Genomic DNA, 111,609 nt, shown 5'->3' with positions numbered 1-111,609 from the left:
CCGGCTCCGCGAACAGGCCGCCGCCGGTCGGCTGGGTGCGAACTAACGCCCCGAAGATGAACACGAGGATCACGGGGAAGAAGAACGTGAAGAACACCGCCGTCCGCCGGCGGAGGAACGACCGCGCCGCCGCGGTCGCCTCGGTCCCGATCCGCCCGATCCGACTCATCGACCGCCCTCCGCTTCCGGGCTCTCGCTCGCGCCCGGCAGCACCGCCGTCTCCTCTCGCGGCGAGTATTCCTCGCCAGTGAGCCGTAGGTACACGTCTTCGAGCGACGGCTCGGCCCACGCGAGCGACTCGAAGGACACCCCCGCGGCGTCGAGAGCGTCCACCGCGTCGCCGATCGCCTCCGGCCGAACCCCGAGGACCCGCAGCCCATCGGCGGTCGGTTCTACCTCGGTCGATCCCGAAAGCGCCGTCGCGACCGCCTCGGCGACGTCCTCGCCCGCGGTCTCGTCGACGGTCACGTCCAGCCGCGGCTCGCCGCCGTGCTCGGCGATCAGTTTCGACGGCGGTCCGACGGCGACGACGCTCCCGTCGCGGAGGAGCGCGACGCGGTCCGCGAGCCGCTCGACCTCGTCCATCGCGTGGCTCGTGAGGAAGACGGTCGTCCCGTCGCCGGCGAGCCGCTCTATCAGCCGGTGGATCGCGCGCCGGCCGGCCGGGTCGATCCCGGTGGTCGGCTCGTCAAGAAAGAGGAGGTCCGGGTCGTTGACGATGGCGGTCGCGACGCAGGTCCGGCGCTTCTGCCCGCCCGAGAGCGCCTCGTACCACGCGTCCGCGTCGTCTGCCATGCCCACGTCCCGGAGCACAGTGTCGGCCTCGCGAGCGGTGTCGTAGAGCCCGCCGTAGTAGTCGACGAGCTCGCTCGCCGTCAGCCGCTCCGGGGGATCGAACGACTGCGGGAGCAACCCGATCCGCTGGGTGTCGACCTCGCGCGGCGGAACGCCGAACGTCTCCAGTTCGCCCTCCGCCGCCGTCGTCCCCGTCAGCGCGCGGACGAGCGTCGTCTTTCCCGCGCCATTGGGGCCGATGAGCCCGAACACCTCGCCGGGTTCGACGCGGAGGTCGACGCCGTCGAGCGCGACGACGTCGCCGTACGACTTCCGAACGTCCTCGGCGACGACGACCGGGTCGGCGCCCGTCGGCGCTCGCTCGCCGTCCGCGGACTCCGAGGTCCCCGTCGCGGCCTCCGTCGCGGCCGCTGTCTCGTTCATGCGATCGGATCGGTCGGCCGCGCGCGTAAGGGTTGCTCTTCGGGTGCGACGCCGATCGGCGAGACGGCGTCGCCCCGGCCGGGGGCGCTGCAGTCGGAAGGTGACGGAATCCGAACCGGTCCCGGTCCGTTACGCCTAAGCGACGCCGAGCCGACCCACGGCGTATGCACTACCACGAGGCGGCGGCGTTCCTCTTCGACCTCCGCCGCTTCTCGGTCAAGCCCGGCACCGAGCGCGTCGCGTCGCTCCTCGACCGGCTCGGTAACCCCGAAGACGCGGTGTCGTTCGTGCAGGTCGCGGGCTCGAACGGGAAGGGAAGCACGGCCCGGATGACCGAGTCGGTCCTGCGCGAGGCCGGCCTCTCGGTCGGGCTCTACACCTCGCCGCACCTCTCAGCGCTCACGGAGCGGGTCCGCGTCGACGGGCTGGCGATGACCGAAGACGCGGTCGCGGCGTTCGTCTCCGAGGTGAAACCGTGGCTTGTCGAGCGCGCGGCCGCCGGCGAGCCGCTCACCTTCTTCGAGGTCGTCACCGCGATGGCGGTTCGGGAGTTCGCCCGCCGCGACGTCGACGTTGCGGTGCTCGAAGTCGGACTCGGCGGCGAGTACGACGCGACCAGCGCGGTCGACCCGGTCGCGACCGCGGTCACCAACGTCTCGCTCGAACATACCGACGTGCTGGGCGACACGGTCGCGGAGATCGCCCGCACGAAGGCGCGGATCGCCGGTGAGGGGACGCCCCTCGTGACCGCCTGCGAGGGCGAGGCGCTCGACGTGGTCCGCGAGGTCGCGGCCGAGGCGGGAGCGACGGTCGCGACGGTCGCGAGCGCTGGCGCCGCTGGGAGATCAGACGCGGGAGACGGCGGCGAGGCGGCTCCCGACGACCCCGATCTCTCCGTCACCTACGGCGGCCGCGTGAGCCCGAGCGACGCCGCGGTGACGCTCTCCGGCGAGCGCGACGGAACGTACCGGATCCCCCTCGTCGGCGCGCATCAGGCGACGAACGCGGGGATCGCGACCGCGCTCGCCGAGCGGTCGGCACGCGCGGTCGACGGCGCGGTCGACGGCGAGGTCGACGCCGACTGCGCCCTCTCCGAGGCCGCCGTCCGAGACGGGCTGGCGCAGGCGACCTGGCCGGGTCGGTTCGAGGTCGTCGACACCGCGCCGCTGACGGTGCTCGACGGGGCGCACAACCCCGCCGCCTGCGACACGCTGGCGGGGACGCTCGCGGAGTACGACTACGACGACCTCCACCTCGTGTACGGCGCGATGTGCGACAAAGACCACGTCGCCGCCGTCGACGCGCTCCCCCCCGCCGCCTCCGCGATCACCTGCCGGCCCGACCTCGACCGCGCGGAGGACCCCGACGTGCTGGCGGCCGCGCTCCGGACCGCCGGCGTCGACGAGGTGACGAGCGGCGGCGACGTGGCGGCCGCGCTCGACGCCGCCGTCTCTCGCGCCGACCCCGCCGACTGCGTGCTGCTCGTGGGGTCGCTGTTCGCGGTCGCGGAGGCCCGCGCCGCCCGCTTCCGCACCGTGACGCCCCGGCGGAGCGCGGACGAACTCGACGCCGCGCGCGCGCTCGACGCGACGGGCGTCCCGTCGGGCCTCGCCGACGAGCGCGCCGCGGGGATCGACCACCGCGTCCTCGCGCTCCGGCTGCGCGGCGACCGCGCGATGCGGATCGCGGCCGCGCTCCGCGCGGTCGGCGGCGAGGCGGTGATCGGCGGCGCGGGTGCCGGCGAGGGCCGCGTCCCGAGCGGCGAGCGCGTGCCGGTCACGCTGGCGGGGACGGTCGCGGAGTTCCGAGACCTGTTGGACCGGCTCGACGGGGGGGCAGACTGCGCTCGTCCCGAGGACGTCGACGGCGACTCCGTCGCCCCCATCCACGACCGAGAATTCGCCGGCATCGCGGCCGATATCGCCGATCGGATCGGAATCCGCGACGACGACGTGGATCCGGCGGCGGCCGCCGACGCTGCCGACGCCGCCGATGCCGACGCCGCTGACGCCGCTGACGCCGCCGCCGACGCTGCCGACGACGACTACCCGTGGACCGACGGCACCGCGGTGATGGGGGTGCTCAACGTCACGCCGGACTCGTTCCACGACGGCGGCCGGCACGCGAGCCGCGAGGACGCGGTCGCGGGCGTCGAGCGCATGGTCGCCGCGGGCGTTGACGTCGTCGATGTCGGCGGCGAGTCGACGCGTCCCGGCGCGGAGCCGGTGCCGGCCGACGAGGAGATCGGCCGGGTCGTCCCGATCGTCGAGGCGATACAGTCGGTACCGGCCGTCGCCGACGGCGACGTGCTCGTCTCGATCGACACGCGGAAGCCGGCCGTGGCGGCGGCCGCGCTCGACGCGGGCGCGGACCTTATCAACGACGTGACAGGGCTCGCGGACCCGGAGATGCGCGAGGTCGTCGCGGACGCCGGCTGTCCGGTCGTGGTGATGCACAGCCTCGACGCGCCGGTCGACCCGACGAACGACCCCGAGTACGACGACGTGGTCGACGGCGTGATCGCCGCGCTCCGCGAGCGGATCGCGCTGGCCGAGACGGCCGGGATCGACCGCGACAAGGTGATCGTCGACCCCGGGCTGGGATTCGACACGTCGTCCGCCGAGGCGTTCGAACTGATCGACCGCGTCGGCGAGTTCTCCGCGCTCGACTGCCCCGTCCTGATCGGCCACTCGCACAAGTCGATGTACGGCGCGATCGGTCGGGGTCCGGACGACCGCGAGCACGCCACCGTCGCGGCGACCGCGCTCGCGGCCGACCGAGGAGCCGACATCGTCCGGGTCCACGACGTGGCGGAGAACCGCGCCGCCGTCGACGTCGCCGCGGCGGTCGGCGGGTCGCTGCGGGACGGATCGGTCGCAGCCGCCGACTCGGGCGACCGCGGCGCTGAGGGTTCGGGCGACGCAATCGATGCCGACCCCGAGGAATGACGGCAGCGTTTTCCTTCCCGGCACCCTCGCGAGGGTATGGCCCGGCGTCTGCTGCTCGGCTGTAGCGCGGTCGGGAACACGTTCGTCGAACGGACGCGCGACGACCGCGACGAACTCGTCGCGATCACCGACGACAGCGGATGGGCGTCGACGCTCCGCGACCGCAACGTCGCCGTCGTCGAGAGCGATCCGACCGACCCGTCTACGTACCCCGCGGCCGCCGCGGTCGTGTTCGTCGCCAGCGACGACCCGGCGCGCAACGTCGCCGCCGCGCGCGCCGCCAGACGCCGGTTCCCCGACGCGATGATCGTCGCACACGTCGGGGACGACCCCACGGCGGACCAGCAGGCGGCCCTCGAATCGACCGCCGACCGCGTCGTCGACCCCGTGGAGGCGGTCGCCGCGCGCGTCCTGGAATCGACGGGCGCTGACGCCGTCGAGGAGCCGGTCCGGCTGCTGTCCGCCCTCCGCGACCTCTCGGGCCCCCTGCTCGTGGTCGCACACGACAACCCCGATCCCGACGCCATCGCGAGCGCGCTCGGACTGGCGCAGATCGCCGAGTCGGCCGGCATCCCGGCGGACCCCTGTTACGGCGGCGAGATCGCCCACCAAGAGAACCGCGCGATGGTGAACTTACTCGACCTGTCGCTGCGGACCGTCGACGAGGTCGACCTCGACGACTACGGCGGCGTCGCCCTCGTCGACCACTCGCGCGCCGGCATCAACGACAGCCTCCCGGAGGGGCACCCCGTCGACATCGTCGTCGACCACCACCCGCCGCGCGGCCCCGTCGCCGGGACGTTCGTCGACATCCGGCCGGACGTCGGCGCGACGAGCACGCTGATCGAAGCGTACCTCTCGCGGCTCGGGATCACCCCCGACCGCGCGCTCGCCACCGCGCTGTTGTACGGGATCCGGATCGACACGAAAGACTTCACGCGGTCGACGTCGATCCCGGACTTCGAGGCCGCGGCGTCGCTGTCGTTACGGGCGGACGAGACGACGCTCGAGCGCGTCGAGAGCCCGAGCGTGAGCCCCGAGACCCTCCGCGTCATCGCGCGCGCCATCGAGCGCCGCGACGTTCGGGGATCGACGGTCGCCTCCTGCGTCGGCGAGATAGCCGACCGCGACACGCTCGCGCAGGCCGCGGAACGCCTCCTCGATCTCGACGGGATCGCGGTGACGTTCGTGTTCGGCTACATGGACGGCGTGATCTACGGCTCTGCGCGCGCCCGCGGCGCGGACCTCGACGTCGGCGAACTGCTCCGCGACGCGCTCGATCCCGTGGGGTCGGCGGGCGGCCACGCGAGCATGGCCGGCGCACAGGTCCCCCTTGGAATCCTAGAGGAGGTGTCTGACGCGGAGTCGCTGACGGACGTCGTCGAGGAGTTCGTCGCCGGCCGCTTCTTCGAGGCGCTCGACGACGCGCCGTCGCCGCCGACCGGGCCGGTGCCGGAGTTCCCGACCGACTGACCTCGCCGGCGACGCCGAGAACACGGTGTTCCGAGCGCCGCGCCCGAGGGCGCAACCTACATACTTCGCGACGGCGAACGTCGGGATATGACCGACGACACCGTCGACCACCGCCGACTGATCATCGCCGGCACGGGAATCTCCGGACTCACCGCCGGGATATACGCCGCGCGGTCGAACAACGACCCCCTGATCGTCGAGGGCGACGAGCCGGGCGGTCAGCTCACGCTCACCACCGACGTGGAGAACTACCCCGGCTTCCCCGAGGGGATCTCGGGACCTGACCTCATCAACAACATGAAAGAGCAGGCGACGAAGTTCGGCGCGGACACCCGAAACGGGGTCATCGAGGACGTCTCGAAGGAGCCCGCGGGCCACTTCCGCGTCGAGTTCTCCGACGGCGACGTCTACACCGCCGACGCCGTGATCGCCGCCTCCGGTGCCAGCGCGCGGACGCTCGGCGTGCCCGGCGAAGACGAACTGATGGGGTACGGCCTCTCGACGTGTGCGACGTGTGACGGCGCGTTCTTCCGCGGCGAGGACATGCTCGTCGTCGGCGGCGGCGACGCCGCGATGGAGGAGGCGAACTTCCTGACGAAGTTCGCCGACACCGTCTACATCGCGCACCGCCGCGAGGAGTTCCGCGCCGAAGACGTCTGGATCGACCGCACGATGGAGAAGGTCGACGACGGCGAGATAGAACTCCTCTTGAACACCGAACTCACCGAGATCCACGGCACGCCCGAAGACGGCGTCGACCACGTCACCCTCGTCGAGCACCCGGACGGACACCCCAAAGAGAAGATGGAAGACTCCGCGACCGCCGGGGAGGTCGAGGAGTACGACTTCGACGTGGGCGCGGTCTTCTTCGCCATCGGGCACACGCCGAACACGGAGTTCCTTGAGGGGACCGGCGTCGAGTTCGACGACGACGGCTACCTCCTCACCGAGGGCGGCCGCGGGGGCAACCAGACCGACACCGGAGTGGACGGCCTGTTCGGCGCTGGCGACGTGGTCGACTTCCACTATCAGCAGGCGGTGACCGCCGCCGGGATGGGATGTCAGGCCGCGCTCGACGCCGACGAGTACCTCACCGAGCGCGAGCGAGCCGACGAACTGTACGAGGCCGAGGTCGACGCCGCGACCGCGGACGACTGAGCCGATAGCGGTCGAGGTACACCGCGTCTCGTACGCCCGAAGTGACCAACCCGGTAGCGCGTGAGCGGAACGGCCTCGTTCGTCGTTGTATTTGTTTTCCTCACGTTCGGCTATCCGAAACGAACCGGCAAAAATACCTGACTGTCGGACGCTGCGTTAGCGGTGTGAAAGAACTCGAATACAGCGACACCTGTCGAGACGTCGTGGAGAATGTGGGAGAGATACAGTCCGACGAGGAAGTCGTCGTCCTCACCGACCCGCTGATGGTACACGTCGCCCGACCGCTCGTAAGCGCGGCCAGAGCGACGGGTGCAACGGCCTCGCTTCTCGTGAAGCCGCGGCTCGACGGACACAACGTCGAGCAGCCAGCGGCCGTCGCCGGTGCGCTCTGCGAGGCGGACGTCGTCGTCGACGTGGGGACATACGACATCGCTCATACGGACGCCAGGAGAGACGCGGCGGAGTCCGGGACACGCTTTGTTCTCATGCGGGGCGTCTCAGAAGACGTCATGATGGACCAGATGGACACGGACTACGACGCGTTGATGGACGTAACGAGGGCAGTCGCCGAGATCCAAACCAGCGCTGAATCCGCGCGGATAACGGACGACGCGGGAACGGAGTTATCGGTCAGCCTGAAAGGTCGTAGCGGATTCCCGATCGACGACGGGTTCGACCGGGGACTCGTCGTCCTCCCCGCCGGGAAGTCAGCGATCACGCCGGTCGAAGGGAGCGCGCAGGGCACGGTCGTCGTAGACTACTCGATAGACGGGCTCGGACAGCTCGATAACCCGGTGGAACTCACGATCCAGGACGGACGAGTCGAGGGGATTTCGGGGGGCACACAGGCGGACGAACTCTCAAGACTCGTCGAATCGACGGGAGACTGCGCCCGTAATATCGCGGAGGCCCCGTCCATCGGTACGAACCCGGACGTCGAACTCACGGGGAACCAAGCCACGGACAAAAAGAGGCGGGGCACGATGCACATCGCGATCGGAGACAACATCACGCTCGGTGGGAGCGTCGCGTGTGATCTCCATCTCGATATGACGCTCACCGAGGCGACCGTCACCTTCGACGGGTTCACCGTTCTCGACGAGGGGACGTTTCGCGAGGAGGCGGTGCTCGAACACGCTCGAACACTCTGATCGTTCGGACCGTGCGAGCGTGTCGGTTCTCACCTCTGCGGTCTCGGTGTCCGACTGTTCTCTGCGGAACGCCGGGAGAAACGCGATCGGCGGTCGTTCCCCACACCCGCGGAGATGTTCACTCGTCGGCTTCCAGCTCCGCGAACACGGCGTCGACCATCTCGCCGGTGTCGGCGATTATCGCGTCCATCGCCTCGTCGTCGGTCGGCAGCCCGAGCAGCCGAGCGATCTTCATGATCGAGACGTGGTACACCTCCTGTTCGCCCGGTTCGACCCCGCGGACGATCATGTTACAGGGGAACAGTCCGCCGATCCGTCCGTCGGTCGCGTCGAGCGCGCGGTCCGCCATTCTCGGGTTGCACGCGCCGAGCACGTAGTACGGGTCGCGGTCGGCGTCGACCTTCTCGTTCAACAGCTCGGACGGAGAGAACTCCACGGGCACGCCGAACCCGGCGCCGACGCACACTTCGCGCACGCGCTCGATCGCCGACTCGTGGTCGGTCGACAGCGTCGCCGTCGTCTCGCCGTACGCTTCGGGGTCGAGTTCGTGCGGATCGAAGGGGATCGCCATACACCGAGTCGGCGTCGGCCGAGTAAAAAGCCCGCGGCGGGTCGCGAGGCGGTACCGGTGCGGCGGTCGGCCGCGGTTCGCAGTCCGACTACTCGGTCGCGACCGGCCCGCGACCCACCAACTCCTCGACCGTCGCGACGAACTCGCTTCGGCTCTCGAACAGCGGAACCTCGGCGTCCGCGAGCACGTCGTCGAGGTCGCGCGCGCCGTCCGGTGTCCGGATCGCGGCGTCGCCCTCTTGGTTCACCACGTCGCTGCGCTTGGCGGGCCACGTGAGCCGGGACGCGACGCGGGCGATCGGCTCGCCGGCCACGTCCGGTCCCTCGCCGAGTTCGACGGCCGGTTCGACGTCTTCGGCCTCCTCGGCCTCGTCGGTGTCGCTCATACCCGCCGGTTCCGTTCCGGCGACACTAATGGTTTCGATGCCGTTCGGGGCGTCTCCGCCGCGGCCCGCGACGGAACACGGATCGGCACCGCCGAACCGGCCCGTCCCGACCCGCAAACCGGAACCGCCCGGCCGATCGGCTCGACCCGCCGGTCAGCGCCAGCCGCGGTCCGCCTCGTTCAGCCGCTCGCAGCCGTCGTCGGTGACGACGACGAGGTCCTCGATCCGGCAGCCGAACCGCCCGTCGAGGTAGATCCCGGGCTCGACGGAGAACACCATCCCGGGTTCGAGCGCGCGGTCGTTGCCCGCGACGATGTACGGCTCCTCGTGGACGTCGAGCCCCACGCCGTGGCCGGTGCGGTGGACGAACGCGTCGCCGTAGCCCGCGTCCTCGATGACGGTCCTTGCCGCTCGGTCGACGGCCGCCGCGGTCGCGCCCGGTTCGACGGCGTCGACCGCGGCGGCCTGCGCCTCGCGAACGACCTCGTGAATCTCCGCGTACGTCTCGGGCGGATCGCCGCCGAAGACGAGGGTGCGAGTCTGGTCCGACGGGTACCCGTCGACCCGCGTACCGAAGTCGCACACGACGGGCTCGCCCGCCCCAATCTCGCGGTCGCCGTGGCCGTGGTGCGGCTTCGCGCCGTTCGGCCCCGATCCGACGATCGGCCCGAAGGCCGCTCCGCGCCCGCCGCGTTCCTCCATGCGATCGACGATCCAGTCCGCGAGTTCGGTCTCGGTCATTCCCACCGCGTCCGCGCCGAGACAGCGGAGATCGGTGACGGCCGCGTCCGCCGCCGCGGCCGCCGCGCGCATCGCCGCCAGCTCGGTGTCGTCCTTGCGCGCGCGGAGGGGCGCGATGGCATCGCTCGCGAGCCCCCACGTCGCGTCCGGCGCGGCCGCGCGGAGGTTCTGCGTGAACCGCGCCCACATGGTGTCGTCGACGAGGAGCCGTCCATCGCGAAGCCCGTACTCGGCGAGCAGGTCGCGGACGGCTTCGGTCGGGTCGTCTCCGTCGGTCCACGTCCGCACGTCCGCGACGGTCGTCTCCGTTCGGACCTGACTCTCGTACAGCCTCGGCACGAACAGGACCGGACCGTCACACGCGTGATCGGCCGCCGGAACGACGAACAGGAAGTGTCGCTCGTCCGGTTCGGCCGCGAACCCGGTGAGGTACTCGAGAGTGCGGCTCGGAAAGCAGATCAGGCCGTCGACGTCGACGTCGCGGAGCCGGCTGGCCGCGCGCTCGCGCCGGTCCGCGTGGACGTCCTCGATTTCGTCGCTCATGTCGGCCCTCCGCGCGGCGTCCTGATATAACGTCACGGTGTCGATACTCCGACTGTCGCCGTCCGGATCGAAACGCTGCTGTGGTGCGGAGTGAACGCCCCGTACGTCGTCTTTTCACGCGCTGAGACGCGCGTTTCTCATCGCCATAGATCGTTTCAGGGAACGCATACTTATGTAACTCGTCGTGGTACAGAGGCGCATGGGTGTGAACGATGGACGCGCGGAAGCAACCAACGGGCAGCTGGGAGCCGACGACGCGGGGCTGTTCGACTGCCCCGAGTGCGACGTGACGGCTCCCTCGGCGTCGGTGCCGTACGACGCGCTCGGATACGCGATCTGTCCGCGCTGCGCGCACTCGGCCACGCCGCGGTCGGTCGCGCGGGAGTCCGACCGCCGAACCGCACCGCTTTAGCTGCCGGGACTATCGGTTCGGGTATGAGCTGGACGCTCGGCCGGGAGGACGACGTGATCACCGAGTGGGAGCGGTCCGACGGATACGCGACGGTTCGTGTCCGCGAGCGCGGCGACGGCGGGTTCGTCGTCCGACTGGACGTCATGGAGCAGGCCGCCGACGCCTCGACGTACGAGCGCGAGCGGTTCGAGGCGCGAGATGCGGCCCTCGACCGCGCCGCCGAGTGGCGGGCGTCGTTCGACCTCGACTGACGGAGCCGGAGCGCGCCGCGCCCGGTCCCGTGCTACCGTTCGGGATGCGTCGGCGCGTCGAACCCGCCCCGGACGAGCGGCTTCGCGACGTGGCGGCGCGCGCTCGGCGGTACCTCGTACCAGCCGATATCGATGCCGCGATCCGCCTCGCGCTCGGTCTTTCCGGGCGCATCGGTACCGCAGTCGCGACAGCGATACCCCTGGTCTCGCCCCGCCGACGACATCGATCGACCGCAGTCGGGACACGTCGGGACGACCCGCTCGGTTCGAACGAGGTCGCGAGCCGCGAGCTTCTCCAGTTTCAAGGTCACCCCCTCGCCCGCTCGGTCGGGCAGCGCCCGCCGCTCGTGCTCGCCGCAGACCGTCACGCGGTCGCCGGGTCGGAGCGCGCGAACCCGGTCGCGAAACCGGCCGGTCGGCTTGAACGCGACACAGCGGAGGCGGTCGTCGACGTCGCAACCGCCGTCAGCGACGTCGCCACCGCCGTCAGCGACGTCCGCGACGTCGACGTGGACGTGTCCACCGCGCTTCGTTTCCGGCTCGGTGACGACGACGGCGTCGACGCGGTAGCCCGCGCCGTCGCGGAGTTCCCCGATCGTCCCCGTCGCGAGGTGCGCGTCGGTGCCCTGGTTCGTCAGGAACGTCTCGGTTCTCGCGACCGCCTCGCTCTCGATCGACGCGGCGACCTCCCGGCAGGCCGCGGCGTCGTCCCCGCGGATCCCGTAGAGGATCGGCCCCGGCGCGTTCGGGACGCACACGACCTCGCCCGTGCCCCGATCGACGGTGTCCCAGACGGTCGGATACGCCGCGTCGGCGGCTGCGAAGACGCTCTCGGCGTCGACCTCGCGCGGCGTTCCGCAGCGGTCCAGCTCCCGGTACGCGATGTGTTCGACGGTCCAGTCGTCGAACGCCGCCGGCGCGCCGACCGCGGCGAGCGCGCCGATCCGGCCGCGTCCGGACACGTCGTCGCCGCCCGCGCCCCCGGAGCCGAAGGCGGCGTGGCGGTAGCCGTGGGATTCCGCGAGCGACAGGGCCTCGTCGAGCGAGAGGCGCGACCGGAGCGCGCGCCGCGAGAACGCCTCGACCTCCGCCGGGAGCGCCGAGGGACTGGTGTCGGCGACGACGAGGCCTGGCGAGGTCCGCGGATCCGCCGGGACCGCGAACTCGCGAACGGTCGCCGCGGCGACCTCGAACGCCGTACCGGGGCCGATCTCGTCGACGTGAATCGCGACGGCCGCGTTTCCGCGGGTCTTGTGTTTCACGGCCGGGTTGAGTCGAACGAGGAGCCGGCGCTCGACCCGACCGCCCGCGGACGCGAGCCGCTCGGCGAGGCGCGCGCCGACGTACGTCGTGCACATGCCGCGCTCGCGGGAGTCGGTGTCGTCGACGGCGACGATGGCCATGCCCGTGGTTTCGTCCCCGCGGACAAACCGGTTTCGAGGCGGGTCGTCGGCGCGCGCCTCACGGGCGCTCCGGCGCGTGCGGTCGGGTCGAGTATATAACGATACCGGAGGAGATCGGTCCAAAATCGCAAGCGAGCGGCGCGTTCGAGCGCGCTCGACTGACACAACGCATATATACGCCGAGCCGCTTGTCTCGACTATGTCCCGGACTGCGCTGATCGGGAACGTCACCGCGATGCTGGAGGACGCGGGATTCCGCGTGAGCGACCGGTGTGCGGTCCGGCCCAAGAGCTTCGACGTGGCGGCGCGCCGCGACGAGGACCTGCTGTTACTGAAAATTCTCGGCAACGTCGACGCCCTCGACGCGGAGACCGGCGCGGAGATGCGACGCCTCGGCGAGTACCTGCAGGCCACGCCGATGGTGATCGGGATTCGGACGCGCGACGAGGACCTGAAGCCGGGGGTCGTCTACTTCCGGCACGGCGTCCCGGTGATCAACCCGGACACCGCCTACGAGCTGTTCGTCGAGGGGATGCCGCCGCTCATCTACGCGGCCCCCGGCGGGCTGTACGTCAGCCTCGACGGCGACTTGCTCGCCGACGAGCGCGAGGAGCGCGGCTGGTCGCTCGGCCGGCTCGCGACCGAACTCGGCGTTTCTCGTCGGACCGTCTCGAAGTACGAAGACGGGATGAACGCCTCCATCGAAGTCGCGGTCCAGCTGGAGGATCTGTTCGACGAGCCGTTTTCGAGCCCCGTCGACGTGCTCGACGGAGCGGACCAAGTCCGCGACTCCGATCCGACGCCCGCGGCACCCGACACCGACCCCGACGACGAACACGTCGTCCACGTGCTCACCAACGCCGGCTTCACGGTCCATCCGACCGCTCGGGCCCCGTTCAAGGCCGTCTCGGAGGACGAGGACAGCGCCGTGACGCGCGTGCTCACCGGCCATTCAACGTTCACGCCGGCCGCGGAGAAACGCGCGCGGATCATGTCTTCCATCGGTGAGGTCGCGCGCACGCGTTCCGTCTACTTCACCGAGGGAGCCGAGCGGCGTGAGTCGGTCGACGGTACCGCGCTCGTCTCCTGTGAGGAACTCGCCGGCATCTCCGACCCCGAAGAGATCCGCGAACTCATCCGCGACCGCGCGGCGGTCCCCTCGGAAGCCTGACCGAGCGGACCGTCACCGGAACGCGTGCGGATCCGTTTTCACCGACCGAACAGTCGGCTGAAGAACCCGTCACCGTCCGTGCCGTCGTCTTCGTCCCCCTCGCCGCGGTCATCGGCCTCGTCGCTTCCGTCCGTCGTCTCCTGCTGATCGCCGGACCCGCTCTGTTCCGAGAGGACGGTGTTCATCGTGCCGGTGTCGTCGTCTCTGAACGGGACGCTCCCCGCGAGTTCGTCGTCGATGTCGCGGTCGGACGCGTCGGACGCTCCCTCGTCTCCGGCCGATTCGTCTCCGGTCGGTTCGTCGTCGGTCGATTCGTCGTCGGTCGATTCGTCGTCGGTCGATTCGTCGTCGGTCGATTCGTCGTCGGTCGATTCGTCTCCGGTCGGTTCGTCGCCGGTCGATTCGTCGCCGGCCGGTGACTCCCGTTCCGGATCGAACGCCGCATCGCCCGCCTCGTCTTCGATCATCGATTCGAGGTCGTCGGCGTCGACGCGGTCGTTGCCCACGGTTCGGGTGTCGGTGTCGAGCCCCTCGATACGGTCGTCGCGCTCTGGAGCGTCGTGCGCCGATTCGACGGGACCCGGATCGGCGTCGCTCTCGTCAGCCGGCGCGGGCGACTCGTCTGCGACGATGATGTCCCGTTCGCCGGTCGGTTCACCGAGTCCGCCCGAACCGGCGTCGGCGATGATGATGTCCTCGGTGTCGGTGCTCGCCGAGTCCTCTCCGCCGTCGCTTCCGGCCTCGTCGGACGGTTCGACCCCGTCGAGGGTATCGACCCCGTCGGACGACTCGTCCTCGGTACCCTCCCTCTCGGTTTCGGTCCCGCTGCCCTCGTCACCCCGACCGGGAGACGGTTCCGGCTCCGTCGGGTCGGTCCGCGTCGATCCCGATTCGGTGCGCGTCGACTCCGATTCGGTCCCCGTCGCTCCCGGAATCTCCGCCCCGGTCAGCGCCCGAGCGAGATCGCGATACGCGCGGGTCGCCGGGGCGTCCGGGGCGAACGTCACCAGCGGCTCGTTCGCCGTCGCCGCCCGCAACACGGAGGGGTCGTCGGGAATTCGCCCCAAAACCGTCGCGTCGAGGACTCGGGTGATCTCGTCGTCGGTCGCGCCGTCGCCACCGACGCGCGTGATCGCCGCGCCGGCGACCGTGCCGCCGAGCCGCTCGGTCAGCTGTCGGGTCTTCTCGGTGTCTCCGAGGGCGCTGCGTTCGGCCGTCGAGACCAGGAGCGTCTCGTCCGCGAGCCCGAGCGGGAGCGTCGAGTCGTGCGAGAGCCCCGCGCCCGCGTCGAGGAAGACGTAGTCTGCGTCGTCGAAGGCCGCCACGACCTCGCGGAGTCCAGACGGGTCGGCGGCCGCGTACGCGTCGAGATCGGCCGCGCCCGGAACGACGCGCAGGCCGGCCGGCCCCGCCCGAACCGCGTCGATCGGGTCCGCCCGTCCGGAGAGCACGTCGTGGAGGGTGATCTCACCCGGCTCGACGCCGACTGCTTCCGCGAGGTTCGCCATGCCGATGTCGGCGTCGACCGCGACGACATCGGCACCGGCGTCGGCCAGGGTCGTCGCTATCGCCGCGGTCGTGGTGGTTTTTCCCACCCCACCCTTCGCCGACGCGACCGCATACACCGTTGCCATACGGTGACGGTCCGGCGACTAGCACTTAAATGTAGGCGGCCGGGCAAGCGTACACGCGACAATTAGACACGTCAGCTCGTTCCGCGTCGCGGCCGTTCGATCCACCGCTCACTTTCGCAAACACCTTATACGTCGCTTCCAGAGTTTCAGGCGATTAGTAGTATGGCGAGACCAGAGGTGCTCGACCGGATCAAGCAGGCTGAAACGGAGGCGGACGAGATCATCGCGGAGGCGGAATCGGACGCCGACGAGCGCCTCGCCGAGGCTCGACGGCGCGCGGAGGAGATCCGCGACGAGGCCGAGGAGGAGGCGGCCTCCGAGGCCGAAGAGCGGCTCGAGGCGGCCCGTGAGGAGATCGAGGAGCGGCGCGAGGAGATCCTCGAATCGGGTCGTGCCGACCGCGACGAGCTCGAACGCGAGGCCCGCGACCGAGTTGACACAGCCGTCGACTACGCCGTCGAACGGTTCGAAGAAGCGGTGACCAGTCAGGCCGAGGAGGCGGTGGATGCTCAGGCCTGAGCGGATGAGCAAGGTGTCGGTGACGGGCTCGAAGCGCGTCATCGACGACGTGATCGAGGCGACGTACGACCACCACTCGATGCACGTCACCGACTACGACGAGCGCTACGAGGGCTTCGAGCCCGGCGCGTCGCTCGACGGGGCCGAGGACGTCAACGAACGGCTCGTCACCGTTCGCTCGCTCGAAAGCATCCTCGACGTCGACGACGCGGACGTCGACGCGGCCCGCGCGCTCGACGACGAGGAACTCGCGGCGGAACTTGACGACGTGCGCGAGCGGGTCAACGAACTCAACGACGAGCGAGACGAACTGCAGGCACGGATCCGCGACAGACAAGAGGAGATCGACCGGATGGAGCCGTTCGCGGACCTCGGCATCGAGCTCGACCTTCTCGGCGGCTACGACTCGCTCGAAGTCGTCGTCGGCGAAGCGAAGCCCGACGCGGTCGAGGCGACTCTCGCCGACGCGGACGGGATCGACGCGTTCGAGGTGTTCGCCGGGAGCGACGTCGTCGCCGTCTTCGCCAAGCCCGCGGAGGGAGCCGACGAGGGCGTCCTCCAGGACTCGCTCGTCGGCGTCGACATCGCCCTGCTCGACGTGCCGGACGCCGACGCGAGCCCGTCGGAGTACGTCGCCGAACTCGAAGCCGAGCAGGCCGACCTCCGCGAGGAACTTTCGGCGGTCGAATCCCAGCTCGCGGACGTGAAAGAGGAGGCAGCGGGCTTCCTGTTGCGCGCCGAAGAGCAGCTCACGATCGAGGCCGAAAAGAAGCAGGCCCCCCTCTCCTTCGCGACCACCGAGAACGCCTTCATCGCCGAGGGGTGGGTGCCGACCGAGACGTTCGCCGACTTCGAGGCGGCCATCGACGACGCGGTCGGTGACCACGCCGACGTCGAGGAGCTCGAACGCGCGTCGTTCACTCCCGACGGCGATCACCACACCGAGGCCGTCGCCGACGGCGGCTCCGCGGGCGGTGCGGCCGCGACGGCCGACGGCGAACGCGAGGCGGTTGCCGACGGCGGCCACGCGACCCACGGGAGCGACGACCCGCCGGTCGTCCAGAACAACGGGAGCGCAGCCGGTCCCTTCGAGCTGCTTGTACAGGGGTTCGGACGGCCGAAGTACTCGGAGTTCGATCCGACGCTTCTCGTCTTCCTCACGTTCCCGCTCATGTTCGGCTTCATGATCGGCGACGTGGGGTACGGCGTGTTGTACGCCGCTATCGGCGCGTTCCTGTACAGCAGGTACGACGGGACGTTCCGCGAGCTCGGAGCCGTCGCGCTGTGGGCCGGCGGATTCACGATCCTGTTCGGGATCTACTTCGGTATCGACGTGTTCGGCTACCACGCCTACCAGCTGCTGCCGGGCGACGTCCACTGGCCCGTCGACGGAAAGGGTCTCTCGCCGGCCGACATCGATTGGGCGCTGTCGTTCCTCGTCGCCAGCGTGCTGTTCGGGCTCGCTCACCTGAACGTGGGACACGTCCTCTCGTTCGTGAGCAACTACCAGCAGCACGACCTGAAACACGCGCTGTACGAGGGCGGCTCGTGGCTGCTGATACTCAACGGCGCGTGGATCTGGATCTTCAGCCAGCACCTCCCCGGCCCGAAGCCCGACTTCCTCTTCGAGTCGTTCTCGATACTCACCTTCGGGGCGGTCTCGTTCGCCGGCTTCCCGGTGGCGGTCGGGTACGCCGCCATCGCGGCCATCGCACTCGGCGTCGTCCTGCTCGCCATCGGTGAGCCTCCGGAACTCGCTGAGGTGCTCTCCCCCATCGTCAACGTCATCTCGTACGCTCGGATCATGGCGGTGCTGCTCGCGAAGGGCGGAATGGCGCTCGCCGTGAACCTGCTCGCGTTCGGCGCGTACATCGACGAGAGCGGTGAGGGAAGCTTCCACTTCATCTTCAGCGCCGACTACCTCGAGTACGTACAGAGCCACCCCGGCGACTACGAACTGGTCTTCGCGGGGATGACGACCGCGTTCGATCCGGCGTCTGTCGGAGCCGTCGGCGTTCTCGCGCTCGTCGGGGGTATTCTCGTTGCGGTCGTCGGTCACATCGTCGTGCTCGCGCTCGGGATCACCTCCGCCGGCATTCAGGCGGTGCGTCTGGAGTACGTGGAGTTCTTCGGAAACTTCTACGAGGGCGGCGGGGACAGTTACCTGCCGTTCGGCTACGACCGACAGTACACCACAGACGAGTAGTCGCCGAGCGCCGTTCGACGATCCGCGTGCTTTTTGCCGGGTCGATACCGACTCAGAGTTCCGTCTCTATCCCGCGTCATGTCGGTTCCGTTCGGTCGTTTTGGGAAGCTTTATGACTCCAGTAGAGGCAACTAGCAACTGTTCGGAGACGAGCAACCGCAACTACTACCAATGCTTGAAGCTACCAACGAACTCGGGAATGTCGCACTGCAGGCCGGAGGAACGCTCACTGACCCCAGCGCCGCGGCGGCGCTCGCCGTCGGACTGGCGGCGCTCGGTGCGGGCTACGCGGAGCGTGGTATCGGATCGGCCGCCGTCGGCGCGATGGCCGAAGACGACGATCTGTTCGTCAACGGGCTCATTCTGACGGTCCTCCCCGAGACGATCGTTATTCTCGCACTCGTCGTCGTCTTCATCGTCTAAGCGGTTCCCCTTTCCACACCAATGAGTTTGGATACTGTCGTTGAGGACGTTCGAGACGAAGCCCGCGCGCGTGCAGAGGAAATCCGCGAGGCGGCGGAGTCCGAAGCGGACGAGATCGTCGCCGAGGCGGAGGCCGACGCCGAGCGCATCCGCGAAGAGCGGCTCGCCGAGGTCGATCGTCAGATCGAACAGGAGCGCGAGCAGACGCTCTCGTCGGCCAAACTCGAGGCCAAACAGGAGCGGCTCGGGGCCCGTCGAGACGTCCTCGAAGACGTCCACGACGACGTCGAGGCCACCATCGAATCGCTCGACGGCGACCGCCGCCGCGAGCTGACCGAGGCGCTCCTCGACGCGACGCTCGCGGAGTTCGACGACGACGCTGACGTCGCCGTCTACACCCGCGCCGCGGACGTCGAGCTCCTCGAGGAGCTCGTTGCCGACCGCAACGCCGCAGTCGACGGCGAGATCGACTGTCTCGGCGGGGTCGTCGCGGAGAGCGACACCTCTCGCGTTCGGGTGAACAACACGTTCGACTCGATCCTGGAATCCGTCTGGGACGACGAGTTGAAACACATCTCGGAGCGACTGTTCGACCAATGAGCGCCGTCGGCAGCTCGAACCCAGAGTACGTCGTCGCGCGGGTTCGTGCCCGCCGCGGCAGCCTCTACGGGGACGAGGAGTACCGGAAGCTGACCCGCATGGGACCGGCGGAGATCGCCCGGTTCATGGAGGAGTCGAGCTACGGCGCGGAGATCAACGCTCTCGGAAGCCGTCACGGCGGCGTCGACCTGATCGAGTACGCGCTGAACCGGAACCTCGCCGAGCAGTTCGACGACATCCTCGACTGGAGCGAGGGAGCGCTGTACGACCTGATCGCCCGGTACCTCCGGAAGTTCGACGCGTGGAACGTGAAGACGGTCATCCGCGGCGTCTACACGGACGCTGACCAATCGGCCATCGAGGTCGACCTGATCCGTGCCGGCGAGTTCGACGACCGCCTGATGCGACGGCTGCTCGAGGCCGACTCGATCGACGCCGTCGTCGAGGTGCTCGAAGACACCATCTACGGGGACCCGCTTCGGGAGGCCTACGCCGAGTACGAGGAGACGGACGTGCTGGTTCCGCTGGAGAACGCCGTCGACCGCGCGTTCTACGAGCGGCTCCTGTCGGGGCTCGGCGGCGGCGAGCCGACTCGGCAGTACGAGGCGTTCCTCAAGGCCGAGGTCGACTTCCGGAACGCGACGAACGCCCTCCGGCTCGCCCGGTCGGGCGCGGACATCGACCCCGCGGCGTACTTCATCGAGGGCGGCGAGCTGTTCACTCGGGGGTCGCTCGCGCGGCTCGCGCGGAACCTCGACGAGCTCGTGGAGTACATCGCGGACAGCCAGTACGGCGACGAGCTCGGCCCGGCGCTGCGCGAACTCGAGGAGGCGGACAGCCTCATCGCGTTCGAGCACGCGACCGACGCCGCGCTGTTGGCGTACGGCGACCGGCTCGGCACGATCCACCCGGTGTCGATCACTCCGGTGATCTCGTACATCCTCGCGAAGGAGCGCGAGGTGGAGAACATCCGGGCGATCGCCCGCGGGAAGGAGGCTGGCCTGTCGGCCGAGGAGATCGAATCGGAGCTGGTGATAACATGAGCCAGGAGATCGCCGTCGTCGGCAGCCCGGAGTTCACGACCGGATTCCGGCTCGCCGGCGTGCGAAAGTTCGAGAACGTACCGGACGACGAGAAGGACGAGCGGCTCGACGACGCCGTCGAACGGACCCTCGACGACGAGGGAACCGGTATCATCGTGATGCACGACGGCGACCTCAATCACCTCTCGCGGGGGACCCGCGAGGCGGTGGAGGGGAGTATCGAGCCCGTGCTCGTGACGCTCGGCGGGTCCGGCGCAGGCAGCGGCGGGCTGCGCGACCAGATCAAACGAGCCATCGGGATCGACCTGATGGAGGAGGACGACTAATATGAGTAAAGCAGAATCCACGGAGACCACCACGGAACACGGTGTTATCCAGAGCGTGAGCGGTCCGGTCGTGAGCGCCCGCGACCTCGACGCCCGCATGAACGACGTCGTCTACGTCGGCGACGAAGGCCTCATGGGGGAAGTGATCGAGATCGAAGGCGACATCACGACCGTTCAGGTGTACGAGGAGACCTCCGGGGTCGCCCCCGGCGAACCCGTCGAGAACACGGGCGAGCCGCTGTCGGTCGACCTTGGTCCGGGCATGCTGGACGCCATCTACGACGGCGTCCAGCGTCCCCTGGACGTGCTGGAGGGCAAGATGGGAAGTCCGTACCTCGACCGCGGGGTCGACGCGCCCGGCATCGACCTCGAGGAGAAGTGGGAGTTCGAGCCGACCGTCGAGGTCGGTGACGAGGTCGGCCGCGGCGACGTGGTCGGCGTCGTCGAGGAGACGGTCACCATCGACCACAAGGTGATGGTGCCGCCGGACGCCTTAGAGGAGGGCGAGACCACCGAGGTCACCGCCATCGAGTCGGGCTCGTTCGACGTCACCGAGACGGTGGCCGAGCTCGCCAACGGGACGGACGTCTCGATGCATCAGGAGTGGCCCGTCCGCGAGGCGCGTCCCTCTGCGAACAAGAAGACGCCCCGGACGCCGCTGGTGTCCGGACAGCGCATCCTCGACGGGCTGTTCCCCATCGCGAAGGGCGGGACGGCCGCGATTCCGGGGCCGTTCGGCTCCGGGAAGACGGTCACCCAGCACCAGCTCGCGAAGTACGCCGACGCCGACATCATCGTGTACGTCGGCTGCGGCGAGCGCGGCAACGAGATGACCGAGGTCATCGAGGACTTCCCCGAACTGGAGGACCCGGCCAACGGCAACCCGCTGATGGCCCGGACCTCGCTCATCGCGAACACGTCGAACATGCCCGTCGCGGCGCGTGAGTCCTGTATCTACACCGGAATCACGATCGCCGAGTACTACCGCGACATGGGGTATGACGTGGCGCTGATGGCCGACTCCACCTCGCGGTGGGCGGAGGCCATGCGCGAGATCTCCTCCCGGCTGGAGGAGATGCCCGGCGAGGAGGGGTACCCCGCGTACCTCGCCGCCCGGCTCGCGCAGTTCTACGAGCGCGCCGGCTACTTCGAGAACGTCAACGGGACGGAGGGGTCCGTCTCCGCGATCGGCGCGGTGAGCCCGCCCGGCGGCGACTTCTCCGAGCCGGTCACCCAGAACACGCTGCGCATCGTGAAGACGTTCTGGGCGCTCGACGCGGACCTGGCGGAGCGCCGCCACTTCCCGTCGATCAACTGGAACGAGTCGTACTCGCTGTATAAAGACCAGCTCGATCCGTGGTTCGAAGACGAGGTCGCCGACGACTGGGCGGAGAAGCGCCAGTGGGCGGTCGACGTGCTCGACGAGGAGACCGAGCTTCAGGAGATCGTTCAGCTCGTCGGGAAGGACGCCCTGCCCGACGACCAGCAGCTCACCCTGGAGGTCGCCCGCTACCTGCGCGAGGCGTACCTCCAGCAGAACGCGTTCCACCCGGTTGACACGTACTGTCCGCCGGAGAAGACGTACCTCATGCTGACGACGATCGAGACGTTCAACGACGAGGCGTTCGACGCGCTCGAAGCGGGCGTGCCGGTCGAGGACATCATCGACACCGAGGCCGCCCCCCGGATCAACCGGATCGGCGTCCAAGAGGACTACGAGGAGTACGTCGAGGAGCTCAAAGCGGATATCGCCGAGGAACTCCGGAGCCTCTACTAACATGAAAGAGTACCAAACCATCACCGAGATCAGCGGCCCGCTGGTGTACGCCGAGGTCGACGAGGCGATCGGTTACGACGAGATCGTCGAGATCGAGACGGCTCAGGGGGAGACGCTGCGCGGACAGGTGCTCGAATCATCGGATGGCGTCGTCGCCATCCAGGTGTTCGAGGGCACCTCCGGTATCGACCAGAACGCGTCCGTCCGCTTCCTGGGCGAGACGATGAAGATGCCCGTCACCGAGGACCTGCTCGGACGGGTCCTCGACGGCTCCGGCCGCCCGATCGACGACGGTCCCGAGATCGTCCCCGAGGAGCGGCAGGACATCGTCGGCGCGGCGATCAACCCCTATTCCCGGGAGTACCCCGAGGAGTTCATCGAGACGGGCGTCTCCGCGATCGACGGAATGAACACGCTCGTTCGCGGCCAGAAGCTCCCGATCTTCTCCAGCTCCGGCCAGCCGCACAGCGAACTGGCGATGCAGATCGCCCGGCAGGCCAGCGTGCCCGAAGAGGAGGAGGGCGACGACGACGAGGAGGGCTCCGAGTTCGCCGTCATCTTCGGCGCGATGGGGATCACTCAAGAGGAGGCGAACGAGTTCATGGAGGACTTCGAGCGCACCGGCGCGCTGGAGCGCTCCGTCGTCTTCATGAACCTCGCGGACGACCCCGCCGTCGAGCGGACGGTCACGCCGCGGATGGTCCTGACGACGGCCGAGTACCTCGCCTTCGAGAAGGACTACCACGTCCTCGTGATCCTCACGGACATGACCAACTACTGCGAGGCGCTCCGCGAGATCGGCGCGGCCCGCGAAGAGGTCCCGGGCCGGCGTGGCTACCCCGGATACATGTACACCGACCTGGCGCAGCTGTACGAGCGCGCCGGGCGGATTCAGGGCCGTGACGGGTCGGTCACCCAGATTCCGATCCTCACGATGCCGGGCGACGACGACACCCACCCGATCCCGGACCTGACCGGGTACATCACGGAGGGGCAGATCTACGTTGACCCCGACCTCAACAGCCAGGGTCTACAGCCCCCGATCAACGTGCTCCCCAGCCTGTCTCGGCTGATGGACGACGGGATCGGCGAGGGGCTCACCCGCGAGGACCACGCCGACGTGAAAGACCAGATGTTCGCGGCGTACGCGGAAGGTGAGGACCTCCGCGACCTCGTGAACATCGTCGGTCGCGAGGCGCTCTCCGAGCTCGACAACAAGTACCTCGACTTCGCGGACGCCTTCGAGTCGGAGTTCGTCGACCAGGGCTTCGATCAGAACCGCGACATCGAGGAGACGCTGGAGATCGGCTGGGACCTGCTCTCGATGCTCCCGAAGGACGCCCTCAACCGGATCGACGAGGAGTTCATCGAGGAGTACTACCGCGAGGACGACTCCGAGCGCGAAGTCGTCGAAGCGGCGGACTGATCCGGCTTCTCTCTACTCTTTCGCACTCCACCACCGCGAGCGGTCGCGCCGAGCGACTGCGTCGGGAAACGACGACAGAGCGACGCGGTCACCGGAGCTCGGTCTCGGATATCCCGCCGGCCACCCCTCGCCGCTTACTCCTCGTCGACCGGGTCGTCGCCGACGACGAGGTCGATCACGTTTTCGCGTCCGATCCGGAGCTTTTCCACCTCGCCCGCGTCGGCCATCCGCGAGAGCACGCGGGAGGTCTTCGACTTCGACCAGTCGAACGCCTCGACCACGTCGGACTGCTTCATCCGCCCGCCGCGTTCGCGGAGGGCCCGCCTGACACGGTCCTCGTCGGTGAGGAGTTCTGGATCGATCGCGTCGGAGTTGTCGTCGGGAACAGCGTCCGTAGACCCGTTCCCGGCGGAGTCGCGCCCGGCGGAGCCGGCGAGAGCGGCGGCACCCGCGGTCGAACCCGCGGTCGTCGAGGCGGCGTTCGGCTGTCCGGTGTCGCCGCCGTCGGGTCCGGACTCGCTGGCCGGCGGGCCGCCGTCGGCCTCCGATCCGCCGAGCCCGACCCGACCGGTCCGTACGGCGTAGGCGCCGAGCCCGACCGCCGCGACGAGGAGGAGGGCGAGCGCGGCGAGGAGGGTCGTGTTGCCGGCGACGCCGACGTCGGCTCCGCCGTCCGAACCGGCGCTCCCGTCGTCGCTACCTCCACCGCCGGCCGTCGCCGGCACGGCGCGAACGCTCGGCCGACCGTCGTCGAAGTCCTCGCGGCCGCGCCACTCGACGACACCGTCACCGGCGTCGTCGGGCTCCGGAGCGGCCGACTCGACCGCGTATCCCTCGGGCACCGAGACGGCGAGCGCGTCGTCTTCGCCGATGAAGAACCCGCCAGCGAAGACGTCGCCGACGACGACCGCGTCGCCGTCGACCGCGGCGAAGCCGGTCCACGTAAACCGGAAACTGACGACGCCCCACCGGCGCGGGATCTCTTGGATCCCCGTCTCGGCTTCGAACGCCAGCGCGCGCATCTCGCGGTCCGACGACTCGTTCGCGGCCGCGACGGCGCCGGACATTCGCTCGGCGAACGGGTCGAGGTAGCGACTGGTGTTCGATCGGAACCGCTCTTGGAACCGCTCGTACTCCGCGACGTCGGAGTCGTTTTCGAGGCGGGTCCGGAGGGTTAACTCCCACGTCGCCGAGCCGTCGGCGGACAGACCGATCCGCGTGATCGTGTTGTCCGGGGCGGGCTGGTCGTCGGTCTGGGGGACCGCGACGGACTGCGCGCCCGCGGGGGCGACGAACGCGACGGCCGCCAGACAGCAGGCGACGGCGACGAGGAGGGCGGCGATCGAGCCGGTCGTTCGACCGCGTCGTCTCATTGGTGTACGCTTCTCCGCCGTCCGGTTAAACCCACAGATCGTCTCGCAGCGGCGCCGAGAAACGCGGTGCAAATCGGTGCAACGGTCGCTCATCGAGGTGGAACACGGCGAAACCGCGCGCAAGCGACCGCCACGGTCGACCCGGTATATGTGGGTGGCGCTCGTCGGCGTATCCGTCATGCACGGCACACGACTCCTGACGGTTCTCCTGGCGCTGGGGCTCATCGTGGGCTCCGTGCCGGGCGGCGCGCTCGGGGCGACCGGCGCCGCCGACGCGACCGACATCGACTCGCACAACGCGGCGACCGAGCGTCTCGACGCGTCGGCCGTCTCGGCACAGACGGACGGGAACGCGACGAACGACGAGAACGCAACGGACGACGAGAACGCGACGGACGACGGAAACGCGAACGGCAGCGACGCCGGCGACGGCGCGTCGAGGGCGACTGTCGGACAGCAGCTCGCGACGATCATCTCCGTCACCGACGACGAGGTGTCGGGCGACGTGGAGGCATCGTCGTTCGACGCGGCGCTTGAGAACGCGAACGAGTCCGAGCGCGCGGCGGCCCTCGCGGAGCGGTCCGCGGCGCTCCGCGAGCGCGCCAACGAGATCGTCGCCGACCAGCGGGAGGCCCGCGTCGCCTACGAGGACGGCGAGATTGACCGCGGCGAGTTCGCACAGCGGCTCGCGGTCCTCGCCGGGCAGGCCCAGACCGTCGATCGAGGCTTCGAGCGGGTCGCGGACGGCGCCGACGACACCTCCGGGATCGAGCTCCGGGCGGCCGGCTACGATCGGAGCGCGAACGCGGACGCCAGAGAGCGACTCACCCGCGTGACGGGAACCGGCGCGAGCGCACTGCTCGCGCAGTACACCGGTGAGAGCGCCGGCGAGTTCTCCCTCGAAGTCGACGGCGGCGTCTCCATCGAGGTCGAGAGCGACGACGGCGAGCGATCGCGCGAGATCGAGCGCGAACAGCCCGGAAACGGCACCTTCGAGGTGAGCCAGAGCGAGGCGCTCACGGCCGCCACGGAGCAGCTGTCGACCGACGGCGACGGCGAGTGGACGCTTCGGTCCGCCGACCGCGACGAGGACGACGGCTACTACGAGTTCGAGTTCACCTTCTTCGGCCCGGAGACGACCGGCGAGGCCGAGGTGAGCGTCGACGGCCAGACCGGTGAGGCGTTCGAGTTCGAGGAGGAGCTCGAACCGCGCGAGCAGGACGACGGCGACGACGCCGACGAGACTCCCCTCTCGATCTCGATCGTCGACGGCACGGCCGAGCCGGGCGCGACGGCGACGCTCCGCGTGACCGCCGCCGGCGAGCCCGTCGAGGGCGCGACGGTCGAACTGAACGACCAGGACGCCGGGACGACCGACGCGGACGGGCGAATCGCGGTGACGCTGCCCGACGACGACGAGGTCGACATCGAGGTCGAAGACGGCGACCGCGAGGGCGAACTGGAGATCACGCTCGGCGAGGGCGACCGCGAGGACGACGACGACGACTTCGGCGACCGGTTCTCCGTGGACGGCTCCGTCGAGAACGGGACCGTCGACGTCTCGGTGACCTACGACAGTGAGGGCGTCGAGGGCGTCTCCGTCTACGTCGACGGCGAGCAGGTCGGGACGACCGGCGCGGACGGGGCCCTCTCGTTCGACGCGCCCGCCGTCGACGACGAGTTGGAGGTCACGCTCGTGAAGGGCGCGTTCGAGGCGGAGATCGAGTTCGAGGTCGGTGCGGACGGCGCGCTCGCGACCGAGGACATCGATGTCGACGAGCGCGACGCGGACGACGAAGGCGATGACGACGCGGACGACGGAGACGACGACGCGGACGGCGACGACGCAGACGACCGCGACGCGGACGACCTCTCCGTCGCCGTCGTCTCAGACGACCCCGCACCCGGTTCGACGGTGACGGTCGAAGTGACCGACGCCGACGGTGAGCCCGTCGAGGGCGCGAGCGTCGAGGTCGAAGGCGAATCCGTCGGAACGACCGACGCGGACGGACGGATCACGGTGACGCTCCCGACCGACAACGACGAAGCCGAGATCGAGGTCGAGGACGGCGAGCGCGAGGGCGAACTCGAGATCGAGTTCGCTGACGCAGAGGATGCTGACGACGCCGACGATGCCGACGACGCCGACGACGGCGCTGACGATGACGCTGATGACGAAGACGGTGACGACAGCGACGGAGACGATGCCGACGAGGACGATGACGAGGACGACGATGAAGACGATGACGTGGAGGACGATGACGAGGAAGACGCAGATGACGAAGAGGGCGACGAGTGATTCGTTCCCGCGGTCGGATCGTCGCCGTCGCCGCCGCCGTCGCGTCGATCGCGGTGATGGGCGCGTTCCTCGCACCGGGCGTCGCGGCGCTCGACGGACCGGGAACGGAGCCGGCGGTCGAGGAGGGGTCGTCGTTCGTCGTCGCGCTCGACGCGGACGGCGACGCGACGGTCACGCTCGTGCTCGCGTACGACCTCGCTGACGCCGACGACGAGGCGGCGTTCGAGGAGTTTCGGGAGCGCCCCGAAAACGTCACGGCCCGGTTCGACGACCGCATGACGCGGATCGCCGAGCGGACCGCCACCGAGACGGGACGGGAGATGCGTGTCTCCGACGTGCGGACCGAGGTCGAGTCGACGGACGGGACGGGCGTCGTCCGCCTCTCGGCGACGTGGGCGAACCTCGCCGCGGTCGACGGCGACCGGTTGGTCGTGAGCGAGCCGTTCGAAAGCGCGTTCCGACCGGACCGACCGTTCGTGCTCGTCGCGCCCGACGGGTACGCGCTCGCCGACGCCACGGTCGAGGCGGACGCGACGACCGAGACCGACGGGACCGGCGCCGCGAGCGCGGAGTGGAGGCCCGGCACGGATCTGACCGGGTTCTCGGCCACGCTCGCGCCCGCGGAGGCCGACGGCGCCAGCGAGGAGTCGCTGCCGACTCCGCTGGCGCCGACGCTGGCGCTCCTCGTCGCCGGACTGCTCGGCTACGCCGGCTGGCGACGGATGTAGACGGAGCCAACCGCGCGAATCGCACCGACCGGCACCGGACCGATCGGCACGACGGGTCGCCACGGGTCCCACCGGGTCACGTCCCCGCCGTCGCCCCCACCGGACCCGAACGGGGATCGCCATCCCGAGCCCGGCCCTCGGGAGCGATCGCTCGCGGCTGTCAGAGGCACACGACCCCGTCCCCCTTTTCGCTTCTCGTTTCACTCGCAGCCGACAGCTCCGTCGCCGTGCGGACGCTGATCCGGCCCGCAAGCACGTCACGACTGAAAAGAATTATCCGCCTCGGAGCGGAACGTTCCCCCAATAGATGGCCAAGGACGTCAAACCGACACGGAAGAACCTGATGGCGATCGAGGACCGCATCGAGCTCTCCGAGCGCGGTCACGACACGCTCGAACAGAAGCGTGACGGACTCATCATGGAGTTCATGGACATCCTCGATCAGGCGCAGGATGTCCGCTCGGATGTCTCCGAGAACTACGAGACGGCCCAGCGCAAGATCGACATGGCCCGCGCGATGGAGGGCGACGTCGCCGTTCGGGGCGCGGCCGCGGCGCTGAAAGAGCACCCCGAGATCACGACGCAGTCGAAGAACATCATGGGCGTCGTCGTCCCGCAGATCGAGTCTTCGAAGGTCAAAAAGAGCCTCGACGAGCGGGGATACGGACTGCTCGGTTCCTCCGCCCGCATCGACGAGGCCGCCGACGCCTACGAGGAACTGCTCGAATCCGTCATCCTCGCCGCCGAAGTCGAGACGGCGATGAAGAAGATGCTCACGGAAATCGAGACCACGAAGCGCCGCGTGAACGCGCTGGAGTTCACGCTTTTACCCCGCCTCTACGAGAACCAGGAGTACATCGAACAGAAACTCGAAGAGCAGGAACGCGAGGAGATCTTCCGGCTGAAGAAGATCAAGGCGAAAAAGGAGGAAGAAGAGAAGGCCGAGGCCGCCGAGGCGGCCGACGAGAGCCCCGCCGTCGAAGAGCCCGAAGCGGCCGACTGACCCCGCCTCTCCCGATCGGCCGCCCGTCGCCGTCCCCTACCGCCTCACAGTCGCCGAGTTCGTTTCACGCCGGTCACCATCACGTCTCTTGTCGACCGGTCACGTCCCTCACGCTGCGAGGTTCGCGACGCCGGTGACGACCGACATCGCCTCGAACGTCGTCGCGGCGTCGTACAGGAAGTAGACGCCGAACCCGGCGAGCACCACGGCGGAGCCGACCGCGACGACGGGTGCGAACGTCTCGATCCGGCGCTCGGCGGCCACGAGGCCGGTCGGGAACCCTACGACCCAGATCACCACGCCGGCGAAGAAGCCGCCGATCAGCGCCGGCGACCCCGTCGCGACGACGAAGGTCCCGGCCAGATCCGAACCGACCACCGGGAGCCGCGCCAGCACGTCGAGTTCGCCGGGACGCAGCAGTCCGACCCCGACGGTCAGCCAGAACAACACCTGGTAGGGGTTCGTCAGCGCGAGCACCAGCGCCTTTCGGAACCCGTTTCCCGGATCGATCGACGGATCGTCGCCGGAGGTGGGACGGAACGATGTCCGCGCGCCGCGGGCCGCGTCGACGGCGAAGTACAGCATCAAGACGCCTCCGACCGCGATCATGACTGCCCGCAACAGCGGGAGTGACTCGACGACCGCGACGACGCCGAGGTACGCGAGAACGAAGAACACCGCGTCGGCGGTGGCGGCACCGAGGCCCGCACGGATCCCCGCGACCCGACCGCGAAGGACCGATTCCTCGGCGATCACGGCGTTCATCGGACCGGGCGGAGCGGCGAGTGCCAATCCGAATACGACGCCGGCACCGAGCGTGACGAGGAGGTTCACGGTCAAGAACACGTCCGGTTTCGTGAAAAAGTCCGCGAAGAAGATCGGTTCTTTAGCCCCGTTATCCGGACGTTACGGCCGAATAGCGGACGGTAGATATGCAATCTGATCACCGACGGACGGATCCGAACACGGCCTCGGGTCTTCGGGATACGCTGTCGTCTTCCGCTCCGCTCGTCACCCGGCCGCCGTCACTCGTCTTGTAACTCCGCGTCCCGTAGCGCTTCGTTGAGATCGTCGCGTACGCGTTCGCCGGTCTCGCGGTCCATCGCGGTGGTGACGATCCGGTTTTCCTGCACGCTGGAGCCGTCGCGGAGGAGGAGCCGAACGTTCCCGTTGGTGCCGGCGCGTGTCGCCTTCGCGCGGAGCCCCGTCCGCGAGCCGGTACCGCTGGCGTCGATCGGTCCCGGAACGATCTTCTTGACGTGCGGGTGCTCTGCGACCGTTCCGACGGCTCTCCGTCCCTTGCGATCGCCGATGAGCGTGGAGTGCGACCCGCCGATCTTCTCGCGTGGCGGCGTCTCGACCACCTCCAGTGCGCGGTCGCCCCGGCGGTCGAGCACCCACTCGACGACGGGACTCACATCGCGGCCGTCGCGGCCGCTCTCGGTCGAGGAGCGGCCACGCCCCCGATCGCGATCCGTCCTCGCGTCCGGTACTCGGTAGAACTCGTGGTGTAACTGCGCTCGCGTCTCTCGTAGCGGTTCACGCTCGCCGGCGGCGTAGACGGTGTCGGGACGTTTCCGACGAATCTCGTCGGCGACGCGCCCGGCGAAGTTGCGAAGTTGGACCTCGCTCAGCCGCTCCGCGCTCTCGGGGCGGGTGGTCACCGTCGTCTCGCCGACGATCGCGTCCTCGTCGAGCACGGTGAGGGTCGCGCGATCGGGTTCGAACTCCGAGACGACGGCGTCGGCGTTGGCGGTGTTGCAGGTGAGACAGAAGTCTCCGGGCTTTCGAAGCGGAGTCCCACACCGCCGGCAGTTCATACCGGGTAACAGGCGCGTGAGGGGTAAAAGCGCGTTCGTTCGGTCCGCGTCCGCGGAGCAACTCATATTAGTGGGTGCCGTCCTTCGGGTGCGTATGGACTCCGACCGGTCCGGGGCAGACTCCGGAGACGGGGGCGACGAGAGTTGTGCCGGCGGGCTCGACCCGGACGCCCCCGACGAGGCCGACCCGGACGTTCCAGACGGCGACGCCATCGAGGACCGGCTGGCGCGGTTGTTCCGGAGCGGACAGACGAACGCGCTCGTCGCGTGGGCGATGGTCGCGGTGCTCGCGGGGGTGTTCGTCGAGAGTCTGCTCGGCTTCGATATCCTTCCGATGCTACTCGGGGCGGCGATCGGTGTCGTCGTCCTCGCTCCGGCGGTCGCCGCGCGCGACCCGCGTGTGATGCTCCCGTGGGAGGTACTCGGTCTCGCGCTGTTGCCCGTGTTGGTTCGCGCGCTGCTCGGCGGCGAACTCGGCGTCTTCGCGACGTACCTCGCCATCGCCGCGCTGGCGCTCATCATCACGGTCGAACTGCACATGTTCACCTCGCTTCGGGTCACCCACTGGTTCGCGGTCATCTTCGTCGTGATGACGACGATGGCGACGGCGGCGGTCTGGACGATCGTGCGGTGGAACACCGACCGGTTGCTCGACACGTCCTACCTGACGACGAACGAGGCGCTGATGATCGAGTGGATCTACGTGACGCTGGCCGGCCTCGTCGCCGGAATTCTGTTCGACGCGTACTTCCGGCGGCGGGGAGTACGGCTCCGACGCGCCATCTGGCAGGTGGTTCGCCGATGATACCCGCTCGCCTGTCGCTCCCCCGACCGTCCCTCGCGAACCAGCGTCGTCTCACCCGAACGATGCAGGTTCTCCTCGCCGGGATCGTCGTCTACGGCGCGGTCTACGGCCAGCCGAAGGCGATCACCAACGGCGGGATCGGGCTGTTCGTCACGTTCATTCCGGCGCTGCTCGAACGCAACTACGACATCCCGCTCGATCCGTGGCTCGGCGTGTGGATCACTCTCGCGGTATTTCTCCACACGCTGGGGTCGGCCTGGTTCTACGCGCAGATCGGCTGGTGGGACCACCTCACGCACGCCCTCTCGGCGTCGCTCATCGCGGGTGCCGGCTACACGACGCTGCGCGCCGTCGACCTCCACAGCGACGCCATCCGGATCCCGTCGCGCTTCGCGTTCGTCTTCATCCTCGTGGTCGTGCTCGCGTTCGCCGTCGTCTGGGAGTTGTTCGAGTTCGGCCTCGACATCATCGCCGCCGAGACGGGCGTCTCGATGCCGTTGGCCCAGTTCGGTCTCGACGATACCGTGGCCGACCTGGTGTACAACTCAGTCGGTGCGCTCGTGGTGGCGATTTTCGGTCAGGCACACCTCACCGGTGTCGCAGAGCGGGTCCGGGATGCGTTGGCCGGGACGGCTGACTGACATCGCGGTCCCGGTGAATCGGATCGCGTCTCTCTTCTGTCGATCTGTGCCGCCTTGGCGGTGTTCGTCGGCGCGGTTCGTTCAGCGCAGACACGCCGCGACGACCCGAAGCGCGGCCTCGCCGCGGACCTCCCGCGCGAGCAGCGGGACGCGTTTCACGTCGCGGCCGCGGAACAGGTCTGTCGCGCGACGGAGCGCCGACTGCTGGACCTCCCACCGGCGCGCGCAGAAATCGCACGTCTCGGGGTTCGGCTCAACGACCCACTCCGGATCGATCCCGCCGGCCACGTCGCCGATCCCCTCCATCACGCGGTTGACGACGAGCGTGTTCACCGGAATCTCGAACTCGTCGAGGCGGGCGACGAGCCGCTCGGACTCGACGACGCTCATCTCCTCGGGGATCATCACGACCCGGAAGTCGGTCTGTTCCGGGTCACGGAGGACGGTCCGCAGGCGCTCGATCCGGTCGCGGAGTTCGTCGAGGTCGGCCGACGGGTCGGGGTCATCACTCCCGCCGAACATCCCCTTGATCCCGTCCATCATCCCCGAGAAGCGTTGACGGAGCTTCATCACGCGGCCGAGCATCGAGTCCATGATCTCCGGGAGTTGGAGGAGCCGGAGGGTGTGGCCCGTCGGCGCGGTGTCGACGATAACGCGGTCGAAGCGCGGGTCGTCGAGGTATTCGAGGAGCTGGCGCATCGCGGCGGCCTCGTCGGCCCCGGGCATCGTGCCGCCGAGCAGTCCGCCGAGCCCCTCGTCGCCGGCTGCGTCGCCGTCTTCGGGACCGCCGGCACCGCCCACGCCGCCCGTCGGACCGTCCCCGCCGCCCATACCGCCCATCATCTCGCCCATCTCGCCGAGCCCTCCGAGCGGGTCGGCGTCGGCACCGAACATCCCCTCTTCCATCGCGGCGTCGGGGTCGATCTCGGCGGCGAAAAGCGGGATGTCCTCGCGGATACGCGCGGGCTCGGCGGGGATGTCCGTCTCGAACGTATCGGAGAGCGAGTGGGCGGGGTCGGTCGAGACAACGAGCGTCTGAACCCCGCCCGCGGCCGACGCGAGTCCCGTGGCGGCCGCCATCGTCGTCTTCCCGACGCCGCCTTTCCCGCCGTAGAGGACATACTCCGGGGCGTCGACGCCCGCCGGGAGGTCGGTCGTGTCCGCGGATTCGACCGGAACGGCGGCGTCTCCGGAGTGGCCGTCGGCGGGGGGCTCTTCGGCCTCGTCGGTCGCGCCGCGCTGGTCGTCCTCGACGCGATCCACGGGTTCGACGTCGATGTCGTCCATACGGACAGTGCGTGCGGTCGGTTTGTGTACCCGTCGGTCCGAACGAAGCGGCCGCGCGGGGAGACGCCTCGCAACCGCACCTCACGCCTCCCCAGCCTCGGCGGTCGTCCTCCGCGTAGCGCCGGCGACCCCGCGCGCGCCGCCTCGCGACCGCCCTTGGCGGCCGCTCACGAGCACGCGCCGCCGCACGTAGACGCGAGTCGTCGCTCAGTCGTCTCCGGCGCGCTCCACGTCCGCTCCCAGATCTGCCACCGTCTCGAAGAAGTCGGGGAACGAGACGTCGACGTGCTCTGCACCCCGTATGGTCGTGGTTCCCTCGGCGACCAGCGCGGCGACCGCGAGCGCCATCACGATCCGATGGTCCGCGCGTCCGTCGACGGTCGCGCCGCGGAGGTCGCTCTCGTCGCCGTGGACCGTGAGCACGTCCGGTTCCTCCGTTGTCTCCGCGCCCATCTTCGCTAGCTCCTCGGCCATCGCCGACACTCGATCGGTCTCCTTGTAGCGGACGTGCTCGCAGTTCTCGATCCGCGTGTCGCCGTCGGCGACGGCCCCGAGCGCGGCGATCGTCGGGAGCAGGTCGGGCGTGTCGCCGACGTCGACCGTGACGCCGGACAGCGAAGAGCGCTCGACGGTTATCTCGCCGGCGTCGCTGTCCCAGTCGACCGCGGCCCCCATGCGCTCTGCGATATCGACGATCGCGGCGTCGCCCTGCGCGCTCGGCCGCGCGCCCTCAATCTGGACGCTCTCGTCGTCGCCGGCGGCGATCGCGCCCGCGGCAAGGAGATAGGAGATCGACGAGAAGTCGCCAGGAACCGCGTAGCTCCCGCCGGCGGGCTCGTACGACTGCCCGCCGGGGACGACGAAGCCCGCCGCGCCAGCCGCGCCGTCGATCGGGTCGCCGCCGTCGTCGACGGGCGTCGCCTCGATCCCGAACTCGTCGAGCAGTTCGAGCGTGATGTCGACGTACGGTGCCGACTTGAGCGGCGTCGTGAGACCCACCTCGACGCCCTCGTCGGTGACCGCGCCGGCCATCAACAGCGCCGTGACGTACTGCGAGGAGACGTCGCCGGGAATGGCGACGTCGCCGCCCGCGAGCGGCCCCGTGACGACGAGCGGAGCCAGCCCGTTGTTTCGCGTCGATTCCGCGCGCACGCCGAGTTCGGCGAGCGCGTCGAGCAGCGGCCCCTGCGGGCGCGACCGGAGCGACCCGTCGCCGGTGAGGACGGTCGTTCCGTCCGCGAGCGCGGCCGCGGCGGTGACGAGCCGCATCGTCGTCCCCGAGTTCGCACAGTCGATCACGTCGGCCGGGACGACGGGACGGCCGCCGAACCCGTCGACCGCGAGCGTCTCGGCGCCGTCGGGAATCGCCGGCTCGTCGGCGGCGTCGACGTCGCTGATGGCGGCGGTGTCGTCGTCGTCGGCGCTCACACGACCGCCGAACGCGCTCACGGCGCGCGCGGTCGCTCTCGTGTCCGCGGAGACCAGCGGGGATCTGACGGTCGCGCCGTCGCTGTAGCCGGCGGCCAACAGCGCCCGGTGCGTGTAGCTCTTCGATGGCGGCGCGCGGGTCGTTCCCCGCACGGTCGAGGTGGTGACGTGAACGTCCATACGCCCCGTGCCATCCCCGGCGACAAGTCGGTACCGGACGCGGCACGATTCTGTCCGGCCGCTCCGAGCTGCCGGCGTCCGGCGCACCCTTTATACGACCGGGAGCGTTACCGACGCGTATGCCTCAGTGTGAGATGTGTGGCGCCGAGCAGGCCTCGCTGACGACGACGAAGGTCGAAGGCGCCGAACTGGAGCTTTGCAGCTCGTGTACGGACTTCGGCACCGAGGTCCGCGACGAGTCCACGAACTCCGGCGGCAGCAAGTACTCCACGAGTTCGAACACCGGAACGTCGTCGTCTTCGTCGTCGTCCTCCTCCTCTTCGTCGTCTTCGTCCGGTCAGTCGACCCGTCCCCGCGACATGTTCGACGACATGGACGAGATCGCGACGGACTACGACCAACGCATTCGAGACGCCCGCGAGTCGAGCGGCCTGAGTCAGGAGGAACTCGCCGACCAACTCAACGAGAAGGCGAGTCTCATCCGCAAACTCGAACGCGGCGACACGCTCCCCACCGACGACGTCCAACGTAAGCTCGAACGCGCGCTCGACATCTCCCTCGTCGAGGGGCAGTCCGTCGAGGACGCCGACTGGGACACCGGGGACTCGGGCACCATGACGCTCGGTGACGTGGTCAAACGGAAGGACTGATTTTACGGCGGCGGCGCATCTACCGGCTCCGTCTGGCGTCGTCGCGATCGTCGCTGTCCGCTCTCGTCTCGTCGGTCGCGGGCCCGTACCGCTCCGTCAGGTAGTCGATGATGTACTCCACCGTCTCGGGGTCGTAGCTCCAGAACCCGTAGAACTCTCCGGGATCGCGTTCTTCGGCGAGCAGCGCGCACTTCGCCTCGTCGAGTCCGCCCCCGTCATAGGCCACGAACCACGTCTCGCGGATCTCGGCCGTGCGTCCCACGTGGACCGTGTAGTGCTCGACGTCCGGCGGGTCGCCCTCGTCGGCCGCGTACGCGTGGACGTCGAGATCCGTCTTCTCGCCGAGCACGTCGTAGGTGTCGGTCTCGCCGGTGAGCACGTCGAGCGTCTGGAAGCCGGCGTGGAGTTCGCCGTCGCCGACGCGCCACGCGCGGTCTTCGATCTCGCGGGAGGCCGCTACCATGTCCGCTCGCGAGTAGGAGGTGAACATCGTCTCGTCGAGGTGGTCGAGGACCGCACCACCGACGCGTCGAGTCCCGCCGTGGTTCGGCTCCGCGTCGGCGTCTTCTCCCTCTCCACCATCCGTTGGCGGCTCGGCGTCGGGCAGGAGTTCGTCGACGGTGACGGCGGTGACGAACTCGCCGTCTCGGGACAGCGCGGCGAACGCTTCGGGGCCCGCGACGCTCTGTTCGCCGACGATCCGAATGTTGCGGTCCGCGAAGTGATCGCGGAGCGCGTCCGTGTCCGCGGCGTCGGCGTTGTACACGGTCAGCGTGGCCTCGTGAGCTTCCACACCCGCGATGAGCTCGATGAGGGACATCTCTCGTCTCGACTCACAGTACCGGGGTATAAGGTCGTTTATGCTTTCGAGGATTCGTCGAGACGGGATCGCCCGCGCGTCCTCCCGACGCGTCTCACCGCCGCGGATTTCGACGGGGGACGAACGCGAAGCACGAACCTATTTGCGCCCGCGGGCCTCCCGTACGCACATGTTCATCCTGGTGAACCTCAAGGCGTACCCGTGCGATCCGATCGAGATAGCGACGGCCGCTCGCGACGTATCTGAAGCCTCAGGCGCGCGGATCGCGGTCTCGCCGCAGGCCGCGGATGTCGCCCGCGTCGCCGACACCGGCGTCGAGACGTGGGCCCAGCACGTCTCCCCGAACGCCCACGGCTCGCACACCGGATCGACGCTCGCCGAGGCTGTCGCCGACAACGGCGCCGAGGGGACCCTCATCAACCACTCCGAGAAGCGACGCAGACTCGCCGACATCGACGGCTCGGTGCGGGCGGCCGAGCGAGCCGGGCTGGAGACGATCGTCTGCGCGAACAACCCCGCGCAGGTCGGCGCGGCCGCGGCGCTTTCCCCCGACGCGGTCGCCGTCGAACCGCCCGAACTCATCGGCGGCGACGTCTCCGTCTCGACTGCGGACCCGGGGATCGTCGAAGACGCGGTCGCGGCCGCGGACGCGGTCGACGCCGACGTCGACGTGTTCTGCGGCGCGGGCGTCTCGACCGGCGCGGACGTGACCGCCGCCGGGGACCTCGGCGCGTCCGGCGTCCTGCTCGCCTCGGGCGTCGCGAAGGCCGACGATCCGGAGGCGGTGCTCGAAGACCTCGTCAGCGGGCTCTGAGTCACACCGCTCGTCACCGTGGGCCGCATCGGATCGTCGCTGTCGGGCTGCGTACGGCCCGCCGGCCGCTGCGCTTGCGGATCTTTATAAATACGTCGATGTGATCGACTCACACGATCGGCAAATCGCAAGACGTGAGTGGGTTCTCACTCGCGGACAGATCGCGGCGTCTAGTAACCTTTAACCGACACAAGCCGCTACTCGTGGCCAAGATGGCGAGCAACAAGATTCTCGGTATCGACCTCGGTACCACCAACTCCGCGTTCGCGGTCATGGAGGGCGACGAGCCCGAAATCATCGCGAACGCGGAGGGCGACCGGACGACGCCGTCCGTCGTCGCGTTCGCCGACGACGACGAGCGACTCGTCGGGAAACCGGCCAAGAATCAGGCCGTCCAGAACCCGGACCGCACGATCCAGTCGATCAAGCGGCACATGGGCGAGGACGACTACACCGTCGAGATCGGCGACGACGAGTACACGCCCGAGCAGGTCTCGGCGATGATCCTCCAGAAGATCAAACGCGACGCCGAGGAGTACCTCGGCGACGACGTCGAGAAGGCCGTGATCACGGTCCCCGCGTACTTCAACGACAAGCAGCGGCAGGCGACGAAGGACGCCGGCGAGATCGCCGGCTTCGAGGTCGAACGCATCGTCAACGAGCCGACCGCGGCCTCGATGGCGTACGGCCTCGACGACGAGTCCGACCAGACCGTCCTCGTGTACGACCTCGGCGGCGGCACGTTCGACGTGAGCGTCCTCGATCTCGGTGGGGGCGTCTACGAGGTCGTCGCCACGAACGGGGACAACGACCTCGGCGGCGACGACTGGGACGAGGCGCTCATCGACCACCTCGCCGAGGGGTTCGAAAACGACCACGGGATCGACCTCCGCGAGGACCGGCAGGCGCTCCAGCGGCTGAAAGACGCCGCAGAGGAGGCGAAGATCGAACTGTCGAGCAAGAAGGAGACGACCGTCAACCTCCCCTTCATCACCGCGACCGACAGCGGTCCGGTCCACCTCGAACAGTCCGTGACGCGCGCGACATTCGAGAACCTCACCTCGGACCTCTTAGAGCGCACGGTCGGCCCGACGGAGCAGGCGCTCTCGGACGCCGGCTACTCGAAGAGCGACATCGACGAGGTCATCCTCGTCGGCGGCTCCACCCGGATGCCGCAGGTCCAAGAGAAGGTCGAGGAACTGGTCGGCCAGGAGCCGAAGAAGAACGTCAACCCCGACGAGGCCGTCGCGCTCGGCGCGGCGGTTCAGGGCGGCGTGCTCTCAGGTGACGTCGACGACATCGTCCTGCTCGACGTGACGCCGCTCTCGCTCGGTATCGAAGTGAAGGGCGGCCTCTTCGAGCGGCTCATCGAGAAGAACACCACGATCCCCACGGAGGAGTCGAAGGTGTTCACGACGGCCGCGGACAACCAGACGTCCGTGAACGTCCGCGTCTTCCAGGGAGAACGCGAGATAGCCGAGGAGAACGAACTGCTCGGCGCGTTCCAGCTGTCGGGCATCCCGCCGGCACCCGCGGGAACTCCGCAGATCGAAGTCTCGTTCAACATCGACGAGAACGGTATCGTCAACGTCGAGGCCGAAGACCAGGGCTCGGGCAACGCCGAGTCGATCACCATCGAGGGCGGCGTCGGCCTCTCGGACGAGGAGATTGAGGAGATGCAAGAGGAAGCGGAAAAACACAAAGAGGAGGACGAGGCCCGCCGCGATCGCATCGAGGCGCGCAACGAGGCCGAAACGTCTATCCAGCGCGCAGAGACGCTGCTCGAAGAGAACGAGGAGGAGCTCGACGAGGAACTCGTCTCCGACATCGAGGCGGCGATCGAGGACGTCGAGGAAACGCTCGAAGACGAGGACGCCGAGACCGAGGAGCTGGAGTCCGTTACCGAGGCACTCTCGGAGGAACTCCAGGAGATCGGCAAGCAGATGTACCAAGAGCAGGCGGCACAGGCCGGTCCGGGTGGTGCAGGCGGCGCTGCCGGCGGCCCCGGCGGCATGGGCGGTATGGGCGGCCCCGGCGGTGCAGGCCCGGACGGCGCAGCCGACGCGGACGACGAAGAGTACGTCGACGCCGACTTCGAGGACGTGGACGACGAAGACACCGACGACGAGTAGCTGCGAATCATTCGACTCCGGCGGATCACCACACACCTATTCACGTAACGCATGAGCGAAGACTTCTACGACGTCTTGGGCGTGTCGCGGGACGCCAGCGAAGACGAGATCAAACAGGCGTACCGCAAGCAGGCCGCCGAACACCACCCGGACGTCAGCGACGACGACGACGCCGAGGAGCGGTTCAAGAAGATACAGAAGGCGAAGGAGGTGCTCACTGACGAAGAGAAGCGCCGCCAGTACGACCAGCTCGGCCACGATCGGTTCACCGAAGCCGACAAGCGCGGGGCGACGGGCGGCGGCGGTCCCGGCGGGGCGGGCGGCCCCTTCGGCGGGGCCGGTGGCGCGGGCGGAGCCGGCGGCTTCGAGGACATCTTCAATCAGTTCTTCGGCGGTGGCGGGGGTCGCGGCGGCGGTGGCGGTCCCGACAACCGCCCCCGACAGGGCCGCGACCTCAAGACGGGCCTCACGATCGATCTCGAGGAGGCGTTCGAGGGGGCGACCAAACAGGTCACGCTCACCCGTCCGACGGCCTGTGACACCTGCGACGGCGCGGGACACCCGCCCGACGCCGACGTGGAGACCTGTTCCCAGTGTAACGGCCGCGGGCAAGTCCAGCAGGTCCAACAGACCCCGCTCGGTCGTGTTCAGCAGACCTCGACGTGCCCGCGGTGCGAGGGCGAGGGCGAACTGTACAGCGAGGACTGCGCGGACTGCGGCGGCGACGGAACCGTCCGCGAAGACGCGACGCTCTCCGTCGAGATTCCGCCCGGCATCCGCTCCGGACAGAGCTTGCGGATGGAGCGCGAGGGCGCGCCCGGCGAGAACGGAGGCCCCAACGGCGACCTGCTGATCGAAGTCGATATCGACGTCGGCGACCGCTTCGAGCGCGACGGCGACGACCTCCACGTGAGCGAGGCGATATCGTTCCCGCAGGCCGTCTTCGGCGACACGATCGAAGTCGAGACGGTCGACGGCAGCGTCGAGATGGACGTCCCCGCCGGGACCCAAAGCGGCGAGACGTTCCGACTGCAGGGCAAGGGGATGCCTCGGTTGCGTCGCCGCGGCCGCGGCGACCTCTACGTGCAGGTGGGCGTCGTCATCCCCGAGTCGCTCAACGAGGAACAGCGCGAGGCGCTTGAGGCGTTCGCCGAGGCCGGCGGCGAGGATATCGACGTCGGCGGCGGCTTCTTCGAGAAGCTGAAGAGTTCCTTCTAGCGGCGGACGGAGCACCTCGGCGGTCGTCGGTGCGGTCTGTCGATCCCGCCTTCGCCGACCCGTAGCTTTTCCGGCTCTCACCGCGTAGCGCGGGTATGGCATACGACGCGACCGCTTACGACGACGTCGAACCGCGCGCGCCCGGCATGTACTTCCTCCGCGACGCGCTCGACTGCGAGGGTCTCGGCGTGACGGTCGTCGAGGCGGACGACGGCTGGGACGGGATGGAACACGATCACGCCGAAGACGGCCAGGAGGAGGTGTACGTCCTGATCCACGGTGAAGCGACGCTCACGGTCGACGGCGACGCCGTCGAACTCGGCCCCGGCGACGCGGTGCGCGTCGACGCCGATTCGACGCGCGACCTCTCCTTCTCGGCGGACGGCTCGAAGATGATCATCGCCGGCGCGCCCTGACACCGGCTCGATGATCATCATCGCCGGCGCGCCCTGAGCACACGCGTTTCGTCCGGCGGCGCGCGCCCGGCCGACGCACCGGAGGCGTCGACGGAGCCGCTTCCTTTTACCCGTTACCGACCGAGCGTCGGGTATGGACATCGTCGGCGACCTCCTCGCACGCGATCGACGGAGCCGCGACATCGCGCTCGTCACCGCCGACGGCCGCGAGCGAACGTACCACGACCTGATCACCAACGCGTACAAGGCGGCGAACGTGCTGCGCTATCTCGGCGCGCGCGAGGGGTCGATCGTCGCCGTCGACCCCGATCTCGGGCTTCACACCGTGCTCGCGTTCCTCGGTGCCGCCCGGATCGGTGCGCCGGTGCGATTCGATCCCGAGGCGGGAATCGCGGCGGGCGATCGCGTCGTGCTCGTGGCGGTCGACGACGAACCGACGATCGATCCGACCCCCGGAACGAACCTCGCCGCGTTCGGCGGCCCGCCGGACCGTCCCGAGACGACCCACTGGGAGCAGGAGTTGTGGAGCGAGAATCCGGCGACGCCGCCGAGCGCGGTCGCCCCGGACGACCCGGTTCTCCGTGACGGGGACGACCGCAGCCGCTCCCACCGCGCCCTCCTCGATGCGGCCGCCTCGGTCGTCGACCGACACGACCTGACCACGGCCTCGCGCGTCGTGCTCGACGGTGGGCTCTCGGACCCGCGGGCGGTGGCCGCGGGGGTCGTCGCTCCGCTGTCGGTCGGCGCGACCGCGGTGCTCGCGGGCGGACCGGAACCGACGGTCGCGATCGCGGACGACGCGGCGGACACGGACGGGCCTCCGCGCTCGATCGCGCTCGATTCGATCGCGTTTCACTGACCGGTCACTCGTACCGCCACGCCGCGCGGTTCCATCCGTTCGAGAATCGCTCTATCGGTCCCGAGAGCCCGGCTCGATAGCCGACCGCGGCCGCCGGAAACGCCAGCGTCACGTACGGCTGTGCCGCCGCGATCTCCGAGAACAGCTCCGTCAGCGTCTCCGCGAGCGCGTCTCGGTCGGTCGCCCGCCGCCCGCGCTCGAAGAGCGACGCGGCGTCGAACTCCGGGTAGTACCCGACGGCGTTGTACGGCGCGGTCGCCCCGTCGAAGAGCGCGGCGGTGGCCAGCGGGTTCCGGGGAAAGGTGTTCGATCGGAACACGACCTCCATGTCCCACGGCGTGTCGGCCGTGACGCGCCGCGGACCGGGGTTGACTGCGGTCGGCCGCGTCCACGCGACCCACTCGCCGCGCACCTCGTCGACCAGCGCGTCGGGTACGTTCACGCGGTCGCCCGTGCCGTCCCGCTCCGGCGTCGGGCGGTCGTCGACCACGTAACACTCGGACGCGAACCGCTCGCGGGAGATCCCTTCGACGGCCACGTCGATGCCGAGGTTCGCGTCGAGTTCGGCGGCGACGAACGCGGCGACGCGACGAGACACGCCGTCGTCGGCGCGGCGGTACAGCCCGAGAGAGACTCGCTCTCCGTCCGGCGTGACCATCTCTTCACCGTCGAACCGGTAGCCGTGTGTCGACCGTTCGAACGCCTGCCGCGCGAGGTCGCGGGCGTATCCACGGCCGTATCGATCGCCGGAACCGAACCGCGGGAGTTCGTCGTCTGGAGGGTGGAACTCGCCGAACGGCGGGTGCCACGTGAACTGCGGGGCGGCTGCGCCGTGAAACGCTTCCTCGACGAGCGCGTCCGTGTCGATCGCGGCGGAGAGCGCCCGCCGAAACGACCGGTGCCGAAACAGGTTCCCGGGGCCGGCGGTCCACCCGTTGTCGCGCATGTTGACCGCGATCCGCTCGGCGTGCGCCTGTGGAACGCGGCCGACGGTGACGGCGTCGTCGTCGCGGTACGCGCCGATCCGATCGACGGGTATCGCCGCGGCGTCGATCGTACCCGAGTCGAACGCGTCGAGGCGCGCGGCCCGGTCGGGGAGCACTCGAACCGTCGCAGCGTCGAAGTGCGGCGCACCGTCGAACCCCGGCGGGACCGCAATATCCCGCGTTCCGGCCGCGGCCGCACGGAGGTAGTACTCGTCGTTGCGGCTGAACCGGACCGCCTCGCCCCGTTGCCACTCGTCGAGAACGTACGGGCCGAGGTTCCCCGAGAACCCGAGTTCGACGAGCGTTCGGTCCGTGCGAAGCCCCTCGACGTCGGTCCGTTCGACGTACGGTTCGAGGAGTTCCCGCGGAATCGGATACACGAGCGGTTCGTAGCTCTCGGGCCACAGCAGCCGCGGTCTCGGGAGCCTCGCGCGGAACGTGCGATCGTCGACGACCGTGACTTCGACGCCCCGCCAGTGGGCCGCCGCCGGCGACTCCGCCCAGCCGCCCTGGTGGACCTCACGGATCAGGTAGACGAAGTCGTGAGCTGTCACCGACCCGTACGGCTCGCTGAACTGCAGCCCGTCACGGAGGCGGAACGTCCACTCGCGGCCGTCGTCGCTGGACAGGTCGTACAACAGGGGGACGTACTCGTCCTCGCCGTCGAACGCGTACCCGGGATCGAGCGCGCGAGCGATCGCGTTGCCGCCGCCGTTCGCGGCGTTGTATATCGGGTTGAGCGTCGCGATCGGCTCCGTGACGGCCGTCGCGTACGTCGACGCGTCGCGTCCGGCGTCCACCGCCCCGAACCCGAGGCTCGAACAGCCGGCGAGGGCGACCGACGCACCGCCTGCCAGCGTCGAGAGGTACCGCCGTCGTCTGACTCCGCAATCCGCACCGGCGTCACCGCGGTCACGTCTCATTCGTTCACGCAGCGCATATGCGTATAAAACACTTCAGATCCGCGGCGCGTGCCGTCGGGGACGCACACGCGACCGGTGTCCCCATCGTGAACCGCGGATCCCAAAAGCCGTAACCCGTCGCGCGAAAACGCCGGTATGAACGAGATCCATCCCGACCAGCGCGTCGCGGTGCTCGCGGATTCACAGAACCTGTACCACTCCGCACAGAGCGTCTACTCTCGGAACATCGACTACTCTGGCCTGCTCGAAGAGGCCGTCTCCGGGCGGGCGCTGGTTCGCGCCATCGCGTACGTGATCCGCGCCGACTCGCCCGAAGAGGAGAGCTTCTTCGAGGCGCTCCGCGAGATCGGTTTCGAGACGAAGATCAAGGACATCAAGACGTTCGCCGACGGGTCGAAGAAGGCCGACTGGGACCTCGGAATGAGCCTCGACGCCGTCTCGCTCGCGAGTCACGTGGACACCGTCGTGTTATGTACCGGCGACGGCGACTTCGCACGCCTCTGTACGCACCTCCGGCACGAGGGGGTCCGCGTCGAGGCGATGGGGTTCTCGAACTCCGCGGCCGACGAGCTGATCGACGCCGCCGACGAGTTCGTCGACCTCGCCGAACGCGAGGAGACGTTCCTGTTGTAGCCGGCGTTCGTCCCGTTTCGAACCGCCGCCGACCTATCTCGGACCGAGAAGTCTCGATATCGACCGCTCGACGGTCTCTGCGGCCGCTTCCACTTCCCGGACGCGGACGTATTCACGCTCGGAGTGTGCGACCGCTCCCGCGTCGTCTGCGAGGTCGCCGGGGCCGAACACGACCGTCGGCGCGGGCGCGAAGTACGACGCCTCCGTCGCCGCGCCGAACGGTCGCACCGCGCCGCCCCGATCCGCTGAGAGCCCCGCGGTCGCGCCCGCCGCTCGCGCCGCGCCCGCGACGGCCTCGACCAGCTCGTGGTCGGGGTCCGTCGAGAACGCCTCGAAGAACGGCGACTCGCGGTCCGTGAGCGCCACGTCGACGCCGACGTCGTCGGGAACCGCCGCACGGACGGCGGCGGCGAGCGACGACCGGAACGCCTCGGCGGTCTCCGGCGGCACGCTCCGGCGGTCGACCGTGATAGAACAGTCGGCGGGCACCTGGTTCGTCGCGTCGCCGCCGTCGATGACCGTCGGCGTGAGCTTCGGCGAGCCGAGCTGCGGGTGGTCGTCGGCGTCGGCGTCGAACGTTCGGATCGCCGCGAGCGCTCCCTCGGCGGCCGCGACCGCGTTCGCGCCCGCGAACTCCGCGGCGTGCGCCGCGACCCCGGACAGCTCGACGGTCCCCTGGAACCGCCCCTTGGCCGCCGTGCAGGCGTCGAGGCCGGTCGGCTCGCCGACGAGGTAGAGGTCGGCGTCGAGCCGGGGCTCGCTCCCCGGAAGCGTGCCCGTCAGCGCCGCCGCGCCGAGCGAGAGCGACTCCTCGTCGGGCGTGAGCGCGAGCGTGAGCCGCCCGCGAACCGGTTCCGCCGCGAGGAACCCGGACAGCAGCGCAGCCAGCGGCCCCTTCGCGTCGCACGACCCGCGGCCGCGGATCACTTCCCGCGCGTTCCCCGCCTCGTGACCCCGCTCTCCCTCTTCGGCCGGCCCGCGGTCGAAGGGGACGTGCGGCGTCACCGTGTCGAGGTGCGTGTTCAACGCGAGGTGCGGGCCGTCGGCAGGCGCGGGCGACGACTTCTCGGCGACGACGCAGCCGTCCGCGACGACCGAGGCGTCGACGCCGCGCGAGTCGAGCGTCTCGACGACGAACGAGCGCATCGAACCGACCGACTCGTGTGAGGGGATCTGCACCGCCTCTTCGAGGAACGCGACGGGGTCGAACGCGACCCGGTCGGCGGAGCCGGACCCGGGATCGTCGCTCATCGCGGGTTCACCGGGAGCGTCCCGCTGAACTCGTGGGCGACGGGGCCGGTGAGGGTCGCGTGCCCCGCGTCCGGCACGGTGATCGCGAGTTCGCCGCCCGGCGGTCGGCTCACGGCGGACTCGCCCGCGATCAGTCCGAGTCGGCGCGCCGCGGCCACGACGGCGACCGCGCCGGTACCGCACGACTGCGTCTCCCCCTCGACGCCGCGCTCGAAGGTCCGCTGGTCGATGACCGCCGTCCCCCCTCCGTCCCCGTCACCGCCGGTGCCGTCGTCGACGACGGCGGCGAGGTTCACGTTCGCCCCCTCCGGGAACGCGTCGGCGTGTCGCACCGGGGGCGCGACCGCGTCGAGGTCGTAGGCGTCGATCCCGTCGGGGTCGTCGCGGCCGCCGTCGACGAACGCGACCGCGTGGGGGACGCCGGTGTTGAGCGCGGTGACGGAGAGCCCCTCGACGGGCTCGTCGATCAGGGGTTCGCCGGCGAGGTCGCCCTCGCGGACGACCGGGACGCGCGCGGGATCGAACGTCGGCACGCCCATCTCGATCGTGGCCGCGCTCGCGTCGTCGGCCACCGTGGCGTGGCGCGTCCCCGCCTGCGTGTCGATCATGAACTCTCGATCGCCCGTCCGGTCGTGCGCCCAGCGCGCGACGACGCGCGCGCCGTTGCCGCACATCGATGCGGTCGACCCGTCGGGCTGGACGAGCGTCATCACGACGCGGGTCGGATCGAACCGCTCCTCGACGCTCAAAAAGAGGACGCCGTCGGCACCGCGCCGACCGGTCGTGCTGGGCGGAACCGTCCCCTCGTCGACGGCGGCGTCGGCGGTCACGCCCGTCTCGCGGTCGCAGTGCGCGCGGGCGAACGCCGCGCGGTCGCCGACGGTGTGCGCGTCCGCGTCGACGACGAGGAAGTCGTTCCCCGTGCCGTGATACTTCTCCACGGGGACGGCGTGAGCGCTCATCGGTCCACCTCCGGCGCGGTGTGGCCGGTCTCTCCGGGCGGGTCTCGCTCGACCGCCGTGAGGTCCGCGAGCGTCTCGCGGCGACGGACGAGCCGCGCCGTCCCGTCGGCGAGCGCGACCTCAGCGGGCCGCGGTCGAGAGTTGTACTGGCTCGCCATCTCGTACCCGTACGCGCCCGCGATCCCGACCGCGAGGACGTCGCCCCGCGCCGGGTCGGCCAGCGGCCGGTCCGCGGCGAACGTGTCCCCGGTCTCGCAGATGGGGCCGGCGACGGTGACGGGCGTCGTCGCCCGCTCCTCGGGGGCCGGCTCGCCGTCGGCTCCGCCGAGGTTGCAGATCGGGTGGTACGCGTCGTACATCGCCGGACGCAGGAGGTCAGTCATTCCGGCGTCGACGCCGACCACGCGCTCGTCGGGCGCCGGCTTCACCGTGTTCACCCGCGTCAGGAGGACGCCGGCGTCGGCGACGACGTACCGCCCGGGCTCGATCGCGAGGTCGACGCCCGCGGGCAGCGGCGCGACCGCCTCGCGGGTCGCCTCGGCGACGGCGGGGAGGTCGAGCGGCGGCGCGTCCTCCTCGTAGGGGACGCCGAACCCGCCGCCGACGTCGACGTACTCGATGTCGACGGGGCTCGGTTCCGCGTCGTCGCCGTCGGCGGCCGTCGCGTCCGGGTCCGCAAGCTCTCGGGCCAACTCGCCCATCCGGGAGACCAGTTCGCGGTGGCTGTCCAGCTGGTCGGAGTCGATCCCGGAGCCGGCGTGGGCGTGGACGCCGACCACCTCGAAGCGGTCTGCGGCCTCGCGGGCCGCGGCGGCGGCGCGGTCGTAGGGAACCCCGAACTTCGCCGCGCCCCCGGTCGTCACCTTCTCGTGGTGGCCGGCGCCGACGCCGGGGTTCACGCGCAGGCAGACCCGGCCGTCGTAGCCGCGGTCGGCCAGCCGGTCGAGCGTGTCGAGCGCCCCGACCGTGACCGTCAGGTCCGTCTCCGCCTCGGCGACGCCGGTGACGTAGTCGAGGTCGCGAGCGGGCGGATTGACCGCGGTGTAGTGGAGTCGATCGCCGGCGAAGCCGGCCGCGAGCGCGCGGTCGAGTTCGCCGGCCGAGGCGCACTCGGCGTCGAGCCCGGCGTCGCGGACCGCCTCCAGCACGGCGCGGCCGGTGTGGGCCTTCACCGCGTAGCGCACGTCGGCGTCCGGGAAGGCGTCCCGGAGGCGCGCGCAGTTCTCGCGGACGCGATCGAGGTCCTGAACGTACAGGGGGGTGTCGTGGACGGCCGCGATCGACCGGAGTCCCTCGCCGTCCCAGTCGCGCACGCGGCGGACCGCGGGGCCGCCACCCGCGTCGACGGCGGCGTCCGCCGCGCCGCCGCCCTCGCCCGTCGCCCGTTCGTCGGAGCAGCGGTCGGAACCGATGTCGCTCATTCCCGGAGCGCGTCCTCGCGCTGTGTCGCCTCGAGCGTTTCCTCCTCGACGTGCGTGGCGACGACCGCGGGCTTGTACGCGCCGCCCTCGAACAGGTCGTGGTCGCCGACGGACGACTCCACCATGCGGGTGAACGCCCGGCGCTCGGCGGGCAGGTGCCCGTAGATGACCTCCTCCTCGACGAGGTCATAGACGGGGATGCGGGGGGTCAACAGGGTGTTCTCGCCGACGATCGAGTCCTCGCCGACGCGGAACCCGCTCGTGACGCGACAGCCGGCACCGAGCGAGACGCCGTCCTCGATGATCACCGGCGCGTCCTCGACGGGTTCGAGCACGCCGCCGATCAGGGTGTTAGCGCCGAGCTTCACGTTCGCGCCGAGCTGCGCACAGGAGCCGACCGTGTCACAGGAGTCGACGAGGGTGCCATCGCCGACGTACGCGCCCACGTTGACGAACGAGGGGCTCATCATGATGCAGTCGCTGCCGAGGTACGCGCCCCGACGGATCGCGGTCCCGTCGGGCGTGTTCCGCGTGCCGCGTTCCCCGAGGTCCGCCGTGTCGCGCAGCGGGAGCACGTCGTGGTAGCGGACGCCGCCGTACTCGCGGGGCTCGGTCGCGCGCAGCCCGAAGTTGAGAAGGATGCCGCGTTTCACCCACTCGTTGGCCGCCCACGAGGTCACGTCGCCGCCGGTCTTCTCTGCGGCGCGGACCTCGCCGGCCTCGAGCGCCGCGAGGAACGCGTCGAGGGTGTCAGCGTCGTCCGCCGTCGCGTCGGCGGCCGTCAGCCCGTCCTGATAGCGGTTCCACAGATCGGATACGTCGGATCGAAGCGTCATTGGGTGGTACGTGGGCGAGCGGTCGTATTTACCCGTCGGTGTTCGACCGGCGGCCGGAGCGGCATCAGCGGCGGACTCACGAACCGTCCCCCGCGTCGAGCACGTTCCCGAAGTCGTACCAGCCGGGGTCGCGGCCGGCGAGCCAGACGGCGGCGTCGAGCGCGCCCTCGGCGAACACGCCGCGGTCGCCGGCGCGGTGCGTGAGTTCGATCGACTCCCGGTTGCCGGCGAACAGCACCTCGTGTTCGCCGGTGACGTCGCCCGCCCGCCGGGCGTGGACGCCGATCTCGCCGGCGTCCCGCGGCGCGTCGCCCTCGCGGCCGTGGACTCGCTCGTCGAGGTCGTCGCGCACGCCCTCCACGTCGTCGAGGATCGACTTCGCGGTGCCCGAGGGGGCGTCGCGCTTCCCGTTGTGATGCGTCTCGGTCAGCTCCACGTCGTATCCGGGGAGCGCGGCCGCGGCCTCGCGGACCGCCCGGCGGAGCGCGGCGACGCCGCGAGCGAAGTTCGACGCCTTGAGCACCGGAACGGCATCGCTCGCGGCGCGGAGGCTGTCCGTCTGGCCGCCCTCGAACCCGGTCGTCCCGGTGACCATCGGCACGCCGGCGTCGGCGCAGGCCTCGGCGTACGCCACCGCCGAGGCAGGGCCGGTGAAGTCGACGAGGACGTCGACGGGCTCGTCCGTGAGGAGGGCGGTGAGGTCGTCCGCGTCGCGCACCTCGACGCCCGCGACGGGATCGATCGGCGATCGGTTCACCGCGGCCGCGACGGCGACGCCCTCGCGACCGTTCGCGGCCTCGATCACCTCCCGTCCCATCCGGCCGCCCGCGCCGGTGACGACGACGCGGAGCGGTCCCGTGTCCCCGCTCATTCCGCGTCACCCGCCGGGGTGTCGACGGTCATCGGCTCGCTCGCCTCGTACTCGGCGAGCAGGTCGCGGAGCGGGTCACGACGGTCCTCGGAGAGTCGCGAGAGCGGAGATCGGACCCGCGGACCGCCCCGCCCGCGGATGTGCATGGCCTCCTTCACCGGGATCGGGTTCGTCTCGGCGAACAGCTCGCGCACGAGCGGCGAGAGTTCGTGGTGGAGCGCCTGCGCGCGGTCGTAGTCGCCGGAGAGCGCCGCACCGACCATCGCACAGGAGCGCTCCGGTTCGACGTTGGCGACCACGCTGATCGTCCCCGTTCCGCCGATCGAGAGCACTGGGAGAGTGAGCCCGTCGTCGCCGGAGAGCACCGAAAAGGCCTCGCTGCGGGTGCGCTCGATCACTTCGCTGATGAGGTTCAGGTCGCCTGAGGCGGCCTTGTATCCCTGTATGTTCGGGTGTTCTGCGAGTTCGACGGTGACGTCGACGGGGATCGACTGGCCGGTTCGGCTCGGCACGTTGTAGACGATCTGCGGGAGGTCGACCGCGTCGGCGATCGTCCGGTAGTGTTCGAGGAAGCCGGCGGGCTCTGGCTTGTTGTAGTACGGCGAGATGAGGAGCAGGCCGTCCGCGCCGGCGTCGGCCGCGCGCTCGGAGAGCGAGAGCGCCTCGGCGGTGTTGTTCGATCCGGTGCCGGCGATCACGGGGATGTCGTCGACGGCGTCGCGGACCGTCTCGATGACCGCGACGTGCTCGTCGTGGGTCATCGTCGCCGACTCCCCGGTGGAGCCGACGGGGACCACGCCGTCGACGCCCGCCCGCTCCATGTACCGGGCGTTGTCGGCGAGCTGGTCGTGGTCGACCTCGTCGCCGTCGGTGAACGGAGTCGTCATCGCTGGGTACACCCCCTCGAACGGTTCCTCTGTCGGGTCTCTGTCGGTCTCGTCTGCCGTCGTGTACGGTGTCGTCGTGTTCGTCATGGTGGTCATTCCGGGTTCGTGGTGGTCGCGTGTGGGTCGCGTGTCGGTTACGGTCTCGCGTGGTCGTCGTCCAACGGAGCGTCCGCGCGGTCGGGGGTCGTCCGAGACGGGGTCGCCACTCCCGCCGGTGGACGTCTCACGCGCGTTTTTTGGAGAAGAGCCGCGTCGCTACCGGCGGCGGCGAGCCGCGTCCGGACGCGGTTCGGTTCACACCCGCAATGGACGCCTCTGTCGCTTATAGATTGTGCCTCGGGTCGAACCTGCCGCGGAGTGCGCTCACGCGTCCGTCGGCGGCACCCGTCCGGCGCTACACGCCGAGCGCGTCGGCCAACTCGTGGATCGTCTCGACGGTCGCGTCGGGATCGCCGCCGAACGGCTCCCACGGGGTCCCCTTCCGATCGACCCACGCGGCCTGCATCCCGGCGTGTCGCGCCCCGAGCACGTCGAACCAGCCCGCGGTGACGTGGACGACCTCGTCGATCGGCGTTCCGGTCCGGGCGGCGCCGTGGCGGTACACCTCCGCGGCCGGCTTGAACGTTCGAACCTCGTCGGCGCTTATCGTGTCCTCGACCAGGTCCGCGATGTCGGCGTGGTCGACGAGTGAGGCGAGCATCTCCGGGTTCCCGTTCGAGAGGACGTAGCAGTCGTAGCCGCCGTCGCGCAGTCGGCGGATTCCGTCGCGGACGTCGTCGAAGACGTCGAGTTCGTGGTAGACCGCGAGGATCTCGTCACGCTCCGCGGTCGAGAGGCCGACGCCGTGGACGTCGAGCGCGTACTGGAGCGCGTCCCGGTTCATCTCGTAAAAGGGCTGATAGGCGTCGACCTGGTTCGCGACGAACGTGTACTCCAGCGATCGCGCCCGCCAGAGCCGCGACACCGGTCGAGGTTCGTCGACGCGGTCGGCGAGCGCTTGTTCGGCGGCATCCACGTCCACGAGCGTGCTGTACGAGTCGAACGTCACCGTCGACACGCGCTCGGCATCGAGTCCCATGTCACGACGGATCGATGTGCCCCGTGATAAGCCCCCGGACGGCGGCGATCCGCCGAACCGCCCGCGAGCCTGTGAGCCCCCGGCCGCCGCCGGACGCGTTCGCCCGAGGCTGTTTTAAGCCGACGGCGTCTCTCTCGTCGCATGACCGACCAAGCGGACGAGGAGGAACCGATCCCGGCGGACACGGACCGGGTGACGGACCCTGCGACGGATCCGGATCCGGACGCGGACATCGACGAGGACACGGACGCCGGCCGCCACGAGTACGACCCGAGCGCCGAGCACGCCTTCCCGGACGACCGGCTCAACGAGGTGTTAGACCGGATCGAGTCGGACCCCGAGATAACGGCGTATCTGGAGGCACAGAACGTCAATCCGGTCGATCGGAAGGGGTACAACGACCACGGTGCGAAACACGTCGAGATCGTGCGCGACCGCGCCCTGCGGCTGTACGACCTCTTGAAGGCCGGCGGCGTCGAGTTCAACGGCGCTCGCCAGCAGGGGCTCGACGAGGCGGACGAACCGGTGATCATCGCGCTCGCCGCGACGCTCCACGACATCGGTCACGTCGTCCACCGACACGACCACCCGTACTACTCGATTCCGCTCGCGGCCGACCTCCTCGACGACTTTCTCCCCTCGTTTTACGGCGTTCCGGAGCGGGTGCGCGTGAAAGCCGAGGTGCTCCACGCGATCTTGTGTCACCACACCGAAGAGCGGCCGCTGACGCTCGAAGCCGGCGTCGTCCGGATCGCCGACGGGCTCGACATGGAGCGCGGACGCTCGCGAGTCCCCTACGAGGAGGGCGGCCGCGGTATCAACACCGTCTCCTCGCAGGCTATCGAGCGCGTCTCGCTTCGAGGAGGCGACGAGACGCCGGCGCAGGTCGTGATCCGGATGAACAACGCGGCCGGCGTCTACCAGGTCGACTCGTTGCTCAAAGCGAAGATCGACGGGTCGATGCTCGAAGACCAGATCCGGACCGTGGCGATCAACACCCACCGCGACGACGAGGGGAACGGCGCGATCGTCGACCGGATCGAGCTATGACCGACGCCGAGACGCTCGCCGACCTGCGGACCGGTGCCGACTACCAGTTCGGTGCCGGCGCGGGGGCTGCGCTGTTTCCGCCCGAGGAGACGCTGACCGTCCGCCGGTCGAGCGGGGGCCGACCGCGACAGGTGCTCGTCGGCGACGTCGACGACACGCCCGGCAGCGCCGCGGGGGACAGGCTCGTCTCGTACGGGACGGACGGCCGGTTCACGCTCGGGGTCGCCGGTGGTCGGCGGCTCCGGTCGGCGTTCCCCGTTCCCCGACATCGCGTGGTCGTGGGCGACGAGAGCGAGCCGTTCGTCCGCGAGGGGCGAAACGCCTTCGCGAAGTTCGTCACCGAGGTCGACGGCGGGATCCGCCCCGGAGACGAGGTGCTCGTCGTCGGCGACGGCGACGCGCTGTTCGCGGTCGGGCGCGCGGAGCTGTCGGGCCCCGAGATCGAGGCGTTCGACGCCGGTCCGGCCGTGAGCGTTCGAAACGGCGTCGGACCCGCCGACTCGGACGAGTGACCGTCGAGCGGTCGTCGGGACACCAGCACGGAGCCAAACCGCTTTAGGAGCGCCCCCGTAAGGACGGGTAATGGCGACGTGCGACGTGTGTGGGGAGTACGAGAACCTCCCGTATCAGTGTAAGCGGTGCGGACAGACGTTCTGTTCCGAGCACCGCCTCCCGGAGAACCACGACTGTCCGGGGGTCGGCGAGTGGAGCGACCCGGGCGGCGTCTTCGACAGCGGGTTCGACGACGGCGGCGGAACCGGTGGATCGACGGGCGGTCAGGCCGGCGGCTCCGGCGGCGTCGTGAGCCGCGTCAAGCGCCGCTTCAACCGTGCGACGAACACCGGCGGGCTCGTGAGCTACGTCCGCGGAAACGCGACCTACGCGATCCTCGCGGCGATGTGGGTCACGTTCCTCGCACAGCTCGTGGTGTACCACGGGGTCAGCGTTTCGCTCCACAACACCCTGTTCGTGCTCCAGTCCGACGCGCTTGGGAACGTGTGGACGTGGGTGACCTCGGTGTTCGCCCACTCGCCAGTCGGCATCTACCACATCATCGGAAACAGCGTCGTGCTGTTCTTCTTCGGCCCGCTCGTCGAGCGCGCCGTCGGATCGAAGCGGTTCACGGCGTTCTTTTTCGGGGCCGGCATCGCCGCCGGGCTCGGACACGTCCTCTTCGCGATCGCGACGAACGCCCCGCCGACCGGCGTGCTCGGAGCCAGCGGCGCGGGGTTCGCGCTCCTTGGCGTGCTCACGGTCTGGCGGCCGAACATGCAGGTGCTTTTGTTCTTCGTGATCCCGATGAAGATCAAGTACCTGACGTGGGGGATCGCGATCGTCTCCGCGTTCCTCGTCGTCACGAGCGGGACCGGCGGCGTCGGCGGGATCGCCCACCTCGCACACCTGATCGGCTTCGCGATCGGGCTCGCGTTCGGCAAGCGCAACGAGGGGCTGGCCCGCTCCGCCGGCGGCGCGGGCGGCGTGCAGATGGGTCGTATGCGTGGTCCGGGCGGCCCCGGCGGTCCGGGCGGACGGTTCTGAATGAACGTCGCGAATCCCGCGTTTCGACCGGATCCCGCGCTCTCGCGGGCGGAGATGGAGTCGCTCCAGCGGGAGATCGCGACGACGGCGACGTTCTCGGACGACCACGGACTCACCGCCGAGGCGGTCGCGATCGACGAGCCGGCGGACCTGACGACCGGACTGCCGGCAGCCGACCCGGCCGGTGACGACCCCGATGCCACCGAGAATCCGATCGTCGTGGGCGTCGACCAGGCGTTCCTCACGGAAGCCGACCCGGAGCGCGCCGTCTCCGCGGCGGTCGCGATCCGCCACGGGAGAGTGATCGAGTACGCGGCCGCGACCACGCCGCTTTCGGTCCCGTACGTCCCCGGACTGCTCGCGTTCCGGGAGGGCGAGCCGGTCTGTGCTGCGCTCGGCGCGCTCGACGCCGACCCCGACCTCGTCGTCTGTGACGGGTCGGGTCGGATCCACTACCGCGAGGCCGGTCTCGCGACGCACGTCGGCGTCCTGTTCGACGTCCCGAGCGTCGGCGTCGCAAAGAGCCTCCTCTGCGGAGAGCCGGACGACGCCGTCGACGAGCGACCGGCCGGGTGGCGGACGCCGATCCGCGCCGACGACGCGGTGGAGACCGCGACGAGCGACTTCCCACCCGACGCCGCCGCACCCGTGATCGGCCACGCGCTTCAGTCGCGCCAGTACCCCAACAGCCGCCGCGTGAACCCGCTGTACGCGAGTCCGGGGCACCGCGTGTCCGCCGAGACCGCGGTCGACCTCGTCGAGGCGCTGTGTGCCGGCTACAAGCTGCCGGAACCCACCCGCCTCGCCGACGCGGCCGCGGACGCGGCGAAGCGCGGTGACGTCGGTTCGACGGCGGGCGGCGGTCCCGACGCGTAGCCGCGACACCAGCGGGACGCGTATCGATGGTTGTGGGCGGCCGCAGTGACGCCCGCCGACACTGCCGACACCCTCGGCGGCCTGCCGTGCCACCAGTTGCCACAGGCAGGCGGTTTATATATTGTGGGACGAAACAGAAGCGCATGGGAGACGAGGACATGGACGGACCGATGTCTGCGGAGCAGTTCAGATCGCTGCGGGACGGGCTGGTGCGCCAGAGTTCCGGCGGTGGCACCACGGTCTACAAGAACGCCGCGGGCGTCGGCTGTCCGAACCCCGACTGCGATCGCGGCGTGTTCCAGACGCTGTTCGTGAGCGATCACGGCTGGCAGCAGATCGGCGCGACCCGCGACGGCATCGACCTCTGTTTAGTCAACACGGACTCGAAGCGGCTCGTGTTCATCCACGACGAGTAGCGGCCGATCGATAGACAGTTTTTAGCTGGGTCACCGGGCAGTCTGTGCATGGTCGAGGCGTTCGCCGTCGCCAGCGGCAAGGGCGGCACGGGGAAGACGACGAGCACGCTCGCGCTCGGGATGGCGCTCGCTGACGAACACGACGTCACGGTCGTCGACGCCGACACGGGGATGGCGAACCTGCTCTTTCACACCGGACTCGACGACGCGACGGTGACGCTTCACGACCTGCTCGTCGGGGAGACCGCGACCGACGTCTCGGAGGCGACCTACGATTGCTTCGGGCTCTCGGTCGTTCCCTGCGGCACGTCGCTCGCGGGGTTCGAGGCCGCCGAGCCGGCACGCCTCCGAGCGGTCGTCGCCGAACTCGCCGCCGACACCGACGTGCTGCTCCTCGACTCGCCGGCCGCGCTCGGATCGAAGTCGGCGGTCCTCCCAGTCGTGCTCGCGGACCGCGTCGTGGTCGTCGTCGAGCCGACGATCCCCGCCCTCTCGGACGGGCTGAAGGTGCAGGAGTACGCCCGCTCGTACGGCACCGAGACGGCCGGCGTCCTCTTCAACAAGGTCCGCGAGGGAACCGCCGACGTGACGGCGCAGGCGGAGCGGCACTTCGGCGGTCCCGTGCTGGCGAGCGTCCCCGACAGCGACGTGGTCCGGGCGGCGCGCCGCGCCGGCGAACCGCTCCTCGCGCACGCGCCGGAGAGCGAGCCCGCCGCGTGCTACCGGCGGGCCGCCGCTCGGCTCGACGTGCGCGACGGCGACGGCGACGCGGTCGCAGACCGGTTCCGGAGCGCGGTCGTCCCCGACACGCCATGACCGGGTCCTCGCCGACGCTCCGAATCCCGCGCGGGAACCTCCTCCGCTCCCGCGTCGTCTCGAACGTCGCCACGACGCTCGCTCGCGCGCTCGACCGCGAACTGACCGGCTACGCGACGGTGGTCCCCCAAGAGACCCTGCTTCTGGCCGGCGAGGCGAAGGGAGTCGTCACCTTCGCCGACGGCGTCCCCGTGCTGGCGTACAACACGGTGAGCGACAGCGGCGGAGCCGACGCGCTCGCCGAACTCGCCGTTCCCGGCCCCTACCGCGTCGAACTGTACGAGGTCGACGCCGACGAGCTGGAGACCGCCCACCGGGCGGACGCGCTCCGCGTGACGCCGGGCGCGGTGGCGACCGAACTCGCGGACGACCAGCGGCTCGCCGACCGGACGCGAGCCGCCGCTCCGGACGACCGTCTCGTCGAGGGGGACGAGGACGACACCGACGCCGTCACCGCGTTCCTCGAAGACGACGACCGGATCGCGGCGATCCGCGAACAGGCCCGGTCGGAAGCGGCCGCTCGCGCCGAGGAGTGGGGGCTCGGCGACGCCCTCGGCGGCTCGGCGGACGAGGACGGATGCGACGACCGGGCCGACCCCGACGGTTCCGGCGTGCGCTCGGACGCGGCCGCGTCCGAGCGGTAGCGTTTTGCTCCGGACGGACGTACCGTTCACATCACGGTTCTTCGCCTGCTTCGACTGACGGCCCCGGCCGACTTCGCCGAGTGGTACGCGGCGAGCCGCGCGTACACCAGCCACGTCGCCGAGGGGATGGGGTTCGAGGGTACCGACGCGCTCGACGGCCGCCGCGTCGCGACCGCCCTCCGCGAGGACCACACGGCGTTGCCGCCTGACGCGGCGCGGTCCGTGGCAGCCACGCTACTCGCGGACGGGGCGTTCTCGGAGCCGTACTGCGAGTGGCTCCCCCTCTGGTACGAGCTGGGGCTGATCGCTCCGGTGCGGTACGGCGGGTGGCGGCTCCGCCGGGTGGCCGCGGTCGTTGCCGACGCCGCGGACGTGACGGTGACCGCGCCGCGGTACTCCCGCCCACGAGACGTGATCGTCGATGGCGAGCCCGCGCTCTCCGACGTGTCCGGGTTCCGAGACCGGTTCCTCCTCGCGGACTCGCTTCTCCACCTCGAATGGTTCGTCCGCGTCGCCGCCGCCGACGGCATCGACGTACCGAGCGCCCTCGTCGAACGGACCCGCGAGGAGTCGCTTGCGTACTACGCCGGCGACCGAGAGCGTCTATCGCCGACGGTCAGACGCTTCCAGCGGCTGTTGTTCGCCGACGACGCGTGGGTTCGACGGGTGGACGAGCGATACGACCTAGACAGCCGCTTGTTCCGACTCTGGGAACGACTCCTCCGCCGGGAACACGACCGACTCGCCGCCGAGGATCGGTGAGTTCCACTCGACGTGGGCGATACCCGCCGGACCCTGCTCGTGACTGTGATATCCCGTAGTGTTACCGAACCTGTAACACGTATTGGAACCGATCGATCGCACGGAGGATAAGTATAGGATTGCGGCGGTCGTTCCGCCGTTACGGACCGGCCGACGGTTCGTCTGTATCCCTCGCGCTTTCGGCCCTCATTCGTCCGATCGGCCGTCCGGTTCTGTCGGCGTTCTCGTGATAACTCGGTTCTGAGTTGTGTTTTTATTCACCGTTTCACAGGCCGGAAGCTTCATACGTCGGCTCTCGGATCCTCCGGGTACACGAATGGCAGTACTCTGGCTGGAGGATGTCGACGCCGACGACGTCGGGACCGTCGGCGGGAAAGCGGCTTCGCTCGGTGAACTCATCGGTGCCGGACTCCCCGTCCCGCCCGGATTCACGGTCACGGCGGGAACGTACCGGGACTTCATCGAGGAGAGTGGGATCGATGACGAGCTGTTCTCGGCCGTCGATGTCGATCCCGAGGACTCCGCCGCGCTCCGAGAGGCGGAGGAAGCGGCCGAAGAGCTGATCCTCGAAACTCCGCTTCCCGACGAGGTCCGCGACGAGATCCTCGATCGATATCGATCGATGGGAGACGACGAAGAGGCGTTCGTCGCCGTCCGATCGTCCGCCACTGCCGAGGATCTCCCCGACTCCTCGTTCGCCGGACAACAGGAGACCTTCCTCAACGTCCGTGAAGCGGACCTGATACGACGGGTCAAAGAGTGCTGGGCGTCGCTTTTCACGCAGCGCGCGATCTACTACCGGCAGCAGCGAGGCTTCCCGCACGCCGAGGTGGACATCGCCGTCGTCATTCAGCGGATGGTCGACGCAGACAAGTCCGGTGTGATGTTCACCAGCCACCCCTCCACGGGCGATCCGCAGATCACGATCGAGGCGGCGTGGGGACTCGGCGAGGCGGTCGTCTCCGGAACCGTCTCTCCGGACAACTACGTGTACGACCGCGACCGCGGTGCCGTCGATGACGTGACGATCGCCGAAAAGAAAGTTGAGATGGTCAAGGACCCGGAGTCGGGCGAGACCGTGCAGCTCGATATCGACGACGATCGCCGCGAGAGCCGCGTCCTCTCCGACGAGGAGATCGACCGTCTTGTCACGCTCGGAGAGCGCGTCGAGGACCACTACGGGACGCCACAGGACGTCGAGTGGGCGATCCACGACGGCGAGATATTCATGCTCCAGTCGCGCCCGATCACGACGATCCAAGAGAGCGACGAGGGCGACGACGCGGGAACTGACGCCACAGCCGATGACCGTGAATCCGGCACCCGTGGCGGTAGCACCGCCGAGGATTCCGACGCGGACGTGCTCGTTGACGGCCTCGGTGCCAGCCCCGGTATCGTCTCGGGCGCGGTCCGGATCGTCCACAAGCTCGATCACCTCGATCAGGTTCAGGAGGGCGACGTGATGGTGACGGAAATGACGATGCCGGACATGGTCCCCGCGATGAAGCGAGCCGCCGGAATCGTCACTGACGAGGGCGGGATGACGAGCCACGCGGCGATCATCTCACGCGAGCTCGGCGTGCCAGCGGTGGTCGGTACCGGCAACGGCACGCGGCTGCTCGAAGACGGACGGAACGTCACGCTCGACGGCGACAAGGGAACTATCCGCCCCGGGACCGACGACGACGCCGAATCCGGAGAGGAGTTCGAACCCGTCGAGGCGGCGCGCCCGGAGACGCCGGTGAAGCCGATGACGGCGACGGAAGTGAAGGTGAACGTCTCGATTCCGGAGGCCGCCGAGCGCGCGGCCGCGACGGGCGCAGACGGCGTCGGTCTGCTCCGCATCGAGCACATGGTGCTCTCGCTCGGCAAGACGCCGGAGCGGTACATCTCCGATCACGGTGCCCGGGCGTACCAAGACGAACTGATCGAGGGCGTCCGCCGGGTGGCCGAGGAGTTCTATCCCCGCCCCGTCCGCGTTCGGACGATAGACGCTCCGACGGACGAGTTCCGGGATCTCGAGGGCGGCGACGGCGAGCCGAACGAACACAACCCGATGCTCGGCTGGCGCGGGATCCGCCGGAGCCTCGACAAGCCCGAGCCGTTCCGACAGGAGCTCGCCGCGTTCGCGCGGCTGCTGGAGATGGGCTACGACAACCTCGAAGTGATGTTCCCGCTCGTCAACGACGCGACCGAAATCGAGGGGATCAAACGCCACATGCGAGAGTCCGGGATCGATCCCGAGACGAATCGATGGGGCGTGATGATCGAGACCCCCGCGAGCGCGCTGCAGATCGAGGAACTCGCAGCCGCCGGGATCGACTTCGCCTCGTTCGGGACCAACGACCTCACGCAGTACACGCTGGCGGTCGACCGCAACAACGAGAACGTCGCCGACCGCTTCGACGAGCTTCACCCGGCCGTGTTGACGCTCATCGGCGACACGATAGAAACGTGTCGGGAACTCGGCGTCGACACCAGTATCTGCGGACAGGCCGGCTCGAAGTCCGAGATGGTCGACTTCCTCGTCGAGCAGGGCGTCTCCTCCATCTCGGCCAACATCGACGCGGTCCGCGACGTCCAACACGAGGTGAAACGGACCGAACAGCGGCTTCTCCTCGATTCGGTCCGCTGAGCGCAGTCGACTCCTCGGGTCGCGAGAAGTAGGGTGCTCACAGAGCGGAACGAGTAAGAGCCTCCGCGACAACTTATTTCCGAATGCAGCAGCCCGAGCCGCAGTCGTTCGACCGGGTGCTCTCTTCGATGTGCACGGAGCCGCATCCGGCGGCACGGGAGGCGGCCGAACGCTTCCTCGCCACGAACCCGGGGGACCCAGCCACGTACGAGGCGGTCGCGTCGCTGGAAGAGCGTGCGGTCGAACTGTTGGCGACGCTCGCAGACCACCCTACCCCGACCGACGCCGCTGGCTACGTGACCTCGGGTGGAACGGAGGCGAACGTTCAGGCCGTCCGCTCGGCACGGAACCGACACGACGCGACCGACGTGAACGTCGTCGTTCCCGAGAGCGGTCACTTCTCGTTTCACAAGGCCGCAGAGCTGCTCGGGGTCGAACTCCGGACGGTCCCCGTAGATGCAGACCACCGAACGCGGACCGACGCCGCCGCTGCGGCGGTCGACGCGTCGACGGCGCTGGTCGTCGGGGTCGCGGGCAGCACGGAGTACGGTCGCGTCGACCCGATCGCGGCGCTGACCGACATCGCTCACGACGCCGGCGCGCTGATGCACGTCGACGCCGCGTGGGGGGGCTTCGTCCTCCCCTTCACCGACCGTGAGTGGTCGTTCGGTGACGCCGCGGTGGACACGCTGACGATCGACCCGCACAAGTTCGGTCAGGCGCCAGTTCCGGCCGGCGGATTCCTCGCCCGAGATGCGGCGGCGCTGGACGCGCTCGCGGTCGATACGCCCTACCTCGAGACGCGCTCGCAGGCGACGCTGACGGGCACGCGGAGCGGAGCCGGCGTCGCCGGTGCGGTCGCCGCGATGGAGGCGTTGTGGCCGGACGGCTACCGAGACGCCGTCGAGCGAGCCATCGACAACGCCGAGTGGCTCGCCGCGGCGCTCGACGATCGCGGGTACGACGTCGTGGAGCCGTCGCTCCCGCTCGTGGCCGCGACGCTTCCCGAATCCGAGTTCGACGCCCTGCGCTCGGCCGGATGGAAGGTGGCGAGAACGGCGAGCGGCGCGCTCCGCGTCGTGTGTATGCCCCACGTGACTCGCGACGGCCTCCGGGCGTTCATCGCCGATCTCGACCGGATACGAGAGTGAACTGATCGTCGCCACTCGCGGTTCGCGGTTTCGGCAATGGCGAACAGACGGCGGTCGGATCCCCGAGCGGTTCGCCGTGCGACCGTCTCGACCGGCTCGGGACGAGCGTTACGTCATGGAGGCGATCGAGGCGTATTCGTATATCAACGGTCGGTCGCACGCTCGGAGGAGAGACGCGACGGAATCCCGACGCGGCGGACCGAAACGATCATGCGACGAGCGCGTAACGGTCGGGTATGCACGTCGTCGTCAACGCCGCTCAGAGCGTGGACGGGAAGCTCGCGACGCGAAACAGAGAACAGCTCCGGATCTCCGGGGAGGAGGACTTCGACCGCGTCGATCGGGTGCGGGCGGCGGCCGACGCGGTGCTCGTCGGCGTCGGGACCGTCCTCGCCGACGACCCGCACCTCACGCTCGACGAGGAGGACCGCCGGGTCGAGCGTCTGCGGAACGGCCGACCGGGTCATCCCGCTCGGGTCGTCGTCGACTCGAGCGGGCGGACGCCGCTCGATGCGCGGATCCTCGACGACGCGGCGACGACGTACCTGCTCGTCTCGGCGGAAACGTCCGCGGAGCGTCGGGAGGCGCTCGCGGAAGCCGGCGCGGAGGTGATCGTCGTCGGGAGCAACGACGGAGAGCGGGTCGATCTGGCATCGGGATTCGACGCCCTCACCGACCGCGGAATCGACCGGCTCATGGTCGAGGGGGGTGGCGAGGTGATCTTCTCGTGTTTCGCGGCCGGACTCGTCGACGAACTCCACGTATACGTCGGCTCGATGGTGATCGGCGGCCGCGACGCGCCGACGCTCGCAGACGGGACGGGGTTCATCGAGGAGTTCCCGACCCTCGATCTCGTCGGAACGGAACGGCTCGACGACGGTATCGCGCTCTCCTATGAGGTCGCCTCCGACGGTTCGGACTCCTCGTAGCGCGACCCCGACCGACGCGGCGATCGGCCGTCGCGGTTCGGTGGTGTGTGATGGCTCGCCACGGATCGGCCGGTACACGGTCCGTGCTACCGGTTTGCACTCGAACCACCGAAGTCTTTATATATCACCCGCCAGTATTATTCGGTACCAGAACGCCTCCGGCGCTGGTGGATCGCACGCTGAAATGAACGGGAGCTCTTGTGAACGGCCCCACACACGACGGCGAGCGGTCGCTATCCCCGGAGCGGTGATGGAGAGATAAAAAATGGTAACGAAAGACGAAGTCATCGAACAGTACGATATCGAGGCGATGGACGAGGCGGACAACGTGGACCTTTCTGAAGACGACTTGGAGAACGGCTCCAAGGGTCAGCTCATCAAACGCGCCGGTCAGCTGCGAGACCGACGTAACGAGCTGAATCAGATGGCCTCCGAGCGCGCGTCCAAGCGCGACGACCTGAACGCGAAGACGCGAGAGAAGGTCGACGAGGCCCAGGAACACCGCGAGAAGCGCGACGAGCTCAACGAGCAGGTCCAAGAGCACAAGGACAAGCGCAACGAGCTCAACGCCGAAGCCAACGAGCTGTTCGACGAGGTCGAAGAACTCAAACAGGACATGGAGCTCGGATCGGGCAAATCCATCGAGGAGCTCGAATCCGAGATCGAGGACCTGGAATTCCGCCAGCAGACGGAGGTTCTCGACGCCGAAGACGAGCGCGAACTCATCGAGAAGATCGACGAGAAACGCGAGAAGCTCGCCGATAAGAAGGAGAAGGTCGACGACACGAGTGAGCTCGACGAGCTCGTCGAGGAGGCCGAAGAGGTCCGTTCGGAGGCGTCCCAGCACCACCAGAAGGTGACGGAACTCGCGGACAAGGCCCAGGAGCACCACAACCAGATGATCGAGGCCTACCGCGAGGCCGACGACATCCGCGACGAGGCCGACGAGATGCACGAGCTGTTCGTGGAGGCGCAGGAGGCGGCCGACCAGCATCACGAGGACTTCGTGCGCGTCCAGAAGCGTCTGCGCGAACTCGACAAAGAGGAGGAGCGCGAGCGCAAAGACGAGCGCGCCGAGAAGCGCGAAGAGGAGAAAGAAGAGGCCGAGGAGATCTATCAGAAGTTCAAGGAGGGCGAGACGCTCGACACCGAGGACCTGATGAAGCTCCAGAAGACCGGCCTCCTGTAGTTCGGCCGAACCGACGTTTCTGCGGTTTTTTCTCCACGCGTCGAGCATCGGCTCCGCGCGCGGTCACGTTCGGGCACGCCGGATACGTGTTTGCGAGCGGACCCTCGTGTGAGCCCGGGTGAGTCCGCTTCGAAACGGCCGGTGAGTGTCCCGGAAACGAGTCGGTCAGTCGGTGCGGGTCGTCTCCTCGTCGGAAACGAAGCGATCGTACGCGGACGTGAACTCTGCATCCTCTTCGGCCGCCTCTTCCCACGCGGTGAGTCCGCGTTCCACTGCCGTCCCCGCGATCGAGTTGTCGAGGAAAAACGCGACGATCCCCCCGACGGCCATGCCCGTCGATCCGATGACGTAGATGGTGTTCGCGACGACGTCGGCACCGAGGAGGGGACCGAACAGGACGGTGTCGACAAGTCCCTGCTGCAGCGCGTCGGCGCTCCCGACGCTCCGCATGTACTCCGGGATGGCCAGCCCGGAGAAGAGCGCGATGCCGATGATGAAGATGTTACGAGACGAGTCGAGGTCGACGTACTTGAGATTCGAGAGCCCGACGCCGACGATCTGGGCGAACATGGCGATGTAGAGACCACCGATTATCGGGCCCGGAATGGTGGCGACGAGCTGGCCGAAGTAGCCGACGAAGCCGACGAGAATCATGAGCGCGGCACCGATCTGGACGACGTAGCGCGAGGCCACGCCGGTGAGACCGATGGCACCGATGTTTTCCGAGTACGAGGTCGACCCGCCCGTCCCCATGATTCCCGAGAAAACGTTCATGATCCCTTCCATGCCGATGCCGTGGGTCATCCGTTCGCTGCTCGGGGCACCCATGCCGGAGAGGCGGGCGACGGCGTGGTAATCGCCGATCGACTCGACGATCGAGGCGGCCACACCGGCGAGCATTCCGATGACGAACGCGGGCGTGACGCTCGGTGTTCCCCACTGAAGCGGATAGATGAGGTGGACCGGCTCGGCCGCGGCGACGCTCGCCAGATCGACGTAGCCGGGCGTGTCTGCTCCGAAGACGCCGACGACCGACAGGGCCGCCGCGAGCGTCCACGCGGCGACGATACCGAGGAGGACCGGAAACAGCTGGAATATCTTCGATTTGCCTCCGAGGTACTGCGAAAACAACACGATGGCGATCAGGGTCAGACCGACGAGCCACCAGTTCTGATCGGTCGTGGTGATCTCGGGCGCGTTGAACAGCGACAGGCCGATGAGCACGATGACCGGCACGATGACGACCGGTGAGAGGTATTTCCGCAGCCGTCCGACGAGTCCGAGATAGCCGATCGCGACCTCGGCGAGCGCGGCGACGATGATCGCGCCTTGGAGTTGGAGAAGCGCCGCCCGCCAGGCGACGATACCCTCCGGCGGGTTCGCCGTCACGACGCCGATGACCGCGAGCGCGGGCGCGAGCATCGAGAATGGTGCACCCTGTACGATCGGGTACCGATTGCCGAATGTCGTCTGCGCGAGGGTCGCGATCCCCGACACGACGAAGAACGTGCCGACGAAACGGGGAATGACCGCGTCGGGCATTCCCATCGCGCCGGCGAGAATGAGGGGAACGGCGATGTTCGCGCCCACCATCGTGAGGTAGTGCTGGGCACCGAGAAGGAGTGACTTCCCGAGCGGTGGTTTGTCGTCGATGCCGTACCGAACGAACGTACTGTCGTCCTCGTTCCCTGCCATCCCTGTGGCGTCAATCACTGTAGGGCTACAAAAACGCAACCTTTGAAGGGCGACAGCAGGCGACGTACGGTCTCACCGCACCGGACTGACAGCCGAGCGAGGCAACGACCGAGCGATGGGCTGTCTGCGTACCGAGACGAGCCGCGTCGACGTTCGGGCCCGCGACGCGCCGCCGACGACGTGCGGGTGCCGTCGCCGACAGCATATATAAACGGCCGCACGCCTAATCGGAGGCATGGAACGCGATCCTCGCTCGAACGGGATGGATCTCCTCGCAGCCGCCGCGGTGGGCGCGACGGCGGCGGTGGCCGGCACGCGGCTCCTCGCTCGCCTCACGCGCGGTCGGTTCGGCGACGCGGCGGAGTACAACGTCGCGAAGGTGTCCGTGTCCGGGCCGATAGCCCGCGACAGCGGCCGCCCCTCGCCGCTGTCTGGGCCGGGCAGGGCGACTGCGGACGACGTGGTCGAGCAGATCGAGGCGGCGGACGAGGACGAACACGTGGAGGGACTCCTCGTCGAACTCAACACGCCCGGCGGAGAGGTGCTCCCGAGCGACGACATCCGGCGCGCCGCGGCCGCGTTCGACGGGCCGACGATCGCGTACGCGACCGACCTCTGTGCGTCCGGCGGCTACTGGATCGCGAGCGGCTGCGACGAGCTGTGGGCGCGCGACGCGAGCCTCGTCGGCTCCATCGGCGTCGTCGGTTCGCGCCCGAACGCGGCCGGGCTGGCCGACAAGCTCGGCATCTCCTACGAGCAGTTCACCGCCGGCGAGTACAAGGACGCCGGCGTCCCGCTGCGAGAGATCGAAGACGACGAGCGCGAGTACCTCCAGGGCATCATCGACGGCTACTACGAGCAGTTCGTCGAGACCGTCAGCGAGGGGCGCGACATGGATCCGGAAGACATCCGTGAGACCGAAGCTCGCGTGTACCTCGGCAGCGACGCCGCGGAGATCGGACTCGTCGACGAACTCGGCACGGAAGACGACGTGGAGGCGCGGGTCGAGTCGCTGATCGGCACGGAGCCCGAGATCCGCGAGTTCGAACCCGACCGGGGGATCGCCGAGCGGTTCGGACTCGGCGCGGAGCGGGTCGCGTTCGCCGCCGGCAGCGGCGTCGCGAGCGTGTTCACGGACGAGGGCGGCGACGTGGACGTCGAGCTGCGCTAGCCGACCACGCGTGCGTGCGGGTCCTCCGCGCTCCCGGCGACGGGGAGCTTTTTATTCGGGCGGATAGAGTGTCGAGACGTGACGACGCTGGTCATCTGTATCGATCGCTCGGGGGCGATCGGCCGGGCCACGAACGTTCCCATGCCGGTCGCCGGCTGGGAGGCCGTCAGGTCGCTCGTCACCGACGCCGGCCTCAGCGACCCGGAAGACGCCAGCGTCAACTGCCTGCTCGAATCGCTTCGGGTCGCCCGCGACCTGCGCGACGAGCGCGAGGAGTCTGTCGTCGCGGTCGTCTCCGCCGAGAGCGACAGCGCGGTCGGCGCTGACCGCTCTCTCGCCGCGCAGCTCGACGACCTCGTGGACCGGTACGATCCGCGCGCGGCGATCGTCGTCGTCGACTCCGCGGAGGACGAGCGCGTGCTTCCGATCGTCGAGTCCCGGATGCCCGTCGACTCCGTCGACCGCGTCGTCGTCCGACAGGCCCGCGACATCGAGTCGACGTACTACCTGCTCAAGCAGTTCCTCGCCGACGAACAGCTCCGGTCGACGGTGCTCGTGCCCTTCGGCGTCGCGCTCCTGCTGTTACCGGCGCTGTTCTATCGGTTCTCGGCCGGCACGGCGCTCGCGGGCGTCGCCGGGCTGCTCGGTGCCGCGCTCCTGTATAAGGGGCTCGCGATAGATCGGCTCGTCGCCGGCGCACCGGAGCGGATCCGCGAGGCGCTGTACGCCGGACAGGTGTCGATCGTGACGTACGTCGTCGCCGCCGGGCTCGCGCTCGTGGGTGGGTTCTTCGGCGTGCTGTCGGCCTCCGACCTCGGCCCTGCGGAGCCCGTCGTCGTGCGGGCGATGGAGTTCGCGTTCGCCTCGGTCCCGTGGATCGCGGTCGCGGGCGTGACGGCGGCGGTCGGTCGGCTGCTCGACGAACTGATCCGCGACGAGGGGATCCGCACGCAGTATCTCAACCTCCCGTTCGTCATCGCTGCGGTCGCGCTCGTCGTCCGCGGGTTCGCGGGCTACTTCCTCGCGCAGGAGGCGATCCTCGATCCCTTCGAGACGGCGTGGTTCGTCGTGACGCCGGTTCAGCGACTCGCGGCGTTCATCGTCGGCGGGATCGTGGTCTCGCTCGTCGGCGTCAAGGTCGCGAGCGACGTGGGGACGGAGACGCTCGAAGAGGTCATCGACACGGACCGCGACGGGAAGTGACCGCGGTCGAACTCCACGGTGACGCGGGCGGGCCCTCCGTGATCGTGACCGCGCTTCTTTTGTCGCTCGCGGTCGCGTGAAAACGCATGGACGTATACGGACTGATCGGGAATCCGGTCGGCCACTCGCTGTCGCCGCCGTTACACGAGGCCGGCTACGAGGCGCTCGACATCGACGCGCGCTACGTGACGTTCGAACCGGACGCTGACGCCGCAGCGGCGGCGGTCGCGGGCGCGGCCGACCTCGGCGTCGCCGGGCTCAACGTCACCATTCCGTTCAAACGCGACGTCGCGGACGCGGTCGACGCGGACCCGCTCGCCGAGCGGATCGGCGCGGTCAACACGGTGGATTTCTCTCCGGTTCACGAGGGTGACGCCGACCGTCCCCGCGGATACAACACCGACGCGGCGGGCGTGAAACGCGCGCTCGCCCGTCACGACGTGTCGCTCGACGGCGCGACCGCGGTCGTCGTGGGAGCCGGCGGCGCGGGGCGGGCCGCGGCGTTCGCACTGGCCGACGCGGGCGCACGGGTACACGTCGCGAACCGAACCGCGGAGCGCGCCGCGTCGCTCGCGGCGGCGGTCGACGGCGCGAGCGGCGGCGGGCTCGACGACCTCGGTGAACGGGTCGCGGCGGCGGACGTGCTCGTCAACGCGACGAGCGTCGGGATGGAGTCGCCCGATGAGACCCCGGTGCCCGGAGAGCACCTCCACGACGACATGGCCGTGCTCGACGCGGTGTACGCGCCGATCGAGACGCGGCTGCTCCGGGAGGCGGCCGCGGCGGGCGCGACGGCGATCGACGGCGCGTGGATGCTGCTGTTTCAGGGCGTCGAGGCGTTCGAGATCTGGACCGGCGCGGACGCGCCCGTCGAGGCGATGAACGCGGCGCTGCGAGACGAACTGGAGTGAACGGAGGGGATCACTGGAAGTATCGCGGATCGACCGGCGACGACTAGGCGAACCCGGGCGTCGCCAGCAGCCCGGCGACGACGAGGAGGGCGACGGAGAGCCCGGCGGCCCCGTAGAAGAACGGCTTCGCGTCGCGGGCGGGCTCGCGGAGCTTGCCGGCGTCGACGCCGGAGAGGAGCTTTCCGCTCGCGACCTCGACGAGGCCGGTGATCACGAACCAGAGGGCGAGCATCGTCAACACGAGGTGCCCGCGACCGCTCCCCGTGAGCGATTCGACCGTGTACAGCGTGCCGGCCATGTGACCGCCGGTGGCGAGGAACGCGAGCGCGCCGATCCGAGTGACCCACCTGAGGCGTCCGACGATGCTGGCGAGCGCGTCGCCGCCGATATCGCCGCGGAGCGCCGACGGGAGCACCGCGAGCGACACGAACAACACGCTGCCGGTCCAGAGGACCGCGAAGCCCACGTGGACCGACCACATGACGGGATTGAGCGCGTCCATACCGACCGAACGCGCCGCGGGCACTTATATATCGGCGGGACCGGAGCGACCCGCCGGCTTCCGAGGACCACCCGGCGCCGTCCCGCTTCGAACTGTTTCCACGACGAGACAGGCACGTCACCACGGGGTTCACGTCGAGTGCTTTTAACTGCCTCACGGTCGTACCTGCGCTCGATGGCCCTACTTCAGAAGATCAAAGAGACGCTCGGGTTCGGGAGCGCCTCCGCTGAACGCGACGAGACGGACGCCGAAGTCACGGTCGAACACGACCCGGAGTCCGAAGCCGACAGCGCCGAGACGGCGCCCGCGCAGTCCGAGGACGCCGATGCCGGGCCGGCGGAGGACGACGCGGGCGACGGTTCCGACGCGGAGGACGAGCCGGTCGCGGCCGAGACCGAGGCCGCCGCCTCGACCGAGTCGCTGGTCGACGAGGACGGCGCGACCGCCGGTTCGGAAGCGGCGGCGGAGCCGGCCGAGGCCGCGGAGAGTTCCGACGAGGAGACCGCGGTCGACGGCGACGACGTCGGTCCGGGCGTCGAGAACATCACCGGCATCGGTCCGGCGTACGCCGAGCGGCTCGCGGAGATCGGCATCGAGACGATCGACGAACTCGCGGCCGCAGACGCCGCAGACGTCGCCGACCGGACGAGCGTCGGCGAGACGCGCGCCGCGACGTGGATAGAGCGGGCGAACGAGTTCTGACGGGGATTTCCAGCCTTCGCGGCCGATCTCCGGCCGGGCGCGACACTCGCCGTGAGCCAGCACCGACCGGCGGGACCACAACTGTTTCCTCCGCGCCCGCGAACCGTCTCCCATGCAGCGATCGGTACGCACCGACCGGGATCGATTCCGCGTCGTCGCCGCCGCGGCCCCCGCCGGCGCTCGGGTTCCGGTCGAGTGCCGCGTCGCCGTCGCGGACCCGTTCGCCGCGTATCGACGCGCGCGCGACGGTCCGGGCGGCTTCTTCTATGAGACCACCGGCGGCCAGTCCGGGTGGGGCTACTTCGGCGTCGACCCGGTCGAGCGGCTCACCGTCTCGGCCGACGCGGCCGTCGCGAATGCGTCTCCGACCGGCGACTACCGCCGGCCGTCGCCGACGCTCGCGGCCCTGGAGGGGATAGTCGAGGGCGAGACGCTCGCGCGCGGCGGCTGCGAGGTCCCTTATCCCTGCGGTGCGTTCGGCTGGCTCTCCTACGACGTCGCGCGCGAGCTGGAGTCGTTTCCCGCGTCGTCCGACGGCTCGGGTGCTGTCGACGACCGGGGACTCCCGCGGCTTCAGGTGGGCGTATTCGACCGCGTGGCGGCGTGGGAGTGTCCGACGGGCGGCGAGGGGTCGGCCGTCACGCTCCGCGTGACCGCGTGCCCGCGCGTTCCGGACGATCTCGACGACGCCGAGGCCGACCGGGACGCGCTCGACGCCCTGTTCGACGCGGCGACGGCGCGAGCGACCGCGCTGATCGACCGAATCGAGTCCGGCGACGAGGCGGTCGGGCCGGCACCCGCCTCGGACGCGGCGACGGCGACGTTCGAGAGCGACACCGGCCGTGAGGGGTACGCCGACGCGGTCCGTCGGGTGAAGGCGGCGATCCGAGCGGGCGACACGTTTCAGGCCAACGTCTCCCAGCGCCTCCGCGCGCCCGCGGCGGTCCACCCGGTGGCCGCCTACGACGCGCTCCGAACGGTCAATCCGGCACCGTACTCGGGGCTGGTCGAGTTCTCGGGCGTCGACCGCGGCGACGCGCGGACCGGCGTCGACCTCGTGAGCGCGAGCCCCGAACTACTGTTGGAGCGCGTCCCGAGCGGGTGCAGCGGCGGCGATGGAGACGCCGGCGACCGCGATACTGAGGGCGGTCACGGCGGCACTCACTTGCGCACGGAGCCCATCGCGGGGACGCGACCGCGCGGCGAGACGGCCGAGGCGGACGCGGCGCTGGAGGCGGAGCTGACCGACGACGCGAAAGAGCGCGCCGAACACGCCATGCTGGTCGACCTCGAACGCAACGACCTCGGCAAGGTCTCGCGGTTCGGGACGGTCGGGGTGACGGAGTACCGCCGCGTCGACCGCTACAGCGAGGTGATGCACCTCGTGAGCCTGATCGAGGGCGAGTCACGGCCCGACGTGGGGCTCGCGGACGCGGTCGCCGCGTGTTTCCCCGGCGGGACGATCACCGGCGCGCCGAAGCCGAAGACGATGGCGATCATCGACGAGCTGGAGGCGACTCGACGCGGCCCCTACACGGGGTCGATGCTCGCAGCGGGGTTCGACGGCCGCGCCGCCCTGAACATCGTGATACGAACGCTGGTCCGGCATGCGGACGAGTACCACCTGCGCGTCGGCGCGGGGGTCGTCCACGACTCCGAACCGGACGCCGAGTACGACGAGACACTCGCGAAGGCGCGCGCGCTCGTCACCGCGACGGACGAGGCGCTCGCGGCCGGCGGGATGACGGTCGAGCGCCCGGAGGTGACGGATGACTGATCTCCGACGCGAGGAGAGCGTCGACGCCGCCGCTGGAAGCCGGCGGGCTGGAGATGGCTCGCAGGCCGGGAGCGGTTGGCGGACCGGAGCCGGCTCGACCGCCGATCCGGGCTGGCAAGCGGGCACCGGCGCGGTCGACGCGCGGATCCTCGTGATCGACAACTACGACTCGTTCGCGTACAATCTCGTCCAGTACGTGGGCGAGGTCGCCGACGCGGTGACGGTGCGGCGGAACGACGCGATCGACCTCGCGGGGATCCGCGAGATCGACCCCGACGGGGTCGTCGTCTCGCCCGGTCCGGGAACCCCCGCCGACGCCGGCGTCTCGACCGCCGTGTTCGACCTGGACCGTCCCGTCTTCGGCGTCTGTCTGGGTCACCAGGCGATGTGTGCGAGCGGCGGCAGTCGGATCAGCCACGCGCCCGAGGTCGTCCACGGGAAGCCGTCGACGATCACCCACGACGGCTCGGGCGTGTTCGCCGACCTCTCCGATCGGCTCCGGGTCGGGCGGTATCACTCGCTTTGCGTCACGCGCGAGGACCTCCCGGACGAACTGGTCGAGACCGCGCGCACCGAGGACGAGCGGTCGGTCGTGATGGGCGTCCGCCATCGAACGAAGCCGCACGTCGGCGTCCAGTTCCACCCCGAGAGCATCTTGACTCCGCGCGGCGCGGCGATGGTCCGGAACTTCGCGGAGGTGTGTGCGGACCGTGCCTGACGACGCGCCGCGGTACCACGTCGCCGGCGACCTCGTTCCGGCCGGCGAGGCGACCGTCTCGGTCGAAGATCGCGGGTTCGCGTACGGCGACGCCGCCTTCGAGACGCTTCGCGCCTACGGCGGGGAGGTATTCCGGTGGAACGCTCACGCGGATCGGCTCGCGGACACCTGCGAGACGCTCGGCCTCGACCACGGTATCGCCGACGCGGAGCTGAAGCGCCGGATCGACGAGACGCTCGCGGCCAACGACCTCGCGGACGCGTACGTGAAGCTCTCGATCACCCGGGGCGTCCAGCCCGGCACGCTCGACCCGAAGCCCGAGGTCGACCCGACCGTCGTCGTGATCGCGAAGCCGCTCCCCCGCGGAGGCGTGGGCGGCGGGCCGGTCCACGACGGCCCGGCCGCGCTCCAGACGACGAAGACGCGAAAGCCCGCGGACCGCGCGGTTCCCGCCGCCGCCAAGACCCACAACTACCTCAACGGAATCCTCGCCCGGCTCGAACTCCGCGTGACCGGCGCCGACGAGGCGCTCATGCTCGATCCGGACGGTCACGTCGCGGAGGGCGCGACCTCGAACCTCTTTTTCGCGGACGGGACCGCCCTCAAGACCCCCTCGCTCGACGGTCCGATCCTCCCGGGCGTCACCAGGTCGACCGTGATCGATATCGCGGAGTCGGAGGGGATCCCGGTCGAGGAGGGGACGTACGCGCCGGACGCGGTCCGCGAGGCCGACGAGGCCTTTCTCACGAACTCGACGTGGGAGATCCGGCCGGTCGCGACTGTCGACGGAATCGCGGTCGGCGGCGATGGCGAGGGGGTCGCCGGCCCGGTCACGACGCTCCTCTCGCGGCTGTTCGACCGGCGGATCGAGGAGGCGCACTACGACGGCGAGCGGCTGTGAGGCCCGGCGGCGCGTCTCTGAGGCCCAGACGCGCGGGAAGCCGCCAGCGGGCACACCGTTATCCCGCCGGGGAACCTAGGTAACGGATGGCAGACGACAAGGATGGACGGGAGAAACAGGCCGCAGACGAGGACCGGCGACAGCGCGAGCGCGACATGGAGGCGGCGCAGGACCGCGCTGACGAGACCGAGCCGCCGATCGACCCCGACGAGGCCGACGAGTTCGAGGCGGCGCTCGAACCCCTGACGTTCCCGGCGACGGGCCGCGAGATCGTCGCCGCGGTCGGGAACCGCGAACTCGAATCCGGGGCCCGCGTGTACGACGTCGCGGACCTCCTCCCCGACGCCGACATGGAGTCGTTCGACGCGCCCGCGGCCGTCAGCGAGCGGGTCCGGCGACCCGCGGTCGCGGTCGCGATGAAACGGGTCGTCGAGGCGGCGGAGACCCTCCCGAACGAGGAGTTCGGCCGGTCACAGCACGAGGCGTTCGAGCGGACCTTCCGCGCGCTGAGCGACGTTGACGAACTCGACGACGAGGAGGGCGTTCGGGCCGTCGCCGACTGGGTCGTCGGCGAGATACGCGAGACACAGACGGTTCCCGGCTCCCGAGACGTGCGCCGACACGCGGCGAAGTACTGCCGAGAGAACGGCTATGAGGTGCGCGATGACGAGTGGCTCGGCGTCTGAGGCGTCCGAATCGGATCAGTCGCGGCGACGACGCCCCACCGTCCCCGACCGACGAACGCGGAACGTTGAAGCGGGCAGCAGGCCACGGACGCGTATGGACGCGGACCGCCGGATCGCCGCCGTTGAGGAGGTTCCAGAGGAGAGCACGCTGCTCGTGACGCTCCGGCCCGTCGACGCCGGCGCGGTCGACCCCGGCGAGGGCGACGTGGGCGAGTCCGACGACGGTCGCCCGGAGGCCGAGGCGATCCTCACGCGGGCGACCGGCGTGGTGACCGCCTTCCGGAACTACTGTCAGCACTGGACCGACGTGCGCCTCGACAAGGACGACGGCGCGTTCGTCCGCAACGGCGAGGTGTACTGTCAGAAACACGGCGCGACGTTCGAGGCGGACTCCGGCTACTGCGATTTCGGCCCCTGTGAAGGTGCGGTCCTCGAGACGGTCGACGTGACCGTCGCCGACGACGCGGTGTACCTCGCCGACGACGCGTACGAGTTCGTCCGCCTCGGTCCCGCCCGACGCGACGACGACGCCGGCGATTCGCGGATCGACTTCACCGGGAACTGACAGCCGCCCCGTCGCCGAACGGCGCGCGTACCGCCGAACGGCATTTATCCGGGGGCAGCGTACGCGGTACCGAGAGAGCCCCTGCCGATGAACCTCAGATCGCTCGCCGGATCCGGCGCGACCGCCCTCCTCGTCGGGCTCGTCGTCGTCATGCTGATCGGCCAACAGCTCGGTCAGCCGATCCTCCTCGGGTTCGTGCTCACGGGGAGCATGAACGGCGAGCCGGCCAACATGGCACCTGGCGACGGGTTCGTCGCGGTCCCGCCGGCGCTCGCCGGCGACGTCGGCGAGGGCGACGTGGTGACGTTCGAGGCCAGAGAGCTGCAGGGCGGCGGGCTGACGACCCACCGGATCGTCGGTGAGACCGACGAGGGGTACGTCACCCGCGGCGACGCGAACCCCTTCACCGATCAGGACGGTCCGGAGCCACCGGTACAGGAGTCACAGATCGCCGCCGTGGCGCTTCAACTCGACGGCGAGGTGGTGGTGATACCGAAGATCGGTCTCCTCGTCTTGGGGATGCAGGAGGCGTTCTCGATCGCCGCGTCGGCCCTCGGCGGCGTGCCGGGACTGGGGGGACTGGCCGACGGCGACGCGGGAACGTCGATGGTCGGCGTCGGACTGCTGCTCTTGGCCTACAGCGTCGTCGCCGAGATGGTCGGCGGCGGACGGACTGGGCGAGCGGACCGCTCGGACCGCTCGGAGCGGTCGCGCAGCCGCCGGAGCGAGACGAGTGCGGTCCTCGTACTCGTCGTCATCCTGCTTCTCATCACCGTTCCGGCGACCGCGAGCATGGTCGTCCCGTCCGGGACGAACGACATCACGATCGTGAGTTCACAGACTCCGAGCGGCAGCCCGACCGTCATCGAGCGGGGCGGCTCGGTGGAGTACACGTACAACTTCACGAACGACGGGTTCGTCCCCCGGATCGCGGTCGTCGAAGCGGCGAGCACGGGCGTCGACGTGAGCCGGTCCGGGCTCGTGGCAGAACGCGGTGAGACCGCCTCGTCGACCGTGACGCTCCACGCGCCCGACGAGACCGGCGCGTACGTCAGGTCCGTCGGCGAGTGGCAGTACGTGCAGTTCCTCCCGGTACCGGTGATACTCTCGCTCCACGCGATACACCCGTTCGTCGCTGTCGCGGGGATAAACGCCGTCATCGTCGTCGTCGTCACGGCCGTCTACGTCGCCGCCGTCGGACTCGACCCGTTCCGGTTCCGCGACCGCGACCGCGACGTCGCCCTGTCCGACCGCGTCCGACGACGGATCCGCAAGTGGCTGTGACCGCGGTCGCGAGCCGCTCTCTGCCGAGCCGGCTCAGGAGTCCGCGAACAGCCCCGCGACGACCGTCTCGATCAGCGCCTCTTCGACTTCGTCGTACGTCCCCGCCGGCACGACTGGGGTCTCTCGCGCCTGCGTGACGAAGAGCAGCGACCGAACGAGCCCGCGGATGACTTCCGGGTCGTCGATCCGAGTCTCGCCCCGTTCGACCCACTCGTCAGGCTGCGGTAACACCCGATCGAAGGCGGTGTGTTCGCCGCCGTCGCTCTCTCCGCCGCCGCATCCTCCCGTCGCCACGTCGCCGTCGGCACCGCGAGCGTCGTCGTAGCTCGTCCCGTTCAACTGCTCGTCGATCCGTCGGATCTCGCCGTCGACGAACAGCCGCCGGATGAGGGGGTTCGACCGAACCTGCCCGAGCGTCGTCCGCAGGATCGTCTCGGCTTCCTCCCGCGGCGTCTCCGCGGCGTCGACCTCGGCCTCCAGCGTCTCGAACAGGCGCTCGCGCTCGGCGATCAGCACCGCGAGGTACAGCGCCTCCTTCGAGTCGAAGAACTGGTAGAACGTGCTCGTCCCGATGCCGGCCGCGTCCGTCACGTCGCTCACGCGCGTGCGGTCGAACCCGTACCTCGCGAACAGGTCGTGACCCGCCTCGATCAGATCCGCGCGGATGCGCTCGCGGTCCTCCTCGGAGAACCGCGTCACTGCACGCCCCCGAACGCCGACCACTGGCCTTCTTCGAACTCTCGATCTCTCGGCTCCATACCGTCCATGTGATTTCACGAACGAAATATTTATTGATTCGTGAACCAACTGTCGGTCGTGCACCGAGCTAGTTTCTCCGCCCCGAACAGTCCCGATCCGTCACTCCTCCAACCGCGGAACGCGGCCTCCGTCAGCGCGGTGTCGACCGCGGACGCCGCGGCGTCAGAGGCGCGGTAACGCATGCGGACGCGAACCCTGTCCGCGCTCGTCGTGAGCGTCCTGCTGCTCGCGAGCGGCGTCGGCGCGGGTGCCGTCGGCGCGGAGTTGGCCGGAACCGATTCCGCGTCGAGCGTCCCCGGCACCGCGCCCGCACAGACCTCGAACGTCGGCGGGTCACCCGACCTCGACGTCTTCGTCTCGAACCCGAACCTCGTTCCCGGCCAGACGAATCAGGTCGACCTGACGATCGCCAACGACGGCAACCTCCGGTTCGGCGACCCCTCGGCGGCCGACACCGTCACCACCGCACGAAACGTTCGGGTCGACGCCGAGGCGAGCGGTCCGCTCTCCGTCGAGTCCGGCGAGACCGCCATCGGCGGCGTGACGACGACCGCGCCGGGATCGGTCCCGGTGAGCGTCAACGTGCCCGACGATGTCGATCCGGGCACCTACACGCTCGATCTCGACCTCACCTACTCGTACATTTCCTCCGGTGAGGACCGCACCGTCACGGTCTCTCGACAGGTCGAACTCCGCGTCCGCGAGGACGCTCGCTTCCAAGTCGTCGGCGTCGAGAGCGACACGCAGGTCGGCGACTCCGGCACCGTCGAAGCGACGATCGAGAACGTCGGCGCGGAGGCGGCCCGCAACGCCGACGTGACCTTCAGCACGCAGAGCAACAGCGTCACCGTGAGCGACGGGCAGTCCGACACGGTTCGCGTGCCGGAACTCGATCCCGGCGAGACGGCGACCGTCGCCTACGACGTCGGCGTCGCGTCGGATCTCCCGGTCCAGCAGTACACCCTTTCGGGCTCCGTCGCGTTCGAGGACCCCGACGGCATCTCTCGGACCGACGAGGGGCTCTCGATCGGCGTCCTCCCCCTCGCAGAACAGGAGTTCGCGCTCACTGACGTGGAGTCGAACCTGCGCGTCGCCGAGGACGGCGACCTCGTCGGCACCGTGCGCAACGACGGTCCCGTGCCGTCCGAAAACGTCGTCGTGCGGTACGCCGGCGACGACCAGAGCGTGATCCCGGCGGAGCGGTCGACCGCCGTGGGGACGCTCGACCCCGGCGAGTCCGCCAACTTCTCGCTGCCGATCGCGATCGGCGGCGAGGCCGAGGCCGGCCTACGCTCGCTCGACATGGCGGTCCAGTACCGGAACGACGAGGGCGAGTCTCGGGCCTTCGAGGAGCTCGTCGTCGACGCCGAAGTCGCCCCCGAGCGAGACCGGTTCGACGTCGCGATCGAGAACCGCACCATCCAGTCCGGCGGGACCCGTACCGTCGACGTCGCGGTGACGAACAACCTCGACGAACCCGCGAGCGACGTGGAGGCCCGCCTGTTCGCCGACGACCCGCTCGACACCGGAAACACTGACACGGGGTACGTCCAGTCGCTCGATCCCGGCGAGACCACGACGATGACCTTCGAGCTGACAACCACGGGCTCCGCGACCGCGGGGAGCACCTACCCCATCTCGCTTGACTTCCGGTACGACGACGCCGACGGTGACAGCCAGCTCACCGACACCTACCGCGTCCCGATCGACGTGACCGAGAGCGAGGAGGGCGGACTGCCGCTGCCGGTCATCGTCGTCGCGCTCCTCGTCGTCGGGACGGGGGCGCTCGTCGTCTACCGGAGGCGGCAGTAACCGATGTCGCGGTCGCTCGGCGAGCGGACTGAGGCGTGGACGCGGCGGCTCAACGACGCCATCGTCGACAGCCCGCGCCGAGTCATCGTCGTGTTCCTCGTGCTCACGCTGGTGTTCGCCGGCGGGATGGGACTCGTCAGCACGGACACCGAGGCGACCGACTCGTTCACCGAGGGCCTCGACGAACAGGAGGCGCTCGACGCGGTCAACCAGGAGTTCGAAGACCCGTTCGAACCGGAGAGCGAGTCCACACAGCTCATCCACTCGGGAGGTAACGTCCTGACGAAGGAGGCGCTCCTCAGGGACCTCCGGGTCCTAGAGGAGGTCGAGTCGCGAGACGACCTCCGCGTCGCCTCGACGAACGGCCCGGCGACAGTCGTCGCTCAGCGGATCGATCCGTCGGCAAGCACGGCGGCCGAACAGCGGCGCGCGATCGAGTCGACGAGCGCGACCCGCGTCCGGCAGATTGTTCGCGACCTCTCGGAAAACCCGCAGTTCACGGGGACGCTCGCGACCGATTTCAATCCGACGAGCGCGAGCGCCTCGGCGTCGATCACCGTCGTCACACACGACGTGCCCGCCGGGTTCTCCTCCGGCGACCTCCAAGACGTCCAGACGACGATCCGGTCCATCGCGGCGGACCAGCCCGGCGAGATAACGGCGTTCGGAACGGGGATCACGAACGCCGAGACGGCCAACGTCATCGGCGATTCGCTCACCATCGTGATGCCCGTCGTCGTGCTGTTGTTGCTGTTGTTCCTGGTCGTCGCCTACCGCGACCCGATCGATCTCGCCTTGGGTCTGCTGTCGCTTCTGATGACCGTCATCTGGACGTTCGGATTCCTCGGCTTCTCCGGGATCCCGTTCAGCCAGCAGCTCATCGCGGTCCCCGTGTTGCTGCTCGCGGTCGGGGTCGACTTCGGGATCCACATCATCAACCGCTACCGCGAGGAGGTCGTCGACGGCTACGAGGCCACGGAGGCGATGCGCGAGGCGAACAACCAGCTGATGATCGCCTTTATCATCGTCACCGTGACGACCGTGTTCGGCTTCGGCGCGAACGTCATCTCCGATCTCGGACCGATTCGGAACATGGGAATCGCCTCGGGGATCGGGATCGTCTTCACCTTCCTGATCTTCGGGCTGTTCCTCCCGGCAGCGAAGCTGGAGGTCGACAGACTGCGGGAGCGGTACGGGGTCCCCGAGTTCAACTCCGCGCCGATCTCCTCCGAAGACTCGACGCTCGGGAAACTCCTGTCGTTCCCGGCGCAGGTCAGCCGGTACGCGCCGATCGCGTTCGTCGTCGTGTTGCTCGTGACGGGCGGGATGGCGGCCGCGTACGGCAGCGGCGTCGACACCTCCTTCGAGACGGAGGACTTCCTCCCGCCGGAAGAACAGCCGGACTACGTGACCGGGCTCCCAGAGCCGTTCGCGCCGAGCGAGTACACCGTCACCGAGACGCTGAACCTCCTCGAAGACCGCTTCTCGACCAACCAGGACCAGTCGGTGAAGTTGTACGTCGAAGGGAACTTCGAGGAGGGCCACGCACTGGAGGCGCTCGCGGACCCGAACGACGATCCGCCGGGGTCGCTCGCGGTCGGCGACGGCGGGAGCGCTCAACCGACAAGCATCGTGACCGTGATGCAGTCGCACGCCGATCAGGATCCCGAGTTCGCCGCGCTGGTCGCCCGCAACGACGTCGACGGTGACGGGATCCCCGACCGCAACCTCGCCCGGATCTACGACGCGCTGTTCGCCTCGTCGTCCGGCGACCGTGCCGAGCAGTACCTCACGCCTGACAGGCGGAGCGCGCAGGTCGACTACGCGATCGACTCGAGTGCGTCACAGGCCGAGGCCGCGGTCGACACCCGGGCGTTCGCGGAGGACTTCCGGTTCGAGACGACCGCGACCGGACAGATCGTCGTCTTCGACGCGGTGACGGACATCATCTTCAACTCCGCGATTCAGGGGCTGATCCTCGCGATGGCGCTGACGGGTGTGTTCCTCATCATCGCGTACGCCGTCTTGGAGGGCAAGCCCCTCCTCGGGATCGTGAACCTCTTCCCGATCCTGATCGCGATCGCGTTCCTACTCGGAACGATGCGGTACCTCGACATGTCGCTGAACGCGCTGACGGCGACGATCCTCTCCATTTCGATCGGGCTCGGGATCGCCTACTCGGTGCACGCGACCCACCGGTTCATCGACGAGTTCAACGCGGGCGCGGACGCCTACGAGTCGATGGTCATCACGCTCTCGGGGACGGGCGGTGCCCTGCTCGGGAGCATGCTCACGACCTCGCTCGGGACGGGCGCGCTCGCGCTCGCCATCACGCCGGTCCTCGGCGACTTCGGCATGCTGATGGCGCTCAGTGTGGTGTACTCGTTCGTGTTCACCGTCGTCGCCCTCCCACCCGCGGTACTGCTGTGGGAGCGCTACCACGGCGCGTGGGACGACTTCACGCTGGCCGCGACGGGGTGACGCGCGGCGGCTCCGCACCACCGCTATGCGCGCGGGTGCGTCTCACGGCGGATCCGAGCGATTCTCACTCCGCCGCGTCGCCGTCGCCTGCCGGGTCGTCAGCGAACTCGAACTCGTGATCGCCGGCCGTGACGGCGTCGCTCGCGTCGTCGACTGCCTCGCGTTCGGCCGCGTCAGTGGTGTCGTCGCCGGTTTCGGATTCGCCGGCGTCAGTCGCGCCGTCGGTGTCGATGGCGGTCCCGCCGTCGGTGTCGGTGACCGTGGTCTCGCTATCCTCGCCGTCGCCATCTGCGGCGTCTCTATCGCCGCCGTCAGGCTCGAACGCGGCCGCTTCCGTCGCCCGCGCCTGCAGCTCCTCGATCCGCGGGACCGCGGTCACGTTCGCGAACAGCACCGTCGCGGTGATCGTCGAGGCGCCGGGGAGCGGCTCGTCGCCGGCGAGAACCTCCACGGTTCCAGTCTCCTCTTCGAGGAGGTACCGCCCCGTCTCGAAGCCCTTCCGAGAAATATCCGAGGGCGGTCCCGAGAGGATCAACAGCGCGCGGTCGGTCGAAGAGATATCACAGGGCAGCGTCAACTCGGAGCTGAGCGCCTGCCGGACGAGTCGCTTGACCGTCGCCGCGTCGGTCTCTCGACCTCCGCGGGCGTCGTCCGCGAGCCCGAGGAGCCGAAGCAGGCGGTCGACCCACCCGGACGAGTCGGTCTCGATGGTGACCGTCGCGCGGCCGATCGAGGCGATGCCGCCGACTTCGAGCGTCCGTCGGATGTCGGCGGGGTCGATCCGCATCTCGGACGGCGACGTCGGGTCGCGCTCGCCGGCACCGAACAGCCCCACGATCCGCGTCGCGATCGCGTCGTTAATCGCGTCGTAGCGGTCCGTCCCGATCTCTTCGCCGCGCCGCCACGCCTCGTTGTCGACCGGGAAGACGGCGTCGGCGAGCGGGACGAGCGTTCGGATCCCGCGGGCGGCGGTCAGCGCCCGCCGGTCCGACTCGCTCGACGCCGGAAGCACGCCGAGCGCGTACACCGGACTCTCGTGGACCGCCTGCAGTTCCTCGACGAGCACGCTCCCGACGCCGGAGCCCGTTCCGCCGCCGAGCCCGGCGACGACCATCGTCGCCGCCACCTCCGTCTCGTCGATCCGATCCAGCGCGCGGCGGATCTCCGGGAGATCCGCTCTGGCGACCTCGGCACCGATATCCGGATCGCCGCCGACCCCGGCCCGCGCGGCGGCAGAGCCGTCCGCGGTCGGTCCGTGTGAGTCCGCGCTGCCGCCGCCCGCGCTGTCGCCCGCCACGTCGTCTGCCTCGTCCGCGTCGGTCGCGACGCGCTGGGTGACCGCGGGGTGCGTGTCGCCGATCAGGACCTGTCGCTCATCGGGGATCGACTCGGTCTCGTCGAACGCGCGCGCCGCGGTGTTGAACGCGAGGACGTTCCCCTCGGTGAACCATCGGCCCGTCTCGGCCTCCGCGCTGACCAGCCGGTCGACGATCCGCGTACCCGCGTCGCCGACGCCGATCAGTGCGAGTTTCATGCGCGCCTCGCGATCGACCGCCGCGATCGTTCTGTCCGTCGGTTCCGATCGTCAGACGATCGGGTCGAGGTCATTGTTGTCGTCGGTGATCAGCGACTCGATCTCCTCGTCGCGGACCTCGTCCAGCTCACGGATCTTGTTCTGGGCGTCGACGGCCTGATTCTGGATCTCGTCGATCCGAGGCGTCTCCGTGACGTTCGAGAGCAGGACGACCGCCGCGAGCGTCGACGAGTTCGGACGCGGGTCGTCGCCGGCGAGCACGTCGACGGTGTCGGCCTCGTTCTCTAACCACTCGCGGGCGGACTCGACGCCCTTCCGCGAGATGACGTCCGGCGGCCCGGCGAAGACGATCAGCGCGCGGTCCGCGCTCGACACGTCACAGGGGACGGTCAGTCGGGAGTTGACGGCCCGGCGGACGAGCCCCTTGATCTTGGCCGCGTCGGTCGACTCCGCCTGCGGCTCCTCGGCGTCGTTGAACTTCGAGAGGAGTCCCTCCTTGGGGACGTCGAGGTCGGTTGACGCGTAGCCGATCGAGGAGACGCCGCCGACGTCGAGGGTGCGCATGATGTCGCTGGAGTCCATGGCGTTCTCGCCGACGTCGGACTCGTCGACCTCGCCGGCCGCGAGCAGCGTGACGATCCGCGTCGCCAGCTCGCGGTTCATCTCGGCGTAGCCCTGCTCTATCGTCTGGCCGCGCGAGCGCCACGCGTCGTTGTCGAACGCGATGAAGTTGTCGACCTTGGTGACGAACGACTGCAGCGAGCGGGCGGCGTTGAGCGCCGGCCGGCCACCCTCGTACTGACCGGGAAGCACGCCGAGCCCGTAGATCGGCTCGTCGTACATCTTCTGGAGCTCGTCGATCACGACCGGGGCGGCTCCGCTGCCCGTCCCGCCGCCGAGGCCGGCCGCGACGAGCACCGCGTCGACCTCGTGAATCTCGATGTCGTCGAAGACCCGACGGATCTCGTCGATGTCGGTCTTGGCGACTTCCGCCCCGATCTCCGCGTCGCCGCCGACGCCGTGACCGCGGGCCTTGCGATGGGTGTCGCCGATGAGGACGCGGCGGTCGTCGGGGATGTTCTCGGGCTTGGCGAGGTCGGTCCGGGCCGTGTTGATGACGAGGGCGTGTCGACAGAGATCTCGGCCGGTCTCGACCTCGAACTCGATCATCTGGTCGATGAGCTTGCTGCCGGCGTTTCCGACGCCGATGGTCGCGAGTTTCATCGACCGACCCTCAGTGTTCCGTCGACGGAGCGGTGCGAGCGCGGCTGTCGTCCGGCGCTGTCTGTCCGGACGCGAATCTCACTGGTCATGGGGTTGTTGGTCCCTCGTACTCGACGCGTATTAAGGTGTGTCAGACGCGCTGCCGCGACGAGGACGATCCGGAAACGGATCGGTTAATACCGCGACGACCCTCACTCTGATAGATGGAAGAGACAGACGATACGTCGGCGAGTCCCGCCGACGCGCAGACCGAATCGGAGACGAACGGACCCGAACGTGTCGGCCGACTGCTCTTCGCCGGCGGGTTGCTCGCGTTGGCGACTCGAAACCTCGCGGACCTCGACGGCCGAATCGCGTACGCGGACGCCAAGGGCGTTCCCAAAGCCGACGCGCTGGTTCCGGCCGCGAGCGGTCTCCTGATCGGCGGGAGCCTCGGGATCGGTGCGTGGAAGCTCCCGAAGCTCTCCGCGGCCAGCGTCGCCGCCTTCTTTGCCGGCGTCACCCCGCTCATGCACGACTTCTGGGCGGTCGACGACGACTCGCGCGACGAAGAACTCACCTCGTTCCTCCAGAACCTGACGCTGTTCGGTGCCGCGGTCGCGTTTTTCACCCGCGCCGACACCGACGAGTGACCGGCTAGTCGGTCACTCGTTCACGGGAAGTCGCGGTAGCCACCCAGAAGAACAGCCACGCGAACAGGAACACGAACAGGAGCCCGGTCGGCGACAGCGACTTGAGCGGGCTCGCGAGGTCGGCGAGCACCGGGAGAGAGAACAGAAAGACGGCCGCGGCCGCGAGGCCGCCCGCGAGACACTCGACCAGCCGCCAGACCGCCGTCTCACCGGCTCCGGTATCGCGAGCCGAGGGTCGCTGCGCCTCCGTCTCCGTACTCATTGGTGTGTTCACACATACCACTCGTACAGATGTACATATTCTTTCATTATAAATTTGTCGCCCAGTCAACACGCCCGCCCAGCCGAATAACGCCAGATTCCGTGTCAATATTATTCAGGGAGCACTCGGATAAGAACGCTCTTCACGGTTCGCGGTGGACGGAGCGGCATGCCCAAAATCAGCGTGGAGATACCCGGCGAACTGCTCGCCGACCTCGACGAACACGTCGGCGACGACGGGAAGTTCGTGAACCGCAGCGACGCCGTCCGCGCGTCGATCCGCAAGACGCTGGACGTGCTCGACGAGATAGACGCCCGCCACGACCGCTTGGAGGCCGAGGAGGAGACCGATGAGTAGCCGAGCGGACGGCCTCGCCGGCACGGACGGACCCTTCGCGGTCGATCCGTTGGACCGGTCCGCGGTGGCCGCGATCGCGCTCGTCACGCTGTTCACCGTCGCGCTCGCGACGTCGCAACTCACCGCCGCGAAGGTGATCGCGTTACCGCTTCCCCTCGCGTTGCCCGTGATCGGGCCAGAGATCACGCTTCCGGGTGCCGCGCTCGCGTACGCGCTCACCTTCCTCGCGTCCGACTGCTACGCCGAGCTGTACGGTCGTCGCGCGACGCAGGTCGTCGTCAACGTCGCCTTTCTCGCGAACTTCCTCGTGCTCGCGCTCGTGTGGTCGACCCTCGCCGCGCCCGGCGTGAACCCCGAGATCTCGGCCGCGTTCGAGACCGCGCTCGGTCCCGCGACCAACATCGTCGCCGGGAGCCTGCTCGCGTACGTCGTCTCTCAGAATTGGGACGTGTTCGTCTTCCACGCCATCCGCGACCGCACCGGCAGCGGCATGCTGTGGCTGCGCAACATCGCGTCGACGGCCACGAGTCAGGCGCTCGACACCGCGATCTTCGTCGGGGTTGCCTTCTACGCCGCTCCGACCCTGCTCGGCGTCGGCTCGCCGCTGCCGCCCGCCGTCCTGCTCGCGCTGGGGCTCGGCCAGTACCTCCTGAAGCTCGCGATCGCCCTCCTCGACACGCCGGTCGTCTACCTCGTCGTCGGGCTCGTCAGCGAGTGAGCGGCGCGCGCGGCGTCGGCCAGACGATGGTCGTCGGCGCAAGAGACTTACCGACCGCACCCATGTGAAGTATACACATGGATCTTCGCGTGCAGGGAGACGTCCCTCCCGACCCGTTTCTCGGTGCCGCAGACCTGTTCGAGACCGAGTGCTCGCTCGCCGACCCCGTTCACGTGAAGGTGCGGGAGGACCCCGACGAGCGGACGTGGGCCGGCCACTACGAGGGCTATCACGTCTTGAACGTCTCGAAGCGCGCCGCCACCAGCGCGATGGCCCGCGAACTGGCCGTCCACGAACTGTCCCACATGGCCCGCTACGAGGAGGGCCACGCCTCGCACGTCCAGTCGACGGAGGAGGCGCTGTACCTGGGGCTGGCGGGCGAGCGCGTCGAGCGTCGCAAGCTCGCTCACTGCTATCAGATCGCGAACCATATGAAAGACATCTACGCGGACGACATCACGCTCTCTGTCGCGCCCGCGAACAAGCTCCTCGGCTTCCTCGAATCGACGCTCGCGGTCGCCGTCGCCGACAGGCCGACGGTCTCGCGGGACGGCTCCCCGCCCATCACGGCTGGCGCAGATCCGGAGATAACGGCCGTCAACGCCGCCTTCGCACTCGCGTTGATCGAACGCCACGACATCGCCGGCCCCGACCACCGGATCTACGACCTCGCGCGCGCCGCCGGCAGCGACACCGAGACCGTCGACGTCGACGCGTTCAAACAGCGCTTCCTCGCGCTCGGTCCCGATCCCTCCGAGAGCGACTATCGGAAGGCGCTCGTCGACGCCGCCCGCGCGTACGCCATCTGATTCTGACCACCGCCGTCACTCACCTCGTCTCAGTCGCTCACCCCGTCTCCGAGTTGTCCAGCCACGAGACCGCCACCGACTCGAACGGCCCGGAGTACTGCATGAGCGTCGTTCCGAGGACGGCCATCACGAGCACGTAGCCGACCGCGAAGGCGTTTATCGTCGCCGCCAGCGCCGGATCGAACGCGCCGGCGTCGGCCCCGGTGATGGCGATCGTCGCGATGATCAGAGAGAACTCGCCGCGGGTCGTCATCCCGAGCGCGACGCGGGTCGATCGCCGCACGTCGAGGTCGAACGCGCGCCCGGCGAAGTACCCGGTGACGAGCTTCGACGGCGCGGTCACGACCACCGCGACCGCGACGAGCGCCGCGATCCCGCCGAACAGCAGCGGGTCGGTGACGAGTCCGATCCAGAAGAAGAACACGGCCGCGAAGGTGTCTCGAACGGGCTCTAAGAGCGTCTCTATCTCGTGTGCGGAGCCGGTCGCCGAGAAGGCCATCCCGACGAAGAATGCGGCGACCGCCTCGCTGACGCCGAGTGCGAGCGCCGCGCCCGCGACCGACACGACCGCCGCGATCGACCGCAGCGTGATGAACTCCGTGTTGTCCGTCGCGACCAGCCGGTCGAACACCGGCGTCCCGAACTGTACGAGCGCGAGCAGTCCGGCGATGAATCCGAGGGCGATCCCGACGTCCGTCGCGGCCGCGGCGACGTCGCCGTCGCCGAGCACCAGGGCGGACGCGACGGAGAGGTAGACGGCGATGAAAAGGTCCTCGTAGACGAGCGTCCCGAGGAGCGGTTCGGCCTCGTCGTTGGCGATCCAACCGAGGTCGATGAGCGACTTCGTGATCACCGCCGACGAGGAGATGTAGACGATGCCGGCGATCAGGAACGCCGGGAGGAACGCGCCGAACACGAGCCACCCGAACACGAGCCCGACCCCGAAGTTCGCGAGATCGATCGTGCCCGCCGTGCCGATCTGCGACCGGCGCGCGAGCAGCCGGTCGAGGTTGAACTCCAACCCGAGGAAAAAGAGGAGAAAGACGATCCCCAGCTCCGCGCCGAGCGCGATGAACTCCGTCTCGGGAACGGCGGCGGTCCCGACCACGGGCAGCGAAACGCGGCCGAGCACGTACTCGCCGAGTCCCATCCCGACGAGGATGTAAAAGGGGATCACGGACTGGCCGAGTCGGTCCGCGAGCGCGCCGGCGACCGCGATCGCGGCGAACATGACGCCGACGTCGAGCAGCGCCACTAGCGGTCACCCCCGATAGCGCCGGCCGTCCGGTAGACCCGTCTGCTGTCTACCGGAGTCATTCCGTCAGGAGGTCCTCGAACGCGGCGCAGTCCTCGCGGGTACCGACCGCGATCACCGTGTCGCCCTCTTTCAGGACGGTGTCGGCCTCCGGGCTGTCGACGACGCCCTCGCCGCGCTGGATGGCGACGATCGATATTCCGGTTCGATTGCCGATGTCGGCGCTCTCCAGCGTCTCGCCGACGAGCGGGGACCCGGGTGGAAGCTCGTACCACTCCAAGAGGATGCCGCCGGGAAGCGTCGTCTCCTGTGTGTCCGGTTCGATCGGCTGGAAGTGGGCTCCCTCGATGATCGAACCGATCGTCCGCGCGAGGTCGTCGGAGAACTCGAACACCTTCTCGGAGTCGGCGTCGGCGTCGATCCGGCGGAACACCTCTCGCTTGCCGGTGTTGTGGATGACGACGACCATCTCGCCGTCGCCCAGATCGATCTCGAACTTCTTTCCGACGCCCGGGAGGTCTGACTCGCTGATCGGCATACGGGGGGAAGCGAGCCCACGCTAATAGGTGTGTACATTGACCCCAGCGGACTCAGGCGAACCGGTACGTCGTCCCGTCCGCTCCGTCCTCGATCTCGACGCCGATCTCGCGGAGCGCGTCCCGCAGCTCGTCGGCGCGCTCGTAGTTTCCCGCGTCGCGCTCCGCCTCTCGGACGTCCAAGACGAGTTCGACCAGATCGCCCGCCGCGTCGACCTCGCCGTCCGTCGCGGCGTCGAACTGGAGGCCGAGCACGTCGCCGGCGAGTTCGTCGAACGCCTCGACGGCCTCGCGGAGCCCGCGGTAGTCGTACGCGTCGCGGGAGCCGTCGGCCGCCTCGCCACCGTCGGCGTCGACCGCGTCGACGTGCCGGTTCACGGCGTCGGTGAGCTCCAAGAGCGTCGCGGTCGCCTCCCGCAGGTTCAGGTCGTCGTTCATCGCCGCGGCGAACTCGTCGCGCGCGGTCTCGACGGCCGCGCGGAGAGCCTCGTCTCCGGCCTTCGCGCGGGCGTCGACGGAGTCGAGCGCGTCGACCGCGCGCTCGTACGTCCGCGAGATCCGGTCCCAGCGCTCCTCCGCCTCGGCGATCGTCTCCTCGGTGAGCGCCTGCTCGGAGCGGTAGGCCGCCCCGGCGTAGAACGTCCGGACCACGTTGACGCCCAGTTCGTCGAGGGCGTCGGGAACGGTCCAGAAGTTTCCGATCGACGAGGACATCTTCTCGCCGTCCATCTCCAGCAGCCCGACGTGGAGCCAGTGACGGGCGAACGTCTCGCCCGTCGCCGCCTCCGACTGGGCGATCTCGTTCTCGTGGTGCGGGAAGACGAGATCCCGTCCGCCCATGTGGACGTCGAGGGTGTCGCCGAGGTGCGCCGTCGACATCGCGGAACACTCGACGTGCCATCCGGGTCGGCCCTCGCTCCACGGCGACTCCCACGTCTCGCCCGCGGGGACCGCGTCGCCGTGGTCGTGTTTCGCGTGCTCGCGGGCGGCGGTCTCGCTCACGCCGCCGGCCTTCCAGAGCGCGAAGTCCGCCGGGTGACGCTTCTCCGTCCGCTCGTCGGGCTCGCCCTGCGCTTCCAGATCCCCGACGTCCTGATTCGAGAGCGTCCCGTAGCCGTCGAAGCTGGTGACGTCGAAGTAGACGGAGCCGTTCGACTCGTAGGCGTACCCCTCTTCGACGAGCGTCTCGACGAGGTCGAGAATCTCGGGGACGTGCTCGGTGACGCGAGGGTACACCTCCGCGCGCAACAGGTTCAGCCCGCGCATCGCCCCGAACGTCGAGGCGGAGAACGTCTCCGCCACGTCGCGCTCCGCGGTCCACTCGTCGCGTTCGCCCACCCGCGCCGCGATCTTCTCGTTGACGTCGGTGACGTTCTCCACGTGGCGAACGTCGTATCCGAGGTGCTCCAGCCAGCGGTGGAGCACGTCCGCGTGGAACCAGAGGCGGGCGTGCCCGAGGTGGGGGTCGTCCGACACCGTCAGGCCGCAGACGTACAGCGTGACGTCGCCGTCCGCGGTGAACTCGACGCGCTCGTCCGCCAGGGTGTCGGTAACGACGAGACTCATTACCGCCCCGTTCCCCCGGTGGTCGCTTCAAATCGTCGGATCGAAGTGACGACCAACCCACTGTGAACAGTTCTCAACGCGTCTGCGCGTTGGGATTCTGTTCACTGTCGCTGCTCACGAACCGTCCCGCTATTTTGATCTGAAAACCGCGTATTGAGTGCCGAGGGCCCTCCCAGATCAGAGAGGTGTCCCGACAGTGAGTCTACCAACGGCCTGTCCTTCACTGGATTTATTTATATTACTTACAAATTATATTTGTGAATATTCCCATATCACGACGCAGATACCTCCGAATGACCGGAGTAGCCGGAGTAGCCGGCCTCACTGGGTGTTCACATGTGGGAAAAGAGGGGACCGAAACTGAGAGATCGGCTCCTACCGGCGTCCCGATGTTCAGATACAATCCCGCCAGGACGGGCGGACCACTGGGTGTAACCGGTCCGACTGACTCAGTCACCGAACAGTGGGTCGTCCAGACTTCGGAGGGGATCGGGTATTCGCTTGCAGTCTTCGATGACACCGTTTACGGAGAATCGAGGAGAAAGCCTCGCGCTTTAGCGCGGGGATGAATCCGACACTACCCTTCACAGTCCACCGTTCGATGGCACGGCTGGATATTCCATGCTGAGCAAATACACAGCTTCAAGTAATTTTGTCTACATAGGTTACGTATGGCGAAACAGGTCGTCACTCGCACCTACACTGCTTCCATACGGAACCAGTCTCGGGTGCAAGACGACCTTGATTCGCTCGGGTTCGCAGCCAGTAAGCTCTGGAACGTCGGACGGTGGACGTGCAGTCGGATTTGGGATGAAATCGGTCACATCCCAAACCACAACGAACTCACCACGTACCTGAAGTCACACGAACGCTATGATGACCTTCATTCGCAGTCAAGTCAGCGAGTCCTTCAAGAACTCGCTGAGGCGTTCAACGGATGGTACGGCAAACGACGTAACGGAGATACACGAGCGAACCCGCCCGGCTACCGCAAACACGGCGACGAACACCCGCGCTCGACGGTGACGTTCAAAACCGCTGGCTTCAAACTCGACACCCAGTACAACCGCGTGCGACTCTCAAAAGGATCGAACCTGAAAGAGTATTGGTCAGACTTCGTCCTGTGTAAGTTCCAAACTCGCCCCGACGTTGACCTCTCCGCCGTGGAGAACGTCCAACAAGTCAAGATTATCTGGACGGGCGACGAGTGGGAACTACACTTCGTCTGTAAGGCCAAAATCGACGTGGACGAAGCCCCCAGTGAGAAGACGGTGGGTGTTGATTTCGGGATCAACAACTTCGCCGCGCTCGCCTACGAGGACGGCCACAGCGAGCTGTACCCGCTGAACTGCTTGAAACAAGACGACTACTACTTCAGCAAGCGAATCGCTCGGTGTGACGACCCGGACTCCGAGCAGGCCACGCGGTTACACCACAAGAAGTCGGCTCGCCGCACGCACTACTTCCACACCCTCTCGAAACACATCGTCCAACGGTGTGTTGACGAGGAAATTGGAACTATTGTGGTGGGCGATCTCTCCGGCATCCGTGAGGATGCGGAGAAGGATAAGTCAAAGAACTGGGGCAAGCATGGCAATCTTGACCTCCACTCGTGGGCGTTCGACCGTTTCACCGACCTCCTCGAATACAAAGCCGAGATGGAAGGCATCGCGGTTGAGCAAGTGTCTGAGCGGGATACCTCGAAGGCGTGTTCGTGCTGTGGCCGGAAGCGTGGCGCGAACCGTGTTGAACGCGGACTATATGTCTGTGATGAGTGCGGTACAGTGGCGAATGCAGATGTGAACGGTGCTGAGAACATTCGGCAGAAAGTATCTCCGAGTTCATCGAATCTCTCGGTGAATAGGAGTAACGGCTGGTTGGCACAGCCATCGGCGTTCCTGTTTGACAAGGAAACTGGCGCATTCGCGCCTCAAGAACGGATTACGTCGTAAACCACAATATCCCAACCCAGCGGTGCGGTGCCGTGGGAATCCTCGCGCTTCAGCGCGAGGAGGATGTCAAGCTGGCACTGCCGACGGAGCCATCCACGCACTAACCGCTGAGTGATCGGCCGTCTCAGGGAGAACTCGTATCCCGCTCCACGGATGGATACGATCGACGCGGACGCGCCGAAACGTCCCGTGCGCTTATGTTCCCGTGCGCGAAGCCGCGGTATGGAACCGCTCGTCGCCGCCATTCTCGTCGGCGTCCCGCTCGCGTGGCTCGTCGGCTTCGCGGCGTACGTCTTCGTCGACGCGCCCCGACACGGGATGAACCGCCGGAAGTGGACCGCGATCGCCTTCTTCGTCCCGCTTTTCGGCTTCCTCGCGTACGTCTTCGAGCGGGGCGAACTTGATTACGATCCCGACGACGACCCCTACGCCGGCGGCGGCGATCAGCGGGAGGCGGGATTCGCGGTCCACGAATCCCGCCGCGGTGAGAAACCGCTCGGCCCGGCCGGCACCGAGGCCGCCGACGGCAACGACGGCGACGACGACAGCGACGGCAACGACGGCGACGACGAGTGGAACGATCCGGACGGCGTGGATCTGTGACGGGGGCTGTCCGTCCGGCGGCCAGCAAGACGGGCGGCTACTCGGTCTCGACCGGTGCGGGCGTCGCGATCGGTTCGAGGCCGTCGACGACGACCACGCGGGGTTCGTCGACGACCGTGATGCGGTAGGTGTCGGCCGGTGAGAGCGTCCGAACGACGCCGTCCTCGTTCGTGTCCCCGATCGACCGGCTGTCGGCGTCGCCGACGCGTTTCGTGACGGTAACGTCCGAGACGGGATCGCCACTCTCCTCGTCGCGGACGGTGACGGTCACCGGTCCGCCGGCGTAGCTCCGGTCGACGGTGACGTCGAACCCGTCACCCGCCTCCGTGACCGGCTCGGTGTCGTCGAACGCGTCGAGATCGATCCGTTGGTGCTCGACGAACACCCGCGTCGTCCCGCCGCTGACGAACGTCCGGAGGAGCCCGAACTCGTGGGGCACGGTGATCCGCTGGATCGCTCCGGCCCCGAACGCGTCCGGCTGGCGGAGCGACACCGTCTCCGGATACGCGTCCGAGACCGCGTTTATCGCCGCGTCCGTGCTGATCGAGCCGCCGCTGCGGTCCCATCGGTCCAGCCGGAACACCTCCCGAACGTACTGGCCGTCGGCGATCGTCGCCAGCACGAGGGCGTCCTCGCTCGACTGGACGTGGATGTCGGCGCCGGAGGCGTCGCCGCCGCCGGCCGCGAGCGCGTGGGCGCGGACCGGTCCCTCGTACACCTGTAAGCGGACCTGTAGCTCGGCGAGCCGGGCTGGAGTGCTGAACCCGCTCGTCTCGTCGGCGAGCGAGTCTAGCGCCTCCAGCCGGCTGTCGTACTCTCGGGCGGCGGCCGCGACGCGAACGAGTTCGTCGACGAACTCGCGGTTCGAGAGGTCGCCCGACGCGTAGGCGCTGATGGCCGCCCGCTGCCGGTCGTGAAGGCTCGCCTCGTCGCGCTCGACCCGGTCGAGCGCGTCGACTATCAGCCGTTGTCGGTCCTCGCTCGTCTCGGCGGCTTCGACCCGCTGGACGATCGTCTCGGTCTCCATCGCTCCGCTCGTCTCGCCGACCGCGACGCCGAGCGACGGACCGAGGTTCGCGCTGTACGTGGTCGTCTCGGTCCGTACGGGACCGCCGTCCGGCACCGACAGTGTCCGGAACGTGCGGTTCTCGTCGGTCGTCTGCCTTGGAAGCGGTGTGGAGAGTCGTGCGGGAGCCGGTGACGCGGTGGCGGGAGACGACGACGATCCGATCGAGTCCGCCGCGCCAACCGACGCCGGCGAGCCGGCGGCCGTTGGCGGGCCGGTGCCCACGACCGGCGCGAGCAACAGGAGGACGGCGACGGCGACGGGGAGGGCCCTCATTAGGAGGTGGTTTGCCGTCCGATATGAAAAATCCACCCCACTGAGCCGACCCGGATCTCCGCCGGCGACCGCTTCCTCGCCTCTCGGCTCATCCATGGAAAGCGTTTTGCCCGGTGCCTGAGTGATTTCGAAGCGTATGCGGAACCCTCCGTCCCGCGTTCTCCTCGCCGCAGCAGTCGGCACGCTCCTCCTCGTGGGCGTCGTCGCGCCCGCCGTGGGGGGTGCGGCCGCCTCCCCTCCCGTTTCTCCCCACGATCCGGCGGACCCACCGAGCGATCTGGGTACACAGTCCCCACACACGGCCGCGGCGGCCGTCGCGTCGGATGCGATGGTCGAACAGGTCGATGACGGCTTCGATTCGACGACGCGGATCCGGATCGAACCGACCCCCGACCGCGACGCCCGGTGGGTCGTATCGGTTCGGTACGCGCTCGCCGACGAGGCCGAACGGGCGGCGTTCGAAACCGTCGGCGATCGGTTCCGGAACGGCGACACCGGCCCGAGCGAGAGCCTGTTTGCGGGATTCGCTCGTGAGGCGAGCCGAAACGTCGATCGGACGATGCAGATATCAGACGCCGAGCGCGAGGTCGACGTCCACGAGGACCCCTCGTCGTTCGACGTCGCCGGCGACGACGCGGTCGCGGTCGGCGAGCTTCGGCTCTCGTTCGTCTGGACGGGGTTTCTCACGCAGGACGGCGACACCCTGGTGTTGGATGACGCGCTGACGACGCCCGACGGGACGTGGCTTCGATCGCTCGAACCGGGACAGACGCTCGAAGTGACGACGCCGAACGGCTACACGGTCACCAGCACCACGGTTTCGCTGCGGGACAACGCCGTGGTGATCGATGGACCGCGGACGTTCGACGAGGGAGAAGGCGTCGCGGTCGTCTACGAGTCGACCGGAACCCCCGGACCGCCGTGGACCATGCTCGTCGCCGCGGTCTTGGTCGGCGCGCTGATCGTCGCCGGGAGCGTCCTCGGCTACCGGCGGCGGAGCGGCGCTGGACCGGGCGACGACGCGCCCGGTGACGCGGTCGCCGCGACCGCGGGTGCGGACGATTCCGACACGACCGGTCCCAGCACAGGCGACACCGGCGCGGACGGTTCCGCGGCCGACGGCACCGGCGCCCAGCGAGACAGCGCCGAGACGGAGTCCTCCGACGCCCCCGACACCGCCGGACGCGGCTCTCCCGGTCGGAGTGACGCGGAACCGGCGGTCGCCGAACCGGACGACGCTGCGGCGACCGACTCCGGTGTCGACGGACCCGACTCGACCGATTCGGACGGTTCGGCGGACGACGCCGACGGGCGGGACGACGACGTCGACCGCTCGCTGCTCTCGGACGAAGAGCGCGTCGAGCACCTCCTCGACGACAACGGCGGACGGATGCGGCAGGCCGACATCGTCTCGGAGACGGGCTGGTCGGACGCGAAGGTGTCGCAACTGCTCTCCGCGATGGCTGACGAGGACCGCGTCGAGAAGCTCCGGCTGGGCCGTGAGAACCTGATATCCCTTCCCGACAGCGGGACGGCCGCGGGCGGTCGAGGCGGCGACGGAGACGATCAGAGCGACGCGGATGACGGGCCCGAGTCAGGCGGCGATCGCTAGCCGTCGGGCCGCGACGGGCACGGCTCCCACCGGGCCGCGACGGGTACGGCCCCTACCGCTCCGCGACGGAGTCCACCGCTCCGCGGCGGCCCTCATCGCTCCACCACGAAGCCGGACCACCGCCGACGCGCTCGGTGCGATAACGGATGTTCCGAAAACAATTACACACGGAGCGCCGGAGTACAGATCATGAAGGTTCTGGTGACCGTAAAGCAGATCGCGGAGGCGGGCGACGAGTTCGCGATCGAGGGGACGGATATCGCGCCCGCCGACCTCGAATACGACCTCAACGAGTGGGACGAGTACGCGATCGAGGCGGCGGTACAACTCGCCGAAGCCGGGATCGCAGACGAGGTCGTCGCCGTCACGATTGGCCCGGAGCGCGCCGACGAGACGATCCGAACGGCGCTGGCGAAGGGCGCGGACCGCGCCGTCCGCGTCTGGGACGACGTTCTCGCGGAGGGGTTCGCCGACGTCGCCGCGAAGGCGACGGTGTTCGAGGCGGTCGTCGATGACGAGGACCCCGCCCTGATTCTCGGCGGGGTCCAGGCGGCCGACACCGGGTTCGGCGCGACGGGCGTCGCGCTCGCGGAGCGGATCGGTTTCGAGCACGCCGCGGTCGTCAACGACCTGGAGATCGACCCCGACGCGGGCGTCGCGCACGTCCGCCGCGAGCTGGAGGGGGGAGTCGAGGAGCTGACCGACGTCGACCTCCCGGCCGTGTTAACCGTTCAGACCGGACTCAACGAGCCGCGGTACGCGAGTCTCCGCGGGATCCGACAGGCCCAACAGACGGAGATCGCCGTGACCGATCTCGCCGGGCTCGGGCTCGCCGCCGGCGACGTTGAGAGCGACCTGACGGTCACGTCGATGTACGAACCGGAGAGCGAGTCGGACGCCGAACTGATCGAGGGCGACGCCGGCGAGGCGGCGGCGCGTCTCGCCGAGATACTGCGCGAGACGGGGGTGAGCGCGTGATGGCGGACGCCCTCGTCGTCGCCGAACACCGCCGCGGAGAGCTTCGAGAGGTCTCATACGAGGCGATCACTGCCGGGCGAGCGCTCGCCGACGCGCGCGGCGGCGACCTCCACGTCGCGGTCGTCGCCGGCGACGTCGACGGCTTCGCCGAGGACATGAACCGCGAGGGCGTCGACGCGATCCACGCGGTCCCGAACGGAGAGGAGTTCGACCACACCGTCTATCAGGCGGCGGTCGGCGCGTTGGTCGACCGACTCGACGCCGGATCGGTCGTGGTCCCGAACTCCGTGAACGGGCTCGACTACGCGCCGGCGCTCGCCGAGGACCTCGGGGTGCCGATCGTGACCGACGCTATCGGGATCGACTACGACGACGGGCTGACCGTCACTCGCGAGATGTACGGCTCGAAGGTGGAGACGACCGTCGACGTGGCCGGCGACCGGTTCGTCGTCACGGTCCGCGGCGGCGAGTGGGCCCCCGCCGAGGGCGTCGGCGACGCGCCGGTCGAGACAACCGAGATCGACCTCCCCGAGTCGCGCGCGCGCGTCACGGGGTTCGAGGAGATCGGCGGCGGCGACGTCGACATCGCGGACGCCGACGTGCTCGTTTCGGTCGGTCGCGGGATCGGCGAGGAGGAGAACCTCGAACTGGTCGAGGAACTCGCGGACGCGCTCGGCGCGACGCTCTCCGCGTCGCGGCCGATCGTCGACAACGGCTGGCTGCCGAAGAACCGACAGGTCGGCCAGTCGGGGAAGGTCGTCACGCCTGACGTGTACATCGCGATCGGCATCTCCGGCGCGGTCCAGCACGTCGCCGGGATGAAGGGATCAGACACGATCGTGGCGATCAACACCGACCCGAACGCGCCCATCTTCGACATCGCCGACTACGGGATCGTCGGCGATCTGTTCGACGTGGTGCCCGCGCTCATCGCCGAGTTCGAGTGAGCGCGCCGCGGTGAGAGAACGCCGCGTTCGTTGAGCGCGTCGCGGTGAGAGACCACCGCATACGTTGAGCGCGTCGCGCCGCCGACCCGCCCGCTTCTCGGTTCGTTTATGACCCCGCCGACCCTCCGATCGCATCATGAGCGAGGCCGATGAGCAGACGGCGGCCACGGCGACGGGCCGGGAGATATGGATCGAAAAGTACCGGCCGCAGTCGCTCGACGACATCCACGGCCAAGAGGAGATAGTCGAGCGGCTCCAGAGCTACATCGACCAAGACGACGTGCCGCACCTGCTCTTCGGGGGGCCGGCCGGTACCGGAAAGACGACCGCTGCAACCGCTATCGCCCGCGAAATCTACGGCGAGGACAACTGGCGCGGGAACTTCCTCGAACTCAACGCCTCCGACCAGCGCGGGATCGACGTCGTCCGCGACCGGATCAAGGGGTTCGCGCGGTCGTCGTTCGGCGGCGACTTCCGGATCGTGTTCCTCGACGAGGCGGACTCGCTCACGGATGCGGCTCAGTCAGCGCTTCGTCGGACGATGGAGCAGTTCTCCGACAACACCCGCTTTATCCTCTCGTGTAACTACTCCTCGAAGATCATCGACCCGATCCAGTCGCGGTGCGCCGTCTTCCGCTTCTCGCCGCTGTCGGACGAGGCGGTGGGGGCGCAGGTCCGCGAGATCGCGGCCGCGGAGGGGATCGAGGTGACCGACGCGGGCGTCGACGCCTTGGTGTACGCCGCGGACGGCGACATGCGACGAGCGATCAACTCGCTGCAGGCGGCGGCGACGACCGGTGACGTCGTCGATGAGGAGGCGGTGTATGCGATCACGGCGACCGCACGACCCGAGGAGATCGAGTCGATGGTGACGAACGCCCTGGAGGGCGACTTCACGAAGGCGCGGGCGACGCTCGATCAACTGCTCACCGAGACGGGGATGGCCGGCGGCGACGTGATCGACCAGCTCCACCGGTCCGTCTGGGATTTCGACCTGAGTGAGCGCGAGGCCGTCCGACTGATGGAACGGATCGGCGAGGCCGACTACCGGATCGCGGAGGGAGCGAACGAACAGGTGCAACTGGAGTCGCTGCTCGCCGCGCTGTCGCTTGCGGAGTAGGCGACCGGAGGAGAAACTGCGGGACAGTCGCGGGACCGTCGCCGATTCAGTCGATGAGGCGGTCGATCGCGTCGTCGATCGCCTCGGCGTCGGGGAACTCGGGGTGTTCGCTCGCGACCCACGCGAACTCGACTGTCCGGTCCGCGTCGAGGAGGAACACGGCCGGACGCGTCTCCGTGATTCCCGTCATGCCGTCGATGTCGTGCGCGAGGCCGTACTCCTCGATCACGGCCGCCCCGGGGTCGGAGAAGATCCGGACGCCCTCTGCGCGCTCGGCGAGCAGGCGCTTGTGGGCGTACGGCGTGGAGACGGACAGCCCGACCACGTCGAGGTCGTCGGCCCAGCCCTCCTCGTCGATCGTGTTGTAGAGGTACGTCGCCTGGAACGCGCCGTTCATCGGGTGGAAGACGAGCAGCGTCGGCCCGTCGACGGCGGAGTCGAGCGAGCGGTCCTCCCAGTACTCCTCGTCGACGAGCGGCCGAGTGAAGTCGGGAGCGGTCTCGCCCTCGGCGACGTGGTCTGTCTCGGGAAGAGAGACGACGTCGAAATCCGGCATCTCAGGCACCTCCCTCGCCGTAGGTCCCGCGGAGGTACTCGACGATGTTCGCGCTCTCGGACATCGTCACGCCGGTCTCGGGGTCGACGATAGCCGGGACGCTCCGGGCACCGGAGACGCGCTTGACGACGTTGCGCTCCGAGTGCATCGGCTCGACGTACCGCGAGCGGTACGAGACGCCGAGTTCGTTCAGCGTCCGGGCGACGCGCTCGCAGTACGGACACGCCTGCAGCCGATACAGGGTGATCTGTGGGTCCGTCATGGGTGTCGTTTCGAACGCGGAACGGGTAACCGTATCGGCGGCGGCACGCTCGTCGGCGGCCGCGGGTCGGAACGGAACGGTCCGAAAGTAATCCTTTAACCCCGTGCCGTCAGAAAATGAATGAACATGGGTTTGTCGTCGAGCACGCTGGCGGCCGATCTGCTCCAACTACCGACGCCGGGGACGACCACCGTGACCGTCCTCGGCGTCGTCGCCATCCTGGTGTTGGTCGGGCTGTCGGCGTTCTTCTCGTCGTCTGAGATCGCGATGTTCTCGCTGCCGCAACACCGAGTCGACAGCCTCGTCGACGAGGGCGTGAGCGGCGCGACGACGATCCAAGAGATGACGGAGAACCCGCACCGCCTCCTCGTGACGATCCTCGTCGGCAACAACATCGTCAACGTCGCGATGACCGCCATCGCGACCGCGCTGTTCGGGATCTACCTCAATCGGGGACAGGCCGTGCTAGCGACGACGTTCGGCATCACGACGCTCGTGTTGATATTCGGAGAGAGCGCGCCCAAGTCCTACGCCGTCGAGAACACCGAGTCGTGGGCGCTGCGTATCGCGCGGCCGCTGAAGCTCTCGGAGTACGCGCTGTACCCGCTCGTCGTGCTCTTCGATAACATCGTCAAGGGCGTCAACAAGATTATCGGCGGGTCGGCGGCCATCGAGTCCACCTACGTCACCCGCGACGAGATCCAAGACATCATCGAGACGGGCGAGCGCGAGGGCGTCATCGAGGAGGAGGAACGCGAGATGCTCGACCGCATCTTCCGGTTCAACAACACCATCGCCAAGGAGGTGATGACGCCCCGGCTCGACGTCACGGCGGTCGCGAAGGAGTCGAACGTCGAGGAGGCGATCGAGACGTGCATCCAGGCCGACCACGAGCGCGTTCCGGTGTACGAGGGGAACCTCGACAACATAATCGGCGTCGTGACGGTCCGGGATCTCGTCCGGGAACTGCGGTACTCGGAGGGGGAGCCGTCGCTGGCACGCGTCGTGAAGCCGACGCTCCACGTCCCCGAGTCGAAGAACGCGGACGAGCTGCTCGCGGAGATGCAGGAGAACCGCCTCCAGATGGTCACCGTCATCGACGAGTTCGGGACCACGGAGGGGATCATCACCCTCGAAGACATGGTCGAGGAGATCGTCGGCGAGATCCTAGAGGGCGACGAGTCCGCGCCCGTCGAGTTCATCCAAGAGAACGTCGCGGTCGTGCAGGGCGAGGTGAACATCGACGAGGTGAATGACTTACTCGACATCGACCTGCCCGAGGGCGAGGAGTTCGAGACGCTCGCCGGGTTCGTGTTCAACCGCGCCGGCCGCCTCGTCGAGGAGGGCGAAGAGATCGAGTTCGACGGCGTCCGTATCCGCATCGAGCGCGTGGACAACACCCGGATCATGTCCGCGCGGGTGACGGTGCTCGACGTCGACGACGACGGCGATGTGGCCGGTGAGACGAGCGGCTCGGAGACGCCCGCCGACGACGCAGTGTAGACGCGGGCGGGGAGCCGTCACTGTGCCGTCGCGGGCAGCTCTAGTGCGAGCGATCGACGGGCACGCCGGACCGCGAGAGCAGTTCTCAGGAGAGGATCTCGACCTCGTAGCCGTCGGCTTCGAGCGCGTCGACGATGTCGGCTGCGTGTTCGGCGTCGTCGGTCTCCAGTTCGAGTTCGAGTTCGGCGGCGTTGACGGCCACGTCGCGAGAGGTGCGGTCGTGGTGGACCGCGTACACGTTCGCGCCGGTGCGTGCGACGATACTGGAGACGCGCTCCAACTCTCCGGGGCGGTCTTTTAAGTTAATCGTGATCTTGAGGTAGCGGCCCATCTGGACGAGTCCGCGTCGGATCACGGTGCCGAGGCGGTTGAGGTCGATGTTGCCGCCGCAGAGCGCGGCGACGACCGTCTCGTCGTCCGCGTACGAGAACGCCTCCGAGAGGACGGCCGCGAGCGCGACCGCGCCAGCCCCCTCCACGAGCGTCTTCGACCGCTCTAAGAGGAGGGTGAGCGCCAAGGCGATTTCGCGGTCGTCGACGGTGACGACCTCGTCGACGTACTCCGCCATGACCTCCAACGTCTGCTCGCCGACCGACCGGGTGGCGATCCCGTCGGCTATCGTGTCGACGCTGTCGATCTCGCGGACCGCTCCGGCTTCGAGCGACTTCGCGGCGGAGGCGGCCCCCTCGGCCTGCACGCCGACGACCCGAACGCCGGGACGCTGTTCTTTGATCGCCACGGCGACGCCCGAGATGAGCCCGCCCCCACCGATTGGCACGACCACGGTGTCGAGGTCGGGGCAGTCGTCGACGATTTCCAGTCCCAGCGTCCCCTGCCCGGCCATCACGACCGGGTCGTCGAACGCGTGGACGTAGGTCCGTCCCTCCTCGCGCTCCAGCTGGTGGGCGTACGCCTGCGCCTCGTCGTAGTCGACGCCCTCCAGCCGGACGCTCGCGCCGTACCCGCGGGTGGCCTTCACCTTCGAGACGGGCGCGAACTTCGGCATCACGACGGTCGCGTCGACGCCCGCGCGGTCGGCCGCAAGCGCGACGCCCTGCGCGTGGTTGCCCGCGCTCGCCGTGACGACGCCCGCCTCGCGCTCGGCGTCGGAGAGCGTGGCGATCCGGTTCATCGCGCCGCGGATCTTGAACGCTCCGGTCCGCTGGAAATTCTCCAGCTTGAGGTGCACGTCGGCCCCGCTCATCTCGGAGAAGGTCCGCGACCGCTCCAGCGGCGTGTGGCGGGCCACGCCGTCGACCCGCTCGCGCGCTTCGCGAACGTCGGAGAGACTGATCATGCGTGGGAGTCGCCGCGCCGGCGGCTAATCGGTTCCGGTCTACCACACCACAGCGTCACAACGGAGCCGAGCCGGCGGCTCGTCGGACGTGAAAGGGGGAATGCACGCGTGTGACGTGCAGGTGAAACAAGCGGGCCTGCATATAAAAAGGTGAGGCTAGCGAGGTGAAAGTAAAAACGCTAGACTGCGGCGGCGTCATCCCTCTGTCAGACGGTGTTTTCGGTGGGTGAGACGCACCGTCGTCTGTCAGTCTGTTCGTCCCCCACCGTCGGATCCGCAACGGCTCTGCACGTTCGTTCGGTTGGTGCGACCATGCCGACATCCCGCGGTCACCACGCGGTCGTCGGGCTCGGGGTCGCCGCGTTTCTCGCCTCGGCGCTCCACCACGGAACTGAACTCGACTCGCTCTCGAATCTGACCGGACCGCCGGTCGCGACAGCCGGTTCCGACACGCGGACCGATTAAGTATCGCCCGGCCGATCGCTCCCGTATGGACCTGTCCTCCGCCGTCACGGCGACGGTCTCGACCCTCCGCCGACGTCCCGCCGACCTGCTCCCCTTCTACTTCCTCGGGACGGCAGTCCCCGTCATCGCCCGCGTCGGACTCTTCGTCGCGCTCGCCGGGACATACGTCCACTTCACGGTGACCGGTCGCCTCACCGACGCGCGCGCGGCGCTCGCGGACCTGGATCTCACCCCGCCCGACCCGCAGGACTCGGAGGCGATGCAGGCGTGGGTCGAGAGCGTCGAGCCCGCACTCTCTCCGCTGGCCTCGCCGACGGCGGTCCTCCTCCTCATCGCCGGCACGCTGGCGACCGTCGTTCTCGCCGTCCTCGCGTACGCCGCGATCTCGGCCGGACAGCTATCGGCGGTCGCCGGACGACTGCGTGGCCGGCGGGGGCTCACCGCGGGGATCGCCGGGGTGCGCGGCCGCTGGCTCTCGTTCCTCGGGATCTACGTCGCCGAGATCTCCCTGTGGATCGGCGTGACGCTTCTCGGTTCCGCCGCGGTCGCGGTCGGATTCCTCGTCAGCCCCTTCCTCGGTGCCGCCGTCGCGCTCGGGGTGCTCCTCGTCGGATTCGTGGTCCTCCTCGCGGTCCGGATCGTCTTCGCGTTCGCGCCCGCGGCGATCGTCATCGACGACGCGGGCGCTGTCGGCGCGCTCGTCGGTGCCGGCGGGTTCGTCCGCTCGAACCCCGCGGACGCCGCCGCGTATCTCGTCATCGCGATCGGCGTCCTCATCGGAACCGCCTCCGCAGCCTCCGCGCTCGCGTTCCTCGGTGCCGGCGCGATCGTCGCGCTGGTGAGCGCGGTCGTCGTCGCCCCGGCGCTCGACGTTCTCAAGACGACGCTGTACGGCGACCACCGCGACGCGATCTCCCCCGTCTCTCCGCCGGCGGCCGGTCCGATCGACCAGTTCCGCTCGGGCGTCCAGCGCGGGTGGCGCGAACTGCTCGCGTTCGTGCGCCGGTCGCCCGGCGCACACGTCGTCTCGATCGCGGTCGGGATCGGCTTCGGCGCGCTCGGCTGGCTCGCGGTCGATCCGCTCGTCGGTTCGGTCACGACCTCCATCGAATCGCGACTCGTCGGACACGTCCCGCCGGCCGCCGCCGTCAACTTCTTCGGCAACAACTGGGTCGTCGCTATCGCCACGGCGACGGCGGGCGTCGCGCTCGTGATCCCGGCGCTGTCGTCAATCGCGTTCAACGGCTTCGCGCTGGGTGCCACCGCGGCGCTGGAGTCGAACCCCGTCGCGCTCGTCGCGTTCGTCCTCCCGCACGGGATCTTCGAGATCCCGGCGCTCTTCGTCTCCGGCGCGCTCGGAATCCGTCTCGGGGTCGTCTCGTGGCGCACGTTCCGCGGTCGCCTCTCCCGTGAGGCGTTCGCGAACGCCTTAGAAAACGCCTTCTGGGTCCTCGTCGGGCTCGGGATCCTCCTCGCCGTCGCCGGGTTCATCGAGGGGTTCATCAGCCCGTACTACTGGCGGCCGTTCGTCTGAGTCGTTGATCCCGCCCGCACGTTCAAGTCGCTCCGTCCCGAATCCTGACCCGTATGACACGACGCGATCCCCTCGACGAGATCGACGACCTGATCGACCGGATGGGGCGCGAGTTCGAGGAACTCGGCGAGACGTTCGGGGGTCCCGACCCGATGGGGGCTCCCGACCTGCTCGGCGCTCGGAATCCGCCCGTGGACGTGCTCGAAGACGACACGACGCTCACCGTTCTCGTCGATCTCCCCGGCTTCGACGACGACGATATCGACGTCGAACTCCGCGAGGACGCACTGACGGTCGCGGCCACGCACGAGGAGACGAGCGACGCGTCTATCGACGCCGAGCCGAGCGCGGCAGACGAGGGCGACGCGGACGATGCTGCCGGCGGAGAGTCGACAGGGACGTCTGACGACGATCCGGCCGTCCGATACCACCGACGAGAGCGTCGTAGCCGGTCGGTTTCGCGAACTATCTCTCTTCCAGCACCGGTCGAGCGGGCAGAGGCGACGGCTTCCTACGACGACGGCGTGCTCACGGTCACCCTCCCGAAGCGCTCGCCGTCCGACGCCGGCGGCCACCGCATCGACGTGAACTGACCGGTCCAGTTTCGCCGACGTCTCCGTGGGTGACATGCCACGAGATAGCAGCGGTACATCTGTGCTTAATACCTCACAACGCCTCTCTGTGGGTGATACTCATGAACAGCAGCACCCCATTCGACGAGATCGAACAGTTCCTCGGCCGCCCGTTCGCGAGCACCCGATCGTGGGGTCGAGACCTCCGGACGGCGGACGTCGACGTCGCCGAGTACGACGACGAGTTCGTGGTCATGGCCGACCTCCCCGGCTACGACCGCGAGCACATCGACGTGCGAGTCGCGGACGGCCGGCTCACGATCCGCGCCGAGCGCGACACCGAGCGCGAAGACGCCGACCGTCGGTACCTCCAGCGCGAACGCCGCCGCGAGTCGGTCACCCGGTCGATCGACCTCCCGTCTTCGGTCGACGAGACCGCCGCGACCGCGACGTACCAGCACGGCGTGCTCACGGTGACGATCCCCCGCGCCGGCGAGGAGTCTGACGACGGCCACCGCATCGACGTGAACTGACCGGCGTGAACTGAGCCGCCGGCGGACCGCGAACCTCGGTGGCCGCCGGACCGGGTAACGCGAATCCGGCGCCCGCCCGTCCGTTTTTATCGGATACCGCTCCAGTCACCTCGTGCGACCCACCAGCATCACGCCGGATTCGTCCACCCCGCCGGATTCGTCCTCCGACACCACCTGTGAGCGACCTCGACCTGTCGGCGGCCGCCGGGCGGACCGACGGCGGTCGGAGCGCGGAATTGCGCCGGTCGCCGGTGTGTTGCTGCTCGCGATCACCGTGGTCCTCGCCGGCGGCGTCGTCGCGGCCGCGATAGACGCGCCGCCGGAGCCGGCACCGACGGCGATGCTGTCGCTCTCGGTGACAGACGACCGGATCGCGGTCACCCACCGCGGCGGCGACCCGCTCGACGTGACGGCGCTGACGGTCCGCGTCCGCATAGACGGCGAGCCGCTCGCCAGACAGCCGTCGCTACCGTTCTTCTCGGCGGCCGGATTCCGACCCGGGCCGTCCGGAGCGTTCAACGCCGCGAGCGGGAACACGCTGCGATCCGGCGATACGGCCTCGTTCCGCGTGGCGGGAACGAACGACCCGGCCCTCGAACCCGGTCGGGTCGTCACCGTCGACATCGCGGCCGACGGGCAGCCGGTCGCGTCGCTGGAGGCGAGGGCGGACGCCGGGTGAGGCCGAGCGTACGGGGGCTTACTCCTCGGGGACGCGCGCGACGGTCGTGATCGCTCGGGGGCTTCTCGGAGTCGCCTGCTGGATGTGGTGTTCGAACGCCTCGTAGCCCGCCGCGTCGAACATCCGGTCGGCCTCGTCTTCGTCGTAAAAGAGCATGATCGCGTCGGCGACTCGCTGCAGCACGCGGTTGTGGGGGTAGTCGGGGCCGACGACGAGGACCTGTCCGCCTGGTTTCGCGACGCGGCGAATCTCTCGGAGCCCCTCGACGGGGTTCGGCCAGTACTCGATCGAGCCGGACGACCAGACGATGTCGAAGGCGTCGTCCCGGAACGGGAGCCGCTCGGCGTCGCCGCGGTAGAAGTTCACCCGGTCGCGTTTCCCGAACTTCTCGAACGCCTTCTCCATCTGGTGGACGCTCTGGTCGAGCCCGTGCACGTCGTCGGCGTGGTCGAGCAGCCCCTCGGTGCCGAACCCGGTGCCGCACCCGACGTCGAGCACTCTCGGATCGTCGACGAACTCCAGCCACGAGAGCGCCTCCGACCGCATCTCCTCGGTCCAGTTGAACCGGTTGACCTGGTCGTACACCTTCGAGAGGTACTTGTAGAACAGGCGCGCGTTCGACTTGTCCTCGAGGATCCCCATTTACCGGCTCGTTGGGCCGCCCGCGCCATAACGGCACGGATCCGCCGTCGACCGCGGTCCACCGCCGAGGGACGACGGTCCGTTCCGACCGGCTTATCCGCCCCGGCGACCGATCGACGGACATGGATCCGACGACGAGCGGCCGGTACCGCGTCCACGACCGCCGCCCGCGCCCGGACATCGAGGGGACCGACAGCGAGGCGACAGCCGACGCCGCCACCGAGGAGTTCGTCCTCGTCGAGCACGCGGACGGTCCCGTCGACCCAACCGACCCGGAGGCCGACGATCGATTCGAGCCCCTATACGCGATCGCGGAGGAATACGAGGGCGACCTCGCCGAGCGCGTGGCGACGCTGGAGCCCGGGTACGTCGTCGACGCGACGCTGGCGTGGACGGACGGCTCCGCGCGCTTCTCGGCGGTCGAAGTCGTCCGTGAGACCCGATTCCGCTTCGCGGACGCGGTCGACGGCATGTTCGAGGCTGCCGTCGACGCGTGGCGCTCGCTCCGCGCGGACGGCGAGGCCGTCGGGTCGGTCACCACTCGATCGAACGACGGCGACCCGAACGGGGCCCTCTACCTGTTCGCGGACGGACCGGGGTCTGACACTTTCGACGACCTGCGGGCCGGGCGACTCCCGATCGAACCGCTCGTCGCGCGGGTGAACGCCTCCCGCGCGGACGACGACCCCCGCGAGGTGTTCGTTCTCGCGCCCGCTGACCACCGGTTCGTCGCGGTCTACGTCGTCTTCGACCGCGACGGCGTGCTCGCACAGACGGTTCGAGACACCTACGGCCTCGGTCCGGGACTGGCGGCTGGGCTCGACACCGGCGTGCCCGACGCGGCGAAGGCGGGCGACGGCATCGACACGGGCGACCGAAGCGAGACGGACGGCGACGACACGCACGCCGGAGACGACGGTTTCGACGCGCTCGATCGACTGTAGCCGGCCGATCTATCACCCCGGCTGATCGGACCGGGGCCGCCGATCCGCCTTCCGGACTCCGATCAGAGCCAGCCGGTGTCCGGATCGGCTCGCTCCGGCGACATTTCGCCGGTGAGCGCCGCTGCCGACGTCGCGGCGGCGGGTCGTGCGCCCCGACTTTCGATGCGTCTATGCGCGCCCGCTCGTTAGGGGCGGCCGTGAGCGACGACGACACGTCCAAGCCGCCGATGCTCGTCCTCCTCGAATCGCTGGCGTTCTACCGGAACGTCCGCGTGGGGCTCGTCGCGGGCGCGACCCTCGCGGTGACGCTGTATCTCGTGCGGGCGCTCGAACTCTTGGGACCGGTCATCGACACCCGCGAGTATCCGCTGTTCGGACCCGAGGTCTGGTATGTCCTGCTGGCGTTCGTGCTCGCCGCGACGTTCGCGCTGCTCGTCGCCATCGCGCTCACGATCGTCGCGGCCGCACGAGGGGCTCGCGCGGTGTCGAGAGAGTGAGAACCGAGCGGGCGGCGGCCGTCGGACTCGCTAGTCGGCGGTACAGGACGCGTCGCACTCGTCGCCCGTGAACTCTTGAGCCGGTTCCGTGAGCTTGTAGAGGTTCTGTCTGGCATCGGCGAAGTAGACGTCTTCGTCGACGACCCCGATCCCCTCCAACCGTTCGAGGGCGTACCGAACGGTTCGGGCCGAGAGCATCGACTCTTGGACGATCCCCTTCTGTGTCAGCGGGCCGTTGTACTCGAGCACCTTGAAAACGAGTTTGGCGCTCGGCGGGAGGTCGTCGAGCACCTCCGTCTGGGTTCCTTCCATCGTGACGAACCGACACCGCACATCGTGATAAATGTTGATGGCGCGTCCGGTTCCTCACCTCCGTTCGCGCCGTCTCGTCGCAGCGAACGCTAGCACCGCCGGATTTATCCGGAATAAATTGCCGGTATCGAACACACTACTGACTAGTTAGTCAGGTCTCGTGCTCGCGCGCGCCGCTCGACGGCTCGGACGCGTCCTCTCGGACCGCGGGGCGAACCGGACGGCACCACCGGTCCGCTCCGTGGCCGCCGGGCGGAACGAACGGCTTTTCACGGGTGCTCGCGGATCCGGTGGTATGAGCGACGACTCGGAAATAACGGGCCACGCCCGGGGCGTGGTCGTCACGACGATCTGCGCGCTCGCGGGGATCGCCGCCGGCGTCGTCTCGGCGGCCTACGTCGGGACGGATCCGGTCGACGCCGGGAGCACCACGCTGGTCGTCGTGCTCGCCGCGTTCGTGCTCGTCCAGTATCCCCTGTACAAGGTCATCGGCGTGAGCGACTTCGGCGCGAAGGACAACCTCTACGTGGCGTTTCTGACGTTCACGCTGTGGTTCATCAGCTACACGGTCCTCGCCGTCTCCGGCGTCGATCTGGTGGCCTGAGATGGCGGACGACAGCATCGCCGTCGTCGACCTCGATCGCTGCCAGCCCGACCGATGTAACTACGAGTGTGCGAACTACTGCCCACCGAACCGGACGGGCAAGGAGTGCATCACCGAGCGCGGCGAGGACGCGGCCGAGGGCGACCCGGACCAGATCCACATCTCCGAGGAGATTTGTCTCGGAGAGACCTGTGGTATCTGCGTCGAGAAGTGCCCGTTCGACGCGATCGAGATAATCAACCTCCCCTCCGAGCTCGACGAGGAGCCGGTCCACCGCTACGGAGACAACGCCTTCTCGCTGTACGGGCTGCCCTCCCCCGAGCCCGGCACCGTCACCGGCATCCTCGGTCCCAACGGGATCGGGAAGTCGACGGCGGTCCACGCGCTCGCCGGCGAGATGGTCCCGAACCTCGGCGACCACGAGTCCGAGGGCGACTGGGGCCGCGTGCTCGACCGGTTCCGCGGGACCGGCCTCCAGAACTATCTGGCGTCGCTGAAGGCGGGCGAGATCTCGGTGGCCCGCAAGCCCCAGTACGTCGACCAGATTCCGAACCAGTTCGACGGGAACACCCGCGAACTGTTGGAGCGCACCGACGAGCGCGGCGCGCTCGACGACCTCATCGACCGGCTGAACATCCGGCCGGTGATGGACCAGCCGATCGACTCCATCTCCGGCGGCGAGCTACAGCGCGTCGCGATCGCCGCGTGTCTCGCGCGCGATGCCGACTTCTATTTCCTCGACGAGATCACCCCGTACCTCGACATCGGCCAGCGGATGATCGTCGCCCGGCTCATCCGGGAGCTCGCGGACGACGACAGCGCCGAACGCTCGATGCTCGTCGTCGAACACGACCTCGCAATCTTGGACCTGCTCGCCGACACCCTCCACGTCGCGTACGGAGAGCCCGGCGCGTACGGGGTCGTCACCGACCCCAAGTCGGTCAGAAACGGGATCAACGAGTACCTGAAAGGCTACCTCGACAACGAGAACATGCGGATCCGGCCGTCGGCGATCACCTTCGAGGAGCACGCGCCGCGGGTCGCCTCGCGCAGCGAGACGCTGATCGAGTACCCCGATCTCACGAAGTCTTACGGCGAAGACGAGTTCGAACTCCACGTCGAGGGCGGCGAGATCAACCGGTCTGAAGTGCTCGGCGTCGTCGGCCCGAACGGGATCGGGAAGTCGACGCTCGCGAAGCTGTTCACGGGCGATCTGGAGCCCGATTCCGGCGAGCTCGATTTCGCGCTCGACATCTCGTACAAGCCGCAGTACATAGATATCGATCAGCCGATGCGCGTCGACGCGTTCCTCTCGTCTATCACCGACCAGTTCGGCTCCTCCTACTGGAACACGGAGATCGCACAGCCGCTCCAGCTCGACCGCGTGATGGAACAGAACCTCGCGGACCTGTCTGGCGGCGAGCGTCAGCGCGTCGCGATCGCGGCGTGTCTCTCTGACGACGCCGATCTCTACCTGCTCGACGAGCCCTCCGCGCACCTCGACGTCGAACAGCGCGTGCGGGCGACGACCGCGATCCGCCGGTACGCCGAGAACCACGACGCGACCGTGATGGTGATCGACCACGACATCTACATGATCGATCTGCTTGCCGACCGACTGATGGTGTTCGACGGCGAACCGGCCGAGAGCGGCCGCGCCTCGCCGCCCCAAGAGATGCGCGACGGGATGAACGAGTTCCTCGCGGACCTGGACATCACGTTCCGGCGCGACGAGCGGACCGGACGCCCCCGGATCAACAAGCCGGGCTCGCAGCTCGACAGCAAACAGAAGCGCGAGGGCGAGTACTACTACTCCGGGTGAGCCGCGGCCGACACGTCCCGAGCGTTTCCGACGGCGCTCTCACCGAATCCGTCGTACCGAAGCGATTAAGCACGGAACCCGCAAACGACGAGATATGCAACACCTCATCATTCGCGGCGACCCCGGGATCCGGCGGGATGCGGTGATCGAGTACGAAGGCGAGGAGCTGGTCTGTTTCGGAATCAACGTCCAGGGCGGCTGGCACGGCCCCGACGAACCCCAGCTCTGGTGTACCGTCGGCACCGAAGACGAGCGCGAGGCCTACGACAAGCGCGAGTACGTCCCGCATTGGCTCGACGTCGACTCGGTCGACGCGGCTGACGTCGACGTGCTCAGTGAGAAGGGCGAACTCGCGGTCTGAGCGCGGTTGTCGGCTTTTCAGCGCCTCACCGGCGGATCGTCGAGCCACGCCTCGATAGCGCCGGCCATCGCTCCCCGCCGATGGATCGTCCCCCGCTCGGGGTCGACGACGGTGCTCTCCGCACCGGGCGTCTCGCCGGCGTCGACGACCGCGGCGACGCCCTCCCTGATCCGATCGCCGAGATCGTCGGGACGCGTGACGCTGCCGGTCCCGGAAACGTTGGCGCTCGTCGCGGTGAGCGGGCCGGCGGCGTCCAGCAGGTCTCGGGCGATCGGATGGTCCGGTACCCTGATCCCGACGCGTTCGCTGCCGGCGGTGAGCGCGTCCGGAACGGCATCGTCGCGTTCGACGACGACGGTCACGGGGCCCGGGAGGAACGCGCGGGCGAAGCCGACCGCGAACTCCGTCGGTCGGGTGTATCGGAGCGCGGCGTCGACGCTCGCTACGCCGAGCGAGAGCGGGTTCTCGCGGTCGCGCCCCTTCAGCGCGAAGACTCGCTCGACCGCGTCGGGATCGAGCGCGTCGCCGCCGAGCCCGTACACGGTCTCCGTCGGATAGACCACGAGGTCGCCGTCGGCCGCCGCCGCGGCCGCGCGTCGAACGTCGTCGCGGCGAGGATCGTCGAGATCGCGGGTAGCGACGGGATCGCCGTTGTCATCGCTGTCGTCCGTCACGTGAGGTGATAGGACGCCGACTCGAAAAAGC

At 69.0% G+C, this 111,609-nt stretch carries 109 protein-coding genes (1 of these 109 cut by a window edge); 72 read left to right on the top strand and 37 right to left on the bottom strand.

Features of this window, described 5'->3' with window-relative positions:
- On the bottom strand, positions 1-169 hold the 5' portion of the coding sequence (locus ACZ45C_RS14095) for an ABC transporter permease (protein WP_460560860.1). Its footprint begins 587 nt before the window's first position; the window shows 169 of its 756 coding nt (coding positions 1-169); the start codon lies at positions 167-169; the stop codon falls past the left edge of the window.
- Positions 166-1,218: an ABC transporter ATP-binding protein gene (locus ACZ45C_RS14090; protein ID WP_460560862.1), complete on the bottom strand. Its 1,053-nt coding sequence runs from the start codon at positions 1,216-1,218 to the stop codon at positions 166-168. The genes ACZ45C_RS14095 and ACZ45C_RS14090 overlap by 4 nt, the downstream gene beginning before the upstream one ends.
- Before the next feature lie 164 nt (positions 1,219-1,382).
- On the opposite strand from ACZ45C_RS14090, the gene folP reads away from it, so the two are divergent.
- From folP to ACZ45C_RS14070, 4 genes are all read left to right on the top strand, one after another.
- Complete coding sequence (gene folP / locus ACZ45C_RS14085; RefSeq protein ID WP_460560863.1) at positions 1,383-4,166, top strand: dihydropteroate synthase; 2,784 nt, start codon at positions 1,383-1,385, stop codon at positions 4,164-4,166.
- Between the two features lie 36 nt (positions 4,167-4,202).
- Positions 4,203-5,639, top strand: a complete 1,437-nt coding sequence (locus ACZ45C_RS14080) for a DHH family phosphoesterase (RefSeq protein WP_460560865.1) — start codon at positions 4,203-4,205, stop codon at positions 5,637-5,639.
- An 87-nt stretch (positions 5,640-5,726) separates the two neighbouring features.
- Positions 5,727-6,797, top strand: a complete 1,071-nt coding sequence (locus ACZ45C_RS14075) for an NAD(P)/FAD-dependent oxidoreductase (RefSeq protein WP_460560867.1) — start codon at positions 5,727-5,729, stop codon at positions 6,795-6,797.
- Positions 6,798-6,961: 164 nt separating this feature from the next.
- Positions 6,962-7,948: an aminopeptidase gene (locus ACZ45C_RS14070; protein ID WP_460560869.1), complete on the top strand. Its 987-nt coding sequence runs from the start codon at positions 6,962-6,964 to the stop codon at positions 7,946-7,948.
- 118 nt (positions 7,949-8,066) lie between these two features.
- Here ACZ45C_RS14070 and ACZ45C_RS14065 read toward each other — a convergent pair whose 3' ends face one another.
- The 3 genes from ACZ45C_RS14065 to ACZ45C_RS14055 all read right to left on the bottom strand — a co-directional run bounded on the left by ACZ45C_RS14065 (position 8,067) and on the right by ACZ45C_RS14055 (position 10,188).
- On the bottom strand, positions 8,067-8,519 hold the full coding sequence (locus ACZ45C_RS14065; RefSeq protein WP_460560871.1) for a DUF302 domain-containing protein: 453 nt from the start codon (positions 8,517-8,519) through the stop codon (positions 8,067-8,069).
- A gap of 88 nt (positions 8,520-8,607) precedes the next feature.
- Positions 8,608-8,904, bottom strand: coding sequence for a DUF5789 family protein (locus ACZ45C_RS14060; protein WP_460560872.1), 297 nt, complete (start codon positions 8,902-8,904; stop codon positions 8,608-8,610).
- Between the two features lie 153 nt (positions 8,905-9,057).
- Positions 9,058-10,188 carry an aminopeptidase P family protein gene (locus tag ACZ45C_RS14055; protein ID WP_460560874.1) on the bottom strand — a complete coding sequence of 377 codons (1,131 nt, stop codon included), beginning with the start codon at positions 10,186-10,188 and terminating at the stop codon, positions 9,058-9,060.
- Between the two features lie 199 nt (positions 10,189-10,387).
- Between ACZ45C_RS14055 and ACZ45C_RS14050 the strand changes: the two genes are divergently transcribed.
- Positions 10,388-10,600, top strand: a complete 213-nt coding sequence (locus ACZ45C_RS14050) for a hypothetical protein (protein ID WP_460561336.1) — start codon at positions 10,388-10,390, stop codon at positions 10,598-10,600.
- A 23-nt stretch (positions 10,601-10,623) separates the two neighbouring features.
- The gene (locus tag ACZ45C_RS14045) at positions 10,624-10,851 is read left to right on the top strand and encodes a DUF7543 family protein (RefSeq protein ID WP_460560876.1); all 228 of its coding nucleotides are present in this window, start codon (positions 10,624-10,626) and stop codon (positions 10,849-10,851) included.
- A 32-nt stretch (positions 10,852-10,883) separates the two neighbouring features.
- Here ACZ45C_RS14045 and ACZ45C_RS14040 read toward each other — a convergent pair whose 3' ends face one another.
- Entirely contained in the window at positions 10,884-12,254 is a 1,371-nt protein-coding gene (locus tag ACZ45C_RS14040) for a TiaS agmantine-binding domain-containing protein (protein ID WP_460560878.1), read from the bottom strand.
- A gap of 199 nt (positions 12,255-12,453) precedes the next feature.
- Between ACZ45C_RS14040 and ACZ45C_RS14035 the strand changes: the two genes are divergently transcribed.
- Complete coding sequence (locus tag ACZ45C_RS14035) at positions 12,454-13,425, top strand: transcriptional regulator (protein ID WP_460560880.1); 972 nt, start codon at positions 12,454-12,456, stop codon at positions 13,423-13,425.
- Positions 13,426-13,463: 38 nt separating this feature from the next.
- Here the strand turns inward: ACZ45C_RS14035 and minD are convergent, their stop codons facing one another.
- Positions 13,464-15,059, bottom strand: a complete 1,596-nt coding sequence (gene minD / locus ACZ45C_RS14030) for a cell division ATPase MinD (protein ID WP_460560882.1) — start codon at positions 15,057-15,059, stop codon at positions 13,464-13,466.
- 162 nt (positions 15,060-15,221) lie between these two features.
- Here minD and ahaH point away from each other — a divergent pair, with 162 nt between their 5' ends.
- From ahaH to ACZ45C_RS13990, 8 genes are all read left to right on the top strand, one after another.
- On the top strand, positions 15,222-15,578 hold the full coding sequence (ahaH, locus tag ACZ45C_RS14025; protein ID WP_460560884.1) for an ATP synthase archaeal subunit H: 357 nt from the start codon (positions 15,222-15,224) through the stop codon (positions 15,576-15,578).
- A gap of 4 nt (positions 15,579-15,582) precedes the next feature.
- Entirely contained in the window at positions 15,583-17,784 is a 2,202-nt protein-coding gene (locus tag ACZ45C_RS14020) for a V-type ATP synthase subunit I (protein ID WP_460561319.1), read from the top strand.
- A gap of 171 nt (positions 17,785-17,955) precedes the next feature.
- Positions 17,956-18,207, top strand: coding sequence for a hypothetical protein (locus tag ACZ45C_RS14015; RefSeq protein WP_012659523.1), 252 nt, complete (start codon positions 17,956-17,958; stop codon positions 18,205-18,207).
- Positions 18,208-18,228: 21 nt separating this feature from the next.
- Positions 18,229-18,807, top strand: coding sequence for a V-type ATP synthase subunit E (locus tag ACZ45C_RS14010; protein ID WP_460560886.1), 579 nt, complete (start codon positions 18,229-18,231; stop codon positions 18,805-18,807).
- Positions 18,804-19,850 carry a V-type ATP synthase subunit C gene (locus ACZ45C_RS14005; protein WP_460560888.1) on the top strand — a complete coding sequence of 349 codons (1,047 nt, stop codon included), beginning with the start codon at positions 18,804-18,806 and terminating at the stop codon, positions 19,848-19,850. The genes ACZ45C_RS14010 and ACZ45C_RS14005 overlap by 4 nt, the downstream gene beginning before the upstream one ends.
- Positions 19,847-20,176: a V-type ATP synthase subunit F gene (locus ACZ45C_RS14000; RefSeq protein ID WP_460560890.1), complete on the top strand. Its 330-nt coding sequence runs from the start codon at positions 19,847-19,849 to the stop codon at positions 20,174-20,176. The genes ACZ45C_RS14005 and ACZ45C_RS14000 overlap by 4 nt, the downstream gene beginning before the upstream one ends.
- 1 nt (position 20,177) lies before the next feature.
- A complete protein-coding gene (locus ACZ45C_RS13995; RefSeq protein WP_460560892.1) occupies positions 20,178-21,953 on the top strand; it encodes an ATP synthase subunit A in 1,776 nt (591 codons plus the stop codon).
- A 1-nt stretch (position 21,954) separates the two neighbouring features.
- Positions 21,955-23,379: a V-type ATP synthase subunit B gene (locus tag ACZ45C_RS13990; protein WP_460560894.1), complete on the top strand. Its 1,425-nt coding sequence runs from the start codon at positions 21,955-21,957 to the stop codon at positions 23,377-23,379.
- 134 nt (positions 23,380-23,513) lie between these two features.
- On the opposite strand, the gene ACZ45C_RS13985 is transcribed toward ACZ45C_RS13990, so the two are convergent.
- Positions 23,514-24,752, bottom strand: a complete 1,239-nt coding sequence (locus tag ACZ45C_RS13985; RefSeq protein WP_460560895.1) for a helix-turn-helix transcriptional regulator — start codon at positions 24,750-24,752, stop codon at positions 23,514-23,516.
- Positions 24,753-24,930: 178 nt separating this feature from the next.
- Here ACZ45C_RS13985 and ACZ45C_RS13980 point away from each other — a divergent pair, with 178 nt between their 5' ends.
- The 3 genes from ACZ45C_RS13980 to ACZ45C_RS13970 all read left to right on the top strand — a co-directional run bounded on the left by ACZ45C_RS13980 (position 24,931) and on the right by ACZ45C_RS13970 (position 28,782).
- Positions 24,931-27,051: a DUF7096 domain-containing protein gene (locus ACZ45C_RS13980; protein WP_460560897.1), complete on the top strand. Its 2,121-nt coding sequence runs from the start codon at positions 24,931-24,933 to the stop codon at positions 27,049-27,051.
- Entirely contained in the window at positions 27,048-27,779 is a 732-nt protein-coding gene (locus ACZ45C_RS13975) for a DUF7345 domain-containing protein (RefSeq protein WP_460560899.1), read from the top strand. The genes ACZ45C_RS13980 and ACZ45C_RS13975 overlap by 4 nt, the downstream gene beginning before the upstream one ends.
- Before the next feature lie 307 nt (positions 27,780-28,086).
- Positions 28,087-28,782: a V-type ATP synthase subunit D gene (locus ACZ45C_RS13970; RefSeq protein WP_460560901.1), complete on the top strand. Its 696-nt coding sequence runs from the start codon at positions 28,087-28,089 to the stop codon at positions 28,780-28,782.
- 108 nt (positions 28,783-28,890) lie between these two features.
- Here ACZ45C_RS13970 and ACZ45C_RS13965 read toward each other — a convergent pair whose 3' ends face one another.
- Positions 28,891-29,616 (bottom strand): LysE family translocator, encoded by a 726-nt coding sequence (locus ACZ45C_RS13965; RefSeq protein ID WP_460560903.1) that lies wholly within the window; start codon positions 29,614-29,616, stop codon positions 28,891-28,893.
- Between the two features lie 191 nt (positions 29,617-29,807).
- A complete protein-coding gene (locus ACZ45C_RS13960) occupies positions 29,808-30,602 on the bottom strand; it encodes a DUF2103 domain-containing protein (RefSeq protein ID WP_460560905.1) in 795 nt (264 codons plus the stop codon).
- Between the two features lie 94 nt (positions 30,603-30,696).
- Between ACZ45C_RS13960 and ACZ45C_RS13955 the strand changes: the two genes are divergently transcribed.
- Complete coding sequence (locus tag ACZ45C_RS13955; RefSeq protein WP_460560907.1) at positions 30,697-31,407, top strand: hypothetical protein; 711 nt, start codon at positions 30,697-30,699, stop codon at positions 31,405-31,407.
- A complete protein-coding gene (locus tag ACZ45C_RS13950; RefSeq protein WP_460560909.1) occupies positions 31,404-32,048 on the top strand; it encodes a hypothetical protein in 645 nt (214 codons plus the stop codon). Before ACZ45C_RS13955 ends, ACZ45C_RS13950 begins: the two co-directional genes overlap by 4 nt.
- An 81-nt stretch (positions 32,049-32,129) precedes the next feature.
- Here the strand turns inward: ACZ45C_RS13950 and ACZ45C_RS13945 are convergent, their stop codons facing one another.
- A complete protein-coding gene (locus ACZ45C_RS13945) occupies positions 32,130-33,335 on the bottom strand; it encodes an ArsA family ATPase (RefSeq protein WP_460560911.1) in 1,206 nt (401 codons plus the stop codon).
- Between the two features lie 207 nt (positions 33,336-33,542).
- On the bottom strand, positions 33,543-34,943 hold the full coding sequence (gene aroA / locus ACZ45C_RS13940) for a 3-phosphoshikimate 1-carboxyvinyltransferase (RefSeq protein ID WP_460560913.1): 1,401 nt from the start codon (positions 34,941-34,943) through the stop codon (positions 33,543-33,545).
- Between the two features lie 119 nt (positions 34,944-35,062).
- Between aroA and ACZ45C_RS13935 the strand changes: the two genes are divergently transcribed.
- Positions 35,063-35,593 (top strand): multiprotein bridging factor aMBF1, encoded by a 531-nt coding sequence (locus ACZ45C_RS13935; protein ID WP_460560915.1) that lies wholly within the window; start codon positions 35,063-35,065, stop codon positions 35,591-35,593.
- A gap of 19 nt (positions 35,594-35,612) precedes the next feature.
- Here ACZ45C_RS13935 and ACZ45C_RS13930 read toward each other — a convergent pair whose 3' ends face one another.
- On the bottom strand, positions 35,613-36,413 hold the full coding sequence (locus ACZ45C_RS13930; protein WP_460560917.1) for a DICT sensory domain-containing protein: 801 nt from the start codon (positions 36,411-36,413) through the stop codon (positions 35,613-35,615).
- 169 nt (positions 36,414-36,582) lie between these two features.
- Between ACZ45C_RS13930 and tpiA the strand changes: the two genes are divergently transcribed.
- The 5 genes from tpiA (at position 36,583) to ACZ45C_RS13905 (ending at position 41,852) form a co-directional block, all read left to right on the top strand.
- Positions 36,583-37,227 (top strand): triose-phosphate isomerase, encoded by a 645-nt coding sequence (gene tpiA, locus ACZ45C_RS13925; protein WP_460560919.1) that lies wholly within the window; start codon positions 36,583-36,585, stop codon positions 37,225-37,227.
- A gap of 212 nt (positions 37,228-37,439) precedes the next feature.
- Positions 37,440-39,359: a molecular chaperone DnaK gene (gene dnaK, locus ACZ45C_RS13920; RefSeq protein WP_460560921.1), complete on the top strand. Its 1,920-nt coding sequence runs from the start codon at positions 37,440-37,442 to the stop codon at positions 39,357-39,359.
- Positions 39,360-39,410: 51 nt separating this feature from the next.
- Positions 39,411-40,577: a molecular chaperone DnaJ gene (dnaJ, locus tag ACZ45C_RS13915; RefSeq protein ID WP_460560923.1), complete on the top strand. Its 1,167-nt coding sequence runs from the start codon at positions 39,411-39,413 to the stop codon at positions 40,575-40,577.
- Positions 40,578-40,672: 95 nt separating this feature from the next.
- Positions 40,673-40,993 (top strand): cupin domain-containing protein, encoded by a 321-nt coding sequence (locus tag ACZ45C_RS13910; protein WP_460560925.1) that lies wholly within the window; start codon positions 40,673-40,675, stop codon positions 40,991-40,993.
- A gap of 133 nt (positions 40,994-41,126) precedes the next feature.
- On the top strand, positions 41,127-41,852 hold the full coding sequence (locus ACZ45C_RS13905; protein WP_460560927.1) for an acyl-CoA synthetase family protein: 726 nt from the start codon (positions 41,127-41,129) through the stop codon (positions 41,850-41,852).
- 4 nt (positions 41,853-41,856) lie between these two features.
- On the opposite strand, the gene ACZ45C_RS13900 is transcribed toward ACZ45C_RS13905, so the two are convergent.
- Positions 41,857-43,761, bottom strand: coding sequence for an ABC transporter substrate-binding protein (locus ACZ45C_RS13900; RefSeq protein ID WP_460560929.1), 1,905 nt, complete (start codon positions 43,759-43,761; stop codon positions 41,857-41,859).
- Between the two features lie 135 nt (positions 43,762-43,896).
- On the opposite strand from ACZ45C_RS13900, the gene ACZ45C_RS13895 reads away from it, so the two are divergent.
- Positions 43,897-44,394 carry a LabA-like NYN domain-containing protein gene (locus tag ACZ45C_RS13895; RefSeq protein ID WP_460560931.1) on the top strand — a complete coding sequence of 166 codons (498 nt, stop codon included), beginning with the start codon at positions 43,897-43,899 and terminating at the stop codon, positions 44,392-44,394.
- A gap of 33 nt (positions 44,395-44,427) precedes the next feature.
- Here the strand turns inward: ACZ45C_RS13895 and ACZ45C_RS13890 are convergent, their stop codons facing one another.
- The 7 genes from ACZ45C_RS13890 to ACZ45C_RS13860 form a co-directional block, all read right to left on the bottom strand.
- Positions 44,428-45,645 carry a M20/M25/M40 family metallo-hydrolase gene (locus ACZ45C_RS13890; protein ID WP_460560933.1) on the bottom strand — a complete coding sequence of 406 codons (1,218 nt, stop codon included), beginning with the start codon at positions 45,643-45,645 and terminating at the stop codon, positions 44,428-44,430.
- The gene (gene dapF / locus ACZ45C_RS13885; RefSeq protein WP_460560935.1) at positions 45,642-46,607 is read right to left on the bottom strand and encodes a diaminopimelate epimerase; all 966 of its coding nucleotides are present in this window, start codon (positions 46,605-46,607) and stop codon (positions 45,642-45,644) included. Before dapF ends, ACZ45C_RS13890 begins: the two co-directional genes overlap by 4 nt.
- A complete protein-coding gene (gene lysA / locus ACZ45C_RS13880) occupies positions 46,604-48,028 on the bottom strand; it encodes a diaminopimelate decarboxylase (protein ID WP_460560937.1) in 1,425 nt (474 codons plus the stop codon). The genes dapF and lysA overlap by 4 nt, the downstream gene beginning before the upstream one ends.
- A complete protein-coding gene (locus ACZ45C_RS13875) occupies positions 48,025-48,864 on the bottom strand; it encodes a 2,3,4,5-tetrahydropyridine-2,6-dicarboxylate N-succinyltransferase (RefSeq protein WP_460560939.1) in 840 nt (279 codons plus the stop codon). Before ACZ45C_RS13875 ends, lysA begins: the two co-directional genes overlap by 4 nt.
- A 76-nt stretch (positions 48,865-48,940) precedes the next feature.
- Positions 48,941-49,735 (bottom strand): 4-hydroxy-tetrahydrodipicolinate reductase, encoded by a 795-nt coding sequence (dapB, locus tag ACZ45C_RS13870; RefSeq protein ID WP_460560941.1) that lies wholly within the window; start codon positions 49,733-49,735, stop codon positions 48,941-48,943.
- Positions 49,732-50,718, bottom strand: coding sequence for a 4-hydroxy-tetrahydrodipicolinate synthase (gene dapA / locus ACZ45C_RS13865; RefSeq protein ID WP_460560943.1), 987 nt, complete (start codon positions 50,716-50,718; stop codon positions 49,732-49,734). Before dapA ends, dapB begins: the two co-directional genes overlap by 4 nt.
- 298 nt (positions 50,719-51,016) lie before the next feature.
- Positions 51,017-51,700 carry a haloacid dehalogenase type II gene (locus ACZ45C_RS13860; RefSeq protein ID WP_460560945.1) on the bottom strand — a complete coding sequence of 228 codons (684 nt, stop codon included), beginning with the start codon at positions 51,698-51,700 and terminating at the stop codon, positions 51,017-51,019.
- A gap of 141 nt (positions 51,701-51,841) precedes the next feature.
- Between ACZ45C_RS13860 and ACZ45C_RS13855 the strand changes: the two genes are divergently transcribed.
- The 12 genes from ACZ45C_RS13855 to ACZ45C_RS13800 all read left to right on the top strand — a co-directional run bounded on the left by ACZ45C_RS13855 (position 51,842) and on the right by ACZ45C_RS13800 (position 63,707).
- Complete coding sequence (locus ACZ45C_RS13855; protein ID WP_460560947.1) at positions 51,842-52,750, top strand: HD domain-containing protein; 909 nt, start codon at positions 51,842-51,844, stop codon at positions 52,748-52,750.
- Positions 52,747-53,262: a PUA domain-containing protein gene (locus ACZ45C_RS13850; RefSeq protein ID WP_460560949.1), complete on the top strand. Its 516-nt coding sequence runs from the start codon at positions 52,747-52,749 to the stop codon at positions 53,260-53,262. The genes ACZ45C_RS13855 and ACZ45C_RS13850 overlap by 4 nt, the downstream gene beginning before the upstream one ends.
- 70 nt (positions 53,263-53,332) lie before the next feature.
- The gene (locus tag ACZ45C_RS13845; RefSeq protein WP_460560951.1) at positions 53,333-54,289 is read left to right on the top strand and encodes a rhomboid family intramembrane serine protease; all 957 of its coding nucleotides are present in this window, start codon (positions 53,333-53,335) and stop codon (positions 54,287-54,289) included.
- Entirely contained in the window at positions 54,290-55,165 is an 876-nt protein-coding gene (locus ACZ45C_RS13840) for an endonuclease V (RefSeq protein ID WP_460560953.1), read from the top strand.
- Between the two features lie 143 nt (positions 55,166-55,308).
- Complete coding sequence (locus ACZ45C_RS13835) at positions 55,309-55,581, top strand: DUF7385 family protein (RefSeq protein ID WP_137783451.1); 273 nt, start codon at positions 55,309-55,311, stop codon at positions 55,579-55,581.
- Between the two features lie 48 nt (positions 55,582-55,629).
- A complete protein-coding gene (locus ACZ45C_RS13830; protein ID WP_460560955.1) occupies positions 55,630-56,397 on the top strand; it encodes a nucleotide-binding protein in 768 nt (255 codons plus the stop codon).
- Positions 56,394-57,041: a DUF8054 family protein gene (locus tag ACZ45C_RS13825; RefSeq protein ID WP_460560957.1), complete on the top strand. Its 648-nt coding sequence runs from the start codon at positions 56,394-56,396 to the stop codon at positions 57,039-57,041. The genes ACZ45C_RS13830 and ACZ45C_RS13825 overlap by 4 nt, the downstream gene beginning before the upstream one ends.
- A 30-nt stretch (positions 57,042-57,071) precedes the next feature.
- Positions 57,072-57,803: a hypothetical protein gene (locus tag ACZ45C_RS13820; RefSeq protein WP_464374342.1), complete on the top strand. Its 732-nt coding sequence runs from the start codon at positions 57,072-57,074 to the stop codon at positions 57,801-57,803.
- 316 nt (positions 57,804-58,119) lie between these two features.
- Positions 58,120-60,438 (top strand): phosphoenolpyruvate synthase, encoded by a 2,319-nt coding sequence (gene ppsA / locus ACZ45C_RS13815; RefSeq protein WP_460560961.1) that lies wholly within the window; start codon positions 58,120-58,122, stop codon positions 60,436-60,438.
- Between the two features lie 83 nt (positions 60,439-60,521).
- Positions 60,522-61,589, top strand: coding sequence for a tyrosine decarboxylase MfnA (mfnA, locus tag ACZ45C_RS13810; RefSeq protein WP_460560963.1), 1,068 nt, complete (start codon positions 60,522-60,524; stop codon positions 61,587-61,589).
- A gap of 236 nt (positions 61,590-61,825) precedes the next feature.
- Positions 61,826-62,518 (top strand): 2,5-diamino-6-(ribosylamino)-4(3H)-pyrimidinone 5'-phosphate reductase, encoded by a 693-nt coding sequence (locus tag ACZ45C_RS13805; protein WP_460560965.1) that lies wholly within the window; start codon positions 61,826-61,828, stop codon positions 62,516-62,518.
- Between the two features lie 265 nt (positions 62,519-62,783).
- Positions 62,784-63,707, top strand: coding sequence for a coiled-coil protein (locus ACZ45C_RS13800; protein WP_460560967.1), 924 nt, complete (start codon positions 62,784-62,786; stop codon positions 63,705-63,707).
- A 165-nt stretch (positions 63,708-63,872) separates the two neighbouring features.
- On the opposite strand, the gene ACZ45C_RS13795 is transcribed toward ACZ45C_RS13800, so the two are convergent.
- The gene (locus ACZ45C_RS13795; protein WP_460560969.1) at positions 63,873-65,402 is read right to left on the bottom strand and encodes a uracil-xanthine permease family protein; all 1,530 of its coding nucleotides are present in this window, start codon (positions 65,400-65,402) and stop codon (positions 63,873-63,875) included.
- A 235-nt stretch (positions 65,403-65,637) separates the two neighbouring features.
- Between ACZ45C_RS13795 and sppA the strand changes: the two genes are divergently transcribed.
- The 3 genes from sppA to ACZ45C_RS13780 all read left to right on the top strand — a co-directional run bounded on the left by sppA (position 65,638) and on the right by ACZ45C_RS13780 (position 68,687).
- Entirely contained in the window at positions 65,638-66,573 is a 936-nt protein-coding gene (sppA, locus tag ACZ45C_RS13790; protein ID WP_460560971.1) for a signal peptide peptidase SppA, read from the top strand.
- Positions 66,574-66,651: 78 nt separating this feature from the next.
- Positions 66,652-67,776: a DUF373 family protein gene (locus tag ACZ45C_RS13785; protein ID WP_460560974.1), complete on the top strand. Its 1,125-nt coding sequence runs from the start codon at positions 66,652-66,654 to the stop codon at positions 67,774-67,776.
- A gap of 86 nt (positions 67,777-67,862) precedes the next feature.
- Complete coding sequence (locus ACZ45C_RS13780) at positions 67,863-68,687, top strand: shikimate dehydrogenase (protein ID WP_460560976.1); 825 nt, start codon at positions 67,863-67,865, stop codon at positions 68,685-68,687.
- Between the two features lie 43 nt (positions 68,688-68,730).
- On the opposite strand, the gene ACZ45C_RS13775 is transcribed toward ACZ45C_RS13780, so the two are convergent.
- Complete coding sequence (locus ACZ45C_RS13775) at positions 68,731-69,189, bottom strand: transporter (protein WP_460560978.1); 459 nt, start codon at positions 69,187-69,189, stop codon at positions 68,731-68,733.
- 174 nt (positions 69,190-69,363) lie between these two features.
- Here ACZ45C_RS13775 and ACZ45C_RS13770 point away from each other — a divergent pair, with 174 nt between their 5' ends.
- The 7 genes from ACZ45C_RS13770 to ACZ45C_RS13740 all read left to right on the top strand — a co-directional run bounded on the left by ACZ45C_RS13770 (position 69,364) and on the right by ACZ45C_RS13740 (position 75,822).
- Positions 69,364-69,891, top strand: coding sequence for a helix-hairpin-helix domain-containing protein (locus tag ACZ45C_RS13770; protein WP_460560980.1), 528 nt, complete (start codon positions 69,364-69,366; stop codon positions 69,889-69,891).
- 112 nt (positions 69,892-70,003) lie between these two features.
- Positions 70,004-71,668, top strand: a complete 1,665-nt coding sequence (locus tag ACZ45C_RS13765; protein ID WP_460560982.1) for an anthranilate synthase component I family protein — start codon at positions 70,004-70,006, stop codon at positions 71,666-71,668.
- Entirely contained in the window at positions 71,661-72,386 is a 726-nt protein-coding gene (locus ACZ45C_RS13760; RefSeq protein ID WP_460560984.1) for an anthranilate synthase component II, read from the top strand. The genes ACZ45C_RS13765 and ACZ45C_RS13760 overlap by 8 nt, the downstream gene beginning before the upstream one ends.
- Positions 72,379-73,287, top strand: a complete 909-nt coding sequence (locus tag ACZ45C_RS13755) for an aminotransferase class IV (RefSeq protein ID WP_460560986.1) — start codon at positions 72,379-72,381, stop codon at positions 73,285-73,287. Before ACZ45C_RS13760 ends, ACZ45C_RS13755 begins: the two co-directional genes overlap by 8 nt.
- A gap of 86 nt (positions 73,288-73,373) precedes the next feature.
- The gene (locus ACZ45C_RS13750; RefSeq protein WP_460560988.1) at positions 73,374-73,973 is read left to right on the top strand and encodes a DUF5789 family protein; all 600 of its coding nucleotides are present in this window, start codon (positions 73,374-73,376) and stop codon (positions 73,971-73,973) included.
- Between the two features lie 94 nt (positions 73,974-74,067).
- On the top strand, positions 74,068-74,538 hold the full coding sequence (locus ACZ45C_RS13745; RefSeq protein ID WP_460560990.1) for a Rieske (2Fe-2S) protein: 471 nt from the start codon (positions 74,068-74,070) through the stop codon (positions 74,536-74,538).
- Positions 74,539-74,625: 87 nt separating this feature from the next.
- Entirely contained in the window at positions 74,626-75,822 is a 1,197-nt protein-coding gene (locus ACZ45C_RS13740) for a S24/S26 family peptidase (RefSeq protein ID WP_460560992.1), read from the top strand.
- 33 nt (positions 75,823-75,855) lie between these two features.
- On the opposite strand, the gene ACZ45C_RS13735 is transcribed toward ACZ45C_RS13740, so the two are convergent.
- Entirely contained in the window at positions 75,856-76,521 is a 666-nt protein-coding gene (locus ACZ45C_RS13735) for a TetR/AcrR family transcriptional regulator (protein WP_460560994.1), read from the bottom strand.
- 240 nt (positions 76,522-76,761) lie between these two features.
- Between ACZ45C_RS13735 and ACZ45C_RS13730 the strand changes: the two genes are divergently transcribed.
- Together ACZ45C_RS13730 and ACZ45C_RS13725 are read left to right on the top strand one after the other, a co-directional pair.
- Positions 76,762-78,393 carry a COG1361 S-layer family protein gene (locus tag ACZ45C_RS13730; protein WP_460560996.1) on the top strand — a complete coding sequence of 544 codons (1,632 nt, stop codon included), beginning with the start codon at positions 76,762-76,764 and terminating at the stop codon, positions 78,391-78,393.
- 3 nt (positions 78,394-78,396) lie between these two features.
- Complete coding sequence (locus tag ACZ45C_RS13725; protein ID WP_460560998.1) at positions 78,397-80,874, top strand: efflux RND transporter permease subunit; 2,478 nt, start codon at positions 78,397-78,399, stop codon at positions 80,872-80,874.
- Positions 80,875-80,938: 64 nt separating this feature from the next.
- Here ACZ45C_RS13725 and ACZ45C_RS13720 read toward each other — a convergent pair whose 3' ends face one another.
- Both ACZ45C_RS13720 and ACZ45C_RS13715 read right to left on the bottom strand, forming a co-directional pair.
- Positions 80,939-82,408, bottom strand: coding sequence for a tubulin/FtsZ family protein (locus ACZ45C_RS13720; protein WP_460561000.1), 1,470 nt, complete (start codon positions 82,406-82,408; stop codon positions 80,939-80,941).
- A 51-nt stretch (positions 82,409-82,459) separates the two neighbouring features.
- Positions 82,460-83,632 (bottom strand): tubulin/FtsZ family protein, encoded by a 1,173-nt coding sequence (locus tag ACZ45C_RS13715; RefSeq protein WP_460561002.1) that lies wholly within the window; start codon positions 83,630-83,632, stop codon positions 82,460-82,462.
- Positions 83,633-83,835: 203 nt separating this feature from the next.
- Here ACZ45C_RS13715 and ACZ45C_RS13710 point away from each other — a divergent pair, with 203 nt between their 5' ends.
- Positions 83,836-84,264 carry a DoxX family protein gene (locus tag ACZ45C_RS13710; RefSeq protein ID WP_460561004.1) on the top strand — a complete coding sequence of 143 codons (429 nt, stop codon included), beginning with the start codon at positions 83,836-83,838 and terminating at the stop codon, positions 84,262-84,264.
- A 4-nt stretch (positions 84,265-84,268) separates the two neighbouring features.
- Here ACZ45C_RS13710 and ACZ45C_RS13705 read toward each other — a convergent pair whose 3' ends face one another.
- On the bottom strand, positions 84,269-84,526 hold the full coding sequence (locus ACZ45C_RS13705) for a hypothetical protein (RefSeq protein ID WP_460561006.1): 258 nt from the start codon (positions 84,524-84,526) through the stop codon (positions 84,269-84,271).
- Positions 84,527-84,694: 168 nt separating this feature from the next.
- Between ACZ45C_RS13705 and ACZ45C_RS13700 the strand changes: the two genes are divergently transcribed.
- The 3 genes from ACZ45C_RS13700 (at position 84,695) to ACZ45C_RS13690 (ending at position 86,410) form a co-directional block, all read left to right on the top strand.
- On the top strand, positions 84,695-84,883 hold the full coding sequence (locus ACZ45C_RS13700; protein WP_460561008.1) for a ribbon-helix-helix domain-containing protein: 189 nt from the start codon (positions 84,695-84,697) through the stop codon (positions 84,881-84,883).
- Positions 84,876-85,601, top strand: a complete 726-nt coding sequence (locus ACZ45C_RS13695) for a queuosine precursor transporter (RefSeq protein ID WP_460561009.1) — start codon at positions 84,876-84,878, stop codon at positions 85,599-85,601. Before ACZ45C_RS13700 ends, ACZ45C_RS13695 begins: the two co-directional genes overlap by 8 nt.
- Positions 85,602-85,678: 77 nt before the next feature.
- On the top strand, positions 85,679-86,410 hold the full coding sequence (locus tag ACZ45C_RS13690) for a DUF5781 family protein (protein ID WP_460561011.1): 732 nt from the start codon (positions 85,679-85,681) through the stop codon (positions 86,408-86,410).
- Positions 86,411-86,447: 37 nt separating this feature from the next.
- Here ACZ45C_RS13690 and ACZ45C_RS13685 read toward each other — a convergent pair whose 3' ends face one another.
- From ACZ45C_RS13685 to cysS, 3 genes are read right to left on the bottom strand one after another with little or no spacing between them, the layout of a single operon-like run.
- Positions 86,448-87,665 (bottom strand): cation:proton antiporter, encoded by a 1,218-nt coding sequence (locus tag ACZ45C_RS13685; RefSeq protein ID WP_460561013.1) that lies wholly within the window; start codon positions 87,663-87,665, stop codon positions 86,448-86,450.
- A gap of 58 nt (positions 87,666-87,723) precedes the next feature.
- Positions 87,724-88,203: a TrkA C-terminal domain-containing protein gene (locus tag ACZ45C_RS13680; RefSeq protein ID WP_460561015.1), complete on the bottom strand. Its 480-nt coding sequence runs from the start codon at positions 88,201-88,203 to the stop codon at positions 87,724-87,726.
- A gap of 52 nt (positions 88,204-88,255) precedes the next feature.
- Positions 88,256-89,767, bottom strand: a complete 1,512-nt coding sequence (cysS, locus tag ACZ45C_RS13675; protein ID WP_460561017.1) for a cysteine--tRNA ligase — start codon at positions 89,765-89,767, stop codon at positions 88,256-88,258.
- Between the two features lie 671 nt (positions 89,768-90,438).
- Between cysS and ACZ45C_RS13670 the strand changes: the two genes are divergently transcribed.
- Both ACZ45C_RS13670 and ACZ45C_RS13665 read left to right on the top strand, forming a co-directional pair.
- Entirely contained in the window at positions 90,439-91,719 is a 1,281-nt protein-coding gene (locus ACZ45C_RS13670; protein ID WP_460561019.1) for an RNA-guided endonuclease InsQ/TnpB family protein, read from the top strand.
- Positions 91,720-91,941: 222 nt separating this feature from the next.
- The gene (locus ACZ45C_RS13665) at positions 91,942-92,322 is read left to right on the top strand and encodes a hypothetical protein (RefSeq protein ID WP_460561021.1); all 381 of its coding nucleotides are present in this window, start codon (positions 91,942-91,944) and stop codon (positions 92,320-92,322) included.
- A 37-nt stretch (positions 92,323-92,359) separates the two neighbouring features.
- On the opposite strand, the gene ACZ45C_RS13660 is transcribed toward ACZ45C_RS13665, so the two are convergent.
- A complete protein-coding gene (locus tag ACZ45C_RS13660) occupies positions 92,360-93,664 on the bottom strand; it encodes a DUF7094 domain-containing protein (protein ID WP_460561023.1) in 1,305 nt (434 codons plus the stop codon).
- 136 nt (positions 93,665-93,800) lie between these two features.
- On the opposite strand from ACZ45C_RS13660, the gene ACZ45C_RS13655 reads away from it, so the two are divergent.
- From ACZ45C_RS13655 to ACZ45C_RS13640, 4 genes are all read left to right on the top strand, one after another.
- Positions 93,801-95,276: a helix-turn-helix transcriptional regulator gene (locus ACZ45C_RS13655; protein WP_460561025.1), complete on the top strand. Its 1,476-nt coding sequence runs from the start codon at positions 93,801-93,803 to the stop codon at positions 95,274-95,276.
- Positions 95,277-95,465: 189 nt separating this feature from the next.
- Positions 95,466-96,254, top strand: a complete 789-nt coding sequence (locus ACZ45C_RS13650) for an electron transfer flavoprotein subunit beta/FixA family protein (RefSeq protein ID WP_460561027.1) — start codon at positions 95,466-95,468, stop codon at positions 96,252-96,254.
- Positions 96,254-97,201 (top strand): electron transfer flavoprotein subunit alpha/FixB family protein, encoded by a 948-nt coding sequence (locus ACZ45C_RS13645; protein WP_460561029.1) that lies wholly within the window; start codon positions 96,254-96,256, stop codon positions 97,199-97,201. Before ACZ45C_RS13650 ends, ACZ45C_RS13645 begins: the two co-directional genes overlap by 1 nt.
- Positions 97,202-97,337: 136 nt before the next feature.
- On the top strand, positions 97,338-98,321 hold the full coding sequence (locus ACZ45C_RS13640) for a replication factor C small subunit (RefSeq protein WP_460561031.1): 984 nt from the start codon (positions 97,338-97,340) through the stop codon (positions 98,319-98,321).
- A gap of 46 nt (positions 98,322-98,367) precedes the next feature.
- On the opposite strand, the gene ACZ45C_RS13635 is transcribed toward ACZ45C_RS13640, so the two are convergent.
- Positions 98,368-98,877, bottom strand: coding sequence for a redoxin domain-containing protein (locus ACZ45C_RS13635; protein WP_460561033.1), 510 nt, complete (start codon positions 98,875-98,877; stop codon positions 98,368-98,370).
- Position 98,878: 1 nt separating this feature from the next.
- A complete protein-coding gene (locus ACZ45C_RS13630; RefSeq protein WP_460561035.1) occupies positions 98,879-99,139 on the bottom strand; it encodes a glutaredoxin family protein in 261 nt (86 codons plus the stop codon).
- A gap of 126 nt (positions 99,140-99,265) precedes the next feature.
- On the opposite strand from ACZ45C_RS13630, the gene ACZ45C_RS13625 reads away from it, so the two are divergent.
- Entirely contained in the window at positions 99,266-100,642 is a 1,377-nt protein-coding gene (locus tag ACZ45C_RS13625; protein ID WP_460561037.1) for a hemolysin family protein, read from the top strand.
- 85 nt (positions 100,643-100,727) lie between these two features.
- Here ACZ45C_RS13625 and ilvA read toward each other — a convergent pair whose 3' ends face one another.
- Complete coding sequence (gene ilvA / locus ACZ45C_RS13620) at positions 100,728-101,939, bottom strand: threonine ammonia-lyase (protein ID WP_460561039.1); 1,212 nt, start codon at positions 101,937-101,939, stop codon at positions 100,728-100,730.
- Positions 101,940-102,251: 312 nt separating this feature from the next.
- Between ilvA and ACZ45C_RS13615 the strand changes: the two genes are divergently transcribed.
- The 5 genes from ACZ45C_RS13615 (at position 102,252) to ACZ45C_RS13595 (ending at position 105,722) form a co-directional block, all read left to right on the top strand.
- Positions 102,252-102,404: a hypothetical protein gene (locus tag ACZ45C_RS13615; protein ID WP_460561041.1), complete on the top strand. Its 153-nt coding sequence runs from the start codon at positions 102,252-102,254 to the stop codon at positions 102,402-102,404.
- A 25-nt stretch (positions 102,405-102,429) separates the two neighbouring features.
- Positions 102,430-103,938, top strand: coding sequence for a stage II sporulation protein M (locus ACZ45C_RS13610; protein ID WP_460561043.1), 1,509 nt, complete (start codon positions 102,430-102,432; stop codon positions 103,936-103,938).
- Positions 103,939-103,991: 53 nt separating this feature from the next.
- Positions 103,992-104,531: an Hsp20/alpha crystallin family protein gene (locus ACZ45C_RS13605; RefSeq protein WP_460561045.1), complete on the top strand. Its 540-nt coding sequence runs from the start codon at positions 103,992-103,994 to the stop codon at positions 104,529-104,531.
- Positions 104,532-104,632: 101 nt separating this feature from the next.
- Positions 104,633-105,043 carry an archaeal heat shock protein Hsp14 gene (hsp14, locus tag ACZ45C_RS13600; protein WP_460561047.1) on the top strand — a complete coding sequence of 137 codons (411 nt, stop codon included), beginning with the start codon at positions 104,633-104,635 and terminating at the stop codon, positions 105,041-105,043.
- A gap of 235 nt (positions 105,044-105,278) precedes the next feature.
- Positions 105,279-105,722 carry a type IV pilin N-terminal domain-containing protein gene (locus ACZ45C_RS13595; protein ID WP_460561321.1) on the top strand — a complete coding sequence of 148 codons (444 nt, stop codon included), beginning with the start codon at positions 105,279-105,281 and terminating at the stop codon, positions 105,720-105,722.
- Positions 105,723-105,740: 18 nt separating this feature from the next.
- Here the strand turns inward: ACZ45C_RS13595 and ACZ45C_RS13590 are convergent, their stop codons facing one another.
- Positions 105,741-106,364: a methyltransferase domain-containing protein gene (locus tag ACZ45C_RS13590; protein ID WP_460561049.1), complete on the bottom strand. Its 624-nt coding sequence runs from the start codon at positions 106,362-106,364 to the stop codon at positions 105,741-105,743.
- Positions 106,365-106,486: 122 nt separating this feature from the next.
- Here ACZ45C_RS13590 and ACZ45C_RS13585 point away from each other — a divergent pair, with 122 nt between their 5' ends.
- Together ACZ45C_RS13585 and ACZ45C_RS13580 are read left to right on the top strand one after the other, a co-directional pair.
- Positions 106,487-107,308 carry a DUF6663 family protein gene (locus tag ACZ45C_RS13585; RefSeq protein WP_460561051.1) on the top strand — a complete coding sequence of 274 codons (822 nt, stop codon included), beginning with the start codon at positions 106,487-106,489 and terminating at the stop codon, positions 107,306-107,308.
- A gap of 170 nt (positions 107,309-107,478) precedes the next feature.
- Positions 107,479-107,805: a DUF7536 family protein gene (locus ACZ45C_RS13580; protein WP_460561053.1), complete on the top strand. Its 327-nt coding sequence runs from the start codon at positions 107,479-107,481 to the stop codon at positions 107,803-107,805.
- A gap of 30 nt (positions 107,806-107,835) precedes the next feature.
- Here ACZ45C_RS13580 and ACZ45C_RS13575 read toward each other — a convergent pair whose 3' ends face one another.
- Positions 107,836-108,117: an ArsR family transcriptional regulator gene (locus ACZ45C_RS13575; protein WP_460561055.1), complete on the bottom strand. Its 282-nt coding sequence runs from the start codon at positions 108,115-108,117 to the stop codon at positions 107,836-107,838.
- Positions 108,118-108,412: 295 nt separating this feature from the next.
- Between ACZ45C_RS13575 and ACZ45C_RS13570 the strand changes: the two genes are divergently transcribed.
- The 3 genes from ACZ45C_RS13570 to ACZ45C_RS13560 all read left to right on the top strand — a co-directional run bounded on the left by ACZ45C_RS13570 (position 108,413) and on the right by ACZ45C_RS13560 (position 110,904).
- Positions 108,413-108,721, top strand: coding sequence for an EMC6-like membrane protein (locus tag ACZ45C_RS13570; RefSeq protein ID WP_460561057.1), 309 nt, complete (start codon positions 108,413-108,415; stop codon positions 108,719-108,721).
- Between the two features lies 1 nt (position 108,722).
- Positions 108,723-110,543 carry a ribosome biogenesis/translation initiation ATPase RLI gene (locus ACZ45C_RS13565; protein WP_460561059.1) on the top strand — a complete coding sequence of 607 codons (1,821 nt, stop codon included), beginning with the start codon at positions 108,723-108,725 and terminating at the stop codon, positions 110,541-110,543.
- 94 nt (positions 110,544-110,637) lie between these two features.
- Complete coding sequence (locus ACZ45C_RS13560) at positions 110,638-110,904, top strand: HAH_0734 family protein (protein WP_049984318.1); 267 nt, start codon at positions 110,638-110,640, stop codon at positions 110,902-110,904.
- A 17-nt stretch (positions 110,905-110,921) separates the two neighbouring features.
- Here ACZ45C_RS13560 and ACZ45C_RS13555 read toward each other — a convergent pair whose 3' ends face one another.
- On the bottom strand, positions 110,922-111,578 hold the full coding sequence (locus ACZ45C_RS13555) for an L-threonylcarbamoyladenylate synthase (RefSeq protein WP_460561062.1): 657 nt from the start codon (positions 111,576-111,578) through the stop codon (positions 110,922-110,924).
- Positions 111,579-111,609: the final 31 nt, after the last annotated feature.

The organism is Halorubrum pallidum, from assembly GCF_055380345.1.
The sequence above is the reverse complement of the archived record's forward strand: the minus strand, read 5'-3'. Positions and strand labels throughout refer to the sequence as shown.

Excerpts from the sequence above, each read along its gene's own strand:
- ACZ45C_RS14090 (WP_460560862.1), bottom strand. The coding sequence starts at position 1,218 with ATGAACGAGACAGCGGCCGCGACGGAGGCCGCGACGGGGACCTCGGAG.
- folP (WP_460560863.1), top strand. The coding sequence starts at position 1,383 with ATGCACTACCACGAGGCGGCGGCGTTCCTCTTCGACCTCCGCCGCTTC.
- ACZ45C_RS14080 (WP_460560865.1), top strand. The coding sequence starts at position 4,203 with ATGGCCCGGCGTCTGCTGCTCGGCTGTAGCGCGGTCGGGAACACGTTC.
- ACZ45C_RS14075 (WP_460560867.1), top strand. The coding sequence starts at position 5,727 with ATGACCGACGACACCGTCGACCACCGCCGACTGATCATCGCCGGCACG.
- ACZ45C_RS14065 (WP_460560871.1), bottom strand. The coding sequence starts at position 8,519 with ATGGCGATCCCCTTCGATCCGCACGAACTCGACCCCGAAGCGTACGGC.
- ACZ45C_RS14060 (WP_460560872.1), bottom strand. The coding sequence starts at position 8,904 with ATGAGCGACACCGACGAGGCCGAGGAGGCCGAAGACGTCGAACCGGCC.
- ACZ45C_RS14055 (WP_460560874.1), bottom strand. The coding sequence starts at position 10,188 with ATGAGCGACGAAATCGAGGACGTCCACGCGGACCGGCGCGAGCGCGCG.
- ACZ45C_RS14050 (WP_460561336.1), top strand. The coding sequence starts at position 10,388 with ATGGGTGTGAACGATGGACGCGCGGAAGCAACCAACGGGCAGCTGGGA.
- ACZ45C_RS14045 (WP_460560876.1), top strand. The coding sequence starts at position 10,624 with ATGAGCTGGACGCTCGGCCGGGAGGACGACGTGATCACCGAGTGGGAG.
- ACZ45C_RS14040 (WP_460560878.1), bottom strand. The coding sequence starts at position 12,254 with ATGGCCATCGTCGCCGTCGACGACACCGACTCCCGCGAGCGCGGCATG.
- ACZ45C_RS14035 (WP_460560880.1), top strand. The coding sequence starts at position 12,454 with ATGTCCCGGACTGCGCTGATCGGGAACGTCACCGCGATGCTGGAGGAC.
- minD (WP_460560882.1), bottom strand. The coding sequence starts at position 15,059 with ATGGCAACGGTGTATGCGGTCGCGTCGGCGAAGGGTGGGGTGGGAAAA.
- ahaH (WP_460560884.1), top strand. The coding sequence starts at position 15,222 with ATGGCGAGACCAGAGGTGCTCGACCGGATCAAGCAGGCTGAAACGGAG.
- ACZ45C_RS14020 (WP_460561319.1), top strand. The coding sequence starts at position 15,583 with ATGAGCAAGGTGTCGGTGACGGGCTCGAAGCGCGTCATCGACGACGTG.
- ACZ45C_RS14015 (WP_012659523.1), top strand. The coding sequence starts at position 17,956 with ATGCTTGAAGCTACCAACGAACTCGGGAATGTCGCACTGCAGGCCGGA.
- ACZ45C_RS14010 (WP_460560886.1), top strand. The coding sequence starts at position 18,229 with ATGAGTTTGGATACTGTCGTTGAGGACGTTCGAGACGAAGCCCGCGCG.
- ACZ45C_RS14005 (WP_460560888.1), top strand. The coding sequence starts at position 18,804 with ATGAGCGCCGTCGGCAGCTCGAACCCAGAGTACGTCGTCGCGCGGGTT.
- ACZ45C_RS14000 (WP_460560890.1), top strand. The coding sequence starts at position 19,847 with ATGAGCCAGGAGATCGCCGTCGTCGGCAGCCCGGAGTTCACGACCGGA.
- ACZ45C_RS13995 (WP_460560892.1), top strand. The coding sequence starts at position 20,178 with ATGAGTAAAGCAGAATCCACGGAGACCACCACGGAACACGGTGTTATC.
- ACZ45C_RS13990 (WP_460560894.1), top strand. The coding sequence starts at position 21,955 with ATGAAAGAGTACCAAACCATCACCGAGATCAGCGGCCCGCTGGTGTAC.
- ACZ45C_RS13985 (WP_460560895.1), bottom strand. The coding sequence starts at position 24,752 with ATGAGACGACGCGGTCGAACGACCGGCTCGATCGCCGCCCTCCTCGTC.
- ACZ45C_RS13980 (WP_460560897.1), top strand. The coding sequence starts at position 24,931 with ATGCACGGCACACGACTCCTGACGGTTCTCCTGGCGCTGGGGCTCATC.
- ACZ45C_RS13970 (WP_460560901.1), top strand. The coding sequence starts at position 28,087 with ATGGCCAAGGACGTCAAACCGACACGGAAGAACCTGATGGCGATCGAG.
- ACZ45C_RS13960 (WP_460560905.1), bottom strand. The coding sequence starts at position 30,602 with ATGAACTGCCGGCGGTGTGGGACTCCGCTTCGAAAGCCCGGAGACTTC.
- ACZ45C_RS13955 (WP_460560907.1), top strand. The coding sequence starts at position 30,697 with ATGGACTCCGACCGGTCCGGGGCAGACTCCGGAGACGGGGGCGACGAG.
- ACZ45C_RS13950 (WP_460560909.1), top strand. The coding sequence starts at position 31,404 with ATGATACCCGCTCGCCTGTCGCTCCCCCGACCGTCCCTCGCGAACCAG.
- ACZ45C_RS13945 (WP_460560911.1), bottom strand. The coding sequence starts at position 33,335 with ATGGACGACATCGACGTCGAACCCGTGGATCGCGTCGAGGACGACCAG.
- aroA (WP_460560913.1), bottom strand. The coding sequence starts at position 34,943 with ATGGACGTTCACGTCACCACCTCGACCGTGCGGGGAACGACCCGCGCG.
- ACZ45C_RS13935 (WP_460560915.1), top strand. The coding sequence starts at position 35,063 with ATGCCTCAGTGTGAGATGTGTGGCGCCGAGCAGGCCTCGCTGACGACG.
- ACZ45C_RS13930 (WP_460560917.1), bottom strand. The coding sequence starts at position 36,413 with ATGTCCCTCATCGAGCTCATCGCGGGTGTGGAAGCTCACGAGGCCACG.
- tpiA (WP_460560919.1), top strand. The coding sequence starts at position 36,583 with ATGTTCATCCTGGTGAACCTCAAGGCGTACCCGTGCGATCCGATCGAG.
- dnaK (WP_460560921.1), top strand. The coding sequence starts at position 37,440 with ATGGCGAGCAACAAGATTCTCGGTATCGACCTCGGTACCACCAACTCC.
- dnaJ (WP_460560923.1), top strand. The coding sequence starts at position 39,411 with ATGAGCGAAGACTTCTACGACGTCTTGGGCGTGTCGCGGGACGCCAGC.
- ACZ45C_RS13910 (WP_460560925.1), top strand. The coding sequence starts at position 40,673 with ATGGCATACGACGCGACCGCTTACGACGACGTCGAACCGCGCGCGCCC.
- ACZ45C_RS13905 (WP_460560927.1), top strand. The coding sequence starts at position 41,127 with ATGGACATCGTCGGCGACCTCCTCGCACGCGATCGACGGAGCCGCGAC.
- ACZ45C_RS13900 (WP_460560929.1), bottom strand. The coding sequence starts at position 43,761 with ATGAGACGTGACCGCGGTGACGCCGGTGCGGATTGCGGAGTCAGACGA.
- ACZ45C_RS13895 (WP_460560931.1), top strand. The coding sequence starts at position 43,897 with ATGAACGAGATCCATCCCGACCAGCGCGTCGCGGTGCTCGCGGATTCA.
- ACZ45C_RS13890 (WP_460560933.1), bottom strand. The coding sequence starts at position 45,645 with ATGAGCGACGATCCCGGGTCCGGCTCCGCCGACCGGGTCGCGTTCGAC.
- dapF (WP_460560935.1), bottom strand. The coding sequence starts at position 46,607 with ATGAGCGCTCACGCCGTCCCCGTGGAGAAGTATCACGGCACGGGGAAC.
- lysA (WP_460560937.1), bottom strand. The coding sequence starts at position 48,028 with ATGAGCGACATCGGTTCCGACCGCTGCTCCGACGAACGGGCGACGGGC.
- ACZ45C_RS13875 (WP_460560939.1), bottom strand. The coding sequence starts at position 48,864 with ATGACGCTTCGATCCGACGTATCCGATCTGTGGAACCGCTATCAGGAC.
- dapB (WP_460560941.1), bottom strand. The coding sequence starts at position 49,735 with ATGAGCGGGGACACGGGACCGCTCCGCGTCGTCGTCACCGGCGCGGGC.
- dapA (WP_460560943.1), bottom strand. The coding sequence starts at position 50,718 with ATGACCACCATGACGAACACGACGACACCGTACACGACGGCAGACGAG.
- ACZ45C_RS13860 (WP_460560945.1), bottom strand. The coding sequence starts at position 51,700 with ATGGGACTCGATGCCGAGCGCGTGTCGACGGTGACGTTCGACTCGTAC.
- ACZ45C_RS13855 (WP_460560947.1), top strand. The coding sequence starts at position 51,842 with ATGACCGACCAAGCGGACGAGGAGGAACCGATCCCGGCGGACACGGAC.
- ACZ45C_RS13850 (WP_460560949.1), top strand. The coding sequence starts at position 52,747 with ATGACCGACGCCGAGACGCTCGCCGACCTGCGGACCGGTGCCGACTAC.
- ACZ45C_RS13845 (WP_460560951.1), top strand. The coding sequence starts at position 53,333 with ATGGCGACGTGCGACGTGTGTGGGGAGTACGAGAACCTCCCGTATCAG.
- ACZ45C_RS13840 (WP_460560953.1), top strand. The coding sequence starts at position 54,290 with ATGAACGTCGCGAATCCCGCGTTTCGACCGGATCCCGCGCTCTCGCGG.
- ACZ45C_RS13835 (WP_137783451.1), top strand. The coding sequence starts at position 55,309 with ATGGGAGACGAGGACATGGACGGACCGATGTCTGCGGAGCAGTTCAGA.
- ACZ45C_RS13830 (WP_460560955.1), top strand. The coding sequence starts at position 55,630 with ATGGTCGAGGCGTTCGCCGTCGCCAGCGGCAAGGGCGGCACGGGGAAG.
- ACZ45C_RS13825 (WP_460560957.1), top strand. The coding sequence starts at position 56,394 with ATGACCGGGTCCTCGCCGACGCTCCGAATCCCGCGCGGGAACCTCCTC.
- ppsA (WP_460560961.1), top strand. The coding sequence starts at position 58,120 with ATGGCAGTACTCTGGCTGGAGGATGTCGACGCCGACGACGTCGGGACC.
- mfnA (WP_460560963.1), top strand. The coding sequence starts at position 60,522 with ATGCAGCAGCCCGAGCCGCAGTCGTTCGACCGGGTGCTCTCTTCGATG.
- ACZ45C_RS13805 (WP_460560965.1), top strand. The coding sequence starts at position 61,826 with ATGCACGTCGTCGTCAACGCCGCTCAGAGCGTGGACGGGAAGCTCGCG.
- ACZ45C_RS13800 (WP_460560967.1), top strand. The coding sequence starts at position 62,784 with ATGGTAACGAAAGACGAAGTCATCGAACAGTACGATATCGAGGCGATG.
- ACZ45C_RS13795 (WP_460560969.1), bottom strand. The coding sequence starts at position 65,402 with ATGGCAGGGAACGAGGACGACAGTACGTTCGTTCGGTACGGCATCGAC.
- sppA (WP_460560971.1), top strand. The coding sequence starts at position 65,638 with ATGGAACGCGATCCTCGCTCGAACGGGATGGATCTCCTCGCAGCCGCC.
- ACZ45C_RS13780 (WP_460560976.1), top strand. The coding sequence starts at position 67,863 with ATGGACGTATACGGACTGATCGGGAATCCGGTCGGCCACTCGCTGTCG.
- ACZ45C_RS13775 (WP_460560978.1), bottom strand. The coding sequence starts at position 69,189 with ATGGACGCGCTCAATCCCGTCATGTGGTCGGTCCACGTGGGCTTCGCG.
- ACZ45C_RS13770 (WP_460560980.1), top strand. The coding sequence starts at position 69,364 with ATGGCCCTACTTCAGAAGATCAAAGAGACGCTCGGGTTCGGGAGCGCC.
- ACZ45C_RS13765 (WP_460560982.1), top strand. The coding sequence starts at position 70,004 with ATGCAGCGATCGGTACGCACCGACCGGGATCGATTCCGCGTCGTCGCC.
- ACZ45C_RS13760 (WP_460560984.1), top strand. The coding sequence starts at position 71,661 with ATGACTGATCTCCGACGCGAGGAGAGCGTCGACGCCGCCGCTGGAAGC.
- ACZ45C_RS13750 (WP_460560988.1), top strand. The coding sequence starts at position 73,374 with ATGGCAGACGACAAGGATGGACGGGAGAAACAGGCCGCAGACGAGGAC.
- ACZ45C_RS13745 (WP_460560990.1), top strand. The coding sequence starts at position 74,068 with ATGGACGCGGACCGCCGGATCGCCGCCGTTGAGGAGGTTCCAGAGGAG.
- ACZ45C_RS13740 (WP_460560992.1), top strand. The coding sequence starts at position 74,626 with ATGAACCTCAGATCGCTCGCCGGATCCGGCGCGACCGCCCTCCTCGTC.
- ACZ45C_RS13730 (WP_460560996.1), top strand. The coding sequence starts at position 76,762 with ATGCGGACGCGAACCCTGTCCGCGCTCGTCGTGAGCGTCCTGCTGCTC.
- ACZ45C_RS13725 (WP_460560998.1), top strand. The coding sequence starts at position 78,397 with ATGTCGCGGTCGCTCGGCGAGCGGACTGAGGCGTGGACGCGGCGGCTC.
- ACZ45C_RS13720 (WP_460561000.1), bottom strand. The coding sequence starts at position 82,408 with ATGAAACTCGCACTGATCGGCGTCGGCGACGCGGGTACGCGGATCGTC.
- ACZ45C_RS13715 (WP_460561002.1), bottom strand. The coding sequence starts at position 83,632 with ATGAAACTCGCGACCATCGGCGTCGGAAACGCCGGCAGCAAGCTCATC.
- ACZ45C_RS13710 (WP_460561004.1), top strand. The coding sequence starts at position 83,836 with ATGGAAGAGACAGACGATACGTCGGCGAGTCCCGCCGACGCGCAGACC.
- ACZ45C_RS13705 (WP_460561006.1), bottom strand. The coding sequence starts at position 84,526 with ATGAGTACGGAGACGGAGGCGCAGCGACCCTCGGCTCGCGATACCGGA.
- ACZ45C_RS13700 (WP_460561008.1), top strand. The coding sequence starts at position 84,695 with ATGCCCAAAATCAGCGTGGAGATACCCGGCGAACTGCTCGCCGACCTC.
- ACZ45C_RS13695 (WP_460561009.1), top strand. The coding sequence starts at position 84,876 with ATGAGTAGCCGAGCGGACGGCCTCGCCGGCACGGACGGACCCTTCGCG.
- ACZ45C_RS13690 (WP_460561011.1), top strand. The coding sequence starts at position 85,679 with ATGGATCTTCGCGTGCAGGGAGACGTCCCTCCCGACCCGTTTCTCGGT.
- ACZ45C_RS13680 (WP_460561015.1), bottom strand. The coding sequence starts at position 88,203 with ATGCCGATCAGCGAGTCAGACCTCCCGGGCGTCGGAAAGAAGTTCGAG.
- cysS (WP_460561017.1), bottom strand. The coding sequence starts at position 89,767 with ATGAGTCTCGTCGTTACCGACACCCTGGCGGACGAGCGCGTCGAGTTC.
- ACZ45C_RS13670 (WP_460561019.1), top strand. The coding sequence starts at position 90,439 with ATGGCGAAACAGGTCGTCACTCGCACCTACACTGCTTCCATACGGAAC.
- ACZ45C_RS13665 (WP_460561021.1), top strand. The coding sequence starts at position 91,942 with ATGGAACCGCTCGTCGCCGCCATTCTCGTCGGCGTCCCGCTCGCGTGG.
- ACZ45C_RS13660 (WP_460561023.1), bottom strand. The coding sequence starts at position 93,664 with ATGAGGGCCCTCCCCGTCGCCGTCGCCGTCCTCCTGTTGCTCGCGCCG.
- ACZ45C_RS13655 (WP_460561025.1), top strand. The coding sequence starts at position 93,801 with ATGCGGAACCCTCCGTCCCGCGTTCTCCTCGCCGCAGCAGTCGGCACG.
- ACZ45C_RS13650 (WP_460561027.1), top strand. The coding sequence starts at position 95,466 with ATGAAGGTTCTGGTGACCGTAAAGCAGATCGCGGAGGCGGGCGACGAG.
- ACZ45C_RS13645 (WP_460561029.1), top strand. The coding sequence starts at position 96,254 with ATGGCGGACGCCCTCGTCGTCGCCGAACACCGCCGCGGAGAGCTTCGA.
- ACZ45C_RS13640 (WP_460561031.1), top strand. The coding sequence starts at position 97,338 with ATGAGCGAGGCCGATGAGCAGACGGCGGCCACGGCGACGGGCCGGGAG.
- ACZ45C_RS13635 (WP_460561033.1), bottom strand. The coding sequence starts at position 98,877 with ATGCCGGATTTCGACGTCGTCTCTCTTCCCGAGACAGACCACGTCGCC.
- ACZ45C_RS13630 (WP_460561035.1), bottom strand. The coding sequence starts at position 99,139 with ATGACGGACCCACAGATCACCCTGTATCGGCTGCAGGCGTGTCCGTAC.
- ACZ45C_RS13625 (WP_460561037.1), top strand. The coding sequence starts at position 99,266 with ATGGGTTTGTCGTCGAGCACGCTGGCGGCCGATCTGCTCCAACTACCG.
- ilvA (WP_460561039.1), bottom strand. The coding sequence starts at position 101,939 with ATGATCAGTCTCTCCGACGTTCGCGAAGCGCGCGAGCGGGTCGACGGC.
- ACZ45C_RS13615 (WP_460561041.1), top strand. The coding sequence starts at position 102,252 with ATGCCGACATCCCGCGGTCACCACGCGGTCGTCGGGCTCGGGGTCGCC.
- ACZ45C_RS13610 (WP_460561043.1), top strand. The coding sequence starts at position 102,430 with ATGGACCTGTCCTCCGCCGTCACGGCGACGGTCTCGACCCTCCGCCGA.
- ACZ45C_RS13605 (WP_460561045.1), top strand. The coding sequence starts at position 103,992 with ATGACACGACGCGATCCCCTCGACGAGATCGACGACCTGATCGACCGG.
- hsp14 (WP_460561047.1), top strand. The coding sequence starts at position 104,633 with ATGAACAGCAGCACCCCATTCGACGAGATCGAACAGTTCCTCGGCCGC.
- ACZ45C_RS13590 (WP_460561049.1), bottom strand. The coding sequence starts at position 106,364 with ATGGGGATCCTCGAGGACAAGTCGAACGCGCGCCTGTTCTACAAGTAC.
- ACZ45C_RS13585 (WP_460561051.1), top strand. The coding sequence starts at position 106,487 with ATGGATCCGACGACGAGCGGCCGGTACCGCGTCCACGACCGCCGCCCG.
- ACZ45C_RS13580 (WP_460561053.1), top strand. The coding sequence starts at position 107,479 with ATGCGCGCCCGCTCGTTAGGGGCGGCCGTGAGCGACGACGACACGTCC.
- ACZ45C_RS13575 (WP_460561055.1), bottom strand. The coding sequence starts at position 108,117 with ATGGAAGGAACCCAGACGGAGGTGCTCGACGACCTCCCGCCGAGCGCC.
- ACZ45C_RS13570 (WP_460561057.1), top strand. The coding sequence starts at position 108,413 with ATGAGCGACGACTCGGAAATAACGGGCCACGCCCGGGGCGTGGTCGTC.
- ACZ45C_RS13565 (WP_460561059.1), top strand. The coding sequence starts at position 108,723 with ATGGCGGACGACAGCATCGCCGTCGTCGACCTCGATCGCTGCCAGCCC.
- ACZ45C_RS13560 (WP_049984318.1), top strand. The coding sequence starts at position 110,638 with ATGCAACACCTCATCATTCGCGGCGACCCCGGGATCCGGCGGGATGCG.